Raw genomic sequence first — 114,346 nt, forward strand, 5'->3', positions numbered from 1 at the left:
AAAATAATCTGATTGTCCATGCGTGCCAAAAAATTTTGGCACTGACAATTTCATCGACACACTGTTGAGTTCTCAAAGAACACGCCAAACGCGGCTCACTTCACCTTAACCCCGCACAACGAGGTCTTAACAGTGGAGTGAAAACCTTCGCAGGCAACCGTTCCAGGTTACATTCTCGCGCTCCGCCTGTCAAGGCGACCCGCTCGAAGCAACCGTTCAAGCTTAGCAGAGCGGATTTCCGTGTGCAACTCGCTCTCGCGGGTCACTCTCGGAGCTGCCTCGAACCGCTCAACCGCACATCTCGACGCTCTCGACCGTGTAACACGTTCGAGAGTGAGTCTCTCCGTAGTGGCTGGCTGCTCGGAGCAACCGTTCCAGCTTATGTCGGAGTCGATCTCGGTGTCAAACCGGGTTCGGCTCCATGTTTTCAAGGTGTCTGCGTTTCTACCGCTTGACCTGGGCTTTTCGGCCCCGTCCTGGTCGGTGTCACGCTGACTTCGAATAAGTTACGCACCGTGGAACGGAAGCACAAATCCCCAGGTCAGCGCGTAACGTGCTGTTCATCTGGCCTGGTCAGAGCACTGCGGGCCTCAGTGGACCGTTGAATGACATGTTTGTGACCTGCAGCACAAAGGCCGCCCCGCGCTCGATGGCGGGACGGCCTCAGTGATCATGACCAGCGGTTTCAGGCGAATCGAGCACCCGCGAAGGTCTTCTTACCGCGGCGGAGCACCAGCCACCGCCCGTGCAGCAGGTCGCCAGCGGCCGGCTCCCACTCCTCGGAGTCCACCTTCACGTTGTTGGCGTACGCACCACCCTCCTTCACCGCCCGGCGTGCGGCGCCCTTCGACTCGCACAGTCCCGACGCGGTCAGCAGGTCGACGATCGTCCTCGGCTCCCCCGCCGCCACCACGACGACGGACGCCTCTTCGAGCGCCGCCGCGAGAGTGCCCTCGGGAAGCTCGGCGAGCTCGCCGCGACCGAACAGGGCCTGCGCGGCCAGCTCGGCGGCACGAGTGTGCTCCTCGCCGTGGACCAACGTCGTCATCTCTGCGGCGAGCCGCTTCTGGGCGGTGCGCTTCTGTGGGGCCTCGGCCGTCTCGCGCTCCAGCTCCGCGATCTCCTCCTGCGTGAGGAAGGTGAACCAGCGCAGGTAGCGCACGACGTCGGCGTCGGCCGTGTTCACGAAGTACTGGTACCAGGCGTAGGGGCTGGTCTGCTCCGGGTCGAGCCAGAGAGAACCGCCACCCGTCGACTTGCCGAACTTCTTGCCGTCGGAGGACGTCACCAGCTGCGTGGTCAGGGCGTGCACGTGGCGCCCGTCGATCTTCCGGTTCAGGTCCACGCCCGCGACGATGTTGCCCCATTGGTCGGAGCCGCCGATCTGCAGCGCGGCGTCGTACCGCCGCGCGAGCTCCACGTAGTCGTACGCCTGGAGCAGCATGTAGCTGAACTCGGTGTAGCTGATCCCGTCCGATTCGAGCCGGCGCTTGACCGTCTCACGCGCGAGCATCACGTTGATGGAGAAGTGCTTGCCCACGTCGCGCAGGAAGGTCGGCACGTTCATCTGCCCGTGCCAATCCAGGTTGTTGACCAGGATCGCCGCGTTCTCGCCGTCGAAGGCGACGAAGCGCTGGAGCTGGGTGTCGATCTTCGCGGCCCACTCGGCGACCGTGTCCACGGAGTTCATGACGCGCTCCCCGACATCGCGGGGATCGCCGACCTGGCCCGTCGCTCCGCCGCCCAGGACGATCGGCCGGTGCCCCGCCTCCTGGAACCGGCGCAGGGTGAGCAACTGGACGAGGTGGCCCGCGTGCAGCGACGAGGCGGTGGGGTCGAACCCGGCGTAGAGCGTGATCCGCCCCGCGGCGAGGAGCTCGCGCAGCGCGTCGAGATCGGTGGACTGCGCGATCAGGCCGCGCCAGGACAGTTCCTCGAGGATGTCAGTGCTCACCCGTCCATTGTGAACGAACGGCCGCATCACGGAGGTCGCCGCCCTGCAGAGCGGTCACCAGCAGCTCGCGGTCCGCCGGGCCGCCACCGCGGGTGAACATCACCAGGTCCCCGTGCACCAGCTGGTTCACCAGGAGGTCCGCGACCGCGCGCCCGGCGTCATCGGCGCTGCGGTGGGCGGCGGCGCCTGACATCGCGGCGATCGCCGCCAAGTCTCCGACCAGCACCGCGGCCGGTTCGTCGTCGTACTCCTCCGCGAGCTCGGCGATGAGCGCGCCACCCTGCACCGTCCAGCGCACGGTGATCGGCCCGACGACCCCGAAGCGGTCGAAGAGTCGCTCCCAGCCGTCGAACGGGCCGCGGAGCCATGCCGGCGCGGGGACCTCCCCGCGGAGGGCGAGGGCGCCCGGAACTCCCGGGCGCAGGTATCCGGTCAGCAGATCGCGCACGTCATCGGCGGTCAACGGTGCTGTCCGTTGCGCGTCCCAGAGGAATCGGGACCGCGACACCACCCCGACAGTCCCCGCACCGTCGTCGACGGTGACCAGGTCCCGGTCCTCCGTGAAGGTGACGCCGGCGAGTCCGTGCGGCAGGTCGAACAGGGACTGCACCGCCGCCGCCGTGGCCGCCGGGAGGCCCGCGAGCCACGGAGCGATCACGAGTCCGCGCACGGTGAAGCGGGCGGGGTCGAGCTCGGCGCGTTCCATCCAGCGGAGGATCCCGACGACGCAGGAGGCGAGGATCACGACCGCGATCAGGGCTCCGATGGCGAAGACGGCGCCGAGCAGGGACAACAGCCAGAGCACCACCGCGCCCGCGCCGGCCACCACCAGGGCTATCGCGACCGCGGCCGCCACCTCCACCGGGATCTGCGCGCGATGCGCAGCCCGACGGTGCCGCTCGAGTTCTGCCTGCGCGTGCGCCGCACCCGGCCCCAGTCGCCGCAGGTCCAGCAGGCCGAGGATCGCCGCGAGCCGCGCCTCCGCGGCGGTCGCGAGTGCGGTCCCCGAGCGCGTCTGGAGGATGGGAACCAGTCCCCAGCCCGCCTCGATCAGGCCCTCGGTGGTCGCAGGGAACGGCGCCCCCATCAGCGCGCGGGCGGCCCGCTCCTCGTCGGGGTCGGCGAACGCCCGCCCGTTCACCGCGTTCAGTCCGCGGTCACGGCCGAGCTGGTCGGAGTCCATCATGCGCCCAGTCGACCAAGTCCGCCTTGGCCGGCGGTTGGCTCCCGCTGGGGCGGGTCAACGACTCACTGAGGGGTGCCCCTGGAGCCACAGCCGCCACGGAAGGTCGACCGCTCTGCTGATCCCGATCCGCGGCCCCGCGACCACCGGGCCCCGTCGGGCCGCGATCTCGAGCTGGACCGCCGAGGACGGATCGAGCACGTCGATGCCCTTGTCGGCCACAGTGATCCCGAGAGCCTGACCGAGCCGGCCGGGCCCCGCTGCGAGCCGCGCGTCAGGATCGCCTACGGCGCGACGCTCCCGCACTCGCTCCAGGCCGCTCTCGATGGCGGCGGCGCGGAGCAGCACCCCGGAGCCGACACCGTCCGGTCCGGCGGTGATGTTGACACACTGATGGATCCCGTACGAAAGGTAGACGTACAGGTGGCCGGCAGGCCCGAACATCACGGCGTTGCGCGGCGTCGGGCCCGGATAGGTGTGGGCGGCCGCGTCCGGCCAGGGGCCGTTCTCAGGTGAACCGTAGGCCTCCACCTCGACGATCCGGGCCCGGATTCCATCGACGACGAGAACGGAGCCGAGGACGAGCCGGGCGGCCTTGAGAGGGTGCACCGCGAGCCGGTCCCGCAGGTTCGCGGTCACCCGACGCGGATCACTGGGCGGCGCGCGCCAGGATCGACTCGTGCTCGGCGTCGTCGACGTCGCGGGCCTCCCCGATCAGCAGCACGGGCAGGCCGTCCTCGATCGGGTAGGCCCGGTGCAGGCGCGGGTTGTAGAACAGCTCGTCCGGCACGTACAGCAGCGGCCCCTTGTCCTGCGGGCAGGCGAGGATCTTCAGCAGTGTCGCGTCGATGGCCATGGCGCCATGCTACCCAGCGGGCAGCCACACCGGCTTGATCGCGGTGCCCTCGCGGGCCGCGGCCCAGGCGTCGTCGAAGTCGGCGAAGGTGGTCACCAGCCGCTCGACGGGCAGCCGTCCCTCCGCCGCTGCGGCGGCGAGCTCGGGCAGGAATTCGGACGGTTCCGAATCGCCCTCGATCACGCCGATCACGCGCAGGCCACGGGCCATGATGAGCATGACGGGTAGGTCGGCCGACGGGGTGCCGAGCCCGACCACCGCGAGGGTGCCGCGCGGCCGAAGCGCCAGGATCGCCTGGTTCAGGACGTCCGCGCGCGCCGTCGTGTCGACGGCGGCGTGCGCGCCGCCGCCCGTCGCCTCGATGACCTGCTGCTCGGCCTGCGCCCCGGCCTCGACTACGTGCGTCGCGCCCAACTCGCGGGCGAGCGCGCGGCGATCCTCGCGCGGGTCGACCGCGACGATCGTCGTGGCCCCGGCGAGCTTCGCCCCCATGATCGCGGCGAGGCCCACGGCGCCGGTCCCGAAGACCACCACGGACTGCCCCGGCTCCATCTTCAGCGCGCGGGTCACGGTGCCGACGCCGGTCTGAACGCTGCAACCGAGCGGTGCGGCCAGCTCGAAGGGCAGATCGCCGATGGGGATCGTGTTCCGATCGGTCGTGAGCGCGAGGCCCGCGAAGCTCGACTGGCCGAAGAAGCCTCCGGTCACGGCCGTCTCCCCCGCGCGGATCCCCGGGAGCCCGAGGTAGTTGCGGATGATCGACTGCTCGCAGTAGCCGGGCGTGCCCCCCGCGCAGAACTCGCAGGCGCCGCAGCTGTCGAAGGTGAGCGAGACCCGGTCGCCGACGGCCAGGCCGAGCGCCTCGGGGCCGAGCGCCTCGACGACGCCCGCGCCCTCGTGGCCGAGGATCACGGGCAGGCCGTGCTCGGGCCACTGCGCGGCGAGGGTCAGGTCGGTGTGGCAGATGCCCACCGCGTGGATCCGCACCAGGACCTGGTTGCCGGTGGGCGCGGGGATCTGGACCTCGAGGGCCGACGGTGCCTTGCCCGGCGCGGCGACGACCCGCGCGACGGTGCCGGTCACCGGTCCGCCAGGCAGCCGCCGGGCGCACCGGATGCGGTGTCGCGGTCCCCGGAGGCGACCGAATGGCCGCCGTCGCGCTCGAGGTAGAAATAGAAATATGGCGCGGCCAGGTTCTTCCCGGTCATCACGCCCATGACGGTGTCGTCGTCGACCTTGGCGAAGTGATCGATCACCGGCTGCCCGTCGTAGACCATCGAGGCGGTCACGGTCCCGTCGAAGTCGATGAGGCGCAGCGTCGCCTCCCCTTTGCCGAGGGCGACGTTGGAGAACTTCTCACCCTGCTCGTCCAGGCAGACCAGCGGCTGGACGTCGTTCGCCGAGGCGAAGCTCTTGCCGTACCAGCGCGCCGTGCCGAGGGCGCCGTCCATCGGGTGACCCGAGGGCAGCTCGCCGCCGTGCCAGTCCCCGAGCAGGAACTCGATCGAGACGGGCTCGAGCTGCGCGAACAGCGCGGCGAGCTCGGCCGGTTCGGAGTGGCGGGGCTCGTCGATGAGCCCGCGGACGGTGCGCTCTGCGGTCATTCGGTGATGTTATCCGATGTTCTCCGCAGGGCGACCGGAAACGGGAACACGTTCCAGCCACTGAACACCCGCCGCTCTCCCGGCCTTCACCGAGCGGCCCGAGCGCTCGCCCACCCGTACGGCGCACCGCGTGACCTACTGGGCTTAGGTTCGTCGACATGACATCCATCGCAGTAGTCACCGGTGCCGGCCGCGGTATCGGCCTCCGGTTCGCCCACCGACTCGCCGATCAGGGCCATAGGGTGATCCTCACCGACATCGACGGCGCTGCCGCGGAGCGCGCGGCCGCCGAGGTCGGACGAGACGCGGTCGGCCTCGCCCAGGACGTGAGCGACCTCGGCTCGCACCGCAACGTCGCCGCGCATGCGCAGGAGCTCGGGCGGCTGGCTGTCTGGGTGAACAACGCGGGGATCCTCATCGCGGGCGACAGCTGGGACCACGACGACCAACAGGTGCGGGCGATCCTTGATGTGAATCTGCGCGGCCCGATCGGCGGGTCCGCGGCCGCTGTCAACGCCATGGGCGCGCACGGTGGGGCGATCCTCAACGTCGCCTCGCTCTCCGCTCTCTCCCCCGTTCCCGGACTCGCGCTCTACGCCGCGACCAAGGCGGCCGTCCTGTCCTTCACGACCTCGCTCCAGGGCGACCTCGACCACGCGGGCCTCCCGATCCGCGCCCGCGCGCTGTGCCCGGACGTGGTCCGCACCGCGATGGTCACGGACCGGGAGAGGGATGCCGGCGCCGCCCTGCTGTTCGCTGGGCCGAAGCCCCTCGAGGCGGACGACGTCGCCGCCGCCGGGCTGCGGCTCCTGCAGTCGCGCCAGATCTTCCGGGTCGTGCCGCGCTGGCGCGGAGCGCTCGCGCGATCCTCCGACGTGGCGCCGTCCGTGGGACTGCCCGTGCTGAGCGCGATGCGGCGCCTCGGCGACCGGCGGCAACGCCACTGACAGCCCCTTGACGCCCCGGATCCGTCGGGCGCACGATTCACTGAGCGACGAATTCATCGTCGAATGAATTTCATAGGAGGCGCCATGACCAGCGCGATCGTCCTATCCGACCTCACAGTGGCGCGCTCGGGCAGCACCGTCCTCGATCACCTCGACGCCGAGATCCCCGCGGGCGCCATCACCGGGCTGCTCGGCCCGTCCGGCTCGGGCAAGACCACCCTCATGCGGGTGATCGTCGGCGCCCAGCGGATCACCGGCGGCACGGCGACGGTACTGGGCCGCCCCGCGGGAAGCCCGGACCTGAGAGCCCGCGTCGGCTACACCACCCAGTCCCCCGCCGTGTACGGCGATCTCACCGTCGCCCAGAACGTCGAGTACTTCGGCGCCCTGTTCCCCGCGCGCCGCTCGTCCGCGAAGGCCGACGTCGAGGAGGCGATCGACGCCGTCGGTCTAGGCGCCTTCGCCGACCGCCCGGCCGAGGCGCTCTCGGGCGGTCAGCGCTCGCGCGTCAGCATCGCGTGCGCGCTGGTCGCGCACCCCGAGGTGCTGATCCTCGACGAGCCCACGGTCGGCCTCGACCCGCTGCTGCGCGCGGAGCTGTGGGAACGGTTCGCGGCGATGGCGGCGGCCGGGACCACCCTGCTCGTCTCGAGCCACGTGATGGACGAGGCAGCTCACTGCGCCCGCCTGATCCTGCTCCGCGAGGGTCGGCTCGTGGCCGAGCTCGCACCGTCCGATCTACTGACCCGGACCGGCGCCGCCACTCTCGACGACGCCTTCCTGGCGCTCGTCCGCGAACAGGAGGCGACGGCATGAGTACCGTTCTGAACCCGAGCATCACCCGCGCCACGGCGGTCCGCGTCCTCCGCCAGCTCCACGCCGACCCGCGCACCGTCGCGATGATCGTGGTGGTGCCGACGGCCCTGCTGACGCTGATGTACTTCCTCTACCGCGACTCCCCGGGCGGCGCAGCTCTGTTCAGCCGCATAGCGCTGGTCCTGCTGGGCGTGCTCCCGTTCGCGCTGATGTTCATCGTCACGTCGATCGCCATGCAGCGCGAGCGGGTCTCGGGCACGCTGGAGCGACTGCTCACGACCCCCCTCGCGAAGGCCGATCTGCTCCTCGGCTACGCCGTCGCCTTCTCCCTCGCGGCGACGATCCAGGCGGCGATCGCGACCACGGTGGCCGCGTACCTGCTCGGCATGGCCACAGCCGGCAGTGTCTGGCTGGTCGTCCTCATCGCCGTCGTCGACGCCTGGCTCGGCGTGGCGCTGGGGCTGCTGTTCAGCGCCTTCGCCCGCACCGAGTTCCAGGCGGTGCAGTTCATGCCGGTCGTCGTGGTGCCCCAGATCTTCCTATGCGGCCTGCTCGTTCCGCACGACGCGATGCCGGGCTGGCTCCAGGGCATCGCCGACGTGCTGCCGATGACCTACGCGGTGACGGCGCTCCAGGAAGTCGGCGCGCACAGCTCCGCGACCAGCACCATGTGGACCTCGCTCGCGGTGGTCGCCGGCTTCGCCGTCGCGGCGCTCGCGCTCGCCGCCGCCACCCTGCAGCGGAAGGTCGCGTGAGCGGTCCGGTCCACCGGTCGGGCCGGCGAAGCGGCAGCCCCGACACCCGGGCCGGGATCCTCGGTGCGGCGCGGGCCGCGTTCGCCCGCGGCGGCCTGGCGGGCACGACGGTCCGCTCGGTCGCGGAGGCCGCGGGCGTGGATTCCGCTCTGGTGCACCACTACTTCGGCACGAAGCAGGAGCTGTACCTCGCCGCACTCGCGATCCCCGCCGACCCCGAGTTCGTGCGGGCGCCGCTCCGGGACGCCCCTCTCGACGACGCCGCGCGCGCCCTGCTCCGCGCGCTCCTGACGATGTGGGACGGGCCGCTGCGCGACGTGGGCGTCGCGGTGATCCGCACCAACCTCGGCAACGACGGCGACCCCGCGATCGTTCGCGGCTTCCTGCTGGAGATCGCGCTGGGCGAGCTGATCGGCCGCATGGACGCGGGCCCGGGCGACGGGGTGCTCCGCGCGAATCTCATGGTGGGCCAGGTCTTCGGGCTGCTCGTCGCGCGCTACGTCGTCGGCTTCGAGCCCCTGGCCTCGCTCACCGTCGACGAGCTCGTCGACCTCGCCGCTCCCCCGCTCCAGCAGGTCATCACCGGTCCCCTACCCCGCGATTGAACGACGTTCTGGAGAGCAAAACAGCAGTTCAGACTCTCCAGAACGTCGTTCAATCGGGTCAGGCGGTGGTGGTGGCCCAGGTGCGGAGGGCGGGCAGGGGTGCGGTCACTGCCTCGAGTTGCCTCGCCACCGCCGACGGGGCCGTGCCGCCGCGGGCGTCGCGGGAGGAGACGGAGCCGCGCACCGTCAGTACCTCGCGGACCTGCGGGGTGAGCGCCGGGTGGATCGCGGCGAACTCCTCATCGGTGAGGCCGTCGAGGCCGACGCCGCGGGACTCGGCGGCGCGCACGCACTCGCCCGCGGCCTCGTGCGCGACCCGGAAGGGCACGCCCTGCCGCACCATCCACTCGGCCACGTCGGTCGCGAGGGTGAAGCCGGCCGGGGCCAGCGCGCCCATGCGCTCCGGGTGGAAGGTCAGGGTGGCGGTGAGCCCGGCGACGGCCGGCAGCAGCAGCCGCAGCTGCTCGACGGAGTCGAACACCGGCTCCTTGTCCTCCTGCAGATCGCGGTTGTACGCGAGCGGCTGCGCCTTGAGCGTCGCCAGCAGGCCCGACAGGTTGCCGATGAGCCGGCCCGCCTTGCCGCGCGAGAGCTCCGCGACGTCGGGGTTCTTCTTCTGCGGCATGATCGAGCTGCCCGTCGACCACGCGTCGGCGAGCGTGACGTAGCCGAACTCGGCCGTGCTCCACAGGATCACGTCCTCGGACCAGCGCGAGAGGTCGACGGCGATCTGCGCGAAGACGTACGCGGCCTCCGCCGCGAAGTCGCGCGACGCGGTGGCGTCGAGGCTGTTGTCCGCCGCGGAATCGAAGCCGAGGTCGGCCGCGATGGCGTCGGGGTCGAGCCCCAGCGACGATCCGGCCAGGGCGCCGGAACCGTACGGCGAGATCGCGATCCGCTTGTCCAGATCCTGCAGCCGCTGCACGTCCCGCAGCAGCGGATGCGTGTAGGCCAGCAGGTGGTGCGAGAGCAGGATCGGCTGCGCCGCCTGCAGGTGCGTCTTGCCCGGCAGGATCACGTCGGGGTTGGCCTGCGCCTGCGCGACGAAGGCGTCCACCACGTCGAGCACGCCGACCGCGACGAGCCGCACCGCGTCCCGCAGCCACATCCGGAACAGAGTGGCCACCTGGTCGTTCCGCGACCGGCCCGCGCGCAGGCGTCCGCCGACCTCGGGTCCCGCGCGCTCGATGAGCCCGCGCTCCAGCGCGCCGTGCACGTCCTCGTCGGACTCGGCGGGCTGGAAGGCGCCCGAGGCCACGTCGTCGCCGAGGCGGGTGAGCGCCGCGAGCATGGCCTCCAGGTCCGCGTCGGACAGCAGACCGGCACGGTTGAGCACCCGGGCGTGCGCCTTCGAGGCGCGCACGTCGTACGGGGCGAGCGCCCAGTCGAAGTGCGTGGACTTGCTCAGCGCGGCCATCGCCTCAGCCGGGCCGGACGCGAACCGTCCGCCCCACAGGCTGCCCTCGTTGGTGCCGTGCTTCCCGGCGTTCTCGCTCAACGGATCTCCTAGTCGGTGCCGAGGTCGAACGCGGCGTGGTTGCCGACCTCGTCGAGGGCGGACGGGGTCTTCTCGCCGCCCGCGACGATGGCGTCCGCGCCGCCCTGCTCGAGCTCGCCGACCAGCGCGGCGGTCTCGCCCGCGACGATGCCCTGGACCGCGTACTGCTCAAGCCGCGAGCGCGAGTCCGCGATGTCGAGGTTGCGCATGGTGAGCTGGCCGATGCGCTCGTCGGGGCCGAAGGCGGCGTCGCCGACGCGCTCCATCGAGAGCTTCTCGGGGTGGTAGCTCAGGTTGGGGCCGGTGGTGTCGATGATCGAGTAGTCGTCGCCGCGACGCAGGCGCAGCGTGACGGAGCCGGTGACGGCGGAGGCGACCCAGCGGATGATGGCCTCGCGCTGCATGAGCGACTGCGGGTCCAGCCAGCGGCCCTCGTACATGAGGCGGCCCAGGCGACGGCCTTCGTTGTGGTACGTGGCGATGGTGTCCTCGTTGTGAATCGCGTTCACGAGGCGCTCGTAGGTGGCGTGCAGCAGCGCCATGCCGGGCGCCTCGTAGATGCCACGCGACTTGGCCTCGATGATCCGGTTCTCGATCTGGTCCGAGATGCCCAGGCCGTGGCGGCCGCCGATGCGATTCGCCTCGCGGACCAGCTCGACCGGGTCGGAGTACTCGACGCCGTTGATCGCGACCGGGACGCCGGCCTCGAAGGTGACGGTGACGTCCTCGGTCGTGATCTCGACGGACTCGTCCCACGGGGCGACGCCCATGATCGGGTCGACGATGACGACACCGGTGTTGAGGTACTCCAGGTCCTTGGCCTCGTGCGTGGCGCCCCAGATGTTGGCGTCGGTGGAGTAGGCCTTCTCGGTGGAGTCGCGGTATGGGAAGCCGTGCGCGACGAGCCACTCGCTCATCTCCTTGCGGCCGCCGAGCTCGGTGACGAACTGCGAGTCCAGCCACGGCTTGTAGATGCGCAGCGCCGGGTTGGCCATGAGGCCGTAGCGGTAGAACCGCTCGATGTCGTTGCCCTTGTAGGTGGAGCCGTCGCCCCAGATGTCGACGCCGTCCTCCTTCATGGCCCGGACCAGCATGGTGCCGGTCACGACGCGGCCGATCGGCGTGGTGTTGAAGTAGGTCTTGCCGCCCGAGCGGATGTGGAAGGCGCCGGTCTGCAAGGCGGCGATGCCCTCCTGCACCAGCAGCGGCTGCACGTCGACGAGGCGCGCGATCTCAGCGCCGTACTCCTTGGCGCGGTCCGGCACCGCGTCGATGTCGGGCTCGTCGGGCTGGCCGATGTTGGCGGTGTAGGTGCAGGGCACGGCGCCCTTGTCGCGCATCCAGGCGACGGCCACGGAGGTGTCGAGGCCGCCGGAGAAGGCGATGCCGACGCGCTCGCCGATGGGCAGGGTGGAGAGGACCTTGGACATGGTCGATAAGCCTATCTGGTGGTGAGTGTGCGGATTCAGGCGAGCGCCACGAGGCGCTCGGCAAGGTCCTTGCCGGTCAGGGGCTCGCGCGCGACGACGAGGACGGTGTCGTCACCGGCGACGGTGCCGACCACCTCGGGCAGCGACGAGCGGTCGAGGGCGCTGGCGAGGAAGTTCGCCGCGCCCGGCGGGGTGCGCAGGACGCAGATGTTGCCGCTGTGGTCGGTGGAGACGAGGAGCTCGCCCAGCAGGCGGGAGAGCCGCTCGGTGCCGCCGGAGACGCCGCGCACGGGCGAGCCGTCCTCCGGTACGACGTAGACGCCGGTGCCGCCGTCTGCGCCGCGCAGTTTCACCGCGCCCAGCTCGTCGAGGTCGCGCGAGATGGTGGCCTGGGTGGCCTCGTAGCCGCCGCGCACGAGCAGCGCCTGCAGCTCGGCCTGGCTGCGCACCTGGTGGTTCGCCAGGATCTCGACGATGGCCGCCTGCCGCCCGGCGCGGGTGGCGAGCGGCTGGTCGGTCATCGCGCGCCCCCGGTCATGAGCGCTCCAGCAGCCAGGTGAGCAACGCCTTCTGCGCGTGCAGGCGGTTCTCAGCCTCGTCGAACACGGCGGACTGCGGCCCGTCGATCACCTCGTCGGTGATCTCGTCGCCGCGGTGCGCGGGCAGGCAGTGCAGCACGATCGCGTCGGGGTCGGCGTGTGCCAGCAGCTCGGCGTTGATCTGGTACGGGCGGAACGGCGCGTTGCGGTCCACGTCGTCGTCCTCCTGGCCCATCGACACCCAGGTGTCGGTGACCACCACGTCGACGCCCGCCACCGCGAGGATGGGATCGGAGATGACGCTGACCTCGGCGCCGGTCTCCTTGCCCCGGGCCCGGGCCGCCTCCACGAATCGCTCGTCCGGCTGGAAGCCCGACGGTGCGCTGATGGTCACGTCGATCCCGGCCGTCACGCAGCCGAGCATGTAGCTGTGCGCCATATTGTTCGCGCCGTCGCCGAGGTAGGTGAGCTTGAGGCCGGCGACGGAGCCGGTGCCCTCCGCTCCCTTGCGCTCGGCGATGGTCTGCAGGTCCGCGAGGATCTGGCAGGGATGGAAGTCGTCGGAGAGGGCGTTGACGACGGGCACCGTCGAGTAGCGCGCCAGCTCCTCGAGCCCCTCCTGGGAGTACGTCCGCCAGACGATGGCATCCACGAACCGCGACAGCACGCGGGCGGTGTCCGCGAGGGACTCATCGCGGCCCATCTGGGTCGACTTGGTGTCGACGACGACGGCGTGGCCGCCGAGTTGCGCGACGCCGACGTCGAAGCTGAACCGGGTGCGGGTGGAGTTCTTGTCGAAGAGGACCGCCACGCCCTTCGGGCCCTCCAGCGGGCGCCGCGAGAACGGTGCCGCCTTCAGTTCCGCTGCGAGAGAAAGGACTTCGCGCTGTTCGGCCGGGCTGAGGTCGTCGTCGCGGAGGAAGTGGCGGGTCATGGGGTCTCCTGGGCTGCATCGAGGAGGGCGGGAAGAGCGGTGAGGAAGCGGTCGGCCTGCTCGTCGGTGAGGACGAGGGGCGGGGCCAGGCGGACCACGTCGGGCTGGGCGGCGTTGAGCAGGAATCCGGCGTCGCGGGCGCCGGTCTCGATCGTCTTGGCGACCGGCTGCGCGAGGGTGATCCCCAGGAGCAGGCCGGAGCCGCGGACGCCGGTGACGAGCGGGTGCCCGTACCCCTCGACGGTGGCAGCGATGTGCTTGCCGAGCGCATCGGCGCGCTCGGCGAGGCCCTCGGCCTCGATCACGTCGAGGACGGCGTTCGCGGCGGCCGCGGCGACGGGGTTGCCGCCGAAGGTGGTGCCGTGCTGGCCCGGGGTCAGCAGCTCGCCGGCGGCGCCGACGGCCACCGTCGCGCCGATGGGCAGGCCGCCGCCGAGCCCCTTGGCGAGGGTGAAGACGTCGGGCGTGACGCCCGCGCGCTGGTACGCGAAGAGCGTTCCGGTGCGGGCGATCCCGGTCTGTACCTCGTCGAAGACGAGGAGCGCGCCGGCCTCGGTCGCGACGGCGCGGGCCTCCGCGAGGTAGCCCTCGGGCGGGACGACGACGCCGCCCTCCCCCATGATCGGCTCCAGGAAAACAGCAGCGATCGCGCCGTTTTCACCCGAAGCCGCGGACCGCAGTGCGCCGACGTCGCCGTAGGGCACGTGGGTGACCGACTCGATGAGGGGCACGAAGGGCTCCCGCTTGGCGGGCTGGCCGGTGAGCGCCAGCGAACCCATGGTGCGGCCATGGAAGGCGCCCTCGGCGGCCACCATCGCGGTGCGGCCGGTGCGCCGGCCGATCTTGATGGCTGCCTCGTTGGCCTCGGCGCCCGAGTTGCTGAAGAAGACCCGGGTGCCGGGCACGCCGACGGCCTCGGTGAGCCGCTCGGCGAGGCGCACGACGGGCTCGCTGATGTACAGGTTGGAGACGTGCCCCAGCGTCGAGACCTGCTGCGTCACGGCCTCGACGATCTTCAGGTGCGCGTGACCGAGGGCGTTGACGGCGATGCCGCCGAGCAGGTCGACGTACTCCTTGCCGTCGGCGTCGGTCACGGTCGCGCCGCGGCCGGACACCAGCGCGATGGGCGGCGTGCCGTAGGTGTCCATCACCGCGGCGTTCCACCGCGACTGCATTGCTTCGTTGCTCATGTGTGTCAGATCCAGGTCTCTGTCGGAGATTTCGGCGGGGACACCATGGTGCCGATGCCCTTGCTCGTGAACAGCTCGAGAAGCACGGAGTGCGGTACCCGCCCGTCGATGACGTGCGCGGTGGGAACGCCCCCGTGCACGGCTCGCAGGCACGCCTCCATCTTGGGGACCATGCCGGAGTCGAGGCTCGGCAGCAGCGCGGTCAGCGCGTCCGTGTCGATCTCCGAGGTCAATGACGAGCGGTCGGGCCAGTTCGTGTACAGGCCCTCGACGTCGGTGAGCACTACCAGCTTCTCGGCGCCGAGCGCTTCGGCGAGTGCGGCCGCGGCGGTGTCGGCGTTGATGTTGTGCACCACCCCGTCGGCGTCCGGCGCGATCGTCGAGATCACGGGGATCCGGCCCGCCGCGATGAGGTCGTTGACGGCCTCCGGCCTCACCTCGGTGACGTCGCCGACGAGCCCGATATCGGTCGGCGCACCGTCGACGACGACCTGCCGCCGCGTCGCGGTGAACAGGTGCGCGTCCTCGCCGGACATGCCGACGGCGAACGGGCCGTAGGAGTTGATCAAGCCGACGAGCTCGCGCCCGACCTGCCCGAAGAGCACCATCCGGACGACATCCATCACCTCGGGCGTGGTCACCCGGAAGCCGCCGCGGAACTCGCCCTCCATGCCGAGTCGCTTGAGCATGGCATTGATCTGCGGTCCGCCCCCGTGCACCACGACCGGGGACAGGCCGCACGTGCGGAGGAAGACCATGTCCTGGGCGAAGGAGCGCTTGAGCGCGTCGTCGATCATGGCGTTGCCGCCGTATTTCACCACGACGGTCTTGCCGTGGAAGTCCAGCAGCCAGGGCAGTGCCTCTGCGAGTACGCCGGCCTTGTCGAGCGGTGTGAGATCGGGCGCGCTCATGAGGAGTACGCCGAGTTCTCTTCGACGTAGGCGTGCGAGAGATCTGTGGTGCGGATCGTCGCCGTGCCACGACCGAGCCCCAGGTCGACGGTGACGTCGATCTCCGGTCCGGAGAGGTCGACGTCGCGCGCCCCGGGGACGCCGCAGCCGTTCTCGGCGATGGGCTGCCCGTTGAACGAGACCGTCAGCTTGTCGTGCACCAGCTCGATGGGCGCGATGCCGATCGCGGCCATGACGCGCCCCCAGTTGGGGTCGCTGCCGAACAGCGCGGTCTTGACCAGGCTGTCGCGGGCGATGGCCCGGGCACCGACGAGGGCCTCCTCCTCGGAGACGGCGCCGGTCACGGTGATGAGGATCCGCTTGGTGACACCCTCGGCGTCGCCCTGCAGCTGGGCGGCGAGGTCGTCGCAGACCTCGCGCACGGCGGTGTTGAGTTCCTCCTGCGTGCAGGTCTTCTCGCTGGCGCCACTGCTGAGCAGGAACACGGTGTCGTTGGTCGAGGTGGCGCCGTCCACGTCGAGCCGGTCGAAGGTGTAGCCCGTGGCGTACCGCAGGGCCTCGTCGAGCTGCTCCGGGGTGGCGTGCACGTCGGTGGTGAGCACCACGAGCATCGTCGCGAGCGAGGGCGCCATCATGCCGGCGCCCTTCGCCATGCCGCCCACGTTCCAGCCGCCCGAGTGATGCAGCGCCGTCTCCTTCGGAACCGTGTCGGTGGTCATGATGGCGTGCGCGGCGTCGGTGCCACCGGTCAGGCCTCCGCCCATCTCGTGCACGATCTCAGTGACGCCGGCGAGCAGCTTGTCCATGGGCAGCCGGTCGCCGATGAGCCCGGTCGAGCACACGGCGACCTCGCCGGCGCCGGTCTCGGTTCCCCAGTGGCTCAGCGTCTCCGCAACCTTCTCCGCCGTCGCGTGGGTGTCCTGGAAGCCGCCGGGGCCGGTGCAGGCGTTGGCGCCGCCCGAGTTGAGGATCACCGCGCGCAGGTGCCCGTCGTTGATCACCTGCTCGCTCCAGAGCACCGGTGCGGCCTTGACCTTGTTGCGGGTGAAGACGCCCGCTGCGGCGTAGTGCGGCCCCTCGTTGAAGACCAGGGCCAGATCCGGCTTGCCGGAGACCTTGATCCCCGCGGCGATGCCCGCCGCCTTGAAGCCCAGCGGCGCCGTGACGCCCTGGTTCCGAACGAGTTTGAAGCTTGCTGTGTTGGACGTCTTCGCTTCGCTCACGGTGCGACTCCTACGGTGGACAGGCCGGCGGTCTCGGCGAAGCCGAGCGCGAGGTTCATGGACTGGACGGCGGCGCCGCCGGTGCCCTTGGTGAGGTTGTCGATGGCGGCGGTGGCGATGAGCCGCCCGGCGCGCTCGTCGACGGCCACCTGCACCTGCACGGCGTTGCTGCCGACCACCGACTTGGTCTGCGGCTGCAGGCCTTCGGGCAGCAGGTGCACGAAGGGCTCGTCGGCGTAGGCCTGCGCGTAGACCTCCCGGGCCCGCGCGGCGGTCACCGTCGTCGGGGCGGAGACGGTGGCGAGGATGCCCCGGGCCATGGGCACGAGGATCGGCGTGAACGACACGGTCACCGGCGAATTCGCGGCCGCCGAGAGGTTCTGCGTGATCTCCGGGGTGTGCCGATGGGTGGTCACGCCGTAGGCCCGCGCGGAGCCGATCGCCTCGGAGGCGAGCAGATCCGTCCGCAGCGACTTCCCGGCACCGGACGTGCCGCTCACGGCCACGACGGTGACCTCGGGCGCCACGATGCCGGCCGCGACGGCGGGCAGGAAGGCGAGGGTCGACACCGTCGGGTAGCAGCCCGGGACGGCGATGCGGGACGCGCCCGCGAGCACGTCGCGGTTGCCCGGGAGCTCGGGCAGGCCGTAGGGCCAGGTGCCGGCGTGGGCGCTGCCGTAGTAGTGCTCCCACTCGGCGGCGTCCTTGAGCCGGTAGTCGGCGCCGCAGTCGATGATGAGGGTCGACGGGGGCAGCGCCTCGGCGATCTCGGCGGACTTGCCGTGCGGCAGGCCGAGGAAGACGACGTCGTGGCCGCGCAGCGTCTCCGGGGTCGTCTCCTGCAGGACGCGGTCCGCCAGGGGCAGCAGGTGCGGGTGGTGCTCGAAGAGCGTGCTGCCGGCGTTGCCGCCGGCGGTGAGCGCGCCGATCGTCAGCTCACCGGACAGGTACTGCGGGTGCCCGAGCAGCAGCCGGAGGATCTCGCCCCCGGCGTAGCCGCTCGCGCCCGCGATCGCCACGGAAACAGTCATGCAATGATTATGCACGATCATGCAATCCTATTCACAACCGATCCCGATCGCGGCGTGCGGCGAACACCCACAGGTTCCGCCCAGCCGCTCATCAGGAGCCGTGGGCACCCTGGGTAGCAGTAACGAACCGAACCCGGCACCCGAAAGACATCACATGCGCAACGATCTTCCTACCTCGAACTCCGACGCCCTGACGCAGCCACTGTCGCTGCCGCGCCGCGATCGCGGCCTGCGGGGCACCGTCAACCGCGTCCTCGATGGCTTCGCGCCGCGGGTGGAGAACCGCGCCATGCTGGTGAAGATGGGCCGCGGCCGCCCCAGCCTGGTGGGCGATCACCGGCGCGGCAACCACATCACGCAGGCCTTCCACCTGGGCTGACAAGCCCCACCAGGTCAGGCGAAGCGCGCGAGCCGCGCCGCGGCGGCCTCGGTCCCGCCCATGCGCGCGATGGTGCGCCGCTCGTCGTCGAGCTGCTCGCCGTAGGTGCGGGCGTACGACGCGCGCACGAGCCGCCGCGCCTCGCCGAGAGCCGGGTGCGGGCCCGCGAGCAGTCGTTCGACGGCGTCGGCGACCTCGGCCTCCAGCTCCTCGCCGGGGACGACCCGATCGATCAGGTCCCACGCAGCGGCGGTAGGCGCATCGATCCGCTCGCCGTGTAGCAACATTCGTAGCGCGCGCCGCATGCCGACCGCCTTCGGCAGCAGCGCGGAGACGCCGCAGTCGGGGCTGAGCCCGACGCCCGCGTACGCGGTGGAGAAGTGCGCGGATTCGGTCGCGATCGCGACGTCGGCCGCGAGCACCAGCCCGAGGCCGCCGCCGGCGACGGGGCCCTGGATCGCCGCGACCACCGGTACCGCGAGGCCGTTCAGTGCGTCGAGCGAGGCGTGGATCGTGCCGGCGAGGCGATCGAGCATCGCGCCGCGATCCTCTGCCGCGACCATCGCCTTGACGTCGCCGCCGGCGCAGAAGAACCGCCCCTCGGCGCGCAGGACGACGACGCGCACGTCGCCGGTCGCGGCAATGGACTCCACGACCTCGATGAGCGCGTCCGCCAGCGGCTGGCTCAGCGCGTTCGCGGCGTCGGGCCGCTGCAGGGTGATCGTGGCGACGCCCCGCTCGTCGACGCCGAAGCCCAGCCCCGCGTCGTCCGCCGCGCCGCTGCCGATGTCATCCGCCACTGGATCCTTCTTCCGTCGTGAGAACCGTTCGCGCCCAGACTCTCACAGACCGTCGGGGCCGCTGAGTCGGACACCGATGTCCGCGTCGTCGTCGTGCGCGGCGCTGGCGGGACCTTCTCTGCGGGCCTGAACCTACGTCTGCTCGACCCGGCGGGCACGGGCGAGCCCAGCAACCTGGTGGACGTCGTCGCCCTGTCCGACGAGGGCGCCCGGCACGCGACCGGCGCCTTCCAGGAGCCCTTCGCACTCCTCGCCGACGGCCCCTTCCTCACGATCGCCGTGGTGGAGGGCCACACCATCGGCGCGGGCTTCCAGCTGGCACTCGCCTGCGACCTGCGCCGCGAAGTGCAGCGGCTCGGCTAAACCAGGTCGCGGAAGCCCACGGTGTGCCGGAACTCGCCGCGCGGCAGGCACGCGGAGCCGACCTGCACGCGCGCCTGCTCGATGACGGGCGTGACCGGGTCCAGCACGGAGAGGTACTGGCGGTGCTCGGCGAGCGATTCGACCGCGCGCTCGGTGAATCCGGTGACGTCGACGATGTACGCGGGCTCCGGGGCGGTCTGGTAGGCGGTGACGCCCGCCGCCGCAGCGGCCTCGGCGACGGCGCGGGTGAACTCCATGTGGTCGCTCTGATTCGGCGCGCCCGGCGCCCACTCGGGCCCGCCCCACAGCGTGAGCACGATGTCGGGCTCGTACCGGGCGATGGACTTGCGGATCGACTCCCGCAGGTCGGGCGTGTTGGTCACCCGCGAGTCCGGGTAGCCCCAGAACCTGACCTCGTCGACGCCGACGACGGCGGCGGACCGTCGTTGCTCCTCCTCGCGGACCGGTCCCGCGGTGCCCGGCGACATGCCCTCGATCCCGGCCTCGCCGGACGTCGCGAGGCCGTAGGCCACCGTCTTGCCCTGGGAGGTCCAGCGGGCGACGGCCGCCGCCATCCCGTACTCGGGGTCGTCCGGGTGCGCCACCAGGACGAGCGCCGTGGTCCAGTCCTCGGGGAAGATCTGCGGCTCGCTCACGGCCTCCACGCTAGAGGCCGGGGCCGGTCAGCGCAGCAACTCGACCGACACGCCGTCCGCGAACCGGTAGGGCTGCGCCGCGATCACCCCCGACAGCACCCGGCGCAGGCGCGAGATCTCCGCCCGCACGGTGACCACCCGGCCGGGATCGCCGAACAGCGCCTCGGCCAGCTGCGCGGCGGAACGCCCGGCGCCGTCGGCGAGGAGCGCAAGGATCTGCGCGTGCCGGGCGAGGGCTGGTAGCGCCACGATCCCCCGCCGCCCGCGACCGCGACCTCCGGCGCCCGGCCGGGCCGCAGGTCCAGGGTCACGCGGGTCAGGACGTCCGGACCGTCGCCCGGGTCGGGCTGCAGCAGCCAGCCGCCGGGCAGCGGGTCGACGGTGCACACCCCGAGCTCGGGGAGCCGGACCGACGGGCCGGTCAGGTCGGCGGGCAGCGCGATGCGCGAGCGCGGCGGCAGGTCGCCGACGGCGGCCACCCAGCCGTTGACGTCGACCGCGAGGCCCGGGCGGCCGAGGCCCGCGAGCATCGGTGCGGCCACGGACCGCAGCCGCTCGAGCCCGGCCAAGTGCACCTCGCGCAGCCGGGCCTCGGCGAGCTTGGCGACGGTGGAGACCAGCGCCAGGGTCGTCGGGTGCACCGTCGCGGCCGGACCGGAGACGTCGACCACGCCCAGGATGTGGCCGGTGTCAACGTCGCGGATCGGCGCGCCGGCGCAGGTCCACGCGTGGTGGCTGCGAGCGAAGTGCTCGGCGGAGAAGATCTGCACGGGCGTGCGGGAGGCGATCGCCGTGCCGATGGCGTTAGTACCCACCTGATCCTCGGCCCACCCCGCGCCCTCGACGAAGCCGAGCCGATCCGCATGCGAGAGGACCCGCGTCGATCCGGAGCGCCACAGCACGCGGCCGAACCGGTCGGCGACCACGAGGATGTTCTCGCCGTCCGCGGTGAGCGGGGCGAGGCCCGCAGTGAGTTCCTCGAGGACGGGGCCGAGCCCGGACTCCTGCCGGCTCAGCTCGACGTCCATCCAGCCGAGCGCAGGCCCCGCGTCGGCGTCGGGCGCGAGCCCCGCGGCGCGCACCCGCTCCCAGGAGTCGCCGATCACGCCGCGCGGCCGGGCCGGTGGGCGCGAGCCGCTCATGGTCGCGTCGTAGACCTCGGACAGCAGGCGCGCGTAGCGCCGCGGATCCTCGCCCGCCGACATCGCCGGCTCGCTCACGCTCGTCCCCTTCCGCACCCGGATCAGCGGTAGACCAGGCCGCCGTCGATGAGCACGGCCTGCCCCGTCATGTAGTCGGAATCGGGCGAGGCCAGGTGGGAGACGAACGCGGCGACGTCCTCCGGCGTCTGCGCCCGACCGAGGGCGATGCCGCCGACGAACTGGTCGTACGTCGCGCCCACCGCGGCGCCGGTCAGGTCGGCGAAGCGGCGGTCGATCTCGACCCACATGTCGGTGCCCACCACCCCGGGGCAGTAGGCGTTGACCGTGATGCCGTGCGTCGCGTACTCCTTCGCGGCGGCCTGCGTGAAGCCGCGGACCGCGAACTTGGTGGCGCTGTAGGCGCCCAGCATGGCGAAGCCCTCGTGCCCGGCGATCGAGGCGGCGTTGACGATCTTGCCGCGCACGCCGCGCTCGATGAACGACGCCGCGGCGGCCTGGATGCCCCAGAGCACGCCATCGACGTTGACCGAGAACAGCCGTCGCAGCTCCTCGGGGGTGACGTCCGCGACCGGCCCGACAAGTGCCACGCCGGCGTTGTTGATCATCACGTCGAGCCCGCCCAGCGCCTCGACGGCCGCGGCGACGACGCCGAAGACCGCGTCGCGGTCGGAGACGTCGGCGGTGAGCGCGACGGCGCGGTGTCCCGTCGACCGGATCTCCTCGGCGACGGCCTCGACGCCGTCGGCGGTGAGGTCGACCAGGGCCAGGTCGAGACCGTCTGCGGCGAGGCGTCGCGCGATGCCCGCGCCGATCCCTCGTCCCGCTCCCGTCACCAGTGCGATGCGCGCCATCGTGTGTCCCTTCGTCGACGTGGTCGGACTCCGGTCTATGTGACCCGGGACACATCCGGCAAAGGTTGCGCGGGGTTGCGGCCTTGCGGCGGGCTCAGCGCAGGGTCTCGACCAGCACCGCGTCGGCGAAGCGATAGGGCTGGGCGGCGATCAGCCCGGACAGCACCCGGCGCAGCCGCGAGATCTCGGCGCGCACGGTGACCACGCGCGCCGGGTCACCGAACAGCGACGCGGCGACCTGCGCGGCGGTGTGCCCGCGACCGTCGGCGAGCAGCTCGAGGATCTGGGCGTGCCGGGGCGTGAGCTGGTGCCGCCACTCCCCCGTCGCCCCGGCGACCGTGACCGACGGGGCCTTCCCTGCCCGCAGGTCCAGCGTCACCCGCGTGGCGCCGTCGCGCGGCTCGTCGGCGACGGGCCGCAGCAGCCACCCGCCGGGCAGCGGCTCGACGGTGCACTGCCCCAGCTCCGGCAGCCACAGGTGCGCCGAGTCCACGGCGTTCGGCAGGGTGACCCGGGTGCAGGGCGCGAGCTGCCCGACGGCGGCGACCCAGCCGTGGGAGTCGACGACCAGGCCGGGGCCGGAGAGGCCCGCGAGCAGCGGGGCGGCGACGGTGCGCAACTGGTCGAGTCCGGCCAGGTGGGACTCGCGCAGCGTCGCCTCGGCGAGGCCGGCGACGGCCGCGACCAGCGCCAGCGTCGTGGGATGCACCGTCGAGGCCGGCCCGCTGACGTCGACGACGCCGAGCACGCGACCCGTGCGGCGGTCGCGGATCGGTGCGGCCGAGCAGGTCCAGGGGTGCTGGTTGCGCGCGAAGTGCTCCGCGGAGAAGGTCTGCACGGCGGCGCGCGACGCCAGCGCGGTCCCGATGGCGTTGGTGCCCACGTCGCTCTCCGACCACGCGGCGCCCTCGACGAAACCGAGCCGGTCGGCCTCGCGGAGCACGCGCGTCGAGCCGCTGCGCCAGAGCAGCCGGCCATCGGCGTCGGAGACGACCATGATGCTCGACCCGGCGTCGGTGATCGGGGCGAGGCCCGCGGTGAAGTCGTCGATGAGGCCCGCCAGCCCGGACTCCCGGCGCAGCCGGGACAGGTCGGCGGAGTGGATCGCGGGGCCCGCGCCGGAATCGGGGCGCAGGCCCGCCGCGATGACGCGATCCCAGGAGTCGCCGATCACCTCGCGCGGACGCGCGGGCGGCCGCTCCCCGGCCATCGTCGCGTCGTACACCTCGGCCAGCAGGCGCGCGTAGGTCCGGGGGTCCTCTCCGTGCGCCACCGCCGGCTCCACTGCGTGTGCCACCCCTCGATTCTGCATCGCCGCCCGTCGCGGCAGGGGCGATCGCCCAGAACGGTGCAACGGGACGCAACCCTTGTAACCCCTGTCACACCAGGAGTGTGATTCACACCACAGCACCACACCGAACGTGAAGGAGCATCACATGACCGCGATCGCGGAATCGGCACCGGACGTCGCCACCGGCCCCCAGGAGCGGGTCGACGCCTGGCTCGCGAAGTTCGAGGCGGCGCTCGCCGCCCGTGACGTCGCCGCGGCGGCGGACCTGTTCGAGCCCGGCGGCTTCTGGCGCGACCTGGTCTCGTTCACCTGGAACCTGAACACCAGCGAGGGCCGCGACCAGATCGCGGCGATGCTCACCGAGCGCCTGGACGGGACGGCGCCCAGCGCCTTCGCGACCACCGACCCCGCGTCGGGCGACGACGTGGCCGAGGCGTTCATCGGCTTCGAGACCGGCGTCGGCCGCGGCAAGGGCCACGTCCGCATCCGGCAGGACGAGGACGGCGTCGACCGCGCCTGGACGCTGCTCACCACGCTGCGCGAACTGAAGGGCCACGAGGAGTCCTTCGGCACCCGCCGCCCGATGGGCGCGGTGCACGGCGCTCACGTCGAGGCCCCGACCTGGGCCGAGCGGCGCGAGCAGGAGGAGGCCGAGCTGGGCCGCTCGATCCAGCCCGACACCCTCGTCATCGGCGGCGGCCAGGGCGGCATCGCCCTCGGCGCCCGCCTGCGGCAGCTCGGCGTGCCGGCGCTCGTCGTCGACAAGTACGACCGCCCCGGCGACCAGTGGCGCGGCCGGTACAAGTCGCTGTGCCTGCACGACCCCGTCTGGTACGACCACCTGCCCTACCTGCCCTTCCCCGCCAACTGGCCGGTGTTCGCGCCGAAGGACAAGATCGGCGACTGGCTGGAGATGTACACCCGCGTCATGGAAGTGCCGTACTGGTCGCGCACCGAGGCGCTGTCCGCGTCGTACGACGAGGCGAAGGGCGAGTGGACCGTCGAGGTGAACAAGGACGGCGAGCGCCTGACCCTGCACCCCAAGCAACTGGTGCTGGCGACGGGCATGTCCGGCAAGCCGAACATCCCGTCGTTCGAGGGGATGGACGTCTTCCAGGGCGAGCAGCACCACTCCTCGAAGCACCCGGGCCCGGACGCCTACGCGGGCAAGAAGGTCGTGGTGATCGGCGCCAACAACTCGGCGCTCGACATCAGCAAGGCGCTCATCGAGGCCGGCGCCGAGGTGACCATGGTGCAGCGCAGCTCCACCCACATCATCAAGTCCGAGTCGCTCATGGAGCACGGCCTCGGCGACCTGTACAGCGAGCGCGCCCTGGCCAACGGCGTGACCACCGACAAGGCCGACATGATCTTCGCCTCGCTGCCCTACAGGATCATGAACGAGTTCCAGAAGCCGATCTACGACAAGGTCCGCGAGATCGACGCCGACTTCTACCGGAGCCTCGAGGACGCGGGCTACGAGCTCGACTTCGGCGACGACGACTCGGGCCTGTTCATGAAGTACCTGCGCCGCGGCTCGGGCTACTACATCGACGTCGGCGCCGCCGGACTCATCATCGACGGCTCGATCAAGCTGGCCAAGGGCGGCGTGGACCACCTGACGGAGGACTCCGTCGTGCTCAAGGACGGCACGATGCTGCCCGCCGACCTGGTGGTGTACGCCACGGGCTACGGCTCGATGAACGGCTGGGCCGCCGACCTGATGGGCCAGGAGACCGCGGACACGCTGGGCAAGTGCTGGGGTCTCGGCTCCGCGACCACCAAGGACCCCGGCCCCTGGGAGGGCGAGCAGCGCAACATGTGGAAGCCCACGCAGGTGCCCGGACTGTGGATGATGGGCGGCAACCTGCACCAGTCGCGGCACTACTCGCTGTACCTGGCACTGCAGCTCAAGGCCCGCTACGAGGGCCTCGACACCCCCGTCTACCGGCTGGCCGAGGTGCACCACACCAGCTAGGCCCACACCGACTCCGGCCCCGTCGACCTGCTACCAGGTCGACGGGGCCGGTTCCATGTCCGGGTCGGGATCAGCGCAGGACAGCGCCCACGAGCTCCGACGCCTTCGCCACCGCGGCGTCGCGCGCCGTCGAGGCCTCGTCCTCGGTCAGCGTGCGGTCGCCCGCGCGGAAGCGCAGCGAGAAGGCCATCGACTTGCGCCCCTCGCCCACCTGCGCGCCCGTGAACACGTCGAACAGTGAGATGGCCTCGAGGAGTTCCCCGGCACCGTCGGCCAGGGCGGCCCGGACGGCCTCGGCGGGGACGGCGGCGTCGACGACCACGGCGACGTCCTGCAGCACCGCCGGGAACGGCGAGATGACGGGCGCGGGCAGGTTCTCTACGAGCGGGATCGCGTCGAGGTCGAGCTCGACGGCGGTGGTGCGCTCCGGCAGGCCCGCGCGCTCCAGCACCGCGGGGTGCAGCTCGCCCGCGTGCCCGACGACCGTCTCGCCGACGAGGACCTCGGCACAGCGTCCGGGATGGAACGGCGCGAACTGCGCGGACCGCAGGGTCAGCTCCACGTTGCTCGCGCGGCCGATCTCGCGGACCGCCTCGAAGGCGTCCGCCGCGTCGGCGGCCCGACCCGGCCCGGCCGGCCCAGCAAGGACGCGCTGGCCAGTGAAGACGAGCGCGATGTGCTCGGGCTGGCTCGGCAGCGACGCGTCGAGCTCGGCGACCTGCTCGGCGGTCGGGCGACGGTCGACGGGAATCGGGTCGACGGCGACCGTCTTCTCCGACGGCAGCACCACCTGGGCGATCGTGTACAGCGCGAGGTCGCGCTGTCCGCGGGAGACGTTGCGCGCCAGGATCTCCAGCAGGCCGGGCAGCAACGTGGTGGCGAGCGACGGCCGATCCGACTCGAGCGGGTTGAGCACCTTCGTGGTATTCCGGCGCGGGTCGTCCGCCTCCAGGCCCCAGGTGTCGAAGACTCCGGCGGGCAGGAACGGGCTGGTGAGGACCTCGACGTGGCCGGTGTGCGCGAGCGAGCGGCTCACGGTGCGGCGGCGACGCTGCCGGGCGCTGAGCCCCCGGCCACCGGGGGCGGCGGGCAGCACGGGCGGAATCTGCTCCAGCCCCTCGAGCCGCAGCACCTCCTCGACCAGGTCCGCGACCATGTTCAGGTCCGGCCGCCACGTCGGCGGGGTCACCGTCAGGCTGCCCTCCCCCTCGACCTCACAGCCGATCTGGGTGAGGCGGCGCACCGTCGTGCCCGGTGCGTAGGTGATGCCCGCGACGCGGTCCGGACGGTCCGCGGCGATGGTCACCTGCGGGCGATCGGCGTAGCCGCCGAGGTCGGTGAGTTCGCCCACGACGGTGCCGCCCGCGATCTCGGTGAGCAGGCGGGCCGCCTCGCGGACCGTCCACACGGAGATCGCGGGATCGACGGTGCGCTCATAGCGCTTGGCGGCGTCCGAGCTGAGCTTGTGTCGCTTGCCGGTGCGGAACACCTTGACGGGGTTCCAGATGGCGCCCTCGAGGATCACGTTGACGGTGTCGTCGCCCACCTCGGTGGTGGCGCCGCCCATGACGCCCGCGAGCGAGACGGGCCCGGAGTCGTCGACGATGACCGCGTCCTCGGGATCGAGCTTCCGCTCGACGTGGTCGAGGGTCTCGAGGGTCTCGCCGAGGCGGGACGCGCGCACGACGAGGCCGCCGCGCACCTTGTCGGCGTCGAAGGCGTGCAGCGGCTGGCCGCTGAGCAGCATGAGGTAGTTGGTCACGTCCACCGCGGCGCTGATCGGGCGCACGCCGGAGGTCAGCAGGCGGCGCTGCAGCCACCACGGGCTGACGGCCTTCGGGTCGATGCCCTCGACGCGCAGCGCGGTGAAGCGGGTGCAGCCCGACTCGGGCTCTACGGTGACGTCCACGCCGCCGGCGCCGCGCCCGGCCTTCTCCGACGGGGTGGTGATGTCGGTGAAGGGCAGGTCGTAGCCGCACGCCAGCTCGCGGGCCAGGCCGCGCACCGAGAAGGCGTAGCCGCGGTCGGGCGTCACGTTGAGCTCGATGACGGTGTCGTCCATGCCGAGCACCTGCTTGGCGTCGTCGCCGGGCGCCGCGGTCCCCGCGGGCAGCACGAGGATGCCCGAGTGGTCGGTGCCGAGGCCGAGCTCGGAGACCGAGCAGATCATGCCGTCGGAGGTGTGGTCGTACGTCTGGCGCGTGGCGATCGCGAAGCCGCCGGGCAGCACGGCGCCGGGCAGCGCCGCGACGATGAGATCGCCCTCGGCGAAGTTGCGGGCGCCGCAGACGATGTCGCGCGGCTCGGCCTCGCCGACGTCGACCTGGCAGAACCGGATCGGCTTGCGGAAGTTGGTGAGCTCCTCGATCGCCACGACGCGGCCGATCTTCAGCGGGCCGGTCACGGTGTCGAGCGAGTCGAGCTCCTCGACCTCGAAGCCGACGCGAACGAACCCCGCGTCCAGCTCGTCGGCGGTGACGCCCCAGTCCGGGGTGTCGCGGCGGAGGATCTCGGTGAGCCATGACTGTGCAACGCGCACGGTGGAAGTCCTTCTCCTGGTGTGGCTGTGGAAGCGGTGAGCGGCGCTAGCCGCGGACGCCGAAGGGCAGGGTGAAGCGGACGTCGCCCTCGACGATGTCGCGCATGTCCGAGAGGCCGGTGCGGAACTGGAGGGTGCGCTCGAGGCCCATGCCGAACGCGAAGCCCGAGTACTCCTCGGGGTCGATGCCGCAGGCGCGCAGCACGTTCGGGTTGACCATGCCGCAGCCGCCCCACTCGATCCAGCCGGCGCCGCCCTTCTTGTTCGGGAACCACACGTCGACCTCGGCCGACGGCTCCGTGAAGGGGAAGTAGTTCGGCCGCATGCGGGTGGTGGTCTCGGGGCCGAACATCGCCTTGGCGAAGGCCTCGAGGGTGCCGCGCAGGTGCGCCATCGTCAGGCCCTTGTCGACCGCGAGGCCCTCGACCTGGCTGAACACCGGGGTGTGGGTGGCGTCCAGCTCGTCGGTACGGAAGGTGCGGCCGGGGCAGGCCACGTAGATCGGCACGTCGCGCGTGAGCATCGAGCGCACCTGCACCGGCGAGGTGTGGGTGCGCAGCACCTGCCGCGAGCCCTCGGGCGCGACGTAGAAAGTGTCCTGCATCGAGCGGGCCGGGTGGTCCGGCAGGAAGTTGAGCGCGTCGAAGTTGAAGTGCTCGGTCTCGACCTCGGGGCCCTCGGCGATCTCCCAGCCGATGCCCACGAAGAAGTCGGCCACCTCGTCGGCGATGATGCTGACGGGGTGGCGGGCGCCCTGCGGCGCACGCGCCGACGGCAGCGTCACGTCGATCGACTCGGAGACGAGCACCGCGGCGTCGCGCTCGGCGTCGAGGACGGCCTTGCGCTGCTCGTAGGCGGCGCGCGCACGGCCCTGCGCGACGTTGACCCGCTTGCCCGCGTCCTTGCGCTCCTCCTTGGGGATGGAGCCGAGGGCGCGCTTGCTCAGCGCGAGCGGCGACTTCTCCCCGAGGTGCGCCAGCCGGGCGGTGTTCAGAGCCTCCAGGTCGGCCGCGGCGTCGAACGCCTGCGCGGCCTCCGCTGCGAACGCGTCGAGCGCGGCTTCGCTGAGGTCGTCGACGGGGGCGATCTGGTCTTCCGACACTGCTCTGGGCTCCTCGGTGAGGGTGGGACGGTACCCGACCAGACTAGTCGACGGGATTCCGCGGACGGAATCGCATTACCGCTGGTACGCGCCCAACACGCGGTCAGCCGTCACGTTCCGTGAGCCCCGCCCTGACCACGGTCGTCGGGGCACAGGCACACCACGCGTCCCCGATGACCTCGGCCAGCTCATCGCGGGTGATCTTCCCGAGCCGCAACCTCCACGACGCGGGGCAGGGCGAGCGCGATCGCAGCCACGCGCCGTCACACACCGGGGGATCACACTGCAACTCTGCCGGCGGTTGTCGCGCGCCCGGAACACTCATGCGGTGTGATGAACGCATGACGGACGTGAACCGCCTGCTGACCGTGATCGCCGACGAGATCGTGCCGCTGACCCGCGCCGGCGTCGCGGCGGGGAACAAGCTGTTCGGTGCAGCGATCCTCCGCAAGAGCGACCTGACCACCGTGATCGCGGCGACCAACGACGAGACGTCGAACCCGCTCTGGCACGGCGAGATCCACGCGATCAAGAAGTTCTACGAGCGCGGCGACCGACCTGCGCCCGCCGACTGCGTCTTCCTCGCCACGCACGAACCGTGCTCGCTGTGCCTGTCGGGTATCGCCTGGTCCGGCTTCGACAACTTGTCCTACCTGTTCAGCCACAGCGACTCCGAGAGGTCCTTCGCGATCCCGCACGACATCCGGATCCTCACCGAGGTCTACGCGGTGCCCGACCCGGACCGCTCGGCGCCGGCGCCGGGGCGCGACCTGTACAACCGGAGCAACGCGTTCTTCCGCGCGACCGACCTCATGCCGCTCGCGCAGGAGGAGTGCCCCGGTCTCCTGGAACGCCTGATCGCGGCCTACGACGAGCTGTCCCGGACGTACCAGGCGAGCAAGAACGCGGACGGTTCCGCATCGGGCAACATTGCCCTGGCGTGATGCAACACCGCCGTCACATCGAGGCAATCGATCGACGGATCGGGCTGCCTACCGTCGGGCCATGGCTATCACGACGACGGACGGCGGCACGCCGCTCACGCGACCGGAGGACGAGTACCTGGGCGTCGGAAAGACTCTCGGCTACGGGGTGCAGCACATCCTCGCGATGTTCGGCGGTGTCATCGCCGTCCCGCTGATCGTGGGCGGCGCCGCCGGCTTGGACACCGCGCAGAAGGCGCTCCTCGTCGCGAGCGGCCTGTTCGTCAGCGGCCTGGCGACGATGCTGCAGACGCTCGCCGTGCCGTTCTTCGGCAGCCGGTTACCTCTGGTGCAGGGCACCAGTTTCGCGACCGTCTCGACGATCCTCACGATCCTCGCCGGCGACCCCGAAAACGGGCTGCGCGTCGTCTTCGGATCGTTGCTCGTCGCCGCGGCGATCGGCCTGGCCATCACGCCGTTCTTCGCGCGGGTGATCCGCTTCTTCCCACCCGTCGTGACCGGGTCGATCATCACGGTGATCGGCCTGTCGCTCATGCCGGTCGCGGCGGGGTGGATCACCGGGCAGCCGACGATCACCGTCGACGGGCAGAAGGTCGCCAATCCGGATTTCGCGGCGCTCCCGAGCATCGGCCTCGCGATGTTCACCTTCCTCGCCGTCGTCCTGCTCAGCAAGGTGCGTGTGCTCTCCCGGCTGTCGGTGCTGCTGGGGCTGGCGGTCGGCACCGTCGTCGCCCTGATCGTCGGACACGCCGACGTGGGCGCCGTGGGATCCGCGTCGGTGTTCTCCCTCCCCCACCCCTTTGCCTTCGGCGGGCCGATGTTCGAGATCGGCGCGATCGTCTCGCTCACCGTGGTCATCCTGGTGACGATGGTCGAGACCACCGCGGACATCCTGGCGGTCGGTGAGGTCGTGGGCACGAAGGTCGACTCGCGGCGGGTCGCGGACGGGCTGCGGGCCGACATGGCGTCCTCGTTGCTGGCGCCGGTGTTCAACTCGTTCCCCGCCACCGCGTTCGCGCAGAACGTCGGGCTGGTCGCGCTCACCGGGATCAAGAGCCGGTTCGCCGTGGCCGCCGGCGGCGCGATCCTCCTGCTCCTCGGGCTGTCACCGATGGCGGCCGCCGCGTTCAGCGTGATCCCCGGGCCCGTCCTCGGGGGCGCTGGGATCGTCTTGTTCGGCACCGTCGCGGCCAGCGGGATCCGCACCCTCGCGAAGGTCGACTACCAGGGCAACAACAACCTGCTCATCGTCGCGGCAGCGCTCGCCTTCGGGCTCATCCCCGTGGTCTCGACCGACTTCTGGCACGCGTTCCCCGCCTGGTTCGTGGTCATATTCCATTCGGGCATCAGCGCGGCGGCGATCGTGGCGGTGCTGCTCAACCTTCTGTTCAACGTCCTCCTCCCGGGTGCGCCCGCACAGCCGTCGATCGTGGCGGCCGGCCCCGCGATCGGCGTTCCCGACAAGGTCGAACACGCCGCTCAGGAGACCGACGGTGCCGCCGTGGCACCGTCGGGCACGGAAGCACACGGTACGCACACGTCCGCCTGAGCCGCACCGGCGACCGCCCTCGCCGTGCCGAGCATCCCCACGAATACCACGAGGGCGGACCACCCCGTCGACGAACCGAGGCCCTCCTTCGCCATGAGCAGAACCGCCACTCCGGCGACGCACACGAGCACGCCGGCGCAGGCGCCGCGCACGCCGCGGGCCGTCACTCGGGCGTCCCACCAGGGCAGACGACGGTGCTCCAGCGGCGACAGAAGGACGAACAGCACGAACATCACCACCGCGAAGACCACGGCCCGCAGCGCCATCAGGCCCCAGAAGCCGGCCTGGTCCGGGTCGACCGCGTCGATGCCCACCGCGTGCAGCGCGAAGGCGGCGACGGCGATCGCGGGGATGTGCCAGAGGTAGAGCGTCATCGCGCCGCCGTTGCCCACCGCCACCGGGTACCAAACCCAGGGGCTCCGGGCCCAACGGCCGATCGCGGGCGCCGCCGCGACGAACAACAGGCTCACCCACACGCAGTGGAGGCCGAGCAGGAACGTCGGCGGGGTGGTGTTCGAGAAGGTCTCGGCGCCGGTCACGACGAGCGGAACGTCGTACGGGCCGAACGCGACCGCTGCCAGAGCCGCGACGAACGCGACCGCTGCGACGACCAGCGCGAACCGGGCCGGGATCAGCCGGCGGGCGTAGGCCACGCCGATGACCACGGGGATCAGCCACACGACGAGGAAGTTCGGGAAGCCCCACTCGATCGATCCCGTGCCGAGGCGCGCACCGTCGAACAGTGCGGTCGCGGCTAGCAAGGTCACGACGATCCCGGCGAGCGCGGCGGCTCCGCACCGCATCAGCGCGGGCACGAACGCGAGGACCAGCAGGTACACGCCGATGAACCACAGCAGCGCGACGGACTCTCCGCCGAGCCGCACGGCGCTCGGCTCCCCCAGCAGCGCCCGCGTCGCGGCCAGTGCGAGCGACCAGAACGCCAGGTACCAGAACACCGGGCGCGCGAGCCGCTGCGCCCGGCCCAGTAGCCACCCGCCCCACGCGGTCCCCGGCGTCAGTCCGTAGGCGGACGAGGCCGCGCCGGCGAGGAAGAACAGGGGCATGACCTGCAGCACCCACGTGATCGGTTGCAGCGAGGGCTGCGCGCCGAGGGTGTTGCCCACCCACACACCCGACGGGGTGATGGTGGCGAGCAGGAGCACGCAGTGGCCGACCATGACGACCAGCAGGCTGGCGAGGCGGGCGACGTCGATCGCGCGGTCGCGGGCGTTCGGGGTGCCGTCGAGGACGACGGAGCGGGCGGGCAGGAATCTCATGGTCACCATGCTTCCGGTGCGGGCGCCGTCAAGGATGAGTAGTCCTACCCGGAACCGGTGAGGACCTATCCCCGATTCTGCACGCGCGAGCTCGCGTACAGGCAGATCGACGCGGCGGTGGCGAGGTTGAGCGATTCGGCGCGGCCACGGATCGGGATGGCGATGCGGTGGTCGGCGAGATCCTGGAGCGCGCGCGGCAGACCGTGGGCCTCGTTGCCGAACAGCCAGGCCGTGGGGCCGGCGAGCAACTCGTCGGCGTCGTCGAGCGAGACCCCGCCGTCGGCGGCGGTGGCCAGCACCGTCAGCCCGGAGTTCTTGAGCTGCGCGATCGCCGCAGCGGCATCGCGCTCCTGCACGACGGGCAGGTGGAAGACGGATCCGGCGGAGGCGCGCACGACCTTGCCGTTCATCGGGTCGACGGCGTCGCCGGCGAGCAGCACGGCGTCGGCGCCGACCGCATCGGCAACGCGGATGACGGTGCCGGCGTTGCCGGGCTCGGCGACGTCGACGGGGGCGGCGACCAGCCGCGCACCGTCGGGCACGCGGGCCTCGGGCAGAGCCCGGCAGACGGCGACGATGCCGGGCGGAGTGACGGTGTCCGAAAGCCCGCGCATGGCGCGCTCGGTCACGTATGCCTCGCGACCCGTGAGCAGCTCGGGGTAGCGCGCGGCACCCTCCTCGCTGACGAAGAGTTCGTCGACGAGCCCGGCCTCGAACGCGGAAGTGACGGCGTTCGAGCCCTCCGCGAGGAACAGGCCCGCCTTGCGGCGGCCGGCGGCGCGGAGGAGCTTGGAAGCGGCAACGACCCGCGGGGTCCGCTCCGTGAAGAGCTGGTCCGCGGGTCGTTGCGAGTGCTGCGTCAAGTTACGCGACGGGCGCGTTCACGTCGGCGGGGAGCGCCTTGCGGGCGACCTCGACGAGCGCGGTGAAGGCGGCCGGATCGGAGACGGCGATCTCGGCGAGGTTCTTGCGGTCCACCTCGACGCCGGCCAGGCTCAGACCCTGGATCAGGCGGTTGTAGGTGAGGTCGTTGGCCCGCGCTGCGGCGTTGATGCGGGTGATCCACAGCTTGCGGAAGTCGCCCTTGCGCGCACGGCGGTCGCGGTACGCGTAAGTGAGCGAGTGGAGCTGCTGCTCCTTGGCCTTGCGGTACAGGCGCGACCGCTGGCCGCGGTAGCCCTTCGACGCCTCGAGGATGGAACGACGCTTCTTCTGAGCGTTTACTGCGCGCTTGACGCGTGCCATAAGTCTTCGTCCTTACGTGTGAAAAGTTCTAGCGGGTACCGGGAGCGGCTTACTTGCCGAGCAGCTTCTTGATGCGCCGCACGTCGGCGGGCGCGACCTCGGCCACACCGTCGAGGCGACGGGTCACGCGCGAGCTCTTGTGCTCCAGGAGGTGGCGACGGCCGGCCTTCTGGCGCAGCACCTTGCCGCTGCCCGAGATCTTGAAGCGCTTCGAGGTACCGCTGTGGGTCTTGTTCTTCGGCATGTTCGTCTCTCTATCGTTGTGTTCAGGCCGGGCGCGAGGAACTCGCTACTCGGCCGGAGCCTCGGGCGCGGCGGGGCGCGCGACCGGGGCTTCCTTGTCCTGCTGCGCCTTGGCGCGAGTCTTCGCGCCCTTGTGCGGGGCGAGAACCATGGTCATGTTGCGGCCGTCCTGCTTCGCGGACGTCTCGACGAAGCCGTGCTCGGCGACGTCGGCGCCGAGGCGCTGCAGGAGGCGGAAACCCAGTTCCGGACGCGACTGCTCGCGGCCGCGGAACATGATCGTGACCTTGACCTTGGAGCCCTGCTCCAGGAAGCGGACGACGTGACCCTTCTTGGTCTCATAGTCGTGGTCGTCGATCTTCGGGCGGAGCTTCTGCTCCTTGATCACGGTCAGCTGCTGGTTCTTCCGCGACTCGCGCAACTTCTGCGCGGCCTCGTACTTGAACTTGCCGTAATCCATGATCTTGCACACGGGCGGGCGGGCGTTCGGCGCCACCTCGACCAGGTCGAGATCCGCCTCGTACGCCAGCTTGAGCGCATCCTCAACTCGCACGATCCCGACCTGCTCGCCGCCGGGGCCGACGAGTCGGACCTCGGGAACGCGGATCTGACCGTTGGTGCGTGTCTCAGTGCTGATGGGGCCTCCTTGAATAGGTGCTCGTGTCTCGTTGCGAGCGGTCTTCACTCGTTGACCGCCGCGCAGCCGACGAGGCCCACCCAAGTCCCACAGCGAAAAGGCCCCGACCAGGCTATTCGCCTGACGGGGCCCACACCGACCGATTCGGGCCCCGACGGCGTACGCCGACGATCGACCCCTCCTCCAACGAGGAGACCGCAGCGGAAATTCCTCACGGATTCCGCGGCGGCGACCGGACCAGCCGACCGGAAGTCGGCGTGGTGGGAGTGGACTCCACTTGCTGCCCCGGACATAGCCGGAGCGGTCGCACATGACAGTGTAGCAGTCGTGAGTGAGAATCCGAATTCGTCCCCCGAGCCCGACACCCTGGAACGCCTGGTCGCGGACTCGCCGTCGATCGAGGTCATCTCCAGCGCCTGGATGCTACTGATGAGCGCCGCGGCGGAGAAGCTCGGCCTGACGGGCGCGGACGGCGACGCGACGACGGCGTTCGATCCGCGCGAGAGCCCGCACTTCGACCTCGACGAGGCCCGTCGGCTCATCACCGCCCTCGCTGGACTGACCACTGCGTCGGTCGAGTACCTCGGGCCCCACGCGGGTCCGTACCGTGACGGCCTCAAGTCGCTGCAGCTCGCCTTCCGTGAATACAGTAGTTACCCCGACGAACCGGGCCGCGGTCCGGGCGAGAAGTACACGGGACCGGTATACAGCTAACCCTCAGGGTTATCCCCCAAAAACACCCTGACCTGTGTAAATAGGTCTAGTGTTCCAGGTCACACGAGGCGTACCGTCACGGCATGACAAGGATGAGAGCGCTTGCGGCCGGCGTATTGGTCGCTGCAGGAGTAATGGCACCCCTGGGGACGGTGGCCGCCACGACGGCGGCCGCCGCTCCGACCCCCGCGGTATCGCACCCCGGGCACGGATGGTGCGAACCGGGACGCTGGGTGGGCGGCTACTGGACCCAGGGCCGTTGGCACCCGGGTTGGTGGGAGCGCGGCTACTGGCGGCCGGGCTGGGTGGATCGCTGGGGCTGGCACCCGGGCTATTGGGTCCAGCCGCGGTGGCACAACGGCTGGTACGAGCAGGGCCGGTGGGTTCCCGGCCGGTGGGAGCCCGGCCGCTGCTACCCGCACCGCTGAGTCGATAACCGAACAACCCTCCACGGCCGACGAACGGGCCCGCAGCCGCTTCCCCCGCGGCTGGGGGTCCGTTCGGCTTTCGCGACGCCACCCGAGGACGCGAACGGGCCCTCAGTCGCATCCCCGCGACTGAGGGCCCGTTCGGCCGTGTTCGCGCTAGGCGCTGGCGACGGCCGCCGACACTGGCGCATGAACGTTATTCGAGTTTGCACTATTCAGACAGGCCGCATCAGCGGGCGGCCACAGGATTCTGCCCGCTGCTGATCTGCCCGCTTGGTCACCGAGAAGTCCAGCGAGTCCCACCCGGGCACGAAACCGCGCGGCTGCCCACGCCGACATCTCGCCTGATCAGATCCGCTGTTGCACGAATCTGTTGAAGTCTTCGGGTGGCATGGTTCCCGCAGGCAAGTTCGGTGGTGGCAGCGGGGGTGGTGACGGGCATGCCGTGGATTTCGACGATGTCGTCGGGCGTGAGTGAGCGGGTGCGGTGGGCGATGACGTCGGCGCGTTTGATGTGGCGGTTTTTGGAGCCGAGTGCTAGGTGATACGGCGGCGCAGGGATTTGTCCGGCGTGGAGGACTTGGGCGGTGACGCCGGTGATGACTTCGCGGCAGTTGGTGGGGCGTTGGTCCATGGGGGTGCGGGTGTCGGCGGCGTACCAGGCGGCGCGCAGGCGGGCGAGGCCGGTGAGCGGGCGGGGGTGGGTGGTGTAGACGCCGCGGTTGTTGGTGCGGCGGATGAGCCCTTCGGCGACGAAGTCGGGGAAGGGCTGGTGGTTGACGCCGCGGCGGGCGGCTTCGGCGGTGGTGACGATGCCGTGGTGCCCTTAGGCGATGTCGAGGACGATCCTGCGTGCCTCGTCGATTGCGGTATCTGCCAGTGCGTCGCCCCCCCTTTAGCCGCGCTGCGCCGCAGGTGTCGCGCGGATCCGGCAACGGGCGTGGAGAGTTGCAGGCGGATCCGTTCTTGGCGGGTGCCGTCGAAGAGCGCGACGCGGTCGCGGGTGATGTCGGCGAACCGGTTGAGGTAGCGGTCGGCCGCCAGGGCGCCGGCCACCTTGTCTGGGTCGGCTATTGCGCGGCATACGTGGGTGAGGGCGTCGATGAAGTGGTCGGTGATGGCGGTGCGATTGTCGTCCCTGCTGATCTGGATGCGCCAGAACCCAACCTGATGCCAGTCGACGCCCAGGATCGCCGCCGAGGCCAGGGCGGGGTTGGCTCCGGAACGAATGAAGAGGTCTGCGAGGACCTGTCGGGGGTCGTGTTTGGACCAGGGGTTGCCGAGCATATAGCCGAGTTGCTCGGGCACGTCTGTCCAATCGGCGCCGGCGGCGATGGTCTCGGCCAGCAGACGTGGCAAGGCTTGCTCGGGGTGCGGCCGGTAGCTGCGCATGAGATCGACAATCGCAGCAGCCACGGTCTGCGCTGGCAGACCGTCGACGATGACCACTTCGTCTGCGTCGATCGGTTGTCGATGGGCGATGATGCCGGGTCGGTTGATCAGTCTGGTGATCGAGCCGAGGGCGAACTCGAAGGGCTCGGCGGGCGGCCGGTGGGCATGGAGGTCGAGCGCGGTGTGGTGGCTAACGATATTCGCCCGCTGGTGTGCACGTTCCCATGGGGGTGCGGTGAGGTCGATCGCGATCCACGCCGCCTGCAGCCGATCACGGGCAGAGAGCAGCTCTGGCGGGAACACCGAAAAGACGCCGCGGTATCCAGTCGGATAGACGGTGCCTCGAGCACCTGCCCGCGAGAGGGCGAGCGAGCTCACCCCTTCAGCTGCGGCGGCGCGGGTGGTGAGCATTCTGCGGCCACGGCGGGCGAGCGCGCGGACCCTCAGATCCGTCACAGCAACGGTCGCTTTCGATCCAGTCACAACGATTCAGCATCACAGATCAGCATCCCGAACGGGAGACGGCACTCCCGGAACGATCAATCCCGTAACCAACTTGTTATGAACCGTTGAGATCGTTGCACAGCAACATAATTCACCGCACGAGCGCCAACACGTAGAGGATGACACGCCACCATCTGTTGCGTGACTAACGAGGCGCATGGTGCTATTGGGGCTGTCGGTGTTCGTGATGTTGTATCGAGTGAGGGCTAGTGGTGAAGGTCAGGAAGCTGGTAACTGTCGGCGCTGTGAGCGCTGCGCTGCTCACGGCGGGGATTCCAGCAGCTCTCGCTGCCCCTGCAGGTCCCGCCGCTCCAGGTGGCGAGCGTTTGGTGACAGTCCTGGATCCGGCACCGAGTGCACCCGCGCAGGCTCGTCCAGGCGTTGCGGTGCGCCCGCAAGCCAAGCCTGCGACAGCGACCCCGCCCAGGACGCCCGCGCCAGCACCGAAGCCCGTCGCCGCACCGGTGGCCGCGCCAGTCGCGCCTGTCAATGTGAAGCCCGGCCCGCCGAAGCCCGCGAACCCCGTGGCCGGCCCGCCCGTCCCGGTGCGGCAGTCAGTGCCGCAACCGGGCGATATCCGCACCGGCGACTTCGCGGACACCTCGCGCGTGCTGACCACTCGGGACGGGTGGAGAGTGACGGTGAGCAAGTACGGCGAAAAGCTTGACAGCGTACCGCCTTTGAACCGCTCCCCCCAGAGTTTCGAAGGCTTCTCGAACGTCGGCGGACAGGTCACCATCGTGCAAGCCGACCCGAAAGTCAAACCCGCAGCCAAGCTCAAGAGCGTCACCTTGACCACGGGCGTCCACGTCGGCTGCGCGGTCACCGCCGACAGCGCCACCATCGGCGGCTCCCTGTCGAACGCCACTACCGCTTCCGTCACCCCCACGGTGACCGCGTCAGGCACCGTCACCGGCCAGGGACAGGGAGGCTCGAGCGGCGGGCAAGGCGGCGGCAGCGTCTCCGGCACCGGAACCGGCAGCCTCTCCGGCACCGTCTCAGACACCGTCACGGAGACCGGCAGCATCTCCGGTGTCATCAAGCCCGGTACCACCAAAGATATCCCCTTCGCCAAGAAGGCTGTCACCGGCCCGAACGTGCAGACCATGACCCGCGACGTGCGGATCGCCGTAGACAACTGCATCGGCGGCGTCCAAGTACGCTCCTACGCCACCGTCGCGATTTCCACTGACCGTACCGACGACACCGTCACCACCTTCGGTAAGCCCGTCTTCCTCGTGCGTCCCTAGAACCTAGAACCGGGGTCGTGAGTACCACTAGATCAGGGAAAGAGTGAGCGCACTGATAGATCCAGAAGCTGCACCGATGAGTGTCAGCACCGACGATGCCGCCGCTCGGCACCATCGCTCTGAGCGGAAAACGTTCGCCTGGAGGATGGTCGGACTGTTCATCGGCGCTATCCTGCTGTGTGGTTGCGCCGCGAGCGTCACCGCGCTGCCGTCCTGGGGGCAGACGATCGGTGTGCCGTGGGTCTTCCTCGGATTCACCCTGGTCATGCTCCTCGCGAGCCAGCTCGCCGTCGCCGGCGGACAAGCCCTCTGGGGCGCATTGCGGGATGACGACGCATGACGACCTCGCCCGAGTCCAATCGGTCAACGCTCGCTTCGTCACCCAGTGGAGCGGCGGAGGAATTCGCGACACGATTCAAGGATCTGTTCGTCGCCGCGGGCAGCCCCACGCTCGCGGCGACGGCCAACGCAGTCGGCGGGAAAATCACGGTCGGCGCACTCTCACATTGGCGCACCGGCCGGCATCTGCCCGCCCAGTTCAGCACCATCGAGCCGGTGCTGACATGGCTCATCGACCGCGCCCAGCGCCGAACAGCCGCGACAGCGAACGCGCCAACAGCATTGTGGCCGCTACGGACCTGGGAAACCCACTTCGAGCGCGCGAACGCCACGGACCCACACCGGCAAGCCGTCCTAGGAGCCCTCGACGCAGCCGATCAGGTCATCACCAGAGCCGACCTGGATCAAACCGCCCTCGCGCATCTAGCCGCGCAGCTGACCGCTGTCGACATCAACGCAGTCGCCTCCGCCACGCTGATCTACCGCCCTCAGCACCCGCCGCAGCTCGCCGCCACCTTCGACACGCTCGCCGCCGCCTACATCCTCACCCAACACTCCGCCACGAAACGGTGGGGCTGGGCATACTCGGAGCTGCTCACCGAATGGGCACCGCTCGTCGACTGGATCACCACACACCGAACCGCGCTCGCAACCCGATCAGCGCTCCTCGACGACGCCGTCCGGTGGGAGCAAGCCGGCAGGCCCGCAAGCCAGCTCTACCGCCACCGACGCCTCACCACGACCGCCAAAGCCCTCCACACCCTCAGCCCACTGACCGCTCTCCCACCATCGGGAAGCGACAACGCCTCGCGCTGGTTCGGACCCGCAACACCCGAACAGATCCCCGCCCCCGCCACCGAATTCTGGAACCGTTCACAAGAACACGCCCAAACAACACTGCGCACCCACAAGGCCATCCTGGCAACAGTATTCGCCGTAATCACCCTCGCCGTCGTCATCTCCGCCATCGCCGGAGCAATGTTAAACTAACCACACACGTTTCGAGCTCCACCGAAACCCTCCACCCCCAACCGTGAAAGCGGGGAATAATATGGACTACCTCGATGTAATCGCCAAGTGGATCCGCGAGTTCAACGACGAGACGGTCGCTAATCCGGCCGAACTCACTGGCACCGAGCCCATCCCCGCATGGTGGGCAGAAGTCACCGGCCCCAACGGGGGCACGTTGCTCGCCAATAAATGGGATGAACTCGCCCCCACTGAGATTTTCCCGCAAACAAAGGCGTTGCTACGGTCCGAACACACACTCGGTGTAGCGATTCTCCGCTCCTACCCCGGCGGCCCTGAGCATCCTGCGCGATGGAACCTCGTGGTCGCACTCGATCACTACCCAGATGACGACACGCAAGAAGGCCCGGTGATCATCCGCCTGGCAGTTCCACTCGATGCTCAAGCAACTCCGCCATGGTGGAGCTTCTTTCCGCCCTCTCTACGTTCCTTCTTTCTCCAGGCGCACCGTGATATCGGCGAAGGCGTGCTCACCGACCCGAGCGCTGGGGTAATTCTTGCGTCCCACCGGTTTGACCTCGATAACCCTGAGGACCTGTGCGCGTTCCAGCCAATGCCCGACCCGCGCGAGCTCGTTCTGGTCGCCGCCCCGGGCGAGGATCAGCTCTACCTCGACATCGGCCAGCAGACCTACCAGGGCTGGGAGGTTCCGGGGATCCACGACCTCGTCGGCGGCCCCCGTCCGGTCGACCTGCTCGAGACGATCGACGCATACATCGTCAACGACTACTCCTCACAGGAGGGGCTGCCCGAGACCGACGCCTCCCAGGCCATCTACCCGCCGCCCCTGCGGCCCCGCAACCCCGCCGTGGACTGGCCCAACGACCCGTTCTGGCAGGACAGGTACCGCCGCTAGCCCGACACCCCCATGCCTTAATTGCCCGTTTATAGCGGGGTGGTGAAGCCCTATAAATTTATAGGGACCGTGGTCTATAAAACTCGATTTCTACGTCCTGATCTGCAGCTTGGTCCGCGCTACGCGGTTCAAGCGGTTGACGTTCCCCTTCAATCCGGTGAACTGCAGCCATCAGGCGCACTCACTTCTCAGCGCGCCCACGTCTGTTGTTTGCGTTCGTCCGTGTGAAGGGGTTCTGTGATCGTGAGTGCTGCTGAGGTTACGAGACCGTCCAGTGCGGGTGAGAAGCCCCGCTCGATAGTCCTGCTGTCCGGGGTCCTGCTGACAGCGCTCGGCATCATCGGGATCGTCGCCGGCGTTCTGTTCTCCATCATCGCGCCGCAACTGCGGCCGGTCCCGCTGGTCTTTCTCGGGTTCTGGCTCGTGATGGTGTTCGTGGGCAAGGTCTTCTTCTCCGGTCTGACACGACTTCGGGAGGCCGGCCGATCCGCCCCTGCCCCCGAGCAGATCCGCGCCGCTGCAGCGGTCCTCGCAATCGTCGCCGCCACCTCCTTCGCCGGGGCATTCGTCGGCGCCGGCAGCAGCTGGGCTACCTGCCCGGGCGATGCGACCTGCCCACCCGGGCCAGGACCACAGCTGACTTTCACACCCCCCACCCAGCAGCAGACCACCGCACCCGGCCAACAAGGCCCGCAGCAGGGCGGCCAGCAAGACAATGGCATCGCCACCTCTCCCGCACAGGGAGGCAGCAACGACGGCGGCAACATCCAGGCCCAGACCCCGCAGTTCGGCACCCCCGGCCAGCAAGCACCCACCGTTCCGGGCAACGAACCTGATCAGCCGGCACAGGGAACAGCCCCCGCTCGCCCTACCGGACAGCAGCCCGAGGTCCGCACGACCGCACCCGGACGCCCCACGCCCGCCACGACCACCCCCCGCCGGCCCCGGATCGAGGCGGATTCGTCCACCTCACGCACCACGACGCGATCACCCGCCGAGTCCAGTGCACCCCACAGGCCCTACACCACAGATAACGACGACGACCGCGACGAAGACGATGACCCGCCGATGTGGGCCTACCTCGTCAACGAGTCAACCGCCCTCACCGCCGGCCGCCGCCTCCGCACCGGAAGCAGCACCCTGCGCCCCGGAAAGGCCGTCGCCGACACCCAAACCGCCTACTTGCGGACCTCCACCCGCGTAATCCCCGGCCGCGTCGTCGATAAACCCGTCACCGGAACCCCAACCACCGGCGACGGACTCCCCAACCCCGACCCCTTCAAGTACTTCCGCGACAAACTCACTGCAGGTCAGCGCCAGGCATACAAGAACATCCGCCCAGGATCTAAATACCGCGATGCAGCCCGCGAACGCGCGATAGCAGAATGGAAGAAGCGAATTGGGCAACCCAACCCGTGGGATCCGAATCACGCACCAATAACTGGAAATGAAGAGATCCATCCGGACCATCTAGTTCCGGTGCGCACTCTGGCGGCCTACCCGGGATTCGAGTACCTTCCAAAAGATATTCAGAGACAAATCGCCGACATGCCGGAGAACACTTGGCCTGTCCCCAAAGATCCAAACACCGACAATGTTGATAAGCCTAAGCCGCTCTGGAAAAACGCGGACGGTAGCGATCTGGACCCGGAACTCATGGCGGAAGCCATTCGTCGGGTCAAGATCGCAGATAGTGCGATTCGAAAGCGGATCGTGAAGGAACTTCTTAACGACCGTGACGCCCTCCTTTCGCTCCTACGGGACATGGGCTACTCGGAAGAAGAGATCAAGAAGATCATGGACCTGCCGCCTGACGCACTGCAGAAGTTCCTTGATGCAGTGATCAACGGTGAGCGGCCGCCGGTGCTGACAACCTCAGGGACAGACGGAAGCGAGTTGCTGCCGAAACCGTCGAAGGCGACCCCTGGTGAGCATCAAGGTGAGGCGCAGGGTGTCTTCGACTCGCCGCCGTTCGGGCCGGATCACAAGCTGCACGCGTCGGACTTCTTCAAGGACGGATGGGAGCCGCCGGCAGCGGTCAGCCAGGCCCGCGACAAAGCCATCGACGCTCTGTGGACGGCCCTACAGAACTCCAAGGGCATGGTGACCACGCCAGAGCTCGATCAGGCATGGCACGACTACCAGGCGATCAACAGCGTTTACCAGGGATTAGTGCAGCAGCACTGGGCTGATATCGGCCGCCCCGGCGGGGTGGCCCCGGATGTCCGAGCGATCTGCATCCCGGCGAACGTGGCGAAGGTCTAAACCCTGTGGAAGCGAGAAGGATGAACGAGCAGAACTCATCATCGTGCTGCGGCACCAACAACAGCGCCACCTCGTCGGCGGCCGCCGGTCAGCGCGGCCGCCACGCCGCAGCACCGCAGGACATGACCGCCGTGCAACGCGGTTCGGGCGTGCATGACAGCTGGCAGGTCCGCGTCGGGCCGAAGCCGTTCCTGATGGGTGACTTCACCGGTGCCGGCAACGACGCCGACGGCGAAGGCCCCGCGCATCCAGTTGGGCTTAACGCCTACAGCATTGACGCGACCACTGTCACCAATGCTCAGTTCGCACGGTTCGTCGCTGCCACCAGCTACGTCTCCACCGCCGAGCAGCGCGGCACCTCATCGGTGTTCTACCTCCAGGTCCCACCGACTGCCACCATCCACGGCACACCCGACCCGCAGGCATGGTGGTGGCAAACGGTCGAGGGAGCGTACTGGCGGGCACCGTTCGGCGCCGGCAGTACCATCGAAGACCGGCCCGACCATCCCGTCGTGCACGTCTCGTACCTCGATGCCCACGCCTACTGCCAGTGGACCGGCCGCGCCCTCCCCACCGAAGCGCAGTGGGAGTGCGCCTCCCGCGGCACCATCCTCGGCGAGACCTACCCGTGGGGTGGACAACCACCCGTCGAGGGTGAACGGCTGAAGGTGAACATCTTCCGCGGCACCTTCCCGGACCAGCCGACCGCGCCGGTCGGCACGCTGCCCGTGATGGCGCTCCCGCCCAACGACATCGGCATGTACCAAACCGTCGGCAATGTCTGGGAATGGACCACCGACGCCTACGTACCGGACCTCTACGCAGAACGCGCCGCGCAAACCCTCACTACCGGAACCGCCGTTGATCCCCACACACCCGGAGATCCCGCACGAGATGAGTTCATCCTCCGCGGCGGAAGCTACCTCTGCCACGACAGTTACTGCAACCGCTACCGCAACAGCGCCCGTATCCACGGCGCACCCGAAACAACCACCAGCCACACCGGGTTCCGCACAGTCCGAAGCTAGCTGAACGCACTGCGTGCAGGCTGCCGACCGTCTCGGGCGGTCGGGTCGGGCAGCGAAGGAAGGTCGAACGATGGAATTGACTGACGTCATCGACTCATGTCGGGCCGGAGTGGAGGCACTTCGTCGTGTGGCGGGCTGATCTGCAGGACGACGCCCCTGTTCCGTCGTGGTGGCTCGACGCGATCGGCCCGGACGGCGGTCATGTGATCGCTGCTCACTGGCGAAATTTGTTCGGTCGGGACCTGTTTCCGCGCTTTGCCGACCTGCTTCGATCTGATCGCTGCGTCGGTGCCGCATTGATGCGGGAAGACTACCTCTACGACAGCGAGTGGTTTCTGGTCGTGGCCTTCGACTACATTCCGAACCCGGACCTGGACGAGTCCGAACGGGAACCCGTCCTCTACGACCTGCGGCCGCCAGTGAGCAAGTCTGCGCCGCTCCCGCCGTGGTGGGATCACTACCCGCCGGACCTCGCCGACTTCTACCTCCGCGCTCACGCCTCCATCGGATGCTTCGGCGAGATCCTCTCCGACCCAAGTGACTGCCGCGCCGAGTCCGCCATCTTCGCGAGCCTGCCAGCTCCTACCCACCAGGACTGGCAGTACTTCGGTGACGCCCCCGACCCCCACGAACTGTTGGAGATCGCCAGACTGAATCAGTTCGAGCTCCTGTTCCTCGATGTCGGCCGACCCACCCACGACGGCTGGGTCCGCTCCTGGCTCGGCGAAGACGGCGGCGTCGACCGCGTCGACATCCTCGAGGCCGTGGATCACTTCCTTATCGACGATTACGATTACCAGTCCACACGCACCTCAGGCCGGTTGGGCCCGGCCCGGCCCCGCGATCACACGCTCGACCGCCCTAATGCCTCGTGCTGGGTCGCATACTCACGGGAGATCGGCGGGCATCCTGGGTGGCCGAACTACTGGACACCGAGCGACGAGGAGCCATAGAGGGCACGATCGCCTCGCAGAGCAATAGCGTTTTCGGTCCGCCATCGCGAGGAGCTCTGATCAGTAGCTCACGACGCTCACAGACAGGAGTGGTTGCTCCCCGTGCACATCGACGACGTTCTCGAAGTACTAGCGCAACCCAACGACAGCATTTTCACTACACCTCCGGCCTCCCCGTCAATACCTCCGTGGTGGCGCGATGTTCTCGGGCGCGACGGCGCCGCGGCAATCGCCAGCGCCTGGGATCAGCTGGCACCGCAGCCCCTGTTTCCCAGGTTCAAGGACTTCCTGCGGTCCCAACATGCACTCGGCGCGGTGATCATCGCCCCGAACCCGCGGCACGACCCGACACAGCGATATGAACTCGGCGTCGCCTTCGACCGTCGCCCCGGAGACGACGACGAGACCGAGCCATGCCTGATCCGGCTCGCCACCCCGCTCGGCACGGACCGAACTCCACCGTGGTGGCAGTACTACCCCGAAGCCCTCCGCGCCTTCTTCACCCACCTACACGCGGAAATCGCTGACACACTCCCTGACCCCAGCTCCTACACCAAGGTTTCACTGGCAAGCCAGGAGTACTGGGGCGATAGCGACAACGCCATGTTCGCATCTCAGACGTGCCCCGACCCCACAGAACTCCTCAACATCGCACGCCGCGGCGACGACGCCCTCTACCTCGACATCGGCCAGCAAACTTTCCAAGGATGGGAAATCCGCGGCGACCGCGAGTACAGCGGCGGCCCCCACCCCGTCGATCTTCCGAACGCGATCGACGCCTACCTCACGCGCGACGACCAGTTCCTCGACCAGTACTACACACCAACCGAACCAGAAGACGCGCCCCATCCCGCCGCGTTCCGAACCCGCAATCCAGCTATCGACTGGCCGGCGGACCCATTCTGGGACTGGCGAACCCACACCACCACCTACCCGATGCCCCTCACGACCGAGGCACAGAACGCCCAGGACTACCGACACCTGCACACCAACGATGATGGTCGAGACCGCAAGCCCGGCAGCAGCGACCAGGACACCACGAACCCGTCCTCGTAGGCGGCAGCAACGGCGGACCTTATCTGGCGCAGATTCCGTTGAAGATCCGAAGCCGGTGCCAGCCAATTAGCCCGGAAGTACACTGCGCGCGGCATGTGCCAGCACACGTTCAACGACCGCCACCAGCACCGATGCCGAAGTCCACGCCGCGAATCCCTTCACGCAGGTTACCAACCAAGGCGCCCACGTAGGCAGACGCTCAGGCAAGGGACTCGCTCAGCGCACAACGCGCGGACCTGCTGTCAACGACGGACTGGACGGCCTGCCTGATTAACGGTACTTGGGCCGTGTCAACGTCGGACTGGGATCGACCCGTCGCCCGTCGGCCGGGGTCTCGGTCATCTCCGCACCCGACGCAGTCTCAAGAACCTGTTGGCCAACTGCGACAACAGCCCTCCCGGGCCGACCATGTTCACGCCTTGTTCTTCGCATGAGCGAGCAAGCGCTCGGCAAGCTGCTTCGGATCGACGTTCTCTGAGGCCACAGCATCGATCATCACCCCCCGGCACAGCGCCGGGCATCGCGACCGGGACTCTCAGAAAAACAGTGTGCGAGAGTCCGGCCTACTCCGAAGGAGACGGCCGTGACTGACGGCGCCCGTCCGCATGTCGCTGCCAATCACGTAACGATCTTGGTTGATCTGTTTTGGTTTGACATACGGGCGATAACGTAGTCGGTTTGGTTGCGTTGCGATATTCCGCTCCAACTGGTCGCTGCGCCGATGGTGATGCCGAAGTGTGCGGAGATGACGGCAGCGGGGAGGTCTTCGGCAAGGGTGAGCATGGCCTGGTTTCGGTGGATTCTTGGGGAGATCCCAGCGGCTTTGAGCTTGAGCCCGAGGGTTGTTGTGTGGAGGGGTTCGCCGCGACGTCCACCGGGGTACAGGTAGTAGTTGGTGCTGGTTCCCGGATTCTGCCTTGTTCAGTGCGGGCGTTCGCGACAAGCTCCGCGACGAGCGGTGCCATCGCTGGCGGGATGTTCAGCCTCTGCGCCTGTGGGAGGGTGACGGCGACGCGGTTTTCGTCGACGTGGACGTGGTCGGTTGTGAGAGCGGTGATCTGTGGGATGCGTGCGCCGTAGAGCAGGATGAGTAGCCCGGCAACGCGGAGGTCCAATTCTAGTTCGTTCGTGTCGTCGAGTAGGGACCTAATGAGTTCGCGTTGTTCGTCTTCTTCACCGAGGTGTTGGATAGGCGCTTTCGGGATGGTGGGAACTGTAACGTCGGTAACGAGATGGCGGGCGGTGAGCCATTTGATGAATCCTGCAAGCACTCGCGTGCGACGGATGTTGCCATTGCACCATCGGTCGAAGGTCGCTTGATCGAGGTCGCTGATCGAGCGGCCGGTGACGGTCAAGTGTGTGAGGAGGCGGTTGGCGCTGCGTATCCGTTCTCGGGCCGAGGCGTCGGCGCCAACGACGTCGCACATCGCGATCTCATTTCGCCGCAACCCGAATGCGTAGGCGAACTTGATCATCGCCGCATCCCGAAGCGCCGGGAGCACAGCCTTACGATGACGTGCAGCGATCTGGTCCGCGAGCCCATCGGCGGCATCGAACAGCGCCTGCACCTCGTCATAGGTCAACGGACGGCGGGAACCCCGCCCCTCGTACTCCGCGACATGAATGATCGAGTTGTCATCGTGGAAGATCTGCTCCGGCGTCGCACCGAACTGGCTTTGACACTCATCAGCCCAGCGATAGCGACGGTCAGTGAGGAACTCGCAGAAGACGCGGATCGTCACCTCGTAGCCGCGCAAGGTCGAGATCGCCAGCGGCGAGCTACCCGACCGCAGCGACGCGATCCATGACTCCCCCTCTGCCGGGGTCCACTGCCACGGATACAGATCCGAGAACTCAGCGAACCTCCGCACCAGGCGCACCCGCGGAACAATCGTCCGCTCCTTCAGGAACCGCGCACGCTGCTGGTTCCCCCACCCTTGCAACATCGCCTCGAACAGCGCCCGCTCGGGATCCAGATTGAAGACATTCGCGAGTTCATCACGGCGGGCGGCTCCATCGTCATCCACATTCACACCCAATGTTGCATCAGGTGCAACATTGATGCTCCCACTCCGACACGGATGCCACCAGCGGTAACTTGGCCATCACAACCGACGCGCGGTTAGCACCCAGCCAAAACGTCTGCGCGAGTCATCCTACTTATGATGCATCGAATGCCAATACCGCGTGATTCGCCAGCGACTTGATCCGGTCGGGACGGAAGCCCGACCAATGGTCCGCGCCGTCGACCACGACGACCGGCGCCTGCAGGTAGCCGAGCGCCAGGACGTACTCCCGCGCCTCCTCGTCGAGGCTGATGTCGACCGAGGTGTACTCGACGCCCGCCTTGTCGAGCGCACGGTAGGTCGCCGTGCACTGCACGCACGCGGGCTTGGTGTAGACGATCACGTTGCTGCTCATGCCCTCAATACTACATCTAGTGTCACACGCGTGCAATTTACACAAGATGCTGTGGATTGCGCTCCACAGGCGTCCCCAGGCGATCCACCGCCCGTCCACAGCCGCATCCCCAGGGCGGCGGCCCTCCTACGTGGCCAGAACCTCCTTGAGGAAGGTGCCTGTGTAGGAATCCGGCACCGCGGCCACGTCCTCGGGCGTGCCCTGGGCGACGACGGTGCCGCCCCCGTGACCGCCCTCCGGCCCCATATCGACGACCCAGTCGGCGGTCTTGATGACGTCCAGGTTGTGCTCGATGACGAGCACCGAGTTGCCCTTGTCGACCAGCCCGTCGATCACCTGCAGCAGTTTCGCGATGTCCTCGAAGTGCAGGCCGGTGGTCGGCTCGTCGAGGATGTAGACGGTGCGGCCGTTGGACCGCTTCTGCAGCTCGGCCGCGAGCTTCACGCGCTGCGCCTCGCCGCCGGAGAGCGTCGTGGCCGGTTGGCCGAGTCGCACATATCCGAGGCCGACCTCGACCAGCGTCTTGAGGTAGCGGTGGATCGAGGTGACGGCCTCGAAGAACTCCGCTGCCTCCTCGATCGGCATGTCGAGCACCTCGGCGATGTTCTTGCCCTTGTAGTGCACTTCCAGGGTCTCGCGGTTGTAGCGCGCGCCGTGGCACACCTCGCACGGGACGTAGACGTCCGGCAGGAAGTTCATCTCGATCTTGATGGTGCCGTCGCCCGAGCACGCCTCGCACCGGCCGCCCTTGACGTTGAACGAGAAGCGTCCGGGCTGGTAGCCGCGCACCTTCGCCTCGGTGGTCGCGGCGAACAGCGTGCGGATCTTGTCGAAGACTCCCGTGTACGTGGCCGGGTTGGACCGCGGCGTCCGGCCGATCGGCGACTGGTCGACCTGCACCAGCTTGTCGAGGTCGTCGAGCCCGGTGACGCGGCTGTGCCGCCCCGGGACCTGGCGCGCTCCGTTCAGTTTGTTCGCCAGCACCGTCGCAAGGATGTCGTTGACCAGGGTGCTCTTGCCTGAGCCCGAGACACCCGTGACGGCCGTCAGCACGCCCAGCGGGAAGGCGACGTCGATGTTCTTGAGGTTGTGTTCGCGCGCCCCGACGACCTTGAGCTGGCGCTTCTTGTCGATCGGACGGCGCACCGCCGGCACGGGCAGCGCGCGCCGCCCCGAGAGGTAGGCGCCGGTCAGCGACTCCTTGTTCTTGAGGAGCGCCTTGTAGGTTCCGCTGTGCACGACCTTGCCGCCGTGCTCGCCCGCGTACGGGCCGATGTCGACGACCCAGTCCGCGGTGCGGATCGTGTCCTCGTCGTGCTCGACGACGATGAGCGTGTTGCCCAGATCGCGCAGCCGCACGAGGGTGTCGATGAGCCGGCGGTTGTCGCGCTGATGCAGGCCGATCGACGGCTCGTCGAGCACGTACAGCACGCCGGCGAGGCCGGAGCCGATCTGCGTGGCGAGCCGGATGCGCTGCGCCTCACCGCCCGACAGCGAGCCCGCGGCGCGGGAGAGCGAGAGGTACTCCAGGCCCACGTCCAGCAGGAAGGCGATGCGGGCCTGCACCTCCTTGAGCACGCGACCGGCAATCGCGGCCTCGCGCGCACCGAGTTTGAGATCGGAGAGGTAGTCGGAGCACTCCCCCACGGACATCGCCGCGACGTCCGCGATCGACTTCTCGCCGAACCGCGGATGGTCGAGCGTCACTGCGAGGATCTCGGGCCGCAGGCGCGCGCCGGAACACGCAGGACACGGCACGTCGCGCATGTAGCCCTCGTACCGCTCCTTCATCTGCTCCGACTCGGTGGACTCGAGGCGACGGTGCAGGAAGGGCATCACGCCCTCGAACTCGGCGTAGTACGAGCGGGTGCGCCCGTACCGGTTGCGGTACTTCACGTGCACCTGGTGCTCGGAGCCCTCGATGACGGCCTTACGGGCCTTCGCCGGCAGGTCCTTCCACGGGGTGTCCAGGTCGAAGCCCATCGCGTCGCCGAGGCCAGAAAGCAGGCGCAGGAAGTACTCCGCGCTCTGCCCCGACGACCAGGGGGCGATGGCACCGTCGGCCAGCGAGAGCAGCGGGTCGGGCACGACCAGCTCCGGATCGACCTCCTTGCGCACGCCGAGGCCGTCGCACTCCGGGCACGCGCCGTAGGGCGAGTTGAAGGAGAAGGAGCGCGGCTCGAGGTCGTCGACGGCGATGGGGTGGCCGTTCGGGCACGCCATCTTCTCCGAGAAGCGGCGCTCCCGCTCGGCGTCGTTCTCCTCCCGGTCCACGAAATCGAGCACGACGATGCCGTCGGCCAGCCGCAAGGCCGTCTCGATGGAGTCGGTGAGCCGCTGCTTGGCCGTCGTCTTCACCGCGAGGCGGTCGACGACGACCTCGATGTCGTGCTTCTCCTGCTTCTTCAGCTTCGGGGGCTCCGCGAGCTGGTAGACCACGCCGTCGATCCGCGCGCGGGAGTAGCCCTGCGTCTGCAGCTGGTTGAACAGGTCGACGAACTCGCCCTTGCGGGTGCGAACGACGGGAGCGAGCACCTGGAAGCGGGTGCCCTGCTCCATGTCGAGCACCTGGTCGACGATCTGCTGCGGCGTCTGCCGCGCGATCACCGAGCCGCACTCGGGACAGTGCGGCGTGCCGGCCCGCGCGTAGAGCAGTCGTAGGTAGTCGTAGACCTCGGTGATGGTGCCGACCGTCGAGCGCGGGTTGCGATTGGTCGACTTCTGATCGATCGACACCGCGGGCGACAGGCCCTCGATGAAGTCGACGTCGGGCTTGTCCATCTGCCCGAGGAACTGGCGCGCGTACGCCGAGAGCGACTCGACGTAGCGCCGCTGCCCCTCCGCGAAGATCGTGTCGAACGCGAGGCTGGACTTGCCGGAGCCCGAGAGCCCCGTGAACACGATCAGGCTGTCGCGCGGGAGGTCCACATCGATACCCCGCAGGTTGTGCTCGCGCGCGCCGCGCACGATCAAACGATCGACCACCGTGATCCCCTCATCAGACTCATTGCAGGCCCGCAGCGCGGGCCCTCGTCAATGCTAGGCAACCGCACTGACAAGTTTTCGCCGCACGGTAGCGTCGAGGCCGTGACCACCACGATCAAGCAGATTTCCGTCGGCGGTATGGACAACAACGTCTACCTGGTGAGTGATTCCTCCGGGCGCACGCTGCTCATCGACGCCGCCAATGAGGCCGAGAAGATCCTTGAGGTCGCGCGGGAGACCGGCGGCATCGAGCTGATCGTCACCACCCACCGCCACCTGGACCACTGGTACGCGCTGGCCGAGGTCCGCGAGGGTCTCGGCGTGCCCGCGGCGGCCGGCGTCAACGACGCCGAGGGCATCGACTCCCCCACCGACCGCACCCTCTCCGACGGCGAGGTGCTCGCCGTGGGCGATCTCACCTTCGACGTCATCGAGCTCGTCGGCCACACCCCGGGCTCGATCGCGCTCGCACTGCGCCCCGAGTTCGACGGTGCGCCCGTCCACCTGTTCACGGGCGACAGCCTGTTCCCGGGCGGCGTCGGCAAGACCGGCTCGCCCGAGGACTTCGCGAGCCTCTACACCGACGTGACCACCAAGCTGTTCGACCGCTTCGACGACGACACCGTCGTGCACCCCGGCCACGGCAAGGGCACCACTCTCGGCGCCGAACGCCCGCACCTCGCGGAGTGGCGCGAGCGGGGCTGGTAGTCGATCAGGGGTAGCCGCCCTCCGGCGGCACCATCTCGCCGCGCACACCCAGCAGCCGTACCGGGCGATCGTCGTCGAGGGCTCGGTACAGCGCCTCGGCGGTGTCGGCGATGCGCGCCGGGTCGAAGGTCGGCTCGGGGAGCTTGCGCACGCGGTTGACGGTGAAGAAGGGCGCGAATCTCACCTTCACGTGCACGCGCATGCACGGGCGGTCCTCCGCCCGCAGGTCCGCCACGACGGCACCCGCCAGCTCGTCCAACGCGCCGCGGACCTGCTCGGGTGTCACGAGATCCTCCTGGAAAGTCCGCTCGTGTCCGTGGGCGCGGGCGACCCACGGAGTCTCATCCACGCGGTCGGGACCCGCGCCGCGCCCCAACCCCAGCAGGTAAGGCCCCGTGCGCAATCCGAATTCCGCGACCAGGGCGGCCTCGTCCGCCGCAGCGAGATCCGCGACCGCGATGATGCCCAGTCCGACCATGCGCTGGGACAGGCGCGATCCGATCCCCCACAGCTCGCGCGTGGGCCGCTCGCCCATCACCGCGAGCCAGTTCTCGCTGGTGAGCCAGAAGACTCCGCGCGGCTTGCCGAGGTCGGTGGCGTTCTTCGCTCGCACGGTGGTGTCGCCGATCCCGATTGAGCAGTGCAGGCCGGTCGCGTCGAGGACCGCGCGCTGGATGGAAGCGGCCGCTGCGGCCGGGTCCTCCGTGTCCAGCCCTACGAAGGCCTCGTCCCAACCCAGGACCTGCACGGCCGCGCCAGGAAGGGCCCGCAGCGTGCCCATCACCTCGGCGGACACCTGTTCGTACGCCGGGAAGTCCACGGGGAGAAAGACGGCGTCGGGACATCGCTTGGCTGCGGTGCGCAGCGGCATGCCGGACCGGATGCCGAACGCACGGGCCTCGTACGACGCCGTCGACACCACGGCCCGTTCGGTCGGGTCGCCGCGTCCGCCGACGACCACGGCGAGGCCCGCCAGCTCGGGGCGACGCTGCATCTCGATCGCGGCCAGGAACTGGTCCATGTCGACGTGCAGCACCCACGGAGTCATACCTCCAGTGTGAGCCTCCAGCGGCCGGAGTCGCGGGTCGGCCGTCACGCACCGAACCGCTGCGCCACAATGAGCGTGTCACCGTCGTTTCCACGAACGATCGAGGAGACCCGCATGACCGCTCCCAGGATCTTGATCGCCGGCGCGAGCATCGCCGGCCCCGCGCTCGCTCTCTGGCTCGCGCGCTACGGCGCGGACGTCACCGTCGTCGAACGGGCTCCGGGCCTGCGGCCCGGTGGGCAGGCGGTGGACGCGCGCGGGGTGGCGCGGGAGGTGATCCGCCGGATGGGGCTCGACGAGGCCGTCCGCGCGGCGCGCACGGAGACCGCGGGCGCGCACTTCGTGGACGAGAACGGCACCGTCCTCCAGACCTTCGGCGCGGAGGACGACGGCGGCGACGGCTTCATCGCCGACATCGAGATCCTCCGCGGCGACCTGTCCGACGTGCTGCACGACGCCACCCGCGACCGAGTCGAGTACCTGTTCGGCGAGCGGATCGTCGTGCTGGCGCAGGACGCGGCCGGGGCCGACGTCACCCTCGCGAGCGGCACCGAGCGCCGATTCGACCTGGTGATCGGCGCCGACGGCCTGCACTCGTCGCTCCGCGCGCTCGCCTTCGGGCCGCACGAGCGGTACGTGAGGCACCTCGGGCACGCGATGGCCTTCTACACCGTGCCCAACGAGTTCGGGCTGGACCGCTGGCTGCTCGACTGCGTGGTCCCGGGCAGGTCGGCGGGCCTGCGCCCGATCCGCGACGCCACGCTCGGCATGGCCCTGTTCTCGTTCGCCGCCACCGAGGCGGAGCTCGCGGTCCGCGACGCCGACGCCCAGAAGGCGCTGCTCCGGGGCAAGATGGCCGGCCTCGGGTGGCTCACCCCGCGGATCCTCGCCCATGCCGACACCGCCGACGACTTCTACCTCGACGCCGTCGCGCAGGTCGTGATGGACGCCTGGTCGACGGGGCGCGTGGCGCTCCTGGGCGACGCGGCGTTCTGCTCGTCTCCGATGTCGGGGCAAGGCACCAGCCTCGCGCTGGTGGGCGCCTACGTGCTCGCGGGCGAGCTCGCCGCCGCGGACTGGCGACCGGAGCCGGCGTTCGCCGCGTACGAGCGTCTGCTGCGGCCGATGGTCGAGGCCAACCAACAGGTCGGACAGTGGAACGCCGCCAGCCGCACCGTCCCCGCCCCCGGCGAGCCACCCACCACTTCGCCCGAGGACTGGGACATGGCCGTGATCGAGCGCGCTATCAACGGCATCGACCTGCCCGACTACTGACCGTGGCCGGGTGGCGGCGGCGCCGAGCCCGCGGATCGTGGACAATGGACGGTCTGATTCATCGCCGCCGCACACGAGGAGTCCCGTGACCACCGACGCCGTCGATCCCCTGCTCGCCGAGGAGCAGGCCCACCTCGATCGCGTGTACGCCCGGATCGACGCCATGCGCACCACCGCGAACCGACGCCGGGCCGACAACCTGCAGGAGGTGGGCGAGAACCCGCAGGAGATCTCCGAGCGGGACTCGTACCACCAGCTCTACTCCGACGACATCGCGAAGTACGACGCCGCCGAGCAGAACCTCTACTTCGGCCGCCTCGACATGACCGGCGGAGACGCGGCCTCGCCCGACGCGGTGCGCCGCATTGGCCGGATCGGCGTCCTCGACGACGACGAGGACCTGAGCACCCTCCTGCTGGATTGGCGCGCGCCGCTCGCCCGCCCGTTCTACCTCGCCACGCCCGCCCAGCCGGAGGGCGTCGCGGTGCGCCGCCACGTGCGCACCCGCGGCCGCGACCTCACGGGGGTTGTCGCGGAGCGCCTCACGCTCACCGGTGAGGGGGGCGACGGTGCCGACGCCGGGCACGGCCTGGGCGCCAACGTGGCCGGGGAATCCGCTCTGGTGGACGCCCTGAACCGGGCCCGCACCGGGCACATGGCCGACATCGTGGAGACGATCCAGCGCGAGCAGGACGCGATCATCCGGTCCGAGCACCGCGGCGTCCTCGTGGTGCAGGGCGGTCCCGGCACCGGCAAGACGGCGGTCGCGCTGCACCGCGCCGCGTATCTGCTGTACACCTACCGGCAAAACCTCTCCCGGACCGGCGTGCTCATCGTGGGCCCCAACGAGACCTTCCTCAATTACATCAGCCAGGTGCTCCCCAGCCTCGGCGAGACCGGCGTCTTGCTGAGCACGATCGGCGACCTGTTTCCCCGCGTCCTCGCGACGCTGGACGACACGGCCGCGGCGGCCCGGCTCAAGGGTTCGACCGCCATGGTCGAGGTCGTCAAGCAGGCGGTCCGGGGCTGGCAGACGGCGCCCGACGAGCCGATCGTGCTGAAGTTCGACGGTTACCCACTGACGATCGACAAGAAGCTCGCCACCCGCGCCCGGGGCCGCGCCCGCTCGTCGCGACGCCCGCACAACACGGCCCGCGCGATCTTCCGGCAGTCCGCGCTCGACGCCCTGGCCGCGCAGCACGCAGCGACCATCGGCTCGTCGGTGGTGGACAACACGATGCTGCTCTCCCGCACCGATATCTCCGACATCCGCGACGAACTGGCTCAGGACCGGGAGGTCCTCGGCGCGCTCGATCAGCTGTGGCCGGCCCTGACGCCGCAGCGGGTGCTCACGGAGCTCCTGCGCGACGAGGACCGGCTCGCCGAGGCCGCGCCCGACCTCACGGACGCGGATCGCGCGGAGTTGCGTCGGGACGCGATCACGGGCGCCGACGGCAAGCCCGCGTTCTCCGCCGCCGACGCGCCATTGCTCGACGAGATCGCCGAGCTCCTGGGCGACGACGATCCTGACGCGGACGAGGCGGAGCGCCAGTGGCGGCAGCGTCTCGAGGAGGCGCAGGAGGCGCTCGACATCCTGACCGGTTCCGCGCCGCAGGATCTGGACGACGACTTCGACGCCGAGATCCTCATGGCCTACGACCTGATCGATGCGGAGCAGCTCGCGCAGCGGCAGACGGTGCGCGAGTTCAACTCCACCGCCGACCGCGCCCGCGACGACCGCACGTGGACGTTCGGGCACATCATCGTCGATGAGGCGCAGGAACTCTCGGCGATGGCCTGGCGAATGCTGATGCGGCGCAGCCCGAACCGGTGGATGACGCTGGTGGGCGATACCGCGCAGACCGGTGACGCTGCCGGGATGACCAGCTGGGGCGAGGCCCTGGATCCGTACGTCCCCGGGCGGTTCACGGTGGCCGAGCTGACGGTGAATTACCGCACGCCCGAGGAGATCATGGATCTCGCGGCCGGCGTGCTGGCCGAGATCGATCCCACGCTGTCACCGCCCGCGTCGGTGCGGGCGGGCGCGGAGCCCCCGCGCCTGGTGCGGGTCGACGGCGGACGGCCGCTCGTCGAGGCCGTGCGCGCGCAGCTGCCGCGCGACGAGGAGCGCCTGACGGCGGTGCTGGCACCATCGGGCCTGGTGGCCTCGCTGCGGCGCCTGACGGCGCCGAACGTGCGCGTGATGAGCGTCCGCGACGCGAAGGGCCTGGAGTTCGATCACGTGATCGTGGTGGAGCCGGGCCTGATCGTGGGCGAGCCCGCCGAGGTCGAGTTCGATCGGGGGCTGCGCGATCTGTACGTGGCCCTGACGCGAGCGACCCAGACGTTGACCGTGGTCACGTCCGGGTCGCTGCCGCGCGCACTGCGCGCCCTGGAGGCCTGACGACGGCCCTCAGGGGGTACTGCCTACGTGGTGTGGACGATGAGGATGTCCACGGAGGTCTTGCGGGCGGCGTCGGAGGGCACCGAGCCCAGCAGCCGGCCGGTGAGGGAGTTCATGCCCTTGTTGCCCACGACCAGCAGGGCCGGTTCAGGCAGCGACTTGACCAGGTCCAGCAGCGCGTCGACCGGCTGGCCCTTGATGGCCCGCTTCTCGACGTTCCGCGCACCGGCCGTGACCGCGCGCCCCTCGGCGGTGCGGAGCATGTCGTTGACGGGGTTCGCGCCCTGCAGCTGGTACGCGTCGGCGCCCAGGATGTCGGACGCTGCCGGATCGGCGCCCTCGCTCGGCAGGAAGGCGCACGCGATCACCAGCTTGCCGTCGCCGGTCAGCGCAGCGGCGCGCTCCACGGCGCGCAGCGACGACTCCGAGCCGTCGGTGCCGACGACGATCGTGCTGTAGCCACTCATCGAGTCTCCTCTTTCTCTACGTTTCTCCAGCGGAGGTCTGCCATGGGAACGCCCTAGCATTACTTCTCCGACACAATAGCCTCATCGTCCCCGGGAACAGGCCGTTTGCGGCGGGGAACACACCGGTTCAGCCGATGTCATCCGATTCGCCTGCCTTCGCAGGTCATTGCAAACCGGCGGCGTCCATGCCACGGAGTTCCTTCTTCAGGTCCGCGATCTCGTCCCGGATCCGGCCCGCCAGTTCGAACTGCAGCTCCCGCGCGGCATTCATCATCTGGTCCGTGAGTTCCGAGATCAGGTCCGCGAGCTCGGCCCGCGGCATCGACTTCACGTCCTCGCCCTCGTACATGCCGGCGCTCACCGCCGCCGCCGACCGGAGTTCCCCCTGTGCCCGGCGGCCGCGGGAGGCATTGCGGCCGGAGCCACCGATCGCCTGCTCCGTATCGTCCGCCTCCGTATACACCTGGTCGAGGATGTCGGCGATCTTCTTGCGCAAGGGCTTCGGATCGACGCCCATCTTCGTGTTGTAGGCGATCTGCTTCTCGCGGCGGCGGTCCGTCTCCTCGATCGCCACGCGCATCGACTCGGTCACCTTGTCGGCGTACATGTGCACCTCGCCGGAGACGTTGCGCGCCGCGCGGCCGATCGTCTGGATGAGCGAGGTGGTCGACCGGAGGAAGCCCTCCTTGTCGGCGTCGAGGATCGCCACGAGAGAGACCTCCGGCAGGTCGAGTCCCTCACGGAGCAGGTTGATGCCGACCAGCACGTCGTATTCGCCGAGACGCAGCTGCCGGAGCAGCTCCACCCGGCGCAGGGTGTCGATGTCGCTGTGCAGGTACCGGACCCGGATGCCCGCCTCCAGCAGGTAGTCGGTGAGGTCCTCCGCCATCTTCTTGGTGAGGGTGGTGACGAGGACGCGCTCGTCCCGCTCCGTGCGGTCGCGGATCTCGTGGATCAGGTCGTCGATCTGGCCCTTGGTCGGCTTGATCACCACCTGCGGGTCCACGAGCCCGGTCGGGCGGATCACCTGCTCGACGAACTCGCCGCCGGTCTGCCCCAATTCGTACTGGCCGGGCGTGGCCGACAGGTACACCGTCTGCCCGATGCGTCCGGCGAACTCCTCCCAGGTGAGCGGGCGGTTGTCGACCGCCGACGGGAGCCGGAAGCCGAAGTCCACGAGGTTGCGCTTGCGCGAGGCGTCGCCCTCGAACATCGCGCCGATCTGCGGGACGGTCACGTGCGACTCGTCGATCACCAGGAGGAAGTCCTCCGGGAAGTAGTCGATGAGGGTGGCGGGCGCCGAGCCCGCGGCGCGCCCGTCGATGTGCCGGCTGTAGTTCTCGATGCCAGAGCAGAAACCGACCTGCCGCATCATCTCCAGGTCGTACTGCGTGCGCATCCGCAACCGCTGGGCCTCGAGCAGCTTCCCCTGCCGCTCGAACTCCGCCAGCCGCTCCTCCAGCTCCGCCTCGATCCCCTCGATGGCACGGGCCATCCGCTCGGGGCCCGCGACGTAGTGCGTCGCCGGGAAGATCCGCAGGTCCTCGACCTGGCGCACGATGTCGCCGGTGAGCGGGTGCAGGTAGTACAGGGCCTCGATCTCGTCACCGAAGAACTCGATCCGGATCGCGAGCTCCTCGTAGGAGGGGATGATCTCGACGGTGTCCCCGCGCACCCGGAACGAGCCGCGGGTGAAGGCCATGTCGTTGCGGGTGTACTGCACGTCGACGAGCAGCCGCAGCAACGCATCCCGATCCACCTCCATACCCACCTCGAGCTGCACCGAACGGTCGAGGTAGCTCTGCGGGGTGCCGAGGCCGTAGATGCACGAGACGGACGCGACCACCACGACGTCCCGCCGCGACAGCAGCGACGACGTCGCGGAGTGCCGCAGCCGCTCGACGTCGTCGTTGATGGACGAGTCCTTCTCGATGTACGTATCGGACTGCGCGATGTACGCCTCGGGCTGGTAGTAGTCGTAGTACGAGACGAAGTACTCGACCGCGTTGTGTGGCAGCATCGCCCGCAGCTCGTTGGCGAGCTGCGCGGCCAGCGTCTTGTTCGGGGCCATGATGAGCGTGGGCCGCTGCACCTTCTCGATCAGCCAGGCCGTGGTGGCCGACTTACCGGTACCCGTGGCACCGAGGAGCACCACGTCCCGCTCGCCCGTCTTCAGTCTGCGTTCGAGGTCGGCGATGGCGGTGGGCTGATCGCCCGCCGGCTCGTACTCGCTGACCACCGTGAACTCCGCCGGGGCCCGCTCGATCTCCCCGATGGGCCGGTGCTCGGAGTGCGCCACCACCGGTTGTTCTGCCGCGAATGCCATGGCACCAGCCTAGGCCGACCCACCGACAAGTTTTCCGCGAGCGGACCGGCGCGGGCTCAGTCCCGGCGCGCGACGATGACGTCCCGCGTGATCGCCCGGTCCACCCGGTGCCGTAGGTCGTCGTATCCCGGCCCGTCGAGCACCGTCAGGCCGGCGGCCTCCAGGACCTCCGCGACCCGCGCCCGGGGCGCGACCCGCGTGTTCCACGCGAGCCCCATCGCGCCGCCGGTGCGGAGCCGTGTGGCCCAGCCGGGGAGGGCGGCGTTCAGCAGGTCGAGGGGGTCGCGCACCAGGCCCCGCGGGCCGCGGCTGCCGTGCTGCACCCCGTAGGGCAGGTCGCCGACCACCACGTCGACGGTGCCGGGCTTGATCAGCTGGGAGGTGAGCAGGGTATCGGCGGCGTAGCAGGTGAGCGTCTGCTTCTCCCCCGCCAGGTAGTCGGCCTTCTCGGCGGCGAAGGCGGCCTCGTACTTCTTGGCGATCACCGACTTCTCGCGGCGCACCGGGGTGGTCGCGGCGGCGTGCTTGAACCGGTGATCCTTGAGCCAGGTGGTGAAGAAGGAGCTGTAGAGCTCGAAGTCCTTGGTGTCCACGTCGATGCCCACCGCGTCGAGGCCGTACATGACGGCCTGGCTCAGCGTGGTGCCGCGCCCGCACACCGGGTCGAGCACGCGCAGCGTCCGGTCGAGCACGCCGTCGGGGCGCGCGGTCGACGCCGCGGTGATGTTGAGCACGAGCCGCGTGAACTGCTCGTTCGTCTTGCCCTGATACTTGAGGATCGTCAGCAGGTCGGACGGGTAGCGGTCGGGCGAGGGCACCGTCACGGGACGCAGCAGCTCGCCGTCGGCCTCGAAGAGCGCGTAGAACGCGGAGGTGAGGCCGAGGAAGGCGAGATCGCGCTCGGTCATCTCGTCGGCCTCGAAGCCGAGGTACTCGACGCCCGCGACGGTCGCGGTCTCGACGGGCCCGACCCGCCCGCCGAGCGCGGCCCGGCTGAGCACCGTCAGCTCGGCGCGCACCATGGACGCGGCGGCCTCCGCGTAGACGCGATTGGCGGCGGGGGCGGGTAGGAGCAGGTACTGGGGCACGACTGGAGATCGTACGTGGGGAGTCCGGACCGGCCGCCCCACGTGGGTCCCGGGGCGCGCAGCCACCCGGGAATCCCGGCGAGGCGTCGTATCGTGGACGAATGGACGCGGACGTGACCTTCGAGCTCACCGTCGACGGGGCGGCCGCGATCGGCGCGGTGGGCGGCGGCTGGCTGGACCTGACGGTGCTCGATGCGGCGGAGGATGCCGTGCCCGCCCTCCTCGACGCGGCGCGCGAGCGGGCGTCGGGGCTCGACGGGATCCTCGTCCGCACCTACGACGACGCGCTCGGCGCGCTGCTGCGGCGCCACGGCTTCCGGCCCTCCGGCGCGGTCGCCGGCCGGCCCCGGGGGCACACCGAGGTCACGCTGGTGCTGCGCCTCGCCGCCGATGCCGCGGTCGACGACGGCGCCGTGCACCCGCCCAAGCGCGAGGCCTTCGATCCGCCGGCGATGACCAACACCGACCCCAAGGGCTTCGTCCGCGAGGTCGAGGAGTTCCGGGAGACGCCCTTTGGGCTGTACGTCTTCCGGGGCGCGGACCACCCGAAGTTCGACGCGGTCGAGTCGTGGCTGCTCCCCGCGTTCGACCTGCGCGCGACGATCTTCCACTTCACGCCGGGCCACGAGCGCGATCAGCGCGTGTACCTCGACGTCGCCCGGGTCCACCGGGACGGGAACGTCTGGCACACCGAGGACTGGTACCTCGACCTCGTCGAGCACCCGGGCAGGCCGATCGAGCTGATCGACGTCGACGAGCTGCTCGCCGCCTCCGCGGCGGACCTGCTCAGCGCTGCGGACGCCGAGCGGGCACTGCATGCGGCCGTCCGCGCGGTCACCGGCACGGCGACGCACGGACACAGCGTGGACGCCTGGTTGGCCGCGGAGGGCGCGCCGATCACCTGGCGCTGACCGCTACCCGTCCCGCAGGCCGGGGATCCGCGATTCCAGGCCGTCGAGCAGCGCCTGCAGGCCCAGCTCGAAGCCGGCATCGGGATCGCCGGGCGCGCTGTAGTACTCGCCGACGACGGTGCCGACGCGGCCCGCGATCGGGTACTTCCCGGGCGGCATGAGCGCGGCGAGCTCCGGCCCGACGACCTCCCACCACTGCGCGTCGGTCATCGGCCGCGACGCGGCGCCGCGCGCCCCGGAACTGCGGGCGGCGCCCGCGGCGAAGCTCTCCAACAGCACGATCAGCCAGTCCCGCTCGAGGTCGCCGATCGGGAGGTCCTCGAGGAGCGCGAGCTGCGCCTCGTACTGCCCGATCTTCCCCGGCCCGAGCACGTCCCGCCACGAGGGCGCGTCGAGCAGCCACGTGTGCGCGAGGTACTCGTCGCGGCGCGCACCGACGGCCGCGACCAGGGAGGCGCGCAGCGTGGCGAGCCGCTCGACCGGCGGCTGCGCGAGCGCGACCGCGTCGACCATGAGCGCGACCAGCACGTCGCGGGTCGGCACGTAGGTGTACACGCTCATCGGCCCGACGCCGAGGCGCGCGGCGAGCGCCCGCATGGTCACCGCCGCGAGGCCCTCCGCGTCGGCGAGTTCGATCGCGGACGCGACCACCTCGTCGACCGTGAGGCGCTGCTTGGGCCCCTTGCGCCCCGGCGCCGGCTCCCCGGCCTCCGCCCGCCACAGCAGCCGGACCAGCGCGCGGCCCTCGTCCTCGGGATTCATCGCCATCTTTCTCCGTACTATGTACACTGTTCGAGTACTCCGTACAACGTACCCTATTCGACTCCAGCGAAGGACGCGCCCTGAGCCTCGAAGTCACGTACCTCCCCGACCTCCACCAGTTCGCCCTCTGGTCGTCTCACGACCTCGACGACCCCGCCCGCGCCACGGTTCTCCCGCTCGCCGTTCCGGTCGACGGTGCACTCGCCGTCGCGGACGTGCGCTGTGACGTCATAGACGTCACGGCCCTGCCCGGCGCCGCACGGCCGTCGGCCTCGCTCGCCGCATGGTCCGCGCGGGACCGGGGCGGGGACGCGCCGCTGCCGATCGCGGCCCACGCCGAGCCGGACCCGACCGGGACCGCCGTCACCTCCGCCGCCTACGCGACCACTGCCTTCGCCGACACCGTCGCGACGGCGGCGTCCCTCAAAGGCGTCCTCGAGGCGAAACCGCGGCCCTATCAGGCGGCCGGCGTGGCCTGGCTGCTCCGCGCACTGCACGATCACGGCGGGGCGCTGCTCGCCGACGAGATGGGTCTCGGCAAGACGCTGCAGGCGATCGCGGCCCTCACCCGGCTGGGCCCGGGGCCGCACCTCGTCGTGTGCCCCACCAGCCTCGCCACCAACTGGCGCCGCGAGATCGCCCGATTCGCGCCGGCCCTGCAGGACGAGGTCACCGTCGTCTCCTACGCCCGGCTCCGCCTCTCGGCGGCGGAGCTCGGCCGGACCCGGTGGAACGTCGTCGTCTTCGACGAGGCGCACGCGCTGAAGAACCCGCGGACCCAGGTCTCGCGAGCCGCGCGCGAGCTCGACGCCGAATTCCGCATCGCCCTCACCGGCACGCCGATCGAGAACTCACTCGACGACCTCTGGGCGATTCTGCGCGTGGTCGCGCCGCGGATGTTCCCGGCGAAGGCGGTCTTCCGGCGCCGGTTCACCCGGGCCGTGGAGTCCGGGGACGACGGTGCCCTGCGCCGCCTGCGTGCGGCCGTCGCGCCGGTGATGCTGGCCCGCACCAAGGATCGGGCGGCCGGGGCGCTGCCGCCGAAGATCGACAACCCGGTGCTGTGCGACCTCAGCGACGAGCAGGCCCGCCGTTACGACGCGTGCCTCGCCCGGGCCGCGGACGACGGCTTCGGCAGCGGGCTGGAGCGGCACGGCCGCCTGCTCGCGGTGCTCACCGCGCTCAAGCAGATCTGCAACCACCCGGGCCTGGTCGACGGTGCCGAGCCCTCCTGGGAGCCGGGCCGGTCCGGCAAGCTGGACGTGGCGATGGAGATCCTCGAGGCGAACGTCGCCGCGCACCGGCCGAGCCTGGTGTTCACGCAGTACCGGGAGACGGGCGAGTTGCTCGCCGCGGCGGCCTCGTCGCTGCTGGGCCGCCCCGTCCCGTTCTTCCACGGCGGGATGCCGGTCGCCGAGCGGTCCGCGATCGCCGACGCCTTCCAGGCGGGCACCGGCCCGGAGGTCCTGGTGATGAGCCTCAAGGCGGGCGGCACCGGCCTCACCCTCACCCGCGCGAGCGAGGTCCTGCATTACGACCGCTGGTGGAACCCGGCGGTCGAGGCACAGGCCACGGACCGCGCCCACCGCATCGGGCAGAGCCGTCCGGTCACCGTCACCACCCTGACGACGGCGACCACGATCGAGGAGCACATCGACGAGATGCACCACCGCAAGGCGCTTCTCGGGGTGCACGCCGACGACGGGTCGATCGTGACCGAACTCGCCTCGCTCGACGACGAGCGCCTGATGGACGCGCTGCGCCGGAACCGGGAGAACTGAGATGGCCACCAACCCGTTCGGATTCACGACCTGGGGCGCCGACCTCGTCCGCATCGCCGAGCCGACCACCGCGAGCACCCCGAACACGCACGCCCCGCGGGCTCGGAGGCTCGCCCGCAACGGCGGCGTCACGATGCAGTTCGACGGTGGCCGGGTCACCGCGCTCGTGCACAGCGGAGCGAGCGCGTCCGCGGCGCACCTCGAGTTCGCCGCGATGGCGCCGGCGGTCGCGACGGCGCTACGGGAGGAGCTGGGCTCCCGCACCGAGCCCGACGACGCGATCCACGCGGCGCTGATCGCGCGCGGGCTCCGGCCCGGACCGGTCCTCGACGCCGCCGACTGCTCGTGCAAGGCGCGCAGCACGATGTGCGTGCATGTGCTCGCCGCGGTGTACGCGGTCGCGACGCTCGTCGACCACGAGCCCGTGACCGCGCTGACCATCCAGGCGCACGGCAGCTCGGCGCCCGCGGCCGACGCCGAGGACGACCGGCCGGCGCCACGGTGGACGCCGCTGGCCGCGCTGCACGCGCGCGACTACTACATCAGCGGATGACCGCGGGCGTTAGGACAGGTCCCGGAAGGCCAGCGCGAAGCCGACGATCGCCATGACGCCGGCGACCGCATAGCCGATGATCGACCACCAACCGAGGTGGTAGTAGGCAGTCACCGCGACGACGGCCATACCTGCGAACACCAACGCCATGCCGTACAAGGGCGGGCGCGAGGCGTACCGATTCCGGACGCGTGCCCATCGAGACGGACGGTCCTCGGCCGGCTCGACCGGTACATTGGCGACGACGGGGAACTCGCCGGTGTACCCCTCGCGCAGGCGCGCCTCCTCCAGTACCCGGCCGCGGACCAGGTACCAACCGCCGATGAGTAGCGGAACGATCACCACGAGGCTGGCGACCGTCCAGGTACCGATCGGCCGGTCGAAGCCCATGAGCACCAGAACCGCGAACAGGAACGCGAGGGTGACGTAGGAAGACCACGGCGCCAGAGGCATGCGGAAGCTCGGCCGGGTCATCCGGCCGGCATCGGCCTCGGACTTGAGCTTCATCTGACAGAGGACGATCGTGGCCCACGAGGAGAGGATCCCGAGCGCGGAGACATTGAGGACGATCTCGAACGCCTGTCCGGGGTTGAAGGCGTTCAGCACTACACCGAACAGGCAGATCACCGCCGTGAGCATGATGCCGCCGTAAGGCACTCCCTGCTTGGACATCACCCCGGTGAACTTCGGACCGCTGCCGTTCATCGCCATAGAACGCAGGATCCGCCCAGTGGAGTACAGGCCGGCGTTGAGGCTGGAGAACGCCGCCGTCAGCACGACGACGTTCATGAGGTCGCCGGCTCCGTCGAAGCCGAGCTTCGAGAAGAACGTGACGAACGGGCTCTCCTTACCGGAGTAATCCGTGTACGGCAGCAGCAGAGCCAGGAGGACCACCGAACCGACGTAGAAGATCGCGATGCGCGCGATCACCGAGTTGATCGCGCGGGGCATCACCTTCTCAGGGTTCTCCGTCTCGCCGGCGGCGGTACCCACGAGCTCGACGGCCGCATAGGCGAAGACCACGCCCGACGTGACGACGACCAAAGGCAGCGCCCCGACCGGGAACCATCCGCCGTGGTTCGTCACCATCCCCAGCCCGGTGCTTGCGCCCTGGATCTCGTACCGTCCAGCGAGGAAGACCGTACCGATCACGAGGAAGGCGACGAGCGCGACGACCTTGATCAGGGCGGCCCAGAACTCCATCTCGCCGAACAGCTTGACGGAGACCAGGTTGACCGACAGGACGATCACCAGCGCGATCAGGGCCAGGAGCCACTGCGGAACAGGATCGAAAGCCTTCCAGTAGTGGAAGTAGGTGGCGATCGCGGTGGTGTCGACAATCGCCGTCATGGCCCAGTTCAGGAAGTACATCCAGCCGGCAACGAACGCCGCCTTCTCCCCGTAGAACTCACGGGCGTACGAGACGAACGATCCCGACGACGGGCGATGCAGGACAAGCTCGCCCATCGCCCGGAGGATGAGGAAGACGAACACGCCGCACACCGCGTACACGAGGAACAGGCCGGGCCCCGCGTCGTGGAGGCGGCCGCCGGCACCGAGGAACAGGCCGGTGCCGATGGCGCCGCCGATAGCGATCATCTGCAGCTGGCGCGGCTTGATGCCCTTGTTGTAGCCCTCGTCCTCGCGGGTCAATCCCGCTGGGGGATGTCGGTCGTCGATGGACCGTGTCTCCGACACTTGCGGACCTCGTCTCGTTCGCCCAACGCGCTGCCCCTGTGGCAGCGGTGACCACCAGTGTGTTCCCGAACCGATGGCGTCGCAGAACGTTTCGGCGATACGTGCCGAATGAACGAATTATGTGATCGTTAATCCTGACGGGGGGTGATACGCACCGTCACCGCGCGCCCCGGGTCGGAGCCCGCGAACTCCCCCCGCCCCGTCGGAGCGAAACCCGCCGCCGCGAGCTTCTCCACGACCACATCCACGGTCACGCCGTCGGCGAGCACGACGACGGCCTCGGCGCCGTCGGCCGTGACCGAGGAGGCGTCCGCGCCGAGGGCGACCCACAGCCGCCCGGCGAGCCGCTCGTCGTAGGCCGGGTCGACGATCCGCGGGGCGTCGGCGGCCGGGCGGTGCGCGACGACGTTGGCGGCGTACGGCGCGATGCGGTCTGCCCACAGCGCCCGGACAGCGGCGCGCGTCGCGTCCTCGGTGCCGGTGTTCTCCAGCCAGACGTCTGCGACGGCGCGACGCTGCTCGTCGGTCGCCTGGGCGGCGATACGGGCGCGGGCATCGCCCTCTGCCATGCCGCGCGAGCCCACGAGCCGGTGGACCCGCTCCTCCGCGTCGACCCAGACGATGATCACGAGGTGGAACATCGGCGCCACCTTGTTCTCCACGAGCAGCGGGATGTCCTGCACGATCACGGCGTCGGGGCCGGCCGCCTCGATCAGCTCCGCGGACCGCGCACCCACGAGCGGGTGCGTGATCGCGTTGAGCTTGGCGCGGGACTCGTCGTCGGAGAAGGCGATGGCGGCGAGCGCAGGTCGGTCGAGGCTGCCGTCCGCGGCCAGGATGCCCTCGCCGAAGGCCTTGGCGAGGGCAGCGAGACCGGGAGTCCCCGGTTCAACGACCTCGCGAGCGATCTTGTCGCCGTCGACGATCACGGCGCCAAGGGCGGCGAGCTCCTTCGCCACCGTCGACTTGCCCGCACCGATGCCGCCCGTCAGTCCGATTCGCAACATGCGCTCAGACTAGTGAGTGGTGCCGACCCCGGTGACGCCCGATACCTCGTCGGGCGTGTGCTCGAGGATGCCGCGGCGCAGTTCCTTGCCGGTGGGGACATCGATCGCGACGATCGACTTGGCCGACGGGTCGGTGACGTAGGCGGTGGATCCCAGGGTGAAGACCGCGGGGCGCGGCTCCTGCCAGTTCGCGTCCTCGGTCCACGGCGCCGCGGCCTTGACCTCGCGGACCGTGGCACCCGTGTTCGGGTCGAGGACGCGGAGCACGCCGTCGGTGCCGAGGACGAGCGCCTCGCCGAACTGGCCCCGCGCGAGGGAGCGGAAGCTGTAGGAGGCAGGCAGGTCGACGAGCTTCACCGCGCCGGTGCGGGTGTCGATGAGGCTAACCCGGGTGGGCCGCTCAGGCTTCGCCGCCTTATCCACCTTGTAGTCGCCGAGCACCACGGCATGCGCCTCGGTGGCGGCGACGTTGCCGGTCCGCGCGTAGCCGGGCGTGGGCGCAGCGGTCTTCACGATGTCGTTGCCGCGCACCACGAGCACGCCGTCCTCGCAGCCGAAGAGCACGACGCCACCCTCGGCGGCACCCTCACCGTGCACGCCCGGGCACTGCTCGTTGCGGGCGATCTCCTTCCGGCCCTTGTCGAGGATCGCGACGCCGGTACGGGCCTTCTCGTCGCCGAGCGTGATGAGCATCGAGCCGTCCGCCCGCTCGACGGCGACGCCGTGGTGCGGCTTCGGGGCGGTGTACGTCGCGCGAGGTGCGTCCGGGACACCCACCGCGCCCGAGGCGATCGACGTGACGACGCCGGTGCCGTCGGAGAAGAACACGGTACGGCCGTCATGGCGGACTACGTGGCCGGGCTCGGGTGCCTGGATCGTGATGTCGGTGCGACGAGGCGCAGCGGTGTAGAAGTGCTGATGGTCGCCGTGGGGCACGGACCAGGAGCCGAGGTCCAGTAGGCGGAAGCCGTCGCCCTCGGAGAGCACGGCGTGGCGGCCGTCGCCGGCGGGGTTGACCCGGAGGTAGCCCTCGCCGGGGAAGTCCGCGACGCGCTCGAACGTGGCGGCGTCGACGATCTGCACCCCACCCTCGTAGGTGATGGCGAGGCGCGGCGTCGCGCGGCGCTGTTCGGTCGCGCCCCCAGGCGCGTCGGCGTCCGAGCCTGCGGAGCTGGACGGGGATGCCGATTCGGTTGCGGCGTCACTGCATCCGGCAGCAAGCAGAACGACGAGGAGGAAGGGGACGGCCTTGCGGAAGCGGGGAGACATGCGGAGAAGTGTCTCGGCTGATGAAAATCATTGTCAAAGCTCCCCATGGCGATACGTGCATGCCTCGCCGGAGACGGGGAACGCCCCGCACCCTGTGAGGGATGCGGGGCGTTCGGCGTCGATGCGGATCAGGCGTTGCCCGACAGCTTCTCGCGGAGAGCAGCGAGCTGCGCATCGCTGGCCAGCGAACCGCCGGTGCTCTGCGGGGCCTCGTTGCCGCCACGGTCGTTCGAGGACGACTCGCTCGAGTAGTTCGCGCCACCCGCGGCCGGACCACCGGCAGCAGCCTCGGCGGCCTCGTCGGCCGCGAACTTCTCCATCTGCGCGGTGTGCATCTTGTGGCGACGCTCCGCCTCGGCGTAGCGACCCTCCCACTCCTCGCGCTGCTTGTCGAAGCCCTCGAGCCACTCGTTGGTCTCGGGGTCGAAGCCCTCGGGGAAGATGTACTCGCCGTTCTCGTCGTAGCTGTCGGCCATGCCGTACTTCGACGGGTCGAACTCCTCCGCGTAGTCCTCGTTGGCCTGCTTGAGGCTCAGCGAGATGCGACGACGCTCGAGGTCGATGTCGATGACGCGCACCATGGCGTCGTCGCCGACCGAGACGACCTGGTCCGGGACCTCGACGTGGCGCTCGGCCAGCTCCGAGATGTGGACGAGGCCCTCGATGCCCTCCTCGACGCGGACGAACGCGCCGAACGGAACGAGCTTGGTGACCTTGCCGGGCACGATCTGGCCGATGGCGTGAGTCCGGGCGAACTGACGCCACGGATCCTCCTGGGTCGCCTTGAGCGACAGCGAGACGCGCTCGCGGTCCAGGTCGACGTCGAGGACCTCGACGGTGACCTCGTCGCCCACGGTGACCACCTCGGACGGGTGATCGATGTGCTTCCAGGACAGCTCCGAGACGTGCACCAGGCCGTCGACGCCGCCCAGGTCCACGAAGGCACCGAAGTTGACGATCGAGGACACGACGCCCTTGCGGACCTGGCCCTTCTGCAGCTGGTGCAGGAACTCGCTGCGGACCTCGGACTGGGTCTGCTCGAGCCACGCACGGCGCGACAGGACCACGTTGTTGCGGTTCTTGTCGAGCTCGATGATCTTCGCCTCGATCTCCTTGCCGATGTACGGCTGGAGGTCGCGCACACGACGCATCTCGACCAGCGAGGCCGGGAGGAAGCCGCGGAGGCCGATGTCCAGGATGAGACCACCCTTGACCACCTCGATGACGGTGCCCTTGACGGCCTCGTCCTTCTCCTTGAGCTCCTCGATCGTGCCCCAAGCGCGCTCGTACTGCGCGCGCTTCTTGGACAGGATCAGGCGGCCTTCCTTGTCCTCCTTGGTGAGGACGAGAGCCTCGACGGCATCGCCGACGTTGACGACCTCGGACGGGTCTACGTCGTGCTTGATGCTCAGCTCACGGGAGGGGATGACACCCTCGGTCTTGTAACCGATGTCGAGCAGGACCTCGTCACGGTCGACCTTGACGATGGTGCCCTCGACGATGTCGCCATCGTTGAAGTACTTGATCGTGGCGTCGATCGCGGCGAGGAAATCCTCCGCGGTGCCGATGTCGTTGACGGCGACCTGCGGGGACGTAACGGTGGTGGTGGGCATTGGGTAAGTTGCTCCGGACAGGGTGCTAGTAGTGTGGGTCTAAATCGCGCACGCATGGGCACACGCGTGGTACAGGCTACTCCCCTGCCCGCTAGCTGGGCAAACCGCCCTCGTCGCACCCGATGCCGAGAGGTTCACTCCCGTGTCTCACCGCCCCAAACCGGACATGCGCCGCGACAGCGCGGGCTCCGAGGCCACGAACCGCTCTTGGTGGGACTCCGACGCGGAGGCCTACCATGCGGAGCACGCCGCCTTTCTCGGCGTGGACACCGCCGACGGCGAGTTCGTCTGGTGCCCGGAGAGCCTCCGCGAGTCCGACGCCGGACTGCTCGGCACCGTCGGGCCCGGAACCGTGGCGGTGGAGATAGGCTGCGGCAGCGCCCCCTGCGCCCGCTGGCTCGCTGCGCGGGGCGCGACGGTGGTCGGGATCGACATCTCGGCCGGCATGCTCCGCCGCGGGCTCCCCCACGTGCGCAATGGGAACCCCCTTCTGGTCCAGGCCGGGGCGGAGAACCTCCCCGTCGCCGACGGTGCCGCCGACGTCGCCTGTTCGGCCTTCGGCGCGATCCCCTTCGTCGCGGATTCGGCGCGCGTGATGACGGAGGCGTACCGCGTGCTGCGCCCCGGCGGCCGGTTCGTCTTCTCCGTCAACCATCCGATGCGGTGGATGTTCCTCGACGATCCTGGGCCGGAGGGCCTCGTCGCGACCCTGTCGTACTTCGATAGGTCACCGTATGTGGAGACGGACGACGCCGGGACGCCGACGTATGTCGAGCACCATCGCACGGTGGGCGACCGGATCCGGGAGATCGTCAGCGCCGGCCTGCGGGTGGTGGACGTGATCGAGCCGGAGTGGCCCGAGGGCTTCACCCAGGAGTGGGGGCAGTGGAGTCCGCTGCGCGGAGCGCTCTTTCCGGGGACGGCGATCTTCGTCTGCGATAAGCCCCAATAGTCGCTTGTGTGGGCCCGTGCCCGTTCTCCAGCGGACTCACAGGTACTTCACGCCCCGCGTTCACCGGCGGCGTGTCTGCTCACTGAGGGCGACCCGAATGCGGCCGCCCGTTCCGAGGAGAAGCGCATGAATCGAATCACCCGAACCCGGCTGGCCGCGGCGACCGCCGCGATGGCGGCACTGTCCGGCGCGGCCCTGCTGGCACCCGGCGCCGCCAACGCCGCGCCGGTCTCGCCGACGGCACCCGTCCCCGGCACCCAGTGCAACGTCGGCCAGGTCGAGCGCGCCACCGCGAAGGTCGCGCCGGAGTTCTGGCGGCACATCAGCACCAACGCCAAGGCAAAGGACCGGTTCGAGCAGATGCTCGTGAAGACCCCCGAGCAGCGCAAGGCAGCTCGAGACGCGGCGAAGAAGGCCCACGACGCCCGTAAGGCGGAATGGCAGAAGACGCACCCCGGGCAGACGAAGCCGGCCCACCCGAAGGCGCGCGACGGCAAGACGAAGCCCACGAAGGCCCAGGTGGAGCAGAAGATCACGGCGATCAAGGCGACCTGCACCACCAGCTAGTACAGGGGTTTCGATCGGGCGGCACCGGGTTGTTCTTGCCCGGCGCCGTCCTTTCGTCGTTCCTGCCGAACCGGTACTCTCGCTGGGCAGTCGTCACCGCCCCGAACAGGAGACAGTCATGAACCGGATCCGCATCGCCGCCGCGGTCGCAGCCCTCGCGGGAGCCCTCGCTGTGGTCCCCGCCGTCGCCTCCGCCGCGCCGACCGACAAGGTCCCCGGCACCAAGTGCACCGTCGCGCAGGTCGAGCGCGCGACGCAGGTCATCGCCCCCGAGGCGATCGCGGTCATGGACGCCACCCCGGGCGGCCGCGACCAGGCGACCGAGCTCCTCACCGCCAAGCCCGAGGATCGCCAGGCGATCATCGAGCGGCTGACCAAGGACAACCCTGCGGCAGCCGCCTACTACAGGGCCAACCGCACCGACATCGACGCGAAGATCGCCAAGGTCATCGCAACCTGCGACAAGTACTGATCCCCATCTCGACAACGCCACCGAAAGGCACTCCCGCATGACCTTCCGCCGCACCGCCGCCACCGCCGCCGTCCTCGGCGCGATCGCATTGGCCGGCGCGCCACTCGCCGCCGCAGCTCCAACGCCGAAGCCCGCGCCCAAGCCGAACGCCGCGTCGGCGCGCGCCGTGCCGGGCACCTCGTGCACGGTGGGCCAGCTCCGCGCCGCGATCGACCGCTCGTCGCCGGGCCTGGCCAAGCGCCTCGAGGATGCCGCGGGCGGCCCGCAGGAGTTCGCGGACATCGCTGCCTCGGACGGGCTGACCCGCCAGCTCCGCGTGGCGGCCCTCGCCTTCCGCGGCACCGGCGCGGCCATGAGTCTGGCCGGCGAGCAGGCGAACGTTCAGCGCGCCGTCGCCGACGCCTACCGCACCTGCGGCTCCGCGAAGGCCAAGTAGTCCATCGGCGGTCAGCCCTCGTCGAGGGCTGACCGCAGCGTCGCCTCGACCGCTGCGATCGCCTTGCCCGATGCCTGTTCTGGCGAGCGGTTCGCCACTCGGCGGTCGAGATCCGGCATCAAGAGCGCCGGCGGCACATCCAGCGCCGCTGCCAGCCTGTACACGGTGGACATGTGCGGGTCCGAGACCCCGTCGTTCGAGCTCACGTTGCGCTCGATGTTCGAGATCTGATTCCGGTGCAGCCCCGCCGACTCGGCGAGCTTCTCCTGCGACAGCCCACGTGACTTGCGCAGCGTCACCAAACGGCGCGCCAGCGAGTCGCCGTAGGTGTCCCACTCGATCTTCCGCGCCTTCATCGGATATACGGTGTCCGATGCTCCCCCGATTGTCTGCCCCATAGGTTATGCAATATCAAACTTCGGAGCGAAAGTCCAGCTCCCGGGCGTTTTCAGGTGACCGCGTACTCGGGCAGTAGCGCGACCACCTCGGCGAGATGTCCAACGGTGCGCGCCGCCCCGGCCCGTAGGAGCGCGCAGTCGCCGAACTCGCCAGTCGTGACCCCGATGAACGGGCACCCGGCCGAGCGGGCCGCCGCCGCATCCTCCACGTGGTCGCCGAGGTAGGCGCGAACGTTCCCGAATCGACGGAGCGCGTCACCCTTCCGCTCCCCGAAGTGCCCGCCGACCACTGCCATGACGTCGAGGCCAGCCTCCGCCACGGCCCGCTCGGCGGCCGCCTGCTGCTTCGCCGACACAACGACGGACGCACCTCCCGCCGCCCGAATTGCCGCGAGGAGCTCCTCCGCGCCCGGCAGGACGGGGACCGGCGTCGTCGAATCGGTGTCGTAGTGCTGCCGGTAGCGCTGCAGGAAGCGGTCCGCGTCGACCCCCGGCACCACCTCGCGCGCCACGTCGTCGATCGGCACCCCCATGTGCGGCAGGAGCAACGCGTCGTCGACCGCGTGCCCGAGATCCGCGAAGGCGCGCTGAGCCGCCGTGAGGATGCGCTGCCGCGAGTCGATCAGCGTGAGGTCCAGGTCGAAGCCGATGGTGAACACAGCGAGCCACGCTACGCTCCGGCGTCCTGCCGGGCACCGGCACACATGATCCGGCGATCAGCCCCGAGTCCAGCGCGTCGGGGAAGGCGAGCTCGTCGCCGTGCCGGGTGTGCCGCACGCCCTACGACCGAGCCAGCGCGCCGCCACCGGCGCGGGCTGGCCGAGGAGGTGGAAGGCTTCGCGGACGCGGGGCACGGTCAGTGCGCCTCGGTGAACCGGTGACGGTACGAGGTCGGCGTGGTCGAGTAGCGCCGAACGAAGTTCTGCCGGAAGGTCACAGCGCTGGCGAAGCCGCTGGCGCGCGCTATCCGGTCGATGCTCCAGGTGGTGTTCTCTAGCAGGCGCCGGGACTCGTCCAGGCGGCGGCTGAGGACCCACTTGGCGGGGCTCACGCCTACGCTCTCCTGGAACCTGCGCGCGAAGTTCCGCGGGCTCATGTTCACCCGCGCCGCGAGGTCGTCGACCGTGAGCGGGGCATCGAGGTTCGCCAGCGCCCAGGTCGTCGCGATCCCGATGGGCCCCTCACCCGCGGCGGGCACCGGGCGGTCGATGTACTGGGCCTGGTCGCCATCGCGGTGCGGCGCGATCACCAGGTATCGGGCCAGTGCCGTCGCCGCGGTCGATCCGAGCCTCGTCCGCACCACGTGGAGACAGGCGTCCAGTGCCGAGGCGGTGCCTGCCGAGGTGAGGACGTCGCCGTGATCCACGTAGAGGCCCTCCGCCCGCACGGTGACCGCCGGGTACCGCTGCGCGAGTTCGGCCTCCGAGGCCCAGTGGGTGGTCGCGGTGCGGCCGTCGAGGATGCCCGAGGCGACGACCGGGAAGGCACCGAGGCACAGGCCGGCGATCATCGCGCCGCGGGCGTGCGCGGCGCGGATCTCCTCGACGAGGTCCGCGCCGGGCTCCGGTAAGTCGTTCGGCCACGAAGGGAAGACGAGGAGGTCGGCCCCGCGCGCCGCCGCCCGGTCCACGGTGGTGATGGTGACGCCGTCGAGCCCGCGGACGGTGCCTCCTCCGGCGCTCCAAATGCCGGTGTCCCAGTCGGAGGCGAGCCCGAGGCGGCCGACCTCGCCGACGGCGATCAGGGGTGTGGAGAGATGGAACATCGAAATGCCGTCGAAGGCGTGAACAGCGATCTGCACTGCGTTTGTCCTGATTCCATCGAAGATCAGTAATTCTGCCACTCACGCTACCCCGCCGAGCGGCGCGAGTATGGATCTCAAGCGGAACAGCACCACCCGCCCACGCATCCGATCCCTATGCACAGGAGCAGATCCCATGACCACACCCCGCCGCGCCCTCGTCGTCGTCGACGTCCAGAACGAGTACTTCGACGAGGACCGCCCGCTGGCAGTGGCTTACCCTCCCAGCGTCGAATCGCTCAAGCGGATCCTCGCCGCGATGGACGCCGCGCAGGAAGCCGGTGTTCCGATCGTGACCGTCGCGCACGTCTGGCCCGAGGGAGCTCCCGTTTTCGCCGAGGGATCCGAGGGCGCACGCCTGCACCCGGATGTCGCCGCGCGCAGTGACGCGGTCGCGACGCACGTCGTGAAGCAGCGCTCGAGCGTGCTCACCTCCGAGGGCCTGCCGGAGTGGCTGCGCGACAACGCTATCGACACGCTGACTCTCGTCGGCTACATGACCAACAACTGCGTCCTGGCCAGCGCCGCCGCAGCCGAGCCCGAGGGCCTCGCCGTCGAGGTGCTTTCGGACGCCACCGGTGCGATCCACCTGTCCAACGCCGCCGGAAGCGCCTCCGCACAGCAGATCCACGAAACGCTCATGGTGCTGCTCCACTCGAACTGGGCGGCGGTCGCCGACACCGAGACCTGGCTCGCCGCAGTCGCGGCGGGGAGCCCGCTAGAGACGGGCGACCTCGGCTCCTCGGCCGTGCAGGGCCGCGCCGAGAACTGATCGATAGATCCGTGGGGGCGGCGCGCCGGCCACCCCCACGGGTCACCAGGAACGCATCCCGCACATCCACCAGTCGCCGCCCAGCGACACCGGATCGGTGCAGCCCATCCCATACATGTCGCGCCCCTCCGGGCTACCCGACGGGCTGTGGATGAACCCGCCCGCATCGTCCGGGATTCCCGTCCATTGCGGGAAGAAGCGCGCGCCGTCGCTCCACTGCGAGGCGAATCCGCGTTCGGTGAGAAACCGCAGGTGCATGGGCAACCTGCCGTAGTAGCCGGTGCCGATCTCGACGGTGAGGGCGTGCTCGTACAGCACACGATGCGAGGCGAACCACGTACGCGGAGACATCCACCACCACGCGCCGACCACGACGGTGATCAGTGTCATCACCGGTACCACGATGAGCACACCGAGCAGGCCGCCCCGCCCACGGCCGGCGAAGCCCGCGATAACCATGCCGAAGCCTGCAACGAAGCAGATCCACATCGTCGGTACGACGACGAGGTCGAGGATCCACAGGTTGAGCCTGAAGTACGAGTGGGCCATCGAGACCGTCCACAGGACCAGCCCCGTGAGGATGGCCCCTCGGCCGAGCTTCATCCGCCGGGGCTCGGCATATACGTATTCAGGTTGGTGCATGAAGACATGCTATTAGTGCGCGGCATCGTCCCAGCTGCGGCCGTAGCCGACGGAGACCTCCAGCGGGACGGACAGCTCCGCGGCGTTGCCCATCGTGTCGCGCACCAGGGCCTCCAGCTGATCCCGCTCCCCCGCGGCCACCTCGAGCACGAGCTCGTCGTGCACCTGGAGCAGCATGCGCGAGGTCAGACCGGCGGCGGCGATCTTCTCCTGCAGGCGGATCATCGCGACCTTGATGATGTCCGCGGCGCTGCCCTGAATGGGCGCGTTGAGCGCCATCCGCTCGGCGGCCTCGCGGCGCATCCGGTTGGTCGACGTGAGATCCGGCAGGTACCGGCGACGGCCGTAGATGGTCTCCGTGTACTCGTTGCGCGTGGCCTCCGTGACCACGTCCTGGAGGTAGTCGCGCACCCCGCCGAAGCGGGCGAAGTACGCCTCCATCTGGTCCTTCGCCTCGTCGCGCGAGATCTTCAACTGCGCGGCGAGGCCGAAGGCCGAGAGCCCGTAGGCGAGGCCGTACGACATCGCCTTGACGCGGCGACGCATGTCGGGCGTGACCTCGTCGATCGGGACGCCGAAAGCCTTGGAGCCGACGAAGTTGTGCAGGTCCTCACCAGTATTGAAGGCCTCGATGAGGCCCTCGTCGCCGGAGAGGTGCGCCATGATCCGCATCTCGATCTGGCTGTAGTCGGCCGTCATCAGCGTCTCGTAACCCTCGCCCGCGACGAAGGCGTGCCGGATCTGCCGGCCGGCCTCGGTGCGCACCGGGATGTTCTGCAGGTTGGGGTCGGTCGACGAGAGCCGGCCGGTGGCCGCCACGGTCTGGTTGAACGTTGAGTGGATCCGCCCGTCCGAGGCGACCGTCTTGAGCAGGCCCTCGACGGTGACCTTGAGCCGCGTCGCGTCTCGGTGCTCCAGCAGGTACTGCAGGAACGGATGCGGCTCCTTCTCGTAGAGCGCCTCGAGCGCCGCCGCGTCGGTGGTGTAGCCGGTCTTGGTCTTCTTCGTCTTCGGCAGGCCCAGCTTCTCGAACAGGATCACCTGCAGCTGCTTGGGCGAACCGAGGTTGATCTGTTCCCCGATCTCCTCGAAGGCCGAGGCCTCCGCGGCGCGGATCCGCTCGCTGAACTCGCTGTGCAACGACTCGAGGTGCTCCGTGTCGACCGCGATGCCGGTGGATTCCATGACGTCCAGCACGCGGAGCAGCGGCAGTTCCATCTCCGCGAGCAGCGGTCGCGACTCGATGTTGTCCAGCTCGCCGTCGAGCGCGTCCGCCAGGTCGGCGACGGCACGGGCCCGCAGGATCGCCTGCTGCGCCTTCTCTCCCGCCGAGTCGTCCGGATCGTCGAGGAGCGAGAGCTGTGAGTCGTCGCCTGCGGCCTCGACGCGCAGCTCGCGGTGCAGGTACCGGACTGAAAGATCGTCGAGGTTGAAGGTGCGCTGGCCGGGGCGCACCAGGTACGCGGCGATCGCGGTATCCGACGTGAGGCCGCCGAGCGTCCAGCCGCGGCTGGACAGCGCGTGCATGGCCCACTTGGCCTCGTGCACCGCCTTGGGCTGCGCCTCGTCGGCCAGCCAGGCGCCGAGCGCGGCCTCGTCGTCCGGGGTCAGCGAGGAGAGCTCGATGTAGCCGCCCTCGCCGTCGGGAGCCGCAACCACGACGGCCTCCGCGTCACCGTCGACCACGACCTCCGGGCCGATGACGCCGAGCCCGGACCGCGCACCCGAGGCGCCGTGCTCCGCGAGCCACTCGGCGACGGTGCCCGCCGCGACGATGCCGCCGGAGATCTCGAAGCCCTCGTCGGCCTCCGGCTCTGTGCTGGCGAGCTCGGTGAAGATCCGCTCACGGAGCACCCGGAACTCGAGGTCGTCGAAGAGCTGGTGGATGGCCTCGCGGTTCCAGGGTTGCAGCGCCAGGTCCTCAGGCGCGTAGGGCAGCGTCATGTCCCGCACCATCTCGGTGATCTGCCGGTTGAGCTGCACCGTCGCGAGGTTCTCGCGCAGCGAGTCGCCGACCTTGCCCTTGACCTTGTCGACGTTCGTGACCAGGCCCTCGAGGTTCCCATACTCGCGGATCCACTTGGCGGCCGTCTTCTCGCCGACGCCCGGGATGCCGGGCAGGTTGTCCGACGGGTCGCCCCGCAGCGCGGCGTAGTCCGGGTACTGCGCCGGGGTGAGTCCGTACTTGGCCTCCACCTCCTCGGGCGTGAACCGGGTGAGGTCCGAGACGCCCTTGCGCGGGTAGAGGACAGTGACGTCGTCGTTCACCAGCTGCAGCGCATCGCGGTCGCCGGTGACGATGAGGACCTTGAACCCCTGCTCCTGGGCCCGGGTGGTCATCGTGGCGATGATGTCGTCCGCCTCGAAGCCCTCCTGCGCCATGGTGGGGATGCCCATGGCGCCGAGGACGTCCTTCACCACGTCCACCTGACCGCGGAAGTCGTCCGGAGCGGAGCTGCGCTGCGCCTTGTACTCGGGGAACATCTCGGCACGGAAGGTCTGCCGGGAGACGTCGAAGGCCGCGGCGACGTAGCCGGGCGCCTCCTCCTTGAGCAGCTTGATCAGCATCGACGTGAAGCCGTACACCGCGTTGGTCGGCTGCCCCGACTTGGTGCGGAAGCGGCCACCGTCGAGCGGGAGAGCGAAGAAGGCGCGGAACGCCATCGAGTGCCCGTCGATCAGCAGCATCGTGGGCTTGGTCGAGGAGTTCGCTGAAGTCACACCGGCAGTCTAGTGATCGCCCCCGACAGCTTCCGTCAGGTCGCTGTGGGCGGCAGCTGGGGCCGCACGACGACCGTGTCGGCGATGCGTCGCTCCAGGTCGGCGACGTCCGCGGTCGCGGACTCGACCGCCGGGGCCTTCTCCGCCTCGGGCAGCGCGGCGATGGTCACGAGCCGGTCGTCGAGTTCCTGGGCGGCGACGGTGAGCGTGACCTGTGCGTCCAGTTGCGCCGCGGACAGCACGCCAGCGGGCTGATCGAAGGCGCGCAACGCCTTCCGGATGCGGCGGTGCAAGCGCGCCTCGGGGACGTGCGAGCCGGACCAGGACAGCGGGGCGCGCGACGGGAAGGGCATGGCGGCCTCGGCCTGCTGCTGCCGGCGACTGTTGCGCACGAGCGCGACCGCGAAGCCGGTGGCCGCGAGCACGGCCAGCACGACGACCGCGAGCACCGCAACGATGATCCACGACATGACGTTCCTCCTCGCCGCCGCGGCGGCTACCCGCCGCGGGCCTGCATGTACAGGTACACCGCCAGCCCGACCAGCAGCAACCCGAGGGTGACGGCGAAGGCGATCTTGATCGCGCTCCACGGTCGCTGACCTTGCACTTCGCCGGTCACGCCGTTGACGAAGACCTGGAAGGGCCTGCCTCCGAAGGTGACGGTGAGCAGCCACACCGGCATCAGCAGGTAGAGGAAGTCGATCGACTGGTACATCGGGGTCATCCGGCTGATCCGCTGCTCGTCGCCGCCGATGTCACGGCGCACCGTGTTCTCGACGATGCTCTCGATCCGCGGCCGCGCCTGCGCCTCGAAGACCTGCGCCGCGTCACCGTCGTAGGTGCGCGCCAGGTGACCCGCCACGAACTCCGGCGTGTAGGTGACGGACTGTTCGGTGGGCCAGGGCTCGAGGTCACGGACGCGGTCGGAGTCAAGCCCCGTGTTGGCGGACTCGGCGAGCTGCCGGATGCTGTCGTGCACCCGCCCGCTCGCCGGATACCAATCGGTGTAGGTCTCGATGTTGCCGTCACGGTCGCGCCGTGTCCGTCGCTCGCCTCGTGCCCCCGAGTAGTCGGTGGTCACCTCGGCGTCGTAGCTGTAGTACGAGAGGTAGACGCTGGTGAACGAGCCGAGCACGCGGTACTTCTTGAACTCGCGCGGCGCGAACCATCGGCTGTCGACCCAGGATTCGATGTTCTGCCGCGCCTGGTCCTCTCCGACCCGCAGCGGCAGGATGCCGTCGACCGGGAGCCGCGCGGGCGCGACCTGCACGTCGGTGCGCTGGATCGGGGTGTTGCAGTACGGGCACCGCACGGCTGTGAGGGTGCCGCTGAACAGCGTGTGGCCGCCGCAGTTCTGGCACACCACTTCGTGGTCGACGACGGGCACCTGCTCCGACGACGCGGCACGTGCGTAGAGCGCGTTCATGGTGGGCCCCAGCGGATGCGGTACCAGGGACTTGCTCGTGTCGAGCAGCACCGGGTAGGTGCTGCCGCAGCTCGGCGAGCGCAGCTTCCCGATCGCGGGGTCGTAGACGAGGGCGTCGCCACAGTTGCCGCACGGGTAGGTACGAGTCTGCTCTGTCACCTGCAGCATCTCGCGATCGTTCGCCGACGGTACGCCCGGCACGAGCTGGTGGGGTCGTGCCGGCTCGGGTTCGACGGGGCGCGGCGGGCGCGGCGGTCCCGTGGGATCCGGGCGCTGCTGTTCGGGTTGCCACCCGGGGCTACCTGGCAGCGGGGGCGGCGTCGTCATGGCTACGACCGAGGCGGCAGCGGCGGCGTCTGCCCGAACAGGGACGCCAGGGCGGGCACCTGCCCGGCCGGGGTCCAGCCGGTCAGCGCGGGCGTCCAGACGAGGGTCTGCGGGGTGAGGTTCAGGGTGCGCAGTTGTTCGATCGGGAAGGGCCCGGCGGACTGCCCATTCTGCTCGACGTGGAAGACCTGCGCGGTCGGCAGCGGCGGCGGGCCGGGTTGCGCCGCACCGGGGCCCGGTTGCGCGCCCTGAGCCGGGACCTGCTGGTTCTGGAAGTTCTGGGCGAATTGCTGCCCCATGGCCATGCCCATGCCCGCGCCGAGGAAGTCGCTGGCCCCGCCGCCGCCCTCGTTGGTGGCGGCGCCGAGCATCGCGTCGGCGGCGCGGCCCTGCTGGAACCGGTTCATATCGCCGACGTTGCCGTAGTAGCCCTTCTCCTCCAACCCGCGCGCGACGCCGCGGGTCATGGCCTGCGTGATCTCGTCGGGGAGGGAGATGTTGAGCTCGATGGCCTCGCACGCCAGTCCGTACTGCTGGTTGATCTTCGACTGCACGTAATCCTGCAGTTTCGCGGCGAGTTCCCGCTGCCGGGCCTGCAGGTCGATCGCGCCCACCCCGGTCTCGATGAGCATCTCGGAGAAGGCCGTGGTGATGGTGCGGCGGAGCAGCTCGGCGATCTCGTCCGAGTCGACGTTGGAATCGGTGCCGATGACCTGCCGCAGGAAAGTGGGCGAGTCGACCACCCGCACGACACAGAGCCCGTTGGCGCGCACCTGGACCATGCCGAAGTCCTGGTCCCGGATGGTGATCGGGTTCGCGGTGCCCCACCGCAGGTCGGTGATGGGGCGGGTGTTGACGAAGTAGACCTCGCTGCGGAACGGGCTCTTGAAGCCGTGCGGCCACCCCTGCAGCGTGGACATGACGGGCATGTTCTCGGAGACCAGCTGGTAGTTGCCGGGGCCGTACCGGTCGGCGAGCTGTCCGCGGTAGACGAACAGTGCCTCTTGGCCCTCACGGACGATGAGCTGCGCACCGTTCTTGATCTCGTTGTTGTAGCGCGGGAACCGCCACGCCATCGTCGAGCGGTTGTCCTCCAGCCACTCGATGATGTCGACGAGTTCGCCCCGGACCCGGTCCATGATGCCCATCAGCGCTGCCACCCCTGTCGTCGTTGCCGTTCGGATTCCACGATAGCCACGCGCCTTGGCATCAGCTGAGCGCTCGCTGATGCCGGTTCGGATCGGGGCGATCTTGATCCGGCGTGTCGAACGCTTCGCCTCACATTCCCGTGGGCGACGTCATACGCTGCATCCGGCCCCGACGACGGGGATCACCACGAGAAAGGCGCTCCAGATGGCAGGCAAGTTCGAGGTGTACGAGGACAACGCCGGCAAGTTCCGGTTCCGGCTCAAGGCCGGCAACGGAGAGGTCGTGGCCTCGGGCCAGGCCTACGCATCGCGCAAGGGCGCCCACGACGGTGCGGCCGCGGTCGCGCGTGCCGCCGAGGGCGCGAAGGTGGTCGACGTCGACAAGGAGTGAGCCGCTGACCTGCGGCGCTTGACCTTGACATCGTGACAGGGTCTGGAATCGAGCCACCGACGATTCAAGGAGGTGGCCACCATGGCCCGGACCCTGCTCGATCATCAGAACGCCTCGATCCGCCTGCGCGCGGCCCTCGACGCCGGGACTTCCCCCGGGAGCGTCGACGCCGCGGCGCTCGTTGCGCGCTGCGCGGTCGAGCCTGACTTCTTCGTCCGCGACATGCTCACCTGGGCCCTGACCCGGCTGCCCGCCGCGGCGACGTTCCCGCTGCTCCGCGCCGAGCTCGCCTCCCCGGTCGCGCAGGCCCGGAGCCAGGCGCTGCACTCGCTGTCGAAGATCGGCGGCGCCGAGTCCGCGGCCGCGTTCGGTGAGGTCCTGGCCCTCGCGGGCGACGCCGACGACGAGGTCGCGAAGGCGGCATGGCGCACGGCCGGGGCGCTGGCTCCGGACGCCGAAGCCCGACGGTCCGCCGCCCGCGCTCTGGTCGGACAGTTAGGTCGCGGCGGTGCGGAGACCCGCCGGAGCCTGAGCCGGGCGATCATCGCGTTCGGCGACGAGGGCGTCGCCGAGCTCCGAGACGCACCCACGGCGACGGGCGCCGCACGGGAGCACGTGGCGCAGACCCTGCAGCTGCTCGAGGACCCGGATTCCGGGTTCGCAGGCTCGGTGCACGAGGCGCAACGGGTGGCGGCCCTCGGCCGACCGGAGTGACCGACGGGACGGACGGGACGGACGGACGATGCAGATCGGCGAGGTGGCGCGGCGCTCCGGCGTCAGCGCGCGGATGCTCCGGCACTACGACGCGCTAGGACTCGTCCGGCCGTCCCAGCGGTCGTCGTCGGGGTACCGGGAGTACTCCGACGACGACATCCGCCGGATCTTCCACGTCGAGAGCCTCCGTTCACTGGGGCTGTCGCTCAAGGAGATCGGCCGCGCGCTCGACGACCCTTCGTTCGCGCCGGATCACCTGGTGGCCGACATGATCGCGCGGAGCCGGGAGCGCATCCGGCTGGAGACCGAGCTGCTGGAGCGGTTGCGCCAGGTCGCGGCCACCGGGCCTACCGGCTGGGAGCAGGTCCTCGACGTCGTGGGCCTGCTCTCCCGGCTCGACAGCGCCGCTCCCGCCGCGCGGCAGCGCGCCGCGCTCACGAGCGCGGGCCGGGCTCCCACCGACGCGCTGGCCGAGGCCCTGCTCAAGGAGGAGAGCACCAATGTGGCGGGCGCCCTGCGCTGGGCACTGGCGCAGGCCGGCGGCGAGGACCTCACTCCCCTTGTCGACGCGCTCGATTCCCCCGATCCGGCCGTGCGGCACCGCGCCGTCCTGGCTCTCGCCGAGGTCCCCGGTCAGGACGGGGCACTGCGATCCGTGCTCGACCACGACGATGGTGCGGTGCGCGTGGTCGCCGCCGTCGCCCTCGGTGGGCGCGGCGATGCCACGGCCGCGCCGCAGTTGCTGCGCATGGTGTGGGAGGGCGAGAAGGACGTCGACGCCGCGGAGTCGCTCGGGGCGATCGCGGCCGCGGATCCCGCCGGGGAGACGATCAGCGCTGAACTCGCGGCGCTCGCCCGGGATTCGGGCGACTACCCGGTGCGCCAGCGAGTGGTGCAGGCCCTCGCGGAGATCCCCACGGCCGGCGCGGTGGAGGCGCTGCGCGAACTCGCCGCCGACGCCGACGCGCGGATCGCGGGCACCGCCGCGTTCATCCTGCGGCGGACGGCTCGCTGACGAACTCCCAGTGCTCGCCCGCGGGGCCGAGGACCAGAAGGTCGTAGCGCCCGCCCGGTGCGGGAACCACCAGTTCGTGCTCGCCGAGCACGTCGGCGTGCAGCGGCACGGAATCCGGTGCGTGGTAGGGGAAGAGCGTGAAGTGCGCGGATCGCGTCCCCGCGTTGGACAGGCGGACGCGGACACCGTCGGGCCCGGGGGCCGCGGTGGCCCCGGGGACGTAGGGCACGGGCCGCGCGTGGCGCTCGCCCGGCTCTTGGCCGGGTCGCCGCCCGACGGCGGGCGCGTGCGGCTTCCAGCGCGGACTGAGCGAGCCCACCGACCGCGGACGCGACCGCGCCGGAAGCGCCTGCGGTGCAAGGAAGTCGAAGGCGCTGGTGAGATCGCCGCAGACGGTGCGCCGCCAGCCGGAGATCGCCGGCACGGAGATGCCGAGCCAACGCTCGAGGAAGCGCAGCGTGGAAGTGTGGTCGAAGGTCTCCGAGGCGACGTACCCGCCGACCGTCCACGGCGAGACGATCGTCATGGGCACGCGGTCACCGAGCCCGAGCGGTAGGTCGCCGACCCATTCGTCGCGTCGGTCGCGGGGCGGACGAGGCGGCGGGACGTGGTCGAAGTAGCCATCGTTCTCGTCGTAGAGCAGGAACAGCGCCGTCTTCCGCCACACCTCGGGGTTGCGCCCGAGGGCGTCGAGGATGCGGTGCACCAGGTTCGCCGAGGCGCGCGGCGAGGAGCCGCTGGGGTGCTCCGATTCCCGCTCGGAGGCCACGACGTAGCTGACCGTCGGCAGGCTACCGGCGGCAATGTCGGCGGCGATCCGGTCAGTGAGGGTGCCGGTGGCTGCGCGGCGCAGGCCGCGGAAGAACAGGGCACGATCCTCGGCGCCCAGGGTCCGGGCTCGGGCGTCCACCTCGCCTGATCGACGGTCCGCCTCCTCGGCGGGCAGCCGCCGGAGGCCCTGGTAGAAGTCGTCGATCTCCGTGCCGAAGTCGGCGAAGACGGCCTTCGACACGGCCTTGAAGCGGCGGAAGAACTCGATGTTGTTGTCCGTGAAGTTGTCCCACTCCTGGTACACCTGCCAGGAGACGCCCGCGCGCTGCAGGATCTCGCCGATGCACGGCCAGTCGTAGCCCGGGTGACCGCGGTCGTATGCGGTGTTCTCGACGGCGCGCTCCCCTGTTCCCGGCTCGTAGCCGGTGGTGCCGGAGAAGAAGAAGTTGCGGTTCGGCGATGTCGACGTCGGCGAGCTGCAGTAGTAGTGGTCGCAGATCGTGAAGGCGTCGGCGAGCGCGTAGTGGAACGGGATGTCCGTGCGGTCGTAATAGGCCATCGTCGAGTCGGTCTTCGCGGTGATCCAGCCGTCGTGCCAGCCGTCCGCAAGCGCTGCGTGACCGCCCTTCCAGGTGTGATCGAGCGCGTCGATGTTCTCGGCGTCCATGCGCTGACGGTCGGCAGCGCCCCGAACGGGGAAGGGCGGCACCGTCAACCCCGAGCGGGTGGGTTGGAGGAAGACGTCGTGCCCGGTGCGCAGGCGGATCGCGGCGGGGTCGGCGAAGCCGCGTACGCCGCGGAGCGCGCCGTAGTAGTGGTCGAAGGAGCGGTTCTCCTGCATCAGGAAGATCACGTGCTCCAAGCCGTCGAGCCCGCCCGGCGGGGCGGGCTGCGCCAGCGCTTCGCTCAGCGACGACGGGAGCTGGCCCATGCCCGCGACGATACCGCCCGCGAGGGCTCCCCTGAGGAACGTGCGCCGATTCGCAATGCTCACGACCTCACGCTGACCGATCCGGTTGAATCGGTGGTGGCGCCGCCCTGAACGGACGACGACGGTTCAGCGCCGATAGCGGACTGCGAAGCCCTCACACAGCGCGTCGATACCGGAGTGGAGCAATGGCATGGCCGCGCACAGGTCCGGCCGTTCGACCGCGACGAGCTCCCTGAGCAGCGGAAACTCCTCGACAAGGGGGTTGCGCGAGAGGTCGGCGACGAAGCCCGCGCCCTCGAGCGAGGAGCCCGGAGCGAGCAGATGGGGGCCAACGGCGCCGATGCCCGCGCCCTGCACGTGGTTCCAGACGTGGAGCGTGAGCTCGGCGGATTCGGCGACCGTCCTGGTGAGGTGCGTGAAGGCCTCGACGAGCCAGTGGAAGCACGAGACCGCCGACGGCGCCATGGCAGCGCGCGGCATCGAGTGCGCCAGCAGCACCCACGGATGATGCAGATAGAGGCGCATGTCCGCCTCCGCGGCGACGTGCGTGCGCATGCGCCAATCCGGATCGCCGATCAGGTCCGGCGGGTACAGATACTCCGCGCCCACGGCTGCCGCCATATCGCGGACCAGAGTGTCCTTGTCGGGCACATGGCGGTACAGCGACATCGCGCCCGCGCCGAGCGCGTCGGCGACGCGGCGCATGGAGACCTTCTCCAGGCCGCCCTCGTCCGCGAGACGGACCGCCTCGGCCACAATGGCCTCGCGGGTCAGAGTGGTCTCGGACACCAGCGCCCTTTCTCCGTTGACCGGGATCGACGATGCTGCGTACAGTGTACCCAGTCTTCTTGCGTACGCCGTACGCGCTTGCCGAAATGTCCTGAGGAGTTCTCGTGTCCACCACCCCGCGCCGCGCTTGGGCCGGTCTCGCCGCGCTGCTCCTGCCGGTGTTCCTGGTCTCGATGGACGCGTCGGTGCTGTACCTGGCGATGCCCCACCTCAGCGCCGCGCTGAACCCGACGTCGGCCGAGCAACTGTGGATTCTGGACATCTACCCGTTCATGCTGGCGGGACTGCTCATCACGATGGGCAACCTCGGCGACCGCTGGGGACGCCGCCGCCTCATGACCTGGGGTGCCGGGCTGTTCGGCGTCGCCTCGGTGATCGCCGCATTCGCACCGACCCCGGCCCTGCTCATCGCCGCTCGCGCCCTCATGGGCGTCGGCGGCGCGACCCTGCTGCCGGCCAGCCTCGCGCTGATCGCCAACATCTTCCGCGCCCCGAAGGCCCGCGGCATCGCGATCGGCGTATGGACCGCAGCGTTCTCGTTCGGCATGGCCGTCGGACCGGTCATCGGCGGCGTGCTGCTACACCACTTCTGGTGGGGCTCGGTCTTCCTCATCAACGCGCCGGTCTTCCTCGCGTTCCTCGTGGCCGGCCCGTTGCTGATCCCCGAGTTCCGCAGTGATTCGGCGGCGCGCTTCGACCTGGTGGGCGTCGCGCTGTCGATGGCGGCGATCTTCCCGCTCGTGTACGCGGTGAAGGCGGCGGCCGGGCACGGCATCGACGGAACCACGCTAGCGGTCGGGACCGCCGGTGCGGTCATGCTCGTCGCATTCATCGGGCAGCAGCGCCGCACGCCCCATCCGCTGATCCCGTTCGACCTGTTCCGCAACCGGTACTTCGCGATGGCGATCGCGGGCACCATCCTGGCGATCTCGACGCTGAGCTCGATGTCCTACCTCACGGGCATCTACCTGCAGTCTGTGGTCGGCTTCGACGTGCTCGCGGCGGCCCTGTTGGGCCTGCCCGCGGCGGCGGTCGTCGCCTACTTCTCGATGCGGGCACCGTGGATCGAGCAGTACCTCGGACGACGCGGCACCTTCGTGACCTCGCTGCTGTTCTCGGCCGTGGGTCAGCTGCTGCTCGTCGGGCTCGGGACCGACGGTACCGCCTGGCTGTACGTGCTCGGGACGGTGGTCGCAGGGGTGGGCTACGGCACGCTGTTCACCTTCGTCTCGTCGGTGGCGCTCGCCGCGGCGCCGCCGGAGCGGGCCGGACAGGCCTCGTCGATGTCGGAGATGAGCTTCGAGCTCGGCACCGCCACGGGGCTCGCGGTGCTCGGCTCGGTCGCGACGGCCGTCTTCACCCGGCACGACGGGATGTCGCGCACGCTCGGCGACACCCTGTCGCGCGCGGACGGGATCGCGGGGCCGGACGGTGCCGCGCTCGCTGACGCCGCCCGCTCGGCCTGGGTCGACGCGGTCACCACGACCGTCGGCGTCTCGAGCCTGATCCTGGTCGCGACGGCGGTCGCCGCCTTCGTCGTGATGCGCGACCGGACGCCGGAGTCTCAGCCGGTGGGGCGCTCAGCGGCAGGAGCCGCGGAGACTATCTTCGTGGAATGACCCGTTCCCCCATTGAACTCGGTTCGCCCGCTGCGCTCTGGTCGACCACCGCGGTATGGGCGGCCCTGCAGGCCGCAGTCTTCCGAGAGCCGGGCCTCGGCCCGATAGCGGATGGGATCGCGCACCTGGAGGACGGCGGCGGATCCTGGTTCGACCTGGCCCCGCTTCCCGACGGTCGCGCGTCGATCGTCGGTTTCGACCGCGGCGTGGGCGACATCGACCTGCAGGGCCGCGACGATCTGATCGCCGCCGGCGCACCGGCGTGGTGGTTCGTCGCGCCGGACCCCGACATCGGCCACGCGAACTTCGCCTACGGCTACGACGGGGCCGCCTGGACCGTCGTCGGTCACGTCGACGGCCTGACGGTCGACGAACACTACGTCGATAGCGCGTCATGGATCCTGGATTATGCGCAGGAGAGCTACGACGCCGGGGCCGACGACGGTGACGACGAGTACTCGGGCGAGGAGGCCGATGCGCAGGCCGCCATCGACGCCGGTGAGTACATGGACGCGGCGCTCCTGCGGAAGCTATTGCCGGGCGACCATGTCGACGTGGCCCTCGGGGCAGTGACGGCAGCCCTTTACCGGAGGTGACCGGCGGGTCAGCGCGGGGTCAACCGGAAGACCGGGATCACGCGCCCCTGCGCGGCCTGCTCGTACTCGGCGAAGCCGCTCGACCGCGCGACGAACCGGGCCCACGCCTCGTCGCGCGCGGCACCGGTCAACTCCGTCGCGGTGACCTGCGCAGTAGAGACGCCGCCCTCGTCGTTCGGGTACTCGATCTCGATGTCCGGGTGGGCTTTGAGGTTGTGGTACCAGGCGGGGTTCTTCGGCGATCCGCCGGCGGACGCGGGCAGCAGCCAGCCCTCGTCGTCGTGGATGGCGGCCAGCGGGTTGACCCGCGGCTCGCCGGATTTGGCGCCCGTGCTGTGGACGAGCGCGAGTGCCCGCCCGAAGCCCATGGCGGTCACGGTGCCGTTGTTGGCGCGGAACTCGTCGATGATGCCCTGATTGAAGTCGCTCACGGCTTCATCATGCGCCCGTACCCGCGCCATCGCCACCGAGGGCTCGCCCGTGCTGTCGCTCATCGGACCATGATGCGCGCCAGTAGAGTCGAATGTCGTGCAACCACTCGATGCGTGGCGCGAGACCCTCGACCGCTGGGACCTCACTCCCGACGGTGCCCCCATCGCCACGCCCGGCAGCGACCTGCTCCCCGTGCGATGGAAGGGCCGGCCCGCGATGCTGAAGCGGGCCAACACTCCCGAGGAGCGGGCCGGCACCGCGGTCCTGCGCTGGTGGGGAGGCGACGGGGCCGCGGAGGTCTTCGCGCACGCGAGCGACACCGTGCTGATGGAGCGCGCAACGGGCACCGGCGACCTCATGGCGATGGCACTGGACGGCCAGGACGACGAGGCCACCCGGATCCTGTGCGGCACCGTCGCGCACCTACACCGGCGGCGCCCCGGGGGCCCCGCGACCGAGCTCGTCCCCCTGCGGGAATGGTTCGCCTCGCTCGCGGCGGTCCGCGATGAGGCCCCTCGGTACGCCCGGTCCTGGGAGGCGGCGGAGGCCCTCCTCGCGGACCCGCGCGACGAGGTGGTCCTGCACGGCGACGTGCACCACGACAACGTCCTCGACTTCGGCGACCGGGGCTGGCTGGCCATCGACCCCAAGTGCGTCGCCGGCGAGCGCAGCTACGACTACGCGAACCTGTTGACCAACCCCGATCTGCCGACCGCGGCGGACCCCGCCCGGTTCGCCCGACAGCTCAACGTGATCGTCGCCGAGTCCGGCCTGCCGCGTGAGCGCCTGCTCCAATGGGTACTCGCCTTCGCGGGGCTGTCGGCCGCGTGGTTCGACGAGGACGACGAGACCGAGGAGCGGGACCGGGACTTCGCGGTCGCCGATCTCGCCGCCGCGCACCTCGCGGGGGCGACGTCGTGACCGGCCTCCCGGTCGTCTTGTTGCACGGCTGGCCCGTCACCGACCTGCATTGGCAACACCTGGCCCCGCAGCTGAGGGACGCCGGGTTCGAACCCCTCGCGATCACGCTGCCCGGCCTCGGCTCCGGCGACGACGGAACGGGGGAATTCCGGAAGAGTGCGCTTGCGGCGCGGGTACATGATCGGCTCGCCGCGGACGGGATCGCGCGGTGCGCGGTGATCGGCCACGACTGGGGCGGGACGGTCGCGGTCCACCTGGCGGCCGTGGCGCCCGAGACCGTCTCCGCGCTCGTCGTCGAGGAGGAGATCCTGCCCGGGATCGACGTGGCGGTCCCGTCGCCGGGCAGCGAGCACTATCCGGACTGGCACGGCGCGTTCAACCGCGCGCCGGGGCTCGCCGAGAGCCTCGTCCCCAGGCGGGAGGACGCGTTCTACGGCGCCTTCCTGCAGCAGAGCGCCGGACCCGCCGGACTCGATCCTGCGGTCCTGGGCGCGTACGTCGACGCCTACCGCCCCACCGAGGTCCACGTCGCGGGGCTCGCGCACTACCGCACCCGCGCGGCCGATCTCGCCGATACGGCGGAGCTACGCGCGGCCCCGATCCGCACCCCCGTCCTGGCGATCGGCGGACGGTACGCAATGGGGACGGCCGTCGCGGAGGGCCTGCTCCCGGTGGCGTCCGACGTCCGCGGCGCAGTGCTGGAGGAATCGGGCCACTACCCGGCGGAGCAGGAGCCCGAGCGGACCGCCGAGACCGTCATCGATTTCCTGCGGCGGCACGGGGATCGGTGACGGACCCGGCGGTGTCGATCACCTCGTCGAGCACCTCCCGCGCCCGCTGCAGGTCGCGGATGCCCTCGTCGATCCGGGCGCGTTCCGCGCGCAGGGTGGCGGCGAGCCAGGGCGTGGCCGTCTCGTTCGGCGATCCGTCCTCGTCGTGGATGCACGGCAGGAGCTGGGCGATCACGCCGCTGGCGAGGCCGGCGGCGAACAACTCCTGGATGCGCACCACCCGGTCGACGGCCCGCTCGGGATAGACGCGCTGCCCGGCCGCTGTCCGCGTCGACGCGAGCAGGCCCTTCTCCTCGTAGTACCGCAGCGAGCGCACGCTCACCCCGGTGCGCTCCGCGAGTTCGCCGATCCGCATCGCTTGCCCCTCACATCGGTGTCAGGTTCTAGCGTACGGACATGTCACTCCTCACGCCGTACCGCAGCCGGACCCTCGTCCTCCCGAATCGCATCGTCATGGCGCCGATGACGCGCCTGCGCTCCGAGCCCGACGGCTCCCCGACCGCCGATGTCGCCGACTACTACCGCCAGCGTGCCGGCGCGGGCCTGATCGTCACCGAAGGCATGTGGCCCCATTCGTCCGGGCAGAGCGAGGCCCGGGTGCCCGGGCTCGCGACGGACCGTCACGAGCGCGCGTGGGCCCGGGTCGTCGACGCCGTGCACGCCGAGGGCGGCCGGATCGTCGCGCAACTCATGCACGGCGGGCGCAAGGGCCACCCCGACGCTCGGATCGACGGTTCGGTGCCCGCGGGACCGTCGGCGGTGCCCGACGGCGACGTGCTGCACCTGCTCGACGGTTCCAAGGCTGCCTGGCCCCGGCCCGCAACGATGTCGATCGCCGAGATCGAGGCCACGGTCGAGCATTACGCTGCCTCCGCGCGGCGGGCTACGGCGGCAGGCTTCGACGGGGTGGAGCTGCACGGCGCCAACAGCTACCTGATCCACCAGTTCCTCGCGGACAACACGAACCTGCGCGACGACCGCTACGGTGAGTCGGCCGCGAACCGGATGCGCTTCGCGCTCGAGGTGGTCGACGCGGTGTCCGACGCCGTCGGCGCCGAGCGCACGGCCATCCGGCTCTCGCCCGGAAACCCGCAGTTCTCCATGATCGAGCGCGATCCCGCTGAGCTGTACCGCGGCCTCGTCGACGAGCTGAACCGCCGCGGCCTGATGTACCTGCACCTCACCGACAACGACGACTACCCCGCGCTGGCTGACCTCCGACCGCGCTTCGACGGCACCGTCATCGCGAACGTGGGCGAGAACCGTGCTCCTACGTCGGCGCCCGCCGCCGAGCGGGCCCTGGCCGACGGTGCCGACCTGGTCTCCTTCGGCCGCGCGTTCATCGCGAACCCCGACCTGGTGGAACGGATCCGCCGAGCCCTGCCGTTGTCGGCGATCCGCGAGGACGTGCTCTACGGCTGCACCGCCGAGGGCTACTCCGACTACCCGTGCGCCGCCGTCTCAGCCCGCGGGGATCGGTAGCGGCGCGGGCGCGGTGCCGGCGCCGAAGGGGCTGCCGCCCAGCTTCTCCCGGCCGTGCGGAGTGAACCAGTTCTGCAGGTCCGGCCCCTTCGGTACGATGCCCGACGGGTTGATGTCGCGGTGCACCTCGTAGTAGTGCCGCTTGATGTGGTCGAAGTGCGTGGAATCGCCGAAGCCCGGCGTCTGGAACAGGTCCCGCGCGTAGGCCCACAGCACCGGCATCTCGCTGAGCTTCGACCGGTTGCACTTGAAGTGACCGTGGTAGACCGGATCGAACCGGGCCAGCGTGGTGAACAGCCGCACATCAGCCTCCGTGATGGTGTCGCCCACCAGGTACCGCTGCGTGGCGAGGCGCTCGGAGAGCCAGTCGAGCCGGGAGAAGAGCTGGTCGTACGCAGCGACGTAGGACTCCTGCGAGCCGGCGAAGCCGCAGCGGTAGACGCCGTTGTTGACGTCGCGGTAGACCAGCTTGTTCACCTCGTCGATCTCCCCGCGCAGATCCTCGGGGTAGAGCTGCGGCGCTCCGGGCCGATGGAAGTCGGTCCACTCGAGCGAGAAGTCGATGGTGATCTGCGGGAAGTCGTTGGTGACGACGGCACCCGTCGGGACGTCGACGATCGCAGGCACCGTGATGCCCTTCGGGTAGTCGGGGACGCGCGTGAAATAGGCGTCCTGCAGACGCGGGATCTGCAGCACCGGATCGAGGCCGCCGGGATCGAGGTCGAAGGTCCACGACCGCTTGTCGTGCGTGGGGCCGGCGATGCCGAGGGAGATCGCGTCCTCAAGACCCAACAGCCGCCGCACGATGATGGTGCGGGTGGCCCAGGGGCAGGCGTACGAAGCGACGAGCCGGTACCGGCCCGGCTCTACGGGATAGCCGTCGCGACCATCCCGGGTGATGCGGGTCTCGATGTACCGGGTGTCGCGCTCGTACGGCTGATTCTCGGTGACGTAGCTGCCCTGTTCCTCGCTCATGCCATCAAGGGTAGTGACGCCCGCGGGGTAACGTCGAGTGATCGTTACCCGACACAACCATTGCCCGCCGGTAGAGCCTGCGTCGATCTCCCGCAGGACACCCCGGAGCCGCTGGACCCGATCCCGGCCCAGGTCGCCGACTAGTCGTCAGCCCTGCGCTGCCGCCCACACCTCGACGCGGGCAGCGCTCTCCTCGTCGCTGAGGTCCTCGACGCGGGTCATGATCGACCAGCGCACGCCGAACGGATCACGGATGCTGGCGAACCGGTCGCCGGAGACGAAGTTCGCCACCGGCTCCCGAACCGTCGCACCCGCGGCCTCAGCGCGCGCGACCACGTCATCGACGCTGCTGCAGTACAGCCCCAGCGAGTAGCAGTCGGCGTCGCCGTCGGGCATGGGAACGAGGCCGAACTGCGGGTTGGGCTCAGCCAGCTGGAGGCGCCCGTTGCCGAAGTCGAGCTCCGCGTGGACGACGACGCCGCCCATCTCCGTGACGCCGAGCGAGCGGGCCCCGAACACCGCGGTGTAGAAGTCGATCGCGGCCTTCGCGTTCGGGATCGCGAGGAAGGGCGTCAGCGAGGAGAAGGAGTGCGGGACGCCGTCGGTCGTGTGTGCACCGCTCGCGGCGGTGATGTTCTCTGTCATGCCCGTAACGCTACGAGCGGCGGCCGCCCCGCTGATTGAACATTCGCGACAGACGTCGGGCCTACGATCGATCCGTGAACCCCCGCGGCATTCTCTACCCGGCGCAGTTGCCCACCTTCGAGCGCCGGGCGGCCTCCCCCGCCGCGGACCAGCTGGTGCGCTGGTTCTGGATCTCGCAGTGGGAGATCGCACCCGGCCGCACGTCCCGGCAGATGTACTGGCCTTCCCCGCCCTCAACCTCGTGGTCGAGCCCGACCTCGTCGGGCTCGCGGGCGCGACCACGGAGCGCTCGCACCGCGATCTCGTCGGCACCGGGTGGGCCGTCGGCGCGCTGCTGCGGCCCGCGGCGACGCCGGCCGTGACCGACGACGCTCGCGCAATCCTGGACGCCTATCCCGCCGTCGACGCCCCTGAGTTGCACGAGGCCGTCGCCGCGGCGATGCGCCGCGGGGACCTCGCAGGCGCGTGCGTCGCGGTCGAATCCTGGCTCACCGCACGGGTTCCGACGGTGTCCGACGACGCCGAGCTCGCCAATCGCCTGGTCGTGGCCATTGAGGAGGACGAGGATATCCTCACTGTCGAGGACGCGGCGGCGGCGATCGGCGTCTCGCCGCGGACGGCGCAGCGACTCACCCGCCGGTTCGTGGGGCTGACGCCGCTCGCGCTGATCCACCGCCGACGGCTGCAGCACGCGGCGCACCTGGTGAGCACGGAACCGCAGACGTCGATCGCCGCCATCGCCGCGGACCTGAGCTATGCCGACCAGTCGCACCTCGTCCGGGACTTCCGCAAAGTCCTCGGCTTCACGCCCGGCGGCTACCGCCGGACCGCGCAGTGATCAGTCCTTGCGAGTCACCCTGTCGGCGACTCCGTCCGACGCCGCTCTCGCCGTATCGAGGTTCTCGCTCGCCAGCTTGACGCCCTCAGCAGTCGCCTCCGTGGCGATGTCCGCCGCGCTGGTGGCGATCCGGCTGATGCCGCCTTTCAGGTCACCCGTGAGCACCTCCCCGGCGCCCTCGACGATCTCGCCGGACTTGCGGACCGAGTCCGCCGCGATCTTGGTGACCGCCTCGATGTTCTCCCGGATCAGCTTGCCGATCATGGCGCTCTCCTTCGCTCCGCTGAGCTCAGCCTAGTCCGCGCAGGTCAGAGGCATCCAGTTCCGCGCGAGAGGTGTCCTTGAGATCGACGCCGGAACGGCCCAGCCGCCGGGCCCCGACGACGAGGCTCGCCGCGATGCGGGCGGCGTCGGTGTAGCCGAGCCCCTCCGGCGGGTGGATGTTGGAGATGCAGTTGCGATGCGCGTCGGTAACGCCCGCGCCGAAGTCGTCGGGGTCGGCGCGGTGGGTCAGGTAGATGCCGAGACTGTCGGCGACGGACAGGCCGGGGCGCTCGCCGATGAGCACCAGCAAAGTGCGCACGCCGAGCGCCCGCGCCACGTGATCCCCCAGCGCGACACGCGACTGCGTGGCGATGATCGGTGGCGAGACGGTGACGTCGGGCGGTAGTGCGGCGAGGATCGCGGCGGCCAATGCGACGCCGTGGTCGGTGAGGGCGCGGGGCGAGAGCCCGTCCGCCAGGACGAGGGCGACGTCGGCGGCACCGTCGGACACCGTCGGGAGGTCGGACAGGTCAGCGGGCTCGCGGCCCAGGTCGGGGCGGCGGAGGTACTCGCCCCGATCGGCGGCGCGACTGGTGACGACGGCGGGTTCGCCGAGTCCCAGGTCTCTGGCACGGGCGACGAGGTCGTCGGCGTCGAGCGGCTGGTGGACTGCATCGCGCGCCGCGGCGTGCGCGGCGGCGAACTCGAGGACGCGACGCGTGGGCAGCGCATCGCCGGTGCGCCCCAGCCCGATCCGCGACTGGGTCGTCGTGCGCAGGGCGTCCCAGAAGGCACCGTCCGCGGGCCGACGCTCGGTACCGCCCGAACGCTCGGGCGCGCTCACCGAGAGACCCCTGCTGCGAGCTCGCGCAGCGGAGACGCCTCGACGGCCACATCACGGAGGCCGCCGGCCTCGTCGGTCATGCCCTGCCGCGCGAGCCAGGCGTCGAACTCCGGCGCGGGCCGCAGCCCGAGTGCGCGGCGCACGTAGAGCGCATCGTGGAAGGCGAGCGACTGATAGCCGAGCATCACGTCGTCGGCGCCGGGCACCGTGATGACGAACGACACCCCCGCCACGGCGAGCAGCGTGAGCAGGTCGTCCATGTCGTCCTGGTCGGCCTCGGCGTGGTTGGTGTAGCAGACGTCGACGCCCATCGGCAGGCCCAGGAGCTTGCCGCAGAAGTGGTCCTCGAGACCGGCGCGCGTGATCTGCTTGCCGTCGTAGAGGTACTCGGGACCGATGAAGCCCACCACGGTATTGACCAGTAGCGGGTCGAGGTGCCGGGCCACGGCATAGGCGCGGGTCTCGAGGGTCTGCTGGTCGACGGGCGCGCCGTCGGTGCCGAGGTGGGTGCCGGACGAGAGCGCGGAGCCCTGGCCGGTCTCCAGATACATGACGTTGTTCCCGACGGTGCCGCGCCCCAACTCGCGCGCGGCGGCATTGGCCTCGTCCAACAGCGAGATCGTCACGCCGAAAGCGGAGTTCGCTCCCTCGGTGCCGGCGATCGACTGGAAGACCAGGTCGACCGGGGCGCCCTGCTCGATGAGCCCGAGCGTGGTGGTGACGTGGCTGAGCACGCACGACTGGGTCGGGATGTCGAAGCGCGTGCGGACCTCGTCGAGCAGGTGCAGGAGGTCGGAAGTCGCGTGCGGCGAGTCGGTGGCGGGGTTGATGCCGATCACCGCGTCGCCACAGCCGAGCAGGAGGCCGTCGAGGGTGGCGGCGGCGATGCCGCGCGGGTCGTCTGTCGGGTGGTTCGGCTGCAGGCGCGTGGCGAGCGTGCCCGGCAGGCCGACCGTCGTCCGAAAGCCTGCGATGACCCGGACCGCCCGCGCCACGGCGATGAGGTCCTGGTTGCGCATCAGCTTGCTGACCGCCGCCACCATCTCCGGGGTGAGGGCCGGGCCGAGCGCGGCGAGCCGGGCACCGGCATCGTCGGCCACGGAGATCCGCAGGAGGAGGTCCCGGAGGTCCCCGACGGTGAGGTGCGCGATCGGCGCGAAGGCCGCCCGGTCGTGGCTGTCGATGATGAGGCGCGTGACCTCGTCGGACTCGTACGGCACGACGAGCTCCTCGAGGAGTGCCGTGAGCGGGACGTCGGCGAGGGCCCACTTCGCGGCGGCCCGCTCGGCGTCGGAGGCCGCCGCGCAGCCGGCGAGCTGGTCGCCGGAGCGCAGCGGCGTGGCCTTCGCCAGCAGGTCCGCCATCGAGGTGAAGGTGAAGGTCTCCCCGCGCACGGATTGGCTGCGGATCATGATTGCTCCGTTCGTGAGGTGGCTTCTAGTAGACGGTATCCGCGACGGAGCCCAGCGGGGCGCCGTCGGCGCCGCGGACCGGCACCTTCGCCCCGGCGGCGTCGGTGCCCGCGGTCGCGCACGCGTAGGGCTTCGCCTGCGGCTTGGGCTCGATGAACATGGGGTTCACGAGCCACTTGTCGTCCGCGTCGGCGTACGCCGTGCACATCAGCTCGGGAACGTTGCGGTTGATCACCAGGCGCAGGCCGGTCGCGTCGCCGAGGAAGGTGATGTCGGTGACCGAGTCGCCGGCGGAGAGCACCTGCCGACGGTCCGCGGGCGCCTGCTGCCAGGCCGCCGCCCCCGTGATGCCCAGGACCTCCTGGTTGACCAGGCAGCGCTTGCCGTCGATGTAGTTGATCATCGAGTCGTCGCCGTCGGGGACGTCTCCGCAGCCGCGCAGATGCGGGGCGATCTTCCCGTCCGCGACGACGGGGCGGATGCCGATCAGTTTGTCCGGCGCGAGGCCCACCTCGGGCGCCCAGGCCCGGACCACCGGCTGCGCCGACGCGGAGATGATCCGGACGTCGAAGCCATTGGTGACGAGCGTCCCGATGAGGTCCTTGATCTGCGCGTAATAGCGCACCCAGGCGGCGACCTCGGTGGTGCCGACGCGCTGCTTCGCGCCCTCGGCCGCGGCCAGCGCCTCCGTGCGGGCGGTCTTCGCGAAGTCCTCGATCTCGGCCTCGGTGTAGCCGGCCATGAGCTGGACGACCCACGCGTACGCGGGCTCCATGCGACGGTGGTCGAAGCCGGCGAAGGCGGGCTTCCCGCCGATCTCCGCATCGTCGACCACGGCGACGAGCGCGTCCGCACAGCGGGTGTCGCGATCGGTGGGCAGCGGTGCGCCCGGGGCCGCGAGCGTGGTCGGGCACGCCTCCGCGAGGGCCTGCGCCGCCTCGGGGACGAGGTAGCGGCTGGTCGTGCGCCAGTCGCCGTTCGCGGGCTGCCGGATCTTGCCGGTGCGGATCATCCAGTACGCGGTCGCGGAGCCGATGTCGTTGCGCACCACGGTGTTGTCCCAGTCGAACAGGGCGACGGGGGCGGCGCCGTCGTGGGCGGCGCCGCAGTGACCGCGCTCGGCGATCAGCTTCTGCAGACGGTCGTGGTTGTCGCCGTACCAGCCCGCGTCCGGGGCGAGTGCGCGGCACTCGCCGGCCTTGTCCTGCGTTTCGTTCGTGGTGCAGGCCGCGATCGGGGCGAGCGCCAGGAGGGCGGCGGCGGTGACGGCCGCGCGGATCCGCCTCACTTCAGGTCCCGCTCGGCGTCGGCGAGGGCGGCGAACTCTTCGTCGGGCGAGTTGGCCACCAGATGGTGGCGGCTGTACACGCCGAAGTAGACGAGGAAGGCGGCGAACGCCGCGAGGGTCAGTCCCGCCGCCGTCGGGTCGACGAGGAACGTCGCGACCACGGCGGCGCAGGCGATTACGAGAGCGAACGAGGTGGTGACGGTGCCACCCGGGGTGCGGTATGGGCGCGGCATGTCGGGCTCGCGCCGGCGGAGCACGATGTGGCTGATCATCATGAGCACGTAGCTCACAGCGGCGCCGAAGACGGCCATGTTGAGCAGCATCGGGCCCTCGCCGGTGAGCGACAGCGCGAAGCCGATCGCCCCGGGAACGATCAGAGCGAGCACCGGCGCCTTGCGGGCGTTGGTGACCGAGAGGCTCTTGGGGAGGTAGCCGGCGCGCGAGAGCGCGAAGGTCTGACGAGAGTAGGCGTACATGATGGAGAAGAAGCTCGCGACCAGGCCGGCCAGGCCGATGTAGTTGACCACCTTCGCGGCGGTGCCGTCGCCCAATGCCTCCACGAGCGGGTTGCCCGACGCGGCCATGGCGTTCGCGCCGACGGCGCCGGGGGCGAGCAAGAAGACCGTCGCGCCGGTCACGACGAGGATGAGCATCGCGACGATGATGCCGCGGGGCACGTTCTTCTCGGGCTCGCGCGCCTCCTCTGCGGCGAGCGGGACGCCCTCGATGGCGAGGAAGAACCAGATCGCGAAGGGCACGGCGGCCCAGATGCCGAGGTAGCCGAACGGGAGCCAGCTGGAGGCACCCGTGGCATCGGTGACGGCGATGTCGGTGAGCTTGTGGGCGTCGAACTTCCCGATGGCGAAGACCGCGAAGACCACCAGGCCCACCAGCGCGATCGCGGTGATCACGAACATCGCCTTGAGCGCCTCGCCGGCGCCCGTCAGGTGGATGCCGATGAAGAGCGCGTAGACGAACAGGTACACCCACCAGCCGTCGGTGATCCCGAACAAGTTGAGAGATTCGACGTACGAGCCGATGAACGTCGCGATGGCGGCGGGCGCGATCGAGTACTCGATGAGGATCGCGATGCCGGTGGCGTAGCCGCCCCAGGGCCCCATCGCGCGGCGCGCGAAGGTGTAGCCGCCGCCTGCCGCGGGCAGCGCCGAGGACATCTCTGCCATGCCGAGGACCATCGCGAGGTACATGCCGGCGATGATCACCGCGGCGATCGCGAGGCCGCCCCAGCCGCCCTGTGCGAGCCCGTTGTTCCAGCCAGCGTAATCGCCGGAGATCACGTAGCTCACGCCCAGGCCCGCCAGCAGCACCCAGCCGGCGGAACCCGACCGGAGGGTGCGTTTGGCGAGGTAGTCGTCGGACTCGATGGTGGCGTCCACCCCGTCGTGGTGGAGCTGGTTCGGCGCCTGGCGCTCGGTACTCATGTGGGCCTCCTGATCACGGTCGATCCTGTTCCCGGCGTGTTTCCGGAATCGGATCGGCGTGTTTCACCGACGGGTCTTGTCGGTGTGATCTGGAACACTACGAGTCAAGAGTTGCAGCAGGGTTGCAGCGCAGGTCGAGGACCGCGGGGGCCACCCAGCGGTGTAGGTACTCGCGCAGCTCGTCCTGCGTTCGGGGCGGGTCGCCCGGGGAGATGAAGAAGGACTGCATGATGCGCAGCTGGAACTCGACGAGTTCGCGCAGCCGCGCCTCGTCGTAGCCGTGGGCGGGCCAGTCGACGTCGAAGCGTTGGATCATGGTCATTCCGAAGGCCATGGCCTGGCCGGAGGCGATCGCCTCGGCGTGCGAGTACTCCCCCGCCAGCATGAGCCGCAGATGCGGGGCGCGTGGCACCTGATCGAGAGTGAAGATGATCCCTTCGACAACAGCGTCGGCAGGGTCGCCGATGCCGCGCAGGTGCGCGGCGAGCCTGTCGAGGAAGGCGCCGACCGCCTGCACGGCCGCGGCCTGGAGCAGCGCGTCGACCGTCGGGAAGTACCGGTAGACGGTCTGCCGGATCACGCCCAGCGCGTCGGCGACCTCCGCGATCGACGTGGTGCCGCGCTCGCCGATGAGTTCGACCGCGGCGGCCACGATGCGCACAGCAGCCTCGTCGTCGCCGGCCGGCGGCGTTCCGCCCCATCCCCTGCGTACCATCGCCCCAGGCTACAGCTTCGCGCGTTCGCATCATACAGAACGTGTTCTATGTGTATGTTCACCTCATGACGGACCTGCACCCCCGCAAGATGGACTTCCACTTCGACGAGGCGCCCGTGCCCTTCCTGTGGAACCCGGACAACCCCGCCTTCTCGTCGATGATGAACGCGGTCAGCTTCCTCGCCGTGGGCTTCGAGAAGATGATCGTCAAGCTGATCCTGCAGTTGCGCAAGGAGTTCACCGACCCCCAGGTCGCCGCGGAAGCGACGGCGTTCATGCAGCAGGAGGGGCACCACTCGACCGCGCACCGTCGGCACGTCCAGGCCCTCATCGCCCAGTACCCCGGCCTGGAGAACACCATGGACGCCGTGATCGGCGAGTTCGACCTGCTCACCGAGGCGACCTCGACCGACTACCGGCTGGCGTACACCGCAGACCTGGAGGCGACGTTCACCCCCGTCTTCAAGCTCATGCTCGACAACGAGGAGGCGCTGTTCCGCCCCGGCGACGACCGGGTGGCGTCGATGTTCCTGTGGCACTTCGTGGAGGAAGTCGAGCACCGCAGCTCCGCGCTCATCATCTACAACGCGATCGTCGGCAGCGAGGTGTACCGGATGCGGATGGCGCCGTCGATCTTCGCCCACGTGCTCAAGGTGATCCGCATCGCGTGCGCCGGCTTCAACCAGCATGTGCCGCTGCGGGATCGGCAGGTCGACGCCCTATCGATGTTCGGCCGGTACCGGCTCAAGCAGAAGATGTTGGTCGCGGTGGCGCCGCACTTGACGAAGGGCGCCATGCCGCGCGCCTTCGACGTGCTCCCGAAAGCCGAACAGGCTGTCGCCATGAAGGGCATCATCCGCAGCCAGATGCCGCTGCACGATCCGGCGCACGAGAACCTGCCGGTGCTCGCCGATGAGTGGTTGCGCCGCTACGACAGCGGCGTCGACTGCACGCGCTGGTACGCCTCGGACGCGGCGATCGGGGCCTGACCGATGGACCTGTGCACGACGACCTTCGACGCGCTCGCGCGCCGGATGGGCTTCACCTGCGACGACACCGGGGGCCTCGTCTCGGTGCGTAGCCCGCTCCAGTTGGAGAACTGGACGCTGCCGGTGCTGGAGCTGACGATCATCGTCGGCTCAGTCCTCATGCTGATCCACGCCGTCCGACGATGGCGACGCGCCGGCGATGCGACGAACCTGGCCGTCTGGTTCGGGGCCACCGCCTACCTGTTCGTCATCGAGCCGCCGCTCTACTTCCCCGGAGCCTTCGGCATCGACGGCTACGTGGACACGATGTTCGCGCACAACCTCTTCACGGTCGAGTTCCTCTGGGGTCGACTGCCCCTGTACATCGTCGCGATCTATCCGATGATGGCGACGATGTCCTTCGAGATCGTCCGCATGCTCGGCGTCTTCCGACGGTGCGGGATCGTCCTCGGGGCGTGCACCGTCGGGCTGGTGCACGGCGCCTTCTACGAGATCTTCGACCACCTCGGACCGCAGCTGCGCTGGTGGGAGTGGGCGCCGGAGAATCCCATCAACCTGCCGTTCTTCGCCTCCGTCCCGATGGGCTCGGTGGTGGTCTTCGCGGCGCTGTGGCCGATGTCGCTGGCGCTGTGCGTGCAGTTCATGGTCGGGCGGCACGTCGACGCAGGCACGCGGTTCACCGGCCCGCAGCTGGTGTGGCGCACCGTCGTCATCGGGCTCGCCGCCTCGGTGGGCACGTTCGTCCTACCCCTGCCCGCCACAATCCTGGGCCTGGCCGGCGATACGGTGCGCGGCACCGTCTACGCCCTGGAACTGGCCCTCATGGCCGGGGCCGCCCTGTACGCGATCCGACGGTGCGTGGCCCCCGGGCTCGACGCACCGTCGATCCCGGCGCACCGCAACCGCCTGGTCCAGGCGTACGCGGTGGCCTACCTGCTGGTCTTCGGCCTGCTGTGGGCGACGGCCCTGCCGGCATTCTTCGGCGCCGAGGACAGCCTGACGGAGGCCTGCGACCCCGTCGGGAACCTGCCCTTCACTCTGCTCTGTTTCGTGATCGCGATCGGGGTCGTGACTGCCGTCACACGCCCCGGAGCAGGGGTGAACCGAACGGTTCGTGACGATCCCACAAGACACGGGGGCGAAGTTCTCACCTGAGAACAGCCGAATGTGCGTTTCGATCCTGTTTCATGGAGGTCATGGCAGACATCCGGAGTTTCAGCACGCTCGGCGGACAGTTCCCCAACGTCGTGGTCACCGCGATCGAGATGACCACCTCGATCGGCACCGACACCGAGTCCACGTGGGCGGGCCTCCTGGCCGGTAAGAGCGGCATTCGCGAGCTCAAGGGCGATTTCATCGGCGTCGACATCGCCGACCTCCCGGTCCGCTTCGGCGGCCAGCTCCTCGAGGACCCCACCTCCGAGGTCCCCGAGCGTCCCGACCGCAAGTACGCGGGCGACATCAGCAAGCAGCACGTCAGCAAGCGCCGCATGTCCTACGTGGAGCAGGCCGCACACGTCATCACCAAGCGCCTCTGGGACAACGCGGGCCGCCCCGACGTCGATCACAACCGCCTCGCGGCGGTCGTCGGCACCGGTCTCGGCGGCGGCGAGTCGATGGTCGAGGCCGTCGACGCGCTGCGCGATCACGGCGTCCGCAAGGTCTCGCCGTTCACCGTGCAGATGGCCATGCCGAACGGCGCCTGCGCCGTCTCGGCCCTGGAGATCGGCGCCCGCGCCGGTGCCATCGCCCCCGTCTCGGCCTGCTCGACCGGCAACGAGGCCATCGCCCACGCCTGGCGCCAGATCGTCATGGGCGACGCCGACATCGCGGTCTGCGGCGGCATCGAGGGACGGATCGACAGCCCCGTCATCGCCCCGTTCGCCATGATGCGTGCCCTCTCGACCCGCAACGACGATCCGCTGCACGCCTCGCGCCCGTTCGACAAGGACCGCGACGGCTTCGTCTTCGGCGAGGCCCAGACGCTGATGATCATCGAGACCGAGGAGCACGCCCTCGCGCGCGGCGCGAAGCCCATCGCGCGGCTGCTCGGCGCCGGCATCACCTCCGACGGCTACCACATGGTCTCCCCCGACGTGGAGGGCGGCGGCGCCGCTCGTGCCATGAAGCGCGCCATGGAGACCGCCGGCCTCAAGCGCGAGGACATCGACTACATCAACGCGCACGCCACCGCGACCCCGATCGGCGACACCGCCGAGGCCAAGGCCATCAACGCCGTCGTCGGCACCGACGCGGCGATCTACGCCCCGAAGGGCGCGCTGGGCCACTCCATCGGCGCCGTCGGCGCCCTCGAGGCGGCCCTGACGGTGCTGTCGCTGCGCGACGGGATCATCCCGCCGACCCTCAACCTGGACAACCAGGACCCCGAGATCGAGCTCGACGTGGTGCACGGCGAGGCGCGCAAGGGCGACTACAAGTACGCGCTGAACAACTCGTTCGGTTTCGGCGGCCACGACGTGGCACTCGCCTTCGGCAAGTACTGATCTTCTTCATCAGGACCGGCGGTCGGGATTCGTTCCCGACCGCCGGTTCTGTCGTTTCCGACGGTGCGCGGTGGGGGCCAGCTGCGGACGAATCCGCGCCGATGTTCGACATCGAGTTTTGCTAAATCGAAAACTTGTCGGTGGAGCGCAGTACGCTCAAGACATGAACACAGACACTCAACTACCTGAAGATAAGCCTCCCGATCACAGGTCGGGAGACTCCGTCGTCAATCGATTGCGTTCGATGGAAATGACTCGCCGCCGCGTCACTTTCGAACAATACAACCTCGCGGCTGATCTCCTCGCGACGCGAGTCGCCGAGCGGATCGCCGCCGGTCTGCCCCAGGACCGATGGGAGATCGGGGTCGCGGGCGAGCTCGGGCTCGCGCTGCGCATGTCGGTCAAGCGCGCCGCGGGTTTCCTCTCTTGCGCCCGCGAACTCCGAAGGAACCTGCCGCACACGCTCGCTCGGCTGGGCGACGGTGACATCTCACCGGAAGCGGTGCCGAAGATCGTGCACGGCGTCGCACACCTCGACGAGGACGATCGGCGGCGCGCTGATGAGCTCCTCTGCGCGAACCCGCGACCCTCGACGGCGTAGGACTCGGATACCTACCCGACAAGGTTCAGCAGGTCGCCTACGAGTTGGATCGGCAGGGCACCATCGCCCACCTCGCCAGCGAGGACAAGGACCGCGGCGTGACCATCCGCCCTGTCCCCAACGTCATGACGCGGCTCAGCATCCTGATGCCGATGGCGCACGGAGTCGGCGCGTACGCGGCGATCCGCGCCGCCGCCGCAGCGATCAAAGGCGTTGCCGGCGAGGTTCGCACTCTCGCACAGATCATGGCCGACCTCGCCTACGAGCGCCTGACGGGACGCGCGGTCGTCGACGGCCAGGACGTGACCGTCAACCTGACGATGCCTGCGAGCGTCCTCCTCTCCGACGAACCCGGGGCCGCCCACGTCCGCGACGGCGGGTCACTCCCTGCGGAGATCGCTCGGAAAATCGTGGGTCGAGCGACCGCGAATGGCACTGCCTGGATCCGTCGGCTGTACGTCCGGCCGGATAGTGGTGCCATGGTCGCCCTCGACTCCCGGTCGCGGAAGTTTCCGGAGGGCCTCGCCGATCTCATCGCCGCCCGCGACCAGTACTGCCGCACGCCGTACTGCGACGCACCGATCGCCCACATCGACCACGTCCACCGCCACGCCTCCGGCGGCGCCACCGAATACGAGAACGGTCAGGGCCTCTGCGCGGCTTGCAATTACGCAAAGGAGGGAGTCGGGTGGCGGGCCCGCGCGGTCGACGGTCCGTCGGGCAGGCACACCCTCGAGACGCGGACGCCGTCCGGCCACACGTACCGGTCCGTCGCACCGAGACACGCCGCATAGCTCATTGGGCGCGTTCTCACCGAGCCGCATCCCACAATCTCGCCTACCGTTGAAGTTATGGCCGGAAACAAACGGAAGCCCACAGCACCGTCGACCGAACAGGCCAAGGATGCGCCTGCGCCTTCGACGGAGGCCCTGCGCAGGTTCGTGCGCGTCCGCGCCTCCGACTTCCTCGCGGATCCGAACGTGACGTCAGTCGGGATCGGTCACAAGGTCGTCGACGGCAAGCCCTCTGACACTGTCGCGGTCCAGTTCACCGTGCGCCGGAAGGTCGCACCCGAGGCCCTGGAGAGCCTGGGCACCGTGTTGCTGCCCGAGTCGGTCGAGGTCGACGGCGTCACAGTGCCGACGGATGTGCTCGAGCGCAGTTACGAACTCTCGTACCGGGTCGTCGCCGAACCCGAAGCGGCACCGGCCGAGGCCAAGGCCCGGTTGGACCCGATCCGCCCGGGCATCAGCGTCGGCAACGTCAAGGTCTCCGCCGGCACCATCGGCGCGATCGTCTACGACCGCACCGACGGCACCCCACTGATCCTGTCGAACTGGCACGTCCTCAACGGCCCCGACGGGACGATCGGCGACACCGTCGTCCAGCCGGGCGCCTACGACGACGACCGGGTGGACGACAACCGCCTCGGGGTGCTGCACCGCTCGCACCTGGGCGTCGCCGGCGACTGCGCCGTCGCCACCATCGAGGATCGCGGCTTCGCCCCCGAACCGCTCGGACTGACCGTCGCGCCGACCGAGCTCGGCGAACCTGAACTCGGCGACAAGGTGATCAAGAGCGGCCGCACCACCGGCGTGACCCACGGCCTCGTGCGCCGCATCGACGTCGTCGTCAAGATCAGCTACGGCGGCAACGTCGGGGAGCAACAGATCGGCGGCTTCGAGATCGGGCCGGACCCCAGAAACCCCGCCCCCGACAATGAGATCAGCATGGGTGGAGACTCCGGAGCCGTGTGGCTGTTCAAAGCCGCCAACGGCCGCCCCACAGGAGTGTTCGCCGGCCTGCACTTCGGCGGTGAGGCCACGGGCAGCCCGGACGAGCACGCGCTCGCCTGCCTCGGGAAGTCGGTGTTCACCAAGCTCGGCATCACCCTCACACCACCGGCCGGCGCCCCCTCCGCGCAGGCCGCCCCGGCTGCGCGGATCGGCGCCGGGTACGACCCCGACTTCCTCAGCATCACGGTGCCGATGCCCGCGGTGGATGCGAGCCTGGCCGACGACGCCGTCGAGGTCGAGGGCAGCCCGATCATCGACTACACGCACTTCTCGCTGACGCAGAGCCGATCGCGGCGTCTCGCCCGCTGGGTCGCCTGGAACATCGACGGCACCACTCTCACGAGCATCGACCGCGCCGGATCGAAGTTCGTCCTCGATCCCCGCCTCCCCGCGGACACCCAGGTCGGGAACGAGTTGTACGCCGGCAACCGGATAGACCGCGGGCACGTCGCCCGTCGGGCAGACCTCTCCTGGGGCAGCCCGTCCGAGGCTGAGCAGGCCAACACCGACTCGTTCTATTACACCAACATGTCCCCGCAGGTCGAAGACTTCAACCAGAGTGCCCGCCAAGGTATCTGGGGTCTGATCGAGAACGCCGTCCTCACCGACGCCGAAGCGGAGAACCTCAAGGTCAGCGTCTTCGGCGGACCCGTCTTCGGCGACGACGACCGCACCTACCGCGGCGTCGCACTCCCCCGCGAATTCTTCAAGGTCGTCGCATTCGTCGGCGACGGCAAGCTCATCGCCCGAGGGTTCCTGCTCACCCAGAACCTCGACCGGCTCGAGGCACTCGACCTCGACGAATTCCGCGCCTACCAGGTGAGCCTGCCGACGATCGAGGAACGGACCAAGCTGCGCTTCCCAGACCAGCTGCACACCGGTGACACCTACGCGGTACCGGAGAGCCTGTCCGACCACCGACCGCTGGCGAGCGTCGGCGACATCGCCTGGTAGTCAGACCGGCAGCGCGATCGTCGGAAGCGGTAGAGCCACGATGCGGTCGGCGTCCTCCCGCTCGAGACCGAGCTGAAGCAGGACGTGCCGGACGTAGTCGTCGGAGGCCCGGGCGTCGTCGCGATCCGGGTCAGCGTCGAGGAGCTGGATCAACCCGAGAAGCGCTCCGCCCGACATCATCAGCGCCATCTCGACGTCCGGGACGGTGAGCCGTCCGGTGCTGCCTCCCGGCGGAGGTCCTCAAGCACACGGGGACGTAGACCGGGGTCTGTGAGCAGCACCGAATATCCCCTGGCGCAAGATCACCCGGACGAGTTCCGGCAAGTGACGCAGCAGTCGGCCCACCATGCGGAAGCTCACTGCGCAAACAGGTCGTCCGCGGCATCGATGATCTCGCAGAGGTGTTCACTGTGGATGTGTATCGCTACGCGGGTCGCGCACGAACCTCGCGGATGCCAGGACGAACCCTGTCGGAGGACGTGTCCTGATGGCTGAGCGTAAGGGGTTCGTGTGCGATATCTCGCCGATCTGATCGCCACCTCCAGGTGAGTCGGGATCGCCCATGAGGGGGATCTTTGGTGTACCTCGCGGGGGGATGCTCCCGGTATGAGAATTCTGCTTGCTCGACTCCGCGCGTTTTTGGTGGTCTGTGTCCTGCTGGCCTGCGGCTGTGGGACGCCACTGCCCTCTACCCCTGAGGGCGACAGTTCCCGGCCGGCTATCGCTACAGAGTTACAGCGGGCTCTCGACCGAGCGATCACCTCTGGCGGTTCAATCGGAGGTTCAGCGACCATCCGCAGCGGTAACAACGTCGATGAATACGTCTCAGGGAGGGGCGCTCTCGAACCAGAAGCCCCGTTTCCCAAACGGGCAAGGTTTCGCATCGGCTCTATCACCAAGATATTTGTCGCTGCGGTGGTCCTGCAACTCGTAGATGAGGGGAAGGTTCAACTCGACGCGCCCCTACGTCGATACCTCCCTCAGCTTCCCGGAAACAGCACGGTCGATCCGTCGCGGATAACGGTTCGGGAGGCTCTGCATCACCAGTCCGGGTTTCCGGAGTATCTCAACGAGCCGGAGTTGCTTCAGGCGATGCAGCCCGGACCGCCGGCCTTCAGCCCGGATCAGCTGATCCAATTGGCTCTTCGTCATCCGGCACAGTTCTCCCCTGGCACTCAGACTGCCTACGTGAACACCAACTACATCGTGGCAGGGATGATTGTAGAAGCGGTCACTCGTCGGAGCTTCTCCAACGAGGTTCACGATCGCATCGCCGCACCTCTCGGACTGAGGGATACGACTTTCCCGCCGCCGCAGGAGTCGGATATTGCGGGAGTGCACGGCCGCGGTTATGAGCTGGTCGACGGGCGGTCCAAGGTCATCGACGACGTGGAGCCTTCAGCAACCTGGACAGCCGGCGCGATGATCTCGACCGGGGCGGACTTGACGACCTTCATCGCTGCACTGGCACGAGGCCGAGTGATACCCCTGAGGTTGATGCTCGAGCAGAACTCCATGACAAGCTCGCACGAGCTCCCCGTCCCCGGTACCCGTTACGGCTTGGGATTGATGGAATTTCACCTGCGGTGCGGCATCACCGTGCGCGGTCACGTCGGAGATATCCCGGGATTTCATAGCGTGGCGGCGGCAACCCTCAACGGGCAGCACTCCGCCTCGATCGTCCTCACGCAGGAACCCACCGGTGCTGGAACGGCGACGTGGCCAATCCAGATGCTGGAAGCGGCGCTCTGTGCGGGGTGATCCTTCGAGGTAACGCACAACACCCTCGTCGGAGGCGGCCCACCTGCCGATGGGAGAGAGCTCGCGAGTGGGATACTCGAGCACTATGCAAGAACGTGCGGTGGAAACGCGGTCCGTGGTCCTTCAGGCGGCGGCTGTGATCTTTGAGCGACGAGGGTACGCCGCAGCGACGATCGCGGAGATCCTGCAAGAGGCCGGAGTCACCAAGGGTGCCGCGTACTTTCATTTCGGCTCGAAAGAGGCACTCGCGCGCGCGGTCGTGGCTGAGCAGTTCGTCTGGCGACGTTGCCAAACTCTCGACGACGAGGATCCGCTGCAGCACCTCGTGGACTTGAGTTACCTGTTCGCGCAGGCACTGCAATCCGACGTTCAGGTCCAGGCCAGCATTCGACTTACCCTGGAAAGGAACACCTTCGAACGTCAACCGGGGGAGGCTAACCCGTATGAGCTGTGGCTCAATGACGCGCACACTCACTTCGATGCAGCCGCGGCACGGGGAGAGCTCGCCGTACCAGTCGAGGCGGCGGCCAACCTACTCGTAGCGTGCGTGACGGGCGGGCAGTTGATCAGCGAAGCCGTGTCCGCGCGAGAAGACCTGACCGATCGTACCCATGCCATGTGGCAGTTACTTGCGCCAACGCTCGCTTCTGCAGATCGTGCAGCAGCGTTGGACCTGCGGCCTCTTCGTGATCGTTGACGCTGGTCACGACCTATAAAGAGTGATCCGACGCGAGGAACGCTGACCGCCAAGCTCACATCAAGCGGGACTTAGCGGTTGTCTACAAACCGCATGCGCCGTATGTTTCTGTAGCGGGCGCCGCCCGGCACCGTTCGATCAGTCAGCAAAGGGGACCGCTATGGACATCATCGGAGTAATCGTCGGCGCCGGCATCGCTTTCGTCGCCGATGTCGTGATCGTCATCGCCCACTGGATCTCGACCGGCTTCGCCCCCCTCTGAACCTGGCCTCGCGGCGGCGCACGGCTCCTGGCGACTTGCGTGTTGCACTCGGTCGCCCGATGGGCACCTGCGCGGGGGGGCGTAACGACTGCCGGGAATCACCCGACATCCCATTTGCCGACGGCAACTAACAGGCATTCGGATCGGGTGTCGTGCGCATCACCGTCCACTGACCTCAACAGGCACCTGCCCACTCTGAACACCTATGTGAACTCAGGAAGCTAGAAGGAGCAGACATGAACCGCAAGATCTCTCACGGTCTATCGGCCGTCGTCATTCTCTCCGCAGCTGGTTCCACTGCCGCGGTCGCGACGGTGAACGCGGCGGGCTACCCCACCAGTCCCGCCATCTGCACCGGCAAGTATTTCCACGTTCAAGCAGAGCCCGGTCGGCCAGGCGCGGGCTACGATCTCATCGGTGGAGGAACTACCTGGTATATCGGGTACTCCGCCCCCAATCAGCCCACTACACCTGGAGAAACCTCGACACCGGCGCCACCGGGCACAGCACTGTCACCGGCAGCACTGCCGGTGGAACGTCGTGGTACTCCGTACCGGTCGGTACGGGCCCGGTGCAGGTGATCGCGGACGTGACGACGACATACGGGCCCGGAAACGCTCTCGTAGCCACTGATCGCTGCACCGGACAGTTCACCGCGCGATGAGGGTCCACCACCGATGTGCGGTCGTCGCGGCTGCAGCTCTCACGGCGGTTACGGCACTCACTTCCTGCGGCAGGACCGCGCCCGACGTCGCCGAAACGACGAGCACGCCTGCCCTCACCGCGGTCGCCTCCACAGCCACTGAGTCACCGCCTCGCAGCGGTGGCAGTGTCGGCGCTCCCCCTCCGAGCCGCGTGCAACGGCAACCCGCTACGGCCCAACCCCCTGCAACAGGAAGCACAACCACATCGCCGGTGACGGTAGGGACAACAGGATCCGCCACCCGAAGAAACGGCAGCGGGCATGGCCTGTGCTTCGACCTGAACTCCTCACTGGCGAACACAGCACTAGTGTCGCTCGGAGCCGACCCGCACGGAGGTCGCTGGGAAATCGCCGACGCCAGCAACAACCTCCTCAAAGATGGCTGCGGTTTGGACTACCTTCGCGCCATCGGAACCGGCTACGGCGACGCAACCGCCCCCTCACGCGTCTTGCTGTTCGCGGACGGGCGGTACCTCGGAACCGTCGAACCCCAGCCCCTCTCCTACACCCAGGTCAGCGGCCATTCGAAGAACTCTGTGACCGTCACGTACAAGTGGCTCAATCCACAGGACGCGTTCTGCTGCGCGACCGGCGGACCAACCACAGTCACCGCCACATACGCAGGCGACACGATCACCCGAACCGGCAATTTTCCACCCCAACACTAAAGCAGTCTCCCGAATCCGCCCGAATACCAAGGAGTCCCCAGTTGAACAGGATCCGAACCACCCTCACCCTCACCACCGCCGGATTGCTCACTGCGTCCCTGATCGGCGCTGGCGCTGCATCCGCGGAACCCATCCGCGGAGCAGAAACAACCCTCTGCCAAACCGCCGCTAACGGAACCGGACTTGCCGTCGGCAAGGGCGTACGCCCGGACGGATCTCGCACAGATGACACCCTGAACTTCGCCGCCTACCGCATGGCGGTGCCCAGCAGCGGCTACCCCGTACTCGAAGCGCAGGTACAGTGGCGCAACCTCGACACCGGCAAGTCCGGCACCACCAACGGCTCGATCCAGGTCGCCAACAACCGGGTCTCCACCGTCTGGATTCCCAACGTCCCGACCGGCAAGGGAAAACTCCACCTGTTCATGACCTCGACCGTGAAAACGCCAGGCAAAGCAGACATGCCCGGCGGCTGCATCGCCGAGTACGTTCTTTAACCTAGTGGCTGCGCCGCGATCGAATCAGGGCGTCGGTGTTGGTAAGGCTGGTGGCAGCGGACCATTGGCATGCACGACGTCGTCGAGTCCGTGAGATAGGCAGACGAGTGCGGCATTGTGCGGTTCCCCTTCGGGTCTTTGTCACTGGTAGCAGACCCGTGATGCAGTATCGACGAGCGCAGCGAATGACGACAGGAACAGGGCCCGTCTGGGAGACTTGTCTCCCCCGTCATTGCGGTATTCACAGCGCGGCAAGCCGGCGCTGGAGCCGCACACGAGCACCCGGCCACCCGGAGCGACGTCCTCATCAGCCCCTGCTCTCCTCGCGTGGCCAACTCGTCGCTCCATCACCCGACGACGCACCCCAGTTACACACACAGTGGGCCGCCTTCGGCGTCGGCGGCACACGGATTAGACCCATCGGCTGTTTTGCTGCTTGTTCGGCTCGCGAACGTCAGGCACCCCGCCGCGACACAATCGCCGCCGTCACGAATGCCACAAGCGCGACTATCGCGGCGCCGGTGACCAGCCACAGTCCCGACATCACCGAATTGGTGACGCTGACGCCGGGGTGGTCCGCCCAGCGATCCCAGAGCGCCGGCTTCGCAATAGCGGCGACCGCGACCACGCTGCCGATGGTGGCGAGCACGGCACCGGATACTGCGATGAACCGCCGCGGTACGGCCAACGTGACGAGTCCGATGACGGCCACGATGCCCCCGATCCAGAGCGTGGCTATCCCGAAACTTGACCAGGCGGACCCCCACAGCATGTCGTAAGGAGTCCCACCGGGGTAGATCGCTTGAATTTCAGGGATCCCGATCCCGCGGACGCGTGCGATGTAGGAGTCGGGCCTACCCGGTTGCACGACCGTGCTTGGGTATGCGGACTGCATCCAGGGCATGAACGCCCCTGCTGCCATCGTGGCGCCGCCGGCCGCGGCAACGACGCCTGATAGTCGCGCTGCGACCGCCTTGGACTTCGCCGGTTGTCGCGTCGCCTTGAACGGCGGCTGAGCGTCGGCACGTCGCTGCGTGCGATCGAACTCGCATGGTGGGCCGGGCGGGTTCGGGTGCACCTGGGCGCTGGCGCGGAGCTGGGTCGGATCGAACTCGTCGGGGACGGCTGGCAGGTTCGAGAACGCCGTGGGATCTCCCCGCACTATCGTGGGCTCGGCCGCAGCTGCAGCCGCTGTGCGGGTTTCGGCGAGCGCGGCAGTCAGTTCTGCAGCGAACGCGGCACTTGACGGAAAGCGGTCTGCCGGGGACTTTGCCATCGCTCGAGTGATCGCTGTGTCGACGCGTGAACTTAGTTCCGGACGGGCGGCTTGCGCACTGGGTACCGGCGCGGTCACATGCGCCACGATGACGGCACCGGCGTTGGTGTTGGCGAACGGAACCGAACCCGTCAGCAGGTGGAACGCGGTCGCCGCCAGCGAATACTGGTCCGACCGCGGGTCCACCGGCTGCCCCTGCAGCTGTTCGGGCGAGGCGTAGTTGATCGTGCTCAACGCCATCCCGGTTCCCGTCACCTCCGAGTTGTCCACCCCTAGCGCAGCGATCCCGACATCGGTCAGCAGCACCCGGCCTGTGGTGCTGATTATGATGTTCGCGGGCTTCACGTCCCGATGGATCAGTCCCTGCGCTCCCGCGAAGTCCAGTGCGACAGCCATGTCGCCGACGACCCGCGCGACCTCGCCGGTACGCATTGGACCCTGCCGCACGTACTCGGACAGGTCTATGCCGTCGACATGG

Annotated in this window: 107 protein-coding genes and 3 pseudogenes (1 of these 110 cut by a window edge); 49 read left to right on the plus strand and 61 right to left on the minus strand. The window is 69.5% G+C overall.

Going from position 1 to position 114,346, the window contains the following annotated elements; genetic code table 11:
* Positions 1-685: 685 nt before the first annotated feature.
* Genes tyrS through HNP44_RS20185 form a run of 6 tightly spaced genes read right to left on the minus strand, consistent with a single transcriptional unit; the run spans position 686 to position 5,597 of the window.
* Positions 686-1,981: a tyrosine--tRNA ligase gene (gene tyrS, locus HNP44_RS20160; protein WP_374758817.1), complete on the minus strand. Its 1,296-nt coding sequence runs from the start codon at positions 1,979-1,981 to the stop codon at positions 686-688.
* Positions 1,944-3,140: a hypothetical protein gene (locus HNP44_RS20165; protein ID WP_259144616.1), complete on the minus strand. Its 1,197-nt coding sequence runs from the start codon at positions 3,138-3,140 to the stop codon at positions 1,944-1,946. Before HNP44_RS20165 ends, tyrS begins: the two co-directional genes overlap by 38 nt.
* Positions 3,141-3,194: 54 nt before the next feature.
* Positions 3,195-3,776: a DNA-3-methyladenine glycosylase gene (locus HNP44_RS20170; RefSeq protein WP_259144618.1), complete on the minus strand. Its 582-nt coding sequence runs from the start codon at positions 3,774-3,776 to the stop codon at positions 3,195-3,197.
* A 10-nt stretch (positions 3,777-3,786) separates the two neighbouring features.
* Positions 3,787-3,993, minus strand: a complete 207-nt coding sequence (locus HNP44_RS20175) for a Trm112 family protein (protein ID WP_146562834.1) — start codon at positions 3,991-3,993, stop codon at positions 3,787-3,789.
* A 9-nt stretch (positions 3,994-4,002) separates the two neighbouring features.
* Positions 4,003-5,076 (minus strand): NAD(P)-dependent alcohol dehydrogenase, encoded by a 1,074-nt coding sequence (locus tag HNP44_RS20180; protein WP_259144623.1) that lies wholly within the window; start codon positions 5,074-5,076, stop codon positions 4,003-4,005.
* Entirely contained in the window at positions 5,073-5,597 is a 525-nt protein-coding gene (locus tag HNP44_RS20185; protein ID WP_259144625.1) for a DUF4334 domain-containing protein, read from the minus strand. The genes HNP44_RS20180 and HNP44_RS20185 overlap by 4 nt, the downstream gene beginning before the upstream one ends.
* Positions 5,598-5,755: 158 nt before the next feature.
* On the opposite strand from HNP44_RS20185, the gene HNP44_RS20190 reads away from it, so the two are divergent.
* The 4 genes from HNP44_RS20190 to HNP44_RS20205 all read left to right on the plus strand — a co-directional run bounded on the left by HNP44_RS20190 (position 5,756) and on the right by HNP44_RS20205 (position 8,720).
* A complete protein-coding gene (locus HNP44_RS20190; protein WP_259144626.1) occupies positions 5,756-6,544 on the plus strand; it encodes an SDR family NAD(P)-dependent oxidoreductase in 789 nt (262 codons plus the stop codon).
* A gap of 84 nt (positions 6,545-6,628) precedes the next feature.
* Positions 6,629-7,360 carry an ABC transporter ATP-binding protein gene (locus HNP44_RS20195; protein WP_259144628.1) on the plus strand — a complete coding sequence of 244 codons (732 nt, stop codon included), beginning with the start codon at positions 6,629-6,631 and terminating at the stop codon, positions 7,358-7,360.
* Positions 7,357-8,115: an ABC transporter permease gene (locus HNP44_RS20200; RefSeq protein ID WP_259144629.1), complete on the plus strand. Its 759-nt coding sequence runs from the start codon at positions 7,357-7,359 to the stop codon at positions 8,113-8,115. Before HNP44_RS20195 ends, HNP44_RS20200 begins: the two co-directional genes overlap by 4 nt.
* The gene (locus tag HNP44_RS20205; protein ID WP_259144631.1) at positions 8,112-8,720 is read left to right on the plus strand and encodes a TetR/AcrR family transcriptional regulator; all 609 of its coding nucleotides are present in this window, start codon (positions 8,112-8,114) and stop codon (positions 8,718-8,720) included. The genes HNP44_RS20200 and HNP44_RS20205 overlap by 4 nt, the downstream gene beginning before the upstream one ends.
* Positions 8,721-8,778: 58 nt before the next feature.
* Here the strand turns inward: HNP44_RS20205 and argH are convergent, their stop codons facing one another.
* From argH to argC, 8 genes are read right to left on the minus strand one after another with little or no spacing between them, the layout of a single operon-like run.
* Positions 8,779-10,218 carry an argininosuccinate lyase gene (gene argH / locus HNP44_RS20210; protein WP_259144633.1) on the minus strand — a complete coding sequence of 480 codons (1,440 nt, stop codon included), beginning with the start codon at positions 10,216-10,218 and terminating at the stop codon, positions 8,779-8,781.
* An 8-nt stretch (positions 10,219-10,226) separates the two neighbouring features.
* Positions 10,227-11,648 (minus strand): argininosuccinate synthase, encoded by a 1,422-nt coding sequence (argG, locus tag HNP44_RS20215; RefSeq protein WP_224647490.1) that lies wholly within the window; start codon positions 11,646-11,648, stop codon positions 10,227-10,229.
* A gap of 35 nt (positions 11,649-11,683) precedes the next feature.
* Entirely contained in the window at positions 11,684-12,169 is a 486-nt protein-coding gene (locus HNP44_RS20220; RefSeq protein WP_068569991.1) for an arginine repressor, read from the minus strand.
* A 13-nt stretch (positions 12,170-12,182) separates the two neighbouring features.
* Positions 12,183-13,121 (minus strand): ornithine carbamoyltransferase, encoded by a 939-nt coding sequence (gene argF / locus HNP44_RS20225; RefSeq protein ID WP_259144636.1) that lies wholly within the window; start codon positions 13,119-13,121, stop codon positions 12,183-12,185.
* A complete protein-coding gene (locus tag HNP44_RS20230) occupies positions 13,118-14,311 on the minus strand; it encodes an acetylornithine transaminase (RefSeq protein ID WP_259144637.1) in 1,194 nt (397 codons plus the stop codon). Before HNP44_RS20230 ends, argF begins: the two co-directional genes overlap by 4 nt.
* A gap of 5 nt (positions 14,312-14,316) precedes the next feature.
* A complete protein-coding gene (gene argB, locus HNP44_RS20235) occupies positions 14,317-15,222 on the minus strand; it encodes an acetylglutamate kinase (protein ID WP_259144639.1) in 906 nt (301 codons plus the stop codon).
* On the minus strand, positions 15,219-16,445 hold the full coding sequence (gene argJ, locus HNP44_RS20240) for a bifunctional glutamate N-acetyltransferase/amino-acid acetyltransferase ArgJ (protein WP_259144641.1): 1,227 nt from the start codon (positions 16,443-16,445) through the stop codon (positions 15,219-15,221). Before argJ ends, argB begins: the two co-directional genes overlap by 4 nt.
* Positions 16,442-17,476, minus strand: coding sequence for an N-acetyl-gamma-glutamyl-phosphate reductase (argC, locus tag HNP44_RS20245; protein WP_259144642.1), 1,035 nt, complete (start codon positions 17,474-17,476; stop codon positions 16,442-16,444). Before argC ends, argJ begins: the two co-directional genes overlap by 4 nt.
* 154 nt (positions 17,477-17,630) lie before the next feature.
* Here argC and HNP44_RS20250 point away from each other — a divergent pair, with 154 nt between their 5' ends.
* Complete coding sequence (locus tag HNP44_RS20250) at positions 17,631-17,855, plus strand: hypothetical protein (protein WP_259144643.1); 225 nt, start codon at positions 17,631-17,633, stop codon at positions 17,853-17,855.
* Between the two features lie 14 nt (positions 17,856-17,869).
* Here the strand turns inward: HNP44_RS20250 and HNP44_RS20255 are convergent, their stop codons facing one another.
* The gene (locus HNP44_RS20255; RefSeq protein ID WP_259144644.1) at positions 17,870-18,655 is read right to left on the minus strand and encodes an enoyl-CoA hydratase/isomerase family protein; all 786 of its coding nucleotides are present in this window, start codon (positions 18,653-18,655) and stop codon (positions 17,870-17,872) included.
* 57 nt (positions 18,656-18,712) lie between these two features.
* Between HNP44_RS20255 and HNP44_RS20260 the strand changes: the two are divergent.
* Positions 18,713-19,018: pseudogene (locus HNP44_RS20260) on the plus strand (enoyl-CoA hydratase-related protein); the annotation flags it as partial.
* On the opposite strand, the gene HNP44_RS20265 reads toward HNP44_RS20260, so the two are convergent.
* The 4 genes and pseudogenes from HNP44_RS20265 to HNP44_RS20280 form a co-directional block, all read right to left on the minus strand.
* Positions 19,015-19,674 carry a PIG-L deacetylase family protein gene (locus HNP44_RS20265; RefSeq protein ID WP_259144646.1) on the minus strand — a complete coding sequence of 220 codons (660 nt, stop codon included), beginning with the start codon at positions 19,672-19,674 and terminating at the stop codon, positions 19,015-19,017. The pseudogene HNP44_RS20260 and the gene HNP44_RS20265 overlap by 4 nt on opposite strands.
* Before the next feature lie 27 nt (positions 19,675-19,701).
* Positions 19,702-20,879: pseudogene (locus HNP44_RS20270) on the minus strand (GAF domain-containing protein).
* Positions 20,880-20,917: 38 nt separating this feature from the next.
* The gene (locus tag HNP44_RS20275; RefSeq protein ID WP_259144647.1) at positions 20,918-21,688 is read right to left on the minus strand and encodes an acetoin reductase; all 771 of its coding nucleotides are present in this window, start codon (positions 21,686-21,688) and stop codon (positions 20,918-20,920) included.
* 94 nt (positions 21,689-21,782) lie between these two features.
* Positions 21,783-22,985, minus strand: a complete 1,203-nt coding sequence (locus HNP44_RS20280) for a helix-turn-helix domain-containing protein (RefSeq protein ID WP_259144648.1) — start codon at positions 22,983-22,985, stop codon at positions 21,783-21,785.
* Positions 22,986-23,124: 139 nt separating this feature from the next.
* Here HNP44_RS20280 and HNP44_RS20285 point away from each other — a divergent pair, with 139 nt between their 5' ends.
* Entirely contained in the window at positions 23,125-24,957 is a 1,833-nt protein-coding gene (locus HNP44_RS20285; protein WP_259144649.1) for a flavin-containing monooxygenase, read from the plus strand.
* A gap of 70 nt (positions 24,958-25,027) precedes the next feature.
* Here the strand turns inward: HNP44_RS20285 and pheT are convergent, their stop codons facing one another.
* Both pheT and pheS read right to left on the minus strand, forming a co-directional pair.
* On the minus strand, positions 25,028-27,496 hold the full coding sequence (gene pheT / locus HNP44_RS20290) for a phenylalanine--tRNA ligase subunit beta (RefSeq protein WP_259144650.1): 2,469 nt from the start codon (positions 27,494-27,496) through the stop codon (positions 25,028-25,030).
* A gap of 46 nt (positions 27,497-27,542) precedes the next feature.
* Positions 27,543-28,598: a phenylalanine--tRNA ligase subunit alpha gene (gene pheS, locus HNP44_RS20295; RefSeq protein WP_224647463.1), complete on the minus strand. Its 1,056-nt coding sequence runs from the start codon at positions 28,596-28,598 to the stop codon at positions 27,543-27,545.
* Between the two features lie 341 nt (positions 28,599-28,939).
* Here pheS and HNP44_RS20300 point away from each other — a divergent pair, with 341 nt between their 5' ends.
* Both HNP44_RS20300 and HNP44_RS20305 read left to right on the plus strand, forming a co-directional pair.
* Complete coding sequence (locus HNP44_RS20300) at positions 28,940-29,542, plus strand: nucleoside deaminase (protein WP_259144651.1); 603 nt, start codon at positions 28,940-28,942, stop codon at positions 29,540-29,542.
* A 61-nt stretch (positions 29,543-29,603) separates the two neighbouring features.
* Positions 29,604-31,091 (plus strand): nucleobase:cation symporter-2 family protein, encoded by a 1,488-nt coding sequence (locus HNP44_RS20305; protein WP_259144652.1) that lies wholly within the window; start codon positions 29,604-29,606, stop codon positions 31,089-31,091.
* Here HNP44_RS20305 and HNP44_RS20310 read toward each other — a convergent pair.
* Genes HNP44_RS20310 through infC form a run of 5 tightly spaced genes read right to left on the minus strand, consistent with a single transcriptional unit; the run spans position 31,022 to position 34,541 of the window.
* Positions 31,022-32,377, minus strand: a complete 1,356-nt coding sequence (locus tag HNP44_RS20310; RefSeq protein ID WP_259144653.1) for an acyltransferase family protein — start codon at positions 32,375-32,377, stop codon at positions 31,022-31,024. The genes HNP44_RS20305 and HNP44_RS20310 overlap by 70 nt on opposite strands.
* 56 nt (positions 32,378-32,433) lie before the next feature.
* A complete protein-coding gene (locus HNP44_RS20315) occupies positions 32,434-33,231 on the minus strand; it encodes a TrmH family RNA methyltransferase (protein WP_259144654.1) in 798 nt (265 codons plus the stop codon).
* 1 nt (position 33,232) lies between these two features.
* On the minus strand, positions 33,233-33,613 hold the full coding sequence (gene rplT / locus HNP44_RS20320) for a 50S ribosomal protein L20 (RefSeq protein WP_224647444.1): 381 nt from the start codon (positions 33,611-33,613) through the stop codon (positions 33,233-33,235).
* A 49-nt stretch (positions 33,614-33,662) separates the two neighbouring features.
* Positions 33,663-33,857, minus strand: a complete 195-nt coding sequence (gene rpmI / locus HNP44_RS20325; RefSeq protein WP_224647442.1) for a 50S ribosomal protein L35 — start codon at positions 33,855-33,857, stop codon at positions 33,663-33,665.
* Between the two features lie 45 nt (positions 33,858-33,902).
* Entirely contained in the window at positions 33,903-34,541 is a 639-nt protein-coding gene (gene infC / locus HNP44_RS20330; RefSeq protein WP_259144657.1) for a translation initiation factor IF-3, read from the minus strand.
* Positions 34,542-34,820: 279 nt separating this feature from the next.
* On the opposite strand from infC, the gene HNP44_RS20335 reads away from it, so the two are divergent.
* Together HNP44_RS20335 and HNP44_RS20340 are read left to right on the plus strand one after the other, a co-directional pair.
* Positions 34,821-35,207 carry a recombinase RecA gene (locus HNP44_RS20335; protein ID WP_259144659.1) on the plus strand — a complete coding sequence of 129 codons (387 nt, stop codon included), beginning with the start codon at positions 34,821-34,823 and terminating at the stop codon, positions 35,205-35,207.
* A gap of 83 nt (positions 35,208-35,290) precedes the next feature.
* Positions 35,291-35,635, plus strand: coding sequence for a hypothetical protein (locus HNP44_RS20340; protein ID WP_224647437.1), 345 nt, complete (start codon positions 35,291-35,293; stop codon positions 35,633-35,635).
* A gap of 537 nt (positions 35,636-36,172) precedes the next feature.
* On the opposite strand, the gene HNP44_RS20345 is transcribed toward HNP44_RS20340, so the two are convergent.
* Complete coding sequence (locus HNP44_RS20345; RefSeq protein WP_259256930.1) at positions 36,173-37,483, minus strand: hypothetical protein; 1,311 nt, start codon at positions 37,481-37,483, stop codon at positions 36,173-36,175.
* Between the two features lie 683 nt (positions 37,484-38,166).
* On the opposite strand from HNP44_RS20345, the gene HNP44_RS20350 reads away from it, so the two are divergent.
* From HNP44_RS20350 to HNP44_RS20385, 8 genes are all read left to right on the plus strand, one after another.
* Positions 38,167-38,781: an MspA family porin gene (locus HNP44_RS20350; protein WP_259144662.1), complete on the plus strand. Its 615-nt coding sequence runs from the start codon at positions 38,167-38,169 to the stop codon at positions 38,779-38,781.
* Between the two features lie 76 nt (positions 38,782-38,857).
* On the plus strand, positions 38,858-39,121 hold the full coding sequence (locus tag HNP44_RS20355; RefSeq protein ID WP_259144664.1) for a hypothetical protein: 264 nt from the start codon (positions 38,858-38,860) through the stop codon (positions 39,119-39,121).
* Entirely contained in the window at positions 39,118-40,110 is a 993-nt protein-coding gene (locus HNP44_RS20360; protein ID WP_259144666.1) for a hypothetical protein, read from the plus strand. The genes HNP44_RS20355 and HNP44_RS20360 overlap by 4 nt, the downstream gene beginning before the upstream one ends.
* Before the next feature lie 61 nt (positions 40,111-40,171).
* Entirely contained in the window at positions 40,172-41,005 is an 834-nt protein-coding gene (locus tag HNP44_RS20365; protein WP_259144667.1) for a hypothetical protein, read from the plus strand.
* A gap of 243 nt (positions 41,006-41,248) precedes the next feature.
* The gene (locus HNP44_RS20370; protein WP_259144668.1) at positions 41,249-43,270 is read left to right on the plus strand and encodes a hypothetical protein; all 2,022 of its coding nucleotides are present in this window, start codon (positions 41,249-41,251) and stop codon (positions 43,268-43,270) included.
* Between the two features lie 20 nt (positions 43,271-43,290).
* Entirely contained in the window at positions 43,291-44,298 is a 1,008-nt protein-coding gene (locus HNP44_RS20375) for a formylglycine-generating enzyme family protein (RefSeq protein ID WP_259144669.1), read from the plus strand.
* A 125-nt stretch (positions 44,299-44,423) separates the two neighbouring features.
* On the plus strand, positions 44,424-45,251 hold the full coding sequence (locus HNP44_RS20380; RefSeq protein WP_259144671.1) for a hypothetical protein: 828 nt from the start codon (positions 44,424-44,426) through the stop codon (positions 45,249-45,251).
* Positions 45,252-45,353: 102 nt separating this feature from the next.
* Positions 45,354-46,307, plus strand: a complete 954-nt coding sequence (locus tag HNP44_RS20385) for a hypothetical protein (protein WP_259144672.1) — start codon at positions 45,354-45,356, stop codon at positions 46,305-46,307.
* A 563-nt stretch (positions 46,308-46,870) separates the two neighbouring features.
* Here HNP44_RS20385 and HNP44_RS20390 read toward each other — a convergent pair.
* The 3 genes from HNP44_RS20390 to uvrA form a co-directional block, all read right to left on the minus strand.
* Entirely contained in the window at positions 46,871-48,334 is a 1,464-nt protein-coding gene (locus HNP44_RS20390) for a hypothetical protein (RefSeq protein ID WP_259144673.1), read from the minus strand.
* A gap of 133 nt (positions 48,335-48,467) precedes the next feature.
* Positions 48,468-48,728 (minus strand): glutaredoxin-like protein NrdH, encoded by a 261-nt coding sequence (gene nrdH / locus HNP44_RS20395; RefSeq protein WP_259144674.1) that lies wholly within the window; start codon positions 48,726-48,728, stop codon positions 48,468-48,470.
* Between the two features lie 126 nt (positions 48,729-48,854).
* Positions 48,855-51,713, minus strand: coding sequence for an excinuclease ABC subunit UvrA (gene uvrA / locus HNP44_RS20400; protein ID WP_259144675.1), 2,859 nt, complete (start codon positions 51,711-51,713; stop codon positions 48,855-48,857).
* A gap of 51 nt (positions 51,714-51,764) precedes the next feature.
* Here uvrA and HNP44_RS20405 point away from each other — a divergent pair, with 51 nt between their 5' ends.
* On the plus strand, positions 51,765-52,421 hold the full coding sequence (locus HNP44_RS20405; protein ID WP_259144676.1) for an MBL fold metallo-hydrolase: 657 nt from the start codon (positions 51,765-51,767) through the stop codon (positions 52,419-52,421).
* Positions 52,422-52,425: 4 nt separating this feature from the next.
* Here HNP44_RS20405 and HNP44_RS20410 read toward each other — a convergent pair whose 3' ends face one another.
* Positions 52,426-53,469 carry a DNA polymerase IV gene (locus HNP44_RS20410; protein WP_259144677.1) on the minus strand — a complete coding sequence of 348 codons (1,044 nt, stop codon included), beginning with the start codon at positions 53,467-53,469 and terminating at the stop codon, positions 52,426-52,428.
* A 114-nt stretch (positions 53,470-53,583) separates the two neighbouring features.
* Here HNP44_RS20410 and HNP44_RS20415 point away from each other — a divergent pair, with 114 nt between their 5' ends.
* Both HNP44_RS20415 and HNP44_RS20420 read left to right on the plus strand, forming a co-directional pair.
* The gene (locus HNP44_RS20415; protein ID WP_259144678.1) at positions 53,584-54,744 is read left to right on the plus strand and encodes an FAD-dependent monooxygenase; all 1,161 of its coding nucleotides are present in this window, start codon (positions 53,584-53,586) and stop codon (positions 54,742-54,744) included.
* A gap of 163 nt (positions 54,745-54,907) precedes the next feature.
* Positions 54,908-57,148, plus strand: a complete 2,241-nt coding sequence (locus HNP44_RS20420) for a HelD family protein (protein WP_259144735.1) — start codon at positions 54,908-54,910, stop codon at positions 57,146-57,148.
* A gap of 23 nt (positions 57,149-57,171) precedes the next feature.
* Here the strand turns inward: HNP44_RS20420 and HNP44_RS20425 are convergent, their stop codons facing one another.
* From HNP44_RS20425 to HNP44_RS20435, 3 genes are all read right to left on the minus strand, one after another.
* Complete coding sequence (locus HNP44_RS20425; protein WP_259144679.1) at positions 57,172-57,615, minus strand: universal stress protein; 444 nt, start codon at positions 57,613-57,615, stop codon at positions 57,172-57,174.
* 163 nt (positions 57,616-57,778) lie between these two features.
* A complete protein-coding gene (uvrB, locus tag HNP44_RS20430) occupies positions 57,779-59,941 on the minus strand; it encodes an excinuclease ABC subunit UvrB (protein WP_259144681.1) in 2,163 nt (720 codons plus the stop codon).
* 56 nt (positions 59,942-59,997) lie between these two features.
* Complete coding sequence (locus tag HNP44_RS20435; protein ID WP_259144683.1) at positions 59,998-61,029, minus strand: TRM11 family SAM-dependent methyltransferase; 1,032 nt, start codon at positions 61,027-61,029, stop codon at positions 59,998-60,000.
* Between the two features lie 452 nt (positions 61,030-61,481).
* Here HNP44_RS20435 and HNP44_RS20440 point away from each other — a divergent pair, with 452 nt between their 5' ends.
* Positions 61,482-61,940, plus strand: a complete 459-nt coding sequence (locus HNP44_RS20440) for a DUF402 domain-containing protein (RefSeq protein ID WP_259144737.1) — start codon at positions 61,482-61,484, stop codon at positions 61,938-61,940.
* 3 nt (positions 61,941-61,943) lie between these two features.
* Here HNP44_RS20440 and HNP44_RS20445 read toward each other — a convergent pair whose 3' ends face one another.
* Positions 61,944-62,702 (minus strand): TetR/AcrR family transcriptional regulator, encoded by a 759-nt coding sequence (locus HNP44_RS20445; protein WP_259144738.1) that lies wholly within the window; start codon positions 62,700-62,702, stop codon positions 61,944-61,946.
* A 215-nt stretch (positions 62,703-62,917) separates the two neighbouring features.
* Between HNP44_RS20445 and HNP44_RS20450 the strand changes: the two genes are divergently transcribed.
* Together HNP44_RS20450 and HNP44_RS20455 are read left to right on the plus strand one after the other, a co-directional pair.
* A complete protein-coding gene (locus HNP44_RS20450) occupies positions 62,918-64,483 on the plus strand; it encodes a DEAD/DEAH box helicase (RefSeq protein WP_259144685.1) in 1,566 nt (521 codons plus the stop codon).
* 1 nt (position 64,484) lies between these two features.
* Positions 64,485-65,036: an SWIM zinc finger family protein gene (locus tag HNP44_RS20455; protein ID WP_259144687.1), complete on the plus strand. Its 552-nt coding sequence runs from the start codon at positions 64,485-64,487 to the stop codon at positions 65,034-65,036.
* A gap of 9 nt (positions 65,037-65,045) precedes the next feature.
* Here HNP44_RS20455 and HNP44_RS20460 read toward each other — a convergent pair whose 3' ends face one another.
* From HNP44_RS20460 to rpsA, 4 genes are all read right to left on the minus strand, one after another.
* The gene (locus tag HNP44_RS20460) at positions 65,046-66,734 is read right to left on the minus strand and encodes an amino acid permease (protein WP_259144688.1); all 1,689 of its coding nucleotides are present in this window, start codon (positions 66,732-66,734) and stop codon (positions 65,046-65,048) included.
* A gap of 128 nt (positions 66,735-66,862) precedes the next feature.
* The gene (gene coaE, locus HNP44_RS20465) at positions 66,863-67,741 is read right to left on the minus strand and encodes a dephospho-CoA kinase (RefSeq protein ID WP_259144689.1); all 879 of its coding nucleotides are present in this window, start codon (positions 67,739-67,741) and stop codon (positions 66,863-66,865) included.
* Positions 67,742-67,750: 9 nt separating this feature from the next.
* Positions 67,751-69,010, minus strand: coding sequence for a hypothetical protein (locus HNP44_RS20470; protein ID WP_259144691.1), 1,260 nt, complete (start codon positions 69,008-69,010; stop codon positions 67,751-67,753).
* A gap of 128 nt (positions 69,011-69,138) precedes the next feature.
* Positions 69,139-70,623 (minus strand): 30S ribosomal protein S1, encoded by a 1,485-nt coding sequence (gene rpsA / locus HNP44_RS20475; RefSeq protein WP_259144692.1) that lies wholly within the window; start codon positions 70,621-70,623, stop codon positions 69,139-69,141.
* A 166-nt stretch (positions 70,624-70,789) separates the two neighbouring features.
* Between rpsA and HNP44_RS20480 the strand changes: the two genes are divergently transcribed.
* From HNP44_RS20480 to HNP44_RS20495, 4 genes are all read left to right on the plus strand, one after another.
* Positions 70,790-71,575 (plus strand): class I SAM-dependent methyltransferase, encoded by a 786-nt coding sequence (locus HNP44_RS20480; RefSeq protein WP_259144739.1) that lies wholly within the window; start codon positions 70,790-70,792, stop codon positions 71,573-71,575.
* Positions 71,576-71,701: 126 nt separating this feature from the next.
* Positions 71,702-72,142 carry a hypothetical protein gene (locus tag HNP44_RS20485; RefSeq protein ID WP_259144693.1) on the plus strand — a complete coding sequence of 147 codons (441 nt, stop codon included), beginning with the start codon at positions 71,702-71,704 and terminating at the stop codon, positions 72,140-72,142.
* Between the two features lie 118 nt (positions 72,143-72,260).
* Entirely contained in the window at positions 72,261-72,614 is a 354-nt protein-coding gene (locus HNP44_RS20490) for a hemophore-related protein (RefSeq protein WP_259144694.1), read from the plus strand.
* 37 nt (positions 72,615-72,651) lie between these two features.
* The gene (locus HNP44_RS20495) at positions 72,652-73,050 is read left to right on the plus strand and encodes a hemophore-related protein (protein WP_259144695.1); all 399 of its coding nucleotides are present in this window, start codon (positions 72,652-72,654) and stop codon (positions 73,048-73,050) included.
* Between the two features lie 11 nt (positions 73,051-73,061).
* Here HNP44_RS20495 and HNP44_RS20500 read toward each other — a convergent pair whose 3' ends face one another.
* The 3 genes from HNP44_RS20500 to HNP44_RS20510 all read right to left on the minus strand — a co-directional run bounded on the left by HNP44_RS20500 (position 73,062) and on the right by HNP44_RS20510 (position 75,249).
* A complete protein-coding gene (locus tag HNP44_RS20500; protein ID WP_259144696.1) occupies positions 73,062-73,406 on the minus strand; it encodes a helix-turn-helix domain-containing protein in 345 nt (114 codons plus the stop codon).
* Between the two features lie 92 nt (positions 73,407-73,498).
* The gene (locus tag HNP44_RS20505) at positions 73,499-74,107 is read right to left on the minus strand and encodes an HAD family hydrolase (protein ID WP_259144697.1); all 609 of its coding nucleotides are present in this window, start codon (positions 74,105-74,107) and stop codon (positions 73,499-73,501) included.
* 197 nt (positions 74,108-74,304) lie between these two features.
* Positions 74,305-75,249, minus strand: coding sequence for a GlxA family transcriptional regulator (locus HNP44_RS20510; protein ID WP_259144698.1), 945 nt, complete (start codon positions 75,247-75,249; stop codon positions 74,305-74,307).
* A 136-nt stretch (positions 75,250-75,385) separates the two neighbouring features.
* Here HNP44_RS20510 and HNP44_RS20515 point away from each other — a divergent pair, with 136 nt between their 5' ends.
* Positions 75,386-76,021, plus strand: coding sequence for an isochorismatase family protein (locus HNP44_RS20515; RefSeq protein WP_259144699.1), 636 nt, complete (start codon positions 75,386-75,388; stop codon positions 76,019-76,021).
* A 42-nt stretch (positions 76,022-76,063) separates the two neighbouring features.
* Here the strand turns inward: HNP44_RS20515 and HNP44_RS20520 are convergent, their stop codons facing one another.
* The 5 genes from HNP44_RS20520 to HNP44_RS20540 all read right to left on the minus strand — a co-directional run bounded on the left by HNP44_RS20520 (position 76,064) and on the right by HNP44_RS20540 (position 82,297).
* The gene (locus HNP44_RS20520) at positions 76,064-76,663 is read right to left on the minus strand and encodes a hypothetical protein (protein WP_259144700.1); all 600 of its coding nucleotides are present in this window, start codon (positions 76,661-76,663) and stop codon (positions 76,064-76,066) included.
* A gap of 12 nt (positions 76,664-76,675) precedes the next feature.
* Positions 76,676-79,351, minus strand: coding sequence for a DNA polymerase I (gene polA, locus HNP44_RS20525; protein WP_259144740.1), 2,676 nt, complete (start codon positions 79,349-79,351; stop codon positions 76,676-76,678).
* A 68-nt stretch (positions 79,352-79,419) separates the two neighbouring features.
* On the minus strand, positions 79,420-79,854 hold the full coding sequence (locus tag HNP44_RS20530; protein ID WP_259144701.1) for a hypothetical protein: 435 nt from the start codon (positions 79,852-79,854) through the stop codon (positions 79,420-79,422).
* A 26-nt stretch (positions 79,855-79,880) separates the two neighbouring features.
* Positions 79,881-80,978 carry a hypothetical protein gene (locus HNP44_RS20535; protein ID WP_259144702.1) on the minus strand — a complete coding sequence of 366 codons (1,098 nt, stop codon included), beginning with the start codon at positions 80,976-80,978 and terminating at the stop codon, positions 79,881-79,883.
* Between the two features lie 161 nt (positions 80,979-81,139).
* Positions 81,140-82,297 carry an SPFH domain-containing protein gene (locus tag HNP44_RS20540; RefSeq protein ID WP_259144704.1) on the minus strand — a complete coding sequence of 386 codons (1,158 nt, stop codon included), beginning with the start codon at positions 82,295-82,297 and terminating at the stop codon, positions 81,140-81,142.
* A gap of 193 nt (positions 82,298-82,490) precedes the next feature.
* On the opposite strand from HNP44_RS20540, the gene HNP44_RS20545 reads away from it, so the two are divergent.
* The 3 genes from HNP44_RS20545 to HNP44_RS20555 all read left to right on the plus strand — a co-directional run bounded on the left by HNP44_RS20545 (position 82,491) and on the right by HNP44_RS20555 (position 84,405).
* Positions 82,491-82,676 (plus strand): YegP family protein, encoded by a 186-nt coding sequence (locus HNP44_RS20545; protein ID WP_224650862.1) that lies wholly within the window; start codon positions 82,491-82,493, stop codon positions 82,674-82,676.
* Positions 82,677-82,757: 81 nt separating this feature from the next.
* Entirely contained in the window at positions 82,758-83,390 is a 633-nt protein-coding gene (locus tag HNP44_RS20550; protein ID WP_259144706.1) for a HEAT repeat domain-containing protein, read from the plus strand.
* A gap of 28 nt (positions 83,391-83,418) precedes the next feature.
* Positions 83,419-84,405, plus strand: coding sequence for a HEAT repeat domain-containing protein (locus tag HNP44_RS20555; protein WP_259144707.1), 987 nt, complete (start codon positions 83,419-83,421; stop codon positions 84,403-84,405).
* Here HNP44_RS20555 and HNP44_RS20560 read toward each other — a convergent pair.
* Together HNP44_RS20560 and HNP44_RS20565 are read right to left on the minus strand one after the other, a co-directional pair.
* Positions 84,380-86,170 carry a phosphocholine-specific phospholipase C gene (locus HNP44_RS20560; protein ID WP_259144708.1) on the minus strand — a complete coding sequence of 597 codons (1,791 nt, stop codon included), beginning with the start codon at positions 86,168-86,170 and terminating at the stop codon, positions 84,380-84,382. The two genes, HNP44_RS20555 and HNP44_RS20560, sit on opposite strands and share 26 nt — an antisense overlap.
* A 63-nt stretch (positions 86,171-86,233) precedes the next feature.
* Entirely contained in the window at positions 86,234-86,896 is a 663-nt protein-coding gene (locus HNP44_RS20565) for a TetR/AcrR family transcriptional regulator (RefSeq protein WP_259144709.1), read from the minus strand.
* Between the two features lie 104 nt (positions 86,897-87,000).
* Between HNP44_RS20565 and HNP44_RS20570 the strand changes: the two genes are divergently transcribed.
* The gene (locus HNP44_RS20570) at positions 87,001-88,515 is read left to right on the plus strand and encodes an MFS transporter (protein WP_259144710.1); all 1,515 of its coding nucleotides are present in this window, start codon (positions 87,001-87,003) and stop codon (positions 88,513-88,515) included.
* Positions 88,512-89,111, plus strand: coding sequence for a hypothetical protein (locus HNP44_RS20575; protein WP_259144711.1), 600 nt, complete (start codon positions 88,512-88,514; stop codon positions 89,109-89,111). Before HNP44_RS20570 ends, HNP44_RS20575 begins: the two co-directional genes overlap by 4 nt.
* Before the next feature lie 8 nt (positions 89,112-89,119).
* Here HNP44_RS20575 and HNP44_RS20580 read toward each other — a convergent pair whose 3' ends face one another.
* Entirely contained in the window at positions 89,120-89,542 is a 423-nt protein-coding gene (locus HNP44_RS20580; RefSeq protein ID WP_259144741.1) for a nitroreductase family deazaflavin-dependent oxidoreductase, read from the minus strand.
* Between the two features lie 97 nt (positions 89,543-89,639).
* Here HNP44_RS20580 and HNP44_RS20585 point away from each other — a divergent pair, with 97 nt between their 5' ends.
* Together HNP44_RS20585 and HNP44_RS20590 are read left to right on the plus strand one after the other, a co-directional pair.
* Positions 89,640-90,464, plus strand: a complete 825-nt coding sequence (locus tag HNP44_RS20585) for an aminoglycoside phosphotransferase family protein (protein ID WP_259144714.1) — start codon at positions 89,640-89,642, stop codon at positions 90,462-90,464.
* Positions 90,461-91,255 (plus strand): alpha/beta fold hydrolase, encoded by a 795-nt coding sequence (locus tag HNP44_RS20590; RefSeq protein ID WP_259144715.1) that lies wholly within the window; start codon positions 90,461-90,463, stop codon positions 91,253-91,255. Before HNP44_RS20585 ends, HNP44_RS20590 begins: the two co-directional genes overlap by 4 nt.
* Here HNP44_RS20590 and HNP44_RS20595 read toward each other — a convergent pair.
* Positions 91,221-91,610, minus strand: a complete 390-nt coding sequence (locus HNP44_RS20595) for a MerR family transcriptional regulator (RefSeq protein ID WP_259144716.1) — start codon at positions 91,608-91,610, stop codon at positions 91,221-91,223. The two genes, HNP44_RS20590 and HNP44_RS20595, sit on opposite strands and share 35 nt — an antisense overlap.
* A gap of 41 nt (positions 91,611-91,651) precedes the next feature.
* Here HNP44_RS20595 and HNP44_RS20600 point away from each other — a divergent pair, with 41 nt between their 5' ends.
* On the plus strand, positions 91,652-92,737 hold the full coding sequence (locus HNP44_RS20600; protein WP_259144717.1) for an alkene reductase: 1,086 nt from the start codon (positions 91,652-91,654) through the stop codon (positions 92,735-92,737).
* Here HNP44_RS20600 and HNP44_RS20605 read toward each other — a convergent pair.
* Positions 92,717-93,712, minus strand: coding sequence for a glutathione S-transferase family protein (locus HNP44_RS20605; RefSeq protein WP_259144718.1), 996 nt, complete (start codon positions 93,710-93,712; stop codon positions 92,717-92,719). The two genes, HNP44_RS20600 and HNP44_RS20605, sit on opposite strands and share 21 nt — an antisense overlap.
* Positions 93,713-93,859: 147 nt before the next feature.
* The gene (locus HNP44_RS20610; protein WP_259144719.1) at positions 93,860-94,357 is read right to left on the minus strand and encodes a VOC family protein; all 498 of its coding nucleotides are present in this window, start codon (positions 94,355-94,357) and stop codon (positions 93,860-93,862) included.
* A gap of 178 nt (positions 94,358-94,535) precedes the next feature.
* On the opposite strand from HNP44_RS20610, the gene HNP44_RS20615 reads away from it, so the two are divergent.
* Complete coding sequence (locus tag HNP44_RS20615) at positions 94,536-95,195, plus strand: helix-turn-helix transcriptional regulator (protein ID WP_259144721.1); 660 nt, start codon at positions 94,536-94,538, stop codon at positions 95,193-95,195.
* On the opposite strand, the gene HNP44_RS20620 is transcribed toward HNP44_RS20615, so the two are convergent.
* The 6 genes from HNP44_RS20620 to HNP44_RS20645 all read right to left on the minus strand — a co-directional run bounded on the left by HNP44_RS20620 (position 95,196) and on the right by HNP44_RS20645 (position 101,160).
* Complete coding sequence (locus HNP44_RS20620) at positions 95,196-95,459, minus strand: Rv1893 family protein (protein ID WP_259144723.1); 264 nt, start codon at positions 95,457-95,459, stop codon at positions 95,196-95,198. It abuts the gene before it with no gap.
* Between the two features lie 25 nt (positions 95,460-95,484).
* Positions 95,485-96,303, minus strand: a complete 819-nt coding sequence (gene eutC, locus HNP44_RS20625; protein WP_259144725.1) for an ethanolamine ammonia-lyase subunit EutC — start codon at positions 96,301-96,303, stop codon at positions 95,485-95,487.
* Complete coding sequence (locus HNP44_RS20630; RefSeq protein ID WP_259144726.1) at positions 96,300-97,715, minus strand: ethanolamine ammonia-lyase subunit EutB; 1,416 nt, start codon at positions 97,713-97,715, stop codon at positions 96,300-96,302. Before HNP44_RS20630 ends, eutC begins: the two co-directional genes overlap by 4 nt.
* Positions 97,716-97,740: 25 nt before the next feature.
* On the minus strand, positions 97,741-99,003 hold the full coding sequence (locus HNP44_RS20635; RefSeq protein ID WP_259144727.1) for a haloacid dehalogenase-like hydrolase: 1,263 nt from the start codon (positions 99,001-99,003) through the stop codon (positions 97,741-97,743).
* Positions 99,000-100,445: an ethanolamine permease gene (gene eat / locus HNP44_RS20640; protein ID WP_259144728.1), complete on the minus strand. Its 1,446-nt coding sequence runs from the start codon at positions 100,443-100,445 to the stop codon at positions 99,000-99,002. The genes HNP44_RS20635 and eat overlap by 4 nt, the downstream gene beginning before the upstream one ends.
* Positions 100,446-100,542: 97 nt before the next feature.
* On the minus strand, positions 100,543-101,160 hold the full coding sequence (locus HNP44_RS20645) for a TetR/AcrR family transcriptional regulator (RefSeq protein ID WP_259144729.1): 618 nt from the start codon (positions 101,158-101,160) through the stop codon (positions 100,543-100,545).
* Between the two features lie 65 nt (positions 101,161-101,225).
* Here HNP44_RS20645 and HNP44_RS20650 point away from each other — a divergent pair, with 65 nt between their 5' ends.
* From HNP44_RS20650 to HNP44_RS20670, 6 genes are all read left to right on the plus strand, one after another.
* Positions 101,226-102,149 (plus strand): metal-dependent hydrolase, encoded by a 924-nt coding sequence (locus HNP44_RS20650; protein WP_259144730.1) that lies wholly within the window; start codon positions 101,226-101,228, stop codon positions 102,147-102,149.
* A gap of 3 nt (positions 102,150-102,152) precedes the next feature.
* Positions 102,153-103,304 carry a DUF7802 domain-containing protein gene (locus tag HNP44_RS20655; RefSeq protein WP_259144731.1) on the plus strand — a complete coding sequence of 384 codons (1,152 nt, stop codon included), beginning with the start codon at positions 102,153-102,155 and terminating at the stop codon, positions 103,302-103,304.
* A gap of 41 nt (positions 103,305-103,345) precedes the next feature.
* The gene (locus HNP44_RS20660; RefSeq protein WP_310437701.1) at positions 103,346-104,653 is read left to right on the plus strand and encodes a KasA/KasB family beta-ketoacyl-ACP synthase; all 1,308 of its coding nucleotides are present in this window, start codon (positions 103,346-103,348) and stop codon (positions 104,651-104,653) included.
* A 244-nt stretch (positions 104,654-104,897) separates the two neighbouring features.
* The gene (locus HNP44_RS20855; protein WP_259144732.1) at positions 104,898-105,254 is read left to right on the plus strand and encodes a DUF222 domain-containing protein; all 357 of its coding nucleotides are present in this window, start codon (positions 104,898-104,900) and stop codon (positions 105,252-105,254) included.
* Between the two features lie 98 nt (positions 105,255-105,352).
* Positions 105,353-106,048 (plus strand): HNH endonuclease, encoded by a 696-nt coding sequence (locus HNP44_RS20860; RefSeq protein ID WP_310437702.1) that lies wholly within the window; start codon positions 105,353-105,355, stop codon positions 106,046-106,048.
* Positions 106,049-106,105: 57 nt separating this feature from the next.
* Positions 106,106-108,004, plus strand: a complete 1,899-nt coding sequence (locus HNP44_RS20670; RefSeq protein WP_259144894.1) for a DNA/RNA non-specific endonuclease — start codon at positions 106,106-106,108, stop codon at positions 108,002-108,004.
* Here HNP44_RS20670 and HNP44_RS20675 read toward each other — a convergent pair.
* Positions 108,005-108,214 (minus strand): annotated as a pseudogene (locus HNP44_RS20675) (TetR/AcrR family transcriptional regulator); the annotation flags it as partial.
* Positions 108,215-108,610: 396 nt separating this feature from the next.
* Here HNP44_RS20675 and HNP44_RS20680 point away from each other — a divergent pair.
* The 4 genes from HNP44_RS20680 to HNP44_RS20695 all read left to right on the plus strand — a co-directional run bounded on the left by HNP44_RS20680 (position 108,611) and on the right by HNP44_RS20695 (position 112,592).
* Positions 108,611-109,765 carry a serine hydrolase domain-containing protein gene (locus tag HNP44_RS20680; protein WP_259144891.1) on the plus strand — a complete coding sequence of 385 codons (1,155 nt, stop codon included), beginning with the start codon at positions 108,611-108,613 and terminating at the stop codon, positions 109,763-109,765.
* A gap of 85 nt (positions 109,766-109,850) precedes the next feature.
* On the plus strand, positions 109,851-110,462 hold the full coding sequence (locus HNP44_RS20685) for a ScbR family autoregulator-binding transcription factor (RefSeq protein ID WP_259144890.1): 612 nt from the start codon (positions 109,851-109,853) through the stop codon (positions 110,460-110,462).
* A 1,273-nt stretch (positions 110,463-111,735) separates the two neighbouring features.
* Positions 111,736-112,095 carry an LppP/LprE family lipoprotein gene (locus HNP44_RS20690; RefSeq protein ID WP_259144889.1) on the plus strand — a complete coding sequence of 120 codons (360 nt, stop codon included), beginning with the start codon at positions 111,736-111,738 and terminating at the stop codon, positions 112,093-112,095.
* Positions 112,096-112,136: 41 nt separating this feature from the next.
* Positions 112,137-112,592: a hypothetical protein gene (locus tag HNP44_RS20695; protein ID WP_259144887.1), complete on the plus strand. Its 456-nt coding sequence runs from the start codon at positions 112,137-112,139 to the stop codon at positions 112,590-112,592.
* Between the two features lie 454 nt (positions 112,593-113,046).
* On the opposite strand, the gene HNP44_RS20700 is transcribed toward HNP44_RS20695, so the two are convergent.
* Positions 113,047-114,346, minus strand: the 3' portion of a protein-coding gene (locus tag HNP44_RS20700; protein WP_259144886.1) for a serine/threonine-protein kinase. The gene runs 266 nt beyond the window's last position; only the last 1,300 of its 1,566 coding nucleotides appear in the window; its start codon lies off the right edge, out of view; it ends in the stop codon at positions 113,047-113,049.

It is taken from the genome of Tsukamurella ocularis (assembly GCF_024807615.1).
Lineage (GTDB): Bacteria > Actinomycetota > Actinomycetes > Mycobacteriales > Mycobacteriaceae > Tsukamurella > Tsukamurella ocularis.

Excerpts from the sequence above, each read along its gene's own strand:
- HNP44_RS20200 (WP_259144629.1), top strand. The coding sequence starts at position 7,357 with ATGAGTACCGTTCTGAACCCGAGCATCACCCGCGCCACGGCGGTCCGC.
- HNP44_RS20645 (WP_259144729.1), bottom strand. The coding sequence starts at position 101,160 with ATGGTACGCAGGGGATGGGGCGGAACGCCGCCGGCCGGCGACGACGAG.
- HNP44_RS20410 (WP_259144677.1), bottom strand. The coding sequence starts at position 53,469 with ATGACTCCGTGGGTGCTGCACGTCGACATGGACCAGTTCCTGGCCGCG.
- HNP44_RS20495 (WP_259144695.1), top strand. The coding sequence starts at position 72,652 with ATGACCTTCCGCCGCACCGCCGCCACCGCCGCCGTCCTCGGCGCGATC.
- HNP44_RS20595 (WP_259144716.1), bottom strand. The coding sequence starts at position 91,610 with ATGCGGATCGGCGAACTCGCGGAGCGCACCGGGGTGAGCGTGCGCTCG.
- argF (WP_259144636.1), bottom strand. The coding sequence starts at position 13,121 with ATGACCCGCCACTTCCTCCGCGACGACGACCTCAGCCCGGCCGAACAG.
- HNP44_RS20185 (WP_259144625.1), bottom strand. The coding sequence starts at position 5,597 with ATGACCGCAGAGCGCACCGTCCGCGGGCTCATCGACGAGCCCCGCCAC.
- HNP44_RS20220 (WP_068569991.1), bottom strand. The coding sequence starts at position 12,169 with ATGACCGACCAGCCGCTCGCCACCCGCGCCGGGCGGCAGGCGGCCATC.
- HNP44_RS20415 (WP_259144678.1), top strand. The coding sequence starts at position 53,584 with ATGACCGCTCCCAGGATCTTGATCGCCGGCGCGAGCATCGCCGGCCCC.
- HNP44_RS20630 (WP_259144726.1), bottom strand. The coding sequence starts at position 97,715 with ATGATCCGCAGCCAATCCGTGCGCGGGGAGACCTTCACCTTCACCTCG.
- argB (WP_259144639.1), bottom strand. The coding sequence starts at position 15,222 with ATGAGCGCGCCCGATCTCACACCGCTCGACAAGGCCGGCGTACTCGCA.
- HNP44_RS20520 (WP_259144700.1), bottom strand. The coding sequence starts at position 76,663 with ATGCACCAACCTGAATACGTATATGCCGAGCCCCGGCGGATGAAGCTC.
- HNP44_RS20305 (WP_259144652.1), top strand. The coding sequence starts at position 29,604 with ATGGCTATCACGACGACGGACGGCGGCACGCCGCTCACGCGACCGGAG.
- HNP44_RS20405 (WP_259144676.1), top strand. The coding sequence starts at position 51,765 with ATGCTAGGCAACCGCACTGACAAGTTTTCGCCGCACGGTAGCGTCGAG.
- nrdH (WP_259144674.1), bottom strand. The coding sequence starts at position 48,728 with ATGAGCAGCAACGTGATCGTCTACACCAAGCCCGCGTGCGTGCAGTGC.
- HNP44_RS20310 (WP_259144653.1), bottom strand. The coding sequence starts at position 32,377 with ATGGTGACCATGAGATTCCTGCCCGCCCGCTCCGTCGTCCTCGACGGC.
- rpmI (WP_224647442.1), bottom strand. The coding sequence starts at position 33,857 with ATGCCGAAGAACAAGACCCACAGCGGTACCTCGAAGCGCTTCAAGATC.
- HNP44_RS20490 (WP_259144694.1), top strand. The coding sequence starts at position 72,261 with ATGAACCGGATCCGCATCGCCGCCGCGGTCGCAGCCCTCGCGGGAGCC.
- HNP44_RS20500 (WP_259144696.1), bottom strand. The coding sequence starts at position 73,406 with ATGAAGGCGCGGAAGATCGAGTGGGACACCTACGGCGACTCGCTGGCG.
- HNP44_RS20610 (WP_259144719.1), bottom strand. The coding sequence starts at position 94,357 with ATGACAGAGAACATCACCGCCGCGAGCGGTGCACACACGACCGACGGC.
- coaE (WP_259144689.1), bottom strand. The coding sequence starts at position 67,741 with ATGTTGCGAATCGGACTGACGGGCGGCATCGGTGCGGGCAAGTCGACG.
- HNP44_RS20230 (WP_259144637.1), bottom strand. The coding sequence starts at position 14,311 with ATGAGCAACGAAGCAATGCAGTCGCGGTGGAACGCCGCGGTGATGGAC.
- HNP44_RS20575 (WP_259144711.1), top strand. The coding sequence starts at position 88,512 with ATGACCCGTTCCCCCATTGAACTCGGTTCGCCCGCTGCGCTCTGGTCG.
- HNP44_RS20195 (WP_259144628.1), top strand. The coding sequence starts at position 6,629 with ATGACCAGCGCGATCGTCCTATCCGACCTCACAGTGGCGCGCTCGGGC.
- HNP44_RS20375 (WP_259144669.1), top strand. The coding sequence starts at position 43,291 with ATGAACGAGCAGAACTCATCATCGTGCTGCGGCACCAACAACAGCGCC.
- polA (WP_259144740.1), bottom strand. The coding sequence starts at position 79,351 with ATGCTGCTGATCGACGGGCACTCGATGGCGTTCCGCGCCTTCTTCGCT.
- HNP44_RS20425 (WP_259144679.1), bottom strand. The coding sequence starts at position 57,615 with ATGAGTGGCTACAGCACGATCGTCGTCGGCACCGACGGCTCGGAGTCG.
- HNP44_RS20670 (WP_259144894.1), top strand. The coding sequence starts at position 106,106 with ATGGCCGGAAACAAACGGAAGCCCACAGCACCGTCGACCGAACAGGCC.
- HNP44_RS20355 (WP_259144664.1), top strand. The coding sequence starts at position 38,858 with ATGAGTGTCAGCACCGACGATGCCGCCGCTCGGCACCATCGCTCTGAG.
- HNP44_RS20360 (WP_259144666.1), top strand. The coding sequence starts at position 39,118 with ATGACGACCTCGCCCGAGTCCAATCGGTCAACGCTCGCTTCGTCACCC.
- HNP44_RS20440 (WP_259144737.1), top strand. The coding sequence starts at position 61,482 with ATGACCAACACCGACCCCAAGGGCTTCGTCCGCGAGGTCGAGGAGTTC.
- HNP44_RS20175 (WP_146562834.1), bottom strand. The coding sequence starts at position 3,993 with ATGGCCATCGACGCGACACTGCTGAAGATCCTCGCCTGCCCGCAGGAC.
- HNP44_RS20605 (WP_259144718.1), bottom strand. The coding sequence starts at position 93,712 with ATGAGCGAGGAACAGGGCAGCTACGTCACCGAGAATCAGCCGTACGAG.
- HNP44_RS20455 (WP_259144687.1), top strand. The coding sequence starts at position 64,485 with ATGGCCACCAACCCGTTCGGATTCACGACCTGGGGCGCCGACCTCGTC.
- HNP44_RS20650 (WP_259144730.1), top strand. The coding sequence starts at position 101,226 with ATGACGGACCTGCACCCCCGCAAGATGGACTTCCACTTCGACGAGGCG.
- HNP44_RS20365 (WP_259144667.1), top strand. The coding sequence starts at position 40,172 with ATGGACTACCTCGATGTAATCGCCAAGTGGATCCGCGAGTTCAACGAC.
- HNP44_RS20250 (WP_259144643.1), top strand. The coding sequence starts at position 17,631 with ATGCGCAACGATCTTCCTACCTCGAACTCCGACGCCCTGACGCAGCCA.
- HNP44_RS20600 (WP_259144717.1), top strand. The coding sequence starts at position 91,652 with ATGTCACTCCTCACGCCGTACCGCAGCCGGACCCTCGTCCTCCCGAAT.
- HNP44_RS20445 (WP_259144738.1), bottom strand. The coding sequence starts at position 62,702 with ATGAATCCCGAGGACGAGGGCCGCGCGCTGGTCCGGCTGCTGTGGCGG.
- rpsA (WP_259144692.1), bottom strand. The coding sequence starts at position 70,623 with ATGCCCACCACCACCGTTACGTCCCCGCAGGTCGCCGTCAACGACATC.
- HNP44_RS20165 (WP_259144616.1), bottom strand. The coding sequence starts at position 3,140 with ATGATGGACTCCGACCAGCTCGGCCGTGACCGCGGACTGAACGCGGTG.
- HNP44_RS20275 (WP_259144647.1), bottom strand. The coding sequence starts at position 21,688 with ATGGCGCGCATCGCACTGGTGACGGGAGCGGGACGAGGGATCGGCGCG.
- HNP44_RS20480 (WP_259144739.1), top strand. The coding sequence starts at position 70,790 with ATGCGCCGCGACAGCGCGGGCTCCGAGGCCACGAACCGCTCTTGGTGG.
- HNP44_RS20550 (WP_259144706.1), top strand. The coding sequence starts at position 82,758 with ATGGCCCGGACCCTGCTCGATCATCAGAACGCCTCGATCCGCCTGCGC.
- HNP44_RS20420 (WP_259144735.1), top strand. The coding sequence starts at position 54,908 with ATGCGCACCACCGCGAACCGACGCCGGGCCGACAACCTGCAGGAGGTG.
- argC (WP_259144642.1), bottom strand. The coding sequence starts at position 17,476 with ATGACTGTTTCCGTGGCGATCGCGGGCGCGAGCGGCTACGCCGGGGGC.
- HNP44_RS20485 (WP_259144693.1), top strand. The coding sequence starts at position 71,702 with ATGAATCGAATCACCCGAACCCGGCTGGCCGCGGCGACCGCCGCGATG.
- HNP44_RS20855 (WP_259144732.1), top strand. The coding sequence starts at position 104,898 with ATGGAAATGACTCGCCGCCGCGTCACTTTCGAACAATACAACCTCGCG.
- HNP44_RS20515 (WP_259144699.1), top strand. The coding sequence starts at position 75,386 with ATGACCACACCCCGCCGCGCCCTCGTCGTCGTCGACGTCCAGAACGAG.
- HNP44_RS20685 (WP_259144890.1), top strand. The coding sequence starts at position 109,851 with ATGCAAGAACGTGCGGTGGAAACGCGGTCCGTGGTCCTTCAGGCGGCG.
- uvrB (WP_259144681.1), bottom strand. The coding sequence starts at position 59,941 with ATGGCATTCGCGGCAGAACAACCGGTGGTGGCGCACTCCGAGCACCGG.
- eat (WP_259144728.1), bottom strand. The coding sequence starts at position 100,445 with ATGAGTACCGAGCGCCAGGCGCCGAACCAGCTCCACCACGACGGGGTG.
- HNP44_RS20470 (WP_259144691.1), bottom strand. The coding sequence starts at position 69,010 with ATGTCTCCCCGCTTCCGCAAGGCCGTCCCCTTCCTCCTCGTCGTTCTG.
- HNP44_RS20535 (WP_259144702.1), bottom strand. The coding sequence starts at position 80,978 with ATGCTGCAGGTGACAGAGCAGACTCGTACCTACCCGTGCGGCAACTGT.
- HNP44_RS20285 (WP_259144649.1), top strand. The coding sequence starts at position 23,125 with ATGACCGCGATCGCGGAATCGGCACCGGACGTCGCCACCGGCCCCCAG.
- rplT (WP_224647444.1), bottom strand. The coding sequence starts at position 33,613 with ATGGCACGCGTCAAGCGCGCAGTAAACGCTCAGAAGAAGCGTCGTTCC.
- HNP44_RS20545 (WP_224650862.1), top strand. The coding sequence starts at position 82,491 with ATGGCAGGCAAGTTCGAGGTGTACGAGGACAACGCCGGCAAGTTCCGG.
- HNP44_RS20530 (WP_259144701.1), bottom strand. The coding sequence starts at position 79,854 with ATGTCGTGGATCATCGTTGCGGTGCTCGCGGTCGTCGTGCTGGCCGTG.
- HNP44_RS20300 (WP_259144651.1), top strand. The coding sequence starts at position 28,940 with ATGACGGACGTGAACCGCCTGCTGACCGTGATCGCCGACGAGATCGTG.
- HNP44_RS20620 (WP_259144723.1), bottom strand. The coding sequence starts at position 95,459 with ATGATCGGCAAGCTGATCCGGGAGAACATCGAGGCGGTCACCAAGATC.
- argG (WP_224647490.1), bottom strand. The coding sequence starts at position 11,648 with ATGTCCAAGGTCCTCTCCACCCTGCCCATCGGCGAGCGCGTCGGCATC.
- HNP44_RS20555 (WP_259144707.1), top strand. The coding sequence starts at position 83,419 with ATGCAGATCGGCGAGGTGGCGCGGCGCTCCGGCGTCAGCGCGCGGATG.
- HNP44_RS20190 (WP_259144626.1), top strand. The coding sequence starts at position 5,756 with ATGACATCCATCGCAGTAGTCACCGGTGCCGGCCGCGGTATCGGCCTC.
- HNP44_RS20655 (WP_259144731.1), top strand. The coding sequence starts at position 102,153 with ATGGACCTGTGCACGACGACCTTCGACGCGCTCGCGCGCCGGATGGGC.
- HNP44_RS20340 (WP_224647437.1), top strand. The coding sequence starts at position 35,291 with ATGACAAGGATGAGAGCGCTTGCGGCCGGCGTATTGGTCGCTGCAGGA.
- HNP44_RS20680 (WP_259144891.1), top strand. The coding sequence starts at position 108,611 with ATGAGAATTCTGCTTGCTCGACTCCGCGCGTTTTTGGTGGTCTGTGTC.
- HNP44_RS20660 (WP_310437701.1), top strand. The coding sequence starts at position 103,346 with ATGGCAGACATCCGGAGTTTCAGCACGCTCGGCGGACAGTTCCCCAAC.
- tyrS (WP_374758817.1), bottom strand. The coding sequence starts at position 1,981 with ATGCGGCCGTTCGTTCACAATGGACGGGTGAGCACTGACATCCTCGAG.